Origin of the sequence: Dyadobacter sandarakinus, assembly GCF_016894445.1 — a bacterium.
In the GTDB taxonomy this organism is placed as follows: Bacteria; Bacteroidota; Bacteroidia; order Cytophagales; family Spirosomataceae; genus Dyadobacter; species Dyadobacter sandarakinus.
Genome location: NZ_CP056775.1, coordinates 4,386,411 through 4,499,602, shown reverse-complemented (window position 1 = coordinate 4,499,602; position 113,192 = coordinate 4,386,411). Strand labels below are relative to the sequence as shown.

Annotated in this window: 109 protein-coding genes and 2 tRNA genes (2 of these 111 cut by a window edge); 53 read left to right on the top strand and 58 right to left on the bottom strand. The window is 48.1% G+C overall.

Annotated elements, in window-relative coordinates; all coding sequences use genetic code 11:
* Positions 1 to 883 carry the 5' portion of a glycerol kinase GlpK gene (gene glpK, locus HWI92_RS18320; protein ID WP_204657966.1) on the bottom strand. It extends 614 nt beyond the left edge of the window, so the window shows 883 of its 1,497 coding nt (coding positions 1-883); the start codon lies at positions 881 to 883; the stop codon falls past the left edge of the window.
* 82 nt (positions 884 to 965) lie between these two features.
* Here glpK and pbpC point away from each other — a divergent pair, with 82 nt between their 5' ends.
* Positions 966 to 3,260 carry a penicillin-binding protein 1C gene (gene pbpC / locus HWI92_RS18315; protein WP_204657964.1) on the top strand — a complete coding sequence of 765 codons (2,295 nt, stop codon included), beginning with the start codon at positions 966 to 968 and terminating at the stop codon, positions 3,258 to 3,260.
* Positions 3,261 to 3,263: 3 nt separating this feature from the next.
* On the opposite strand, the gene HWI92_RS18310 is transcribed toward pbpC, so the two are convergent.
* Genes HWI92_RS18310 through HWI92_RS18300 form a run of 3 tightly spaced genes read right to left on the bottom strand, consistent with a single transcriptional unit; the run spans position 3,264 to position 6,245 of the window.
* Positions 3,264 to 4,289 carry a M28 family peptidase gene (locus HWI92_RS18310; RefSeq protein ID WP_204657962.1) on the bottom strand — a complete coding sequence of 342 codons (1,026 nt, stop codon included), beginning with the start codon at positions 4,287 to 4,289 and terminating at the stop codon, positions 3,264 to 3,266.
* Positions 4,290 to 4,329: 40 nt separating this feature from the next.
* Entirely contained in the window at positions 4,330 to 5,832 is a 1,503-nt protein-coding gene (cysS, locus tag HWI92_RS18305) for a cysteine--tRNA ligase (RefSeq protein ID WP_204657960.1), read from the bottom strand.
* Between the two features lie 17 nt (positions 5,833 to 5,849).
* A complete protein-coding gene (locus tag HWI92_RS18300; RefSeq protein WP_204657958.1) occupies positions 5,850 to 6,245 on the bottom strand; it encodes a DUF5618 family protein in 396 nt (131 codons plus the stop codon).
* A gap of 189 nt (positions 6,246 to 6,434) precedes the next feature.
* Here HWI92_RS18300 and HWI92_RS18295 point away from each other — a divergent pair, with 189 nt between their 5' ends.
* From HWI92_RS18295 to HWI92_RS18285, 3 genes are all read left to right on the top strand, one after another.
* Positions 6,435 to 7,352 carry a PfkB family carbohydrate kinase gene (locus tag HWI92_RS18295; RefSeq protein ID WP_204657956.1) on the top strand — a complete coding sequence of 306 codons (918 nt, stop codon included), beginning with the start codon at positions 6,435 to 6,437 and terminating at the stop codon, positions 7,350 to 7,352.
* Positions 7,353 to 7,465: 113 nt separating this feature from the next.
* The gene (locus HWI92_RS18290; RefSeq protein ID WP_229248255.1) at positions 7,466 to 8,281 is read left to right on the top strand and encodes a glycerophosphodiester phosphodiesterase family protein; all 816 of its coding nucleotides are present in this window, start codon (positions 7,466 to 7,468) and stop codon (positions 8,279 to 8,281) included.
* An 18-nt stretch (positions 8,282 to 8,299) separates the two neighbouring features.
* The gene (locus HWI92_RS18285) at positions 8,300 to 8,836 is read left to right on the top strand and encodes a hypothetical protein (RefSeq protein WP_204657954.1); all 537 of its coding nucleotides are present in this window, start codon (positions 8,300 to 8,302) and stop codon (positions 8,834 to 8,836) included.
* Here the strand turns inward: HWI92_RS18285 and HWI92_RS18280 are convergent.
* The 3 genes from HWI92_RS18280 to kdsA form a co-directional block, all read right to left on the bottom strand.
* Positions 8,833 to 9,366 carry a DNA-3-methyladenine glycosylase I gene (locus tag HWI92_RS18280; RefSeq protein WP_204657952.1) on the bottom strand — a complete coding sequence of 178 codons (534 nt, stop codon included), beginning with the start codon at positions 9,364 to 9,366 and terminating at the stop codon, positions 8,833 to 8,835. The genes HWI92_RS18285 and HWI92_RS18280 overlap by 4 nt on opposite strands.
* 152 nt (positions 9,367 to 9,518) lie before the next feature.
* A complete protein-coding gene (locus tag HWI92_RS18275) occupies positions 9,519 to 10,133 on the bottom strand; it encodes a phosphatase PAP2 family protein (RefSeq protein WP_229248246.1) in 615 nt (204 codons plus the stop codon).
* Between the two features lie 56 nt (positions 10,134 to 10,189).
* Positions 10,190 to 11,002 carry a 3-deoxy-8-phosphooctulonate synthase gene (kdsA, locus tag HWI92_RS18270; protein ID WP_204657948.1) on the bottom strand — a complete coding sequence of 271 codons (813 nt, stop codon included), beginning with the start codon at positions 11,000 to 11,002 and terminating at the stop codon, positions 10,190 to 10,192.
* 228 nt (positions 11,003 to 11,230) lie between these two features.
* Here kdsA and HWI92_RS18265 point away from each other — a divergent pair, with 228 nt between their 5' ends.
* The 5 genes from HWI92_RS18265 (at position 11,231) to HWI92_RS18245 (ending at position 15,920) form a co-directional block, all read left to right on the top strand.
* Positions 11,231 to 11,467 carry an acyl carrier protein gene (locus tag HWI92_RS18265; protein WP_015813362.1) on the top strand — a complete coding sequence of 79 codons (237 nt, stop codon included), beginning with the start codon at positions 11,231 to 11,233 and terminating at the stop codon, positions 11,465 to 11,467.
* A gap of 41 nt (positions 11,468 to 11,508) precedes the next feature.
* Entirely contained in the window at positions 11,509 to 12,762 is a 1,254-nt protein-coding gene (gene fabF, locus HWI92_RS18260) for a beta-ketoacyl-ACP synthase II (protein ID WP_204657946.1), read from the top strand.
* Positions 12,763 to 12,776: 14 nt separating this feature from the next.
* Positions 12,777 to 13,523 (top strand): ribonuclease III, encoded by a 747-nt coding sequence (gene rnc / locus HWI92_RS18255; RefSeq protein WP_204657944.1) that lies wholly within the window; start codon positions 12,777 to 12,779, stop codon positions 13,521 to 13,523.
* Between the two features lie 230 nt (positions 13,524 to 13,753).
* Positions 13,754 to 14,185 carry an Hsp20/alpha crystallin family protein gene (locus HWI92_RS18250; protein ID WP_204657942.1) on the top strand — a complete coding sequence of 144 codons (432 nt, stop codon included), beginning with the start codon at positions 13,754 to 13,756 and terminating at the stop codon, positions 14,183 to 14,185.
* Positions 14,186 to 14,393: 208 nt separating this feature from the next.
* On the top strand, positions 14,394 to 15,920 hold the full coding sequence (locus HWI92_RS18245) for a Do family serine endopeptidase (protein ID WP_204657940.1): 1,527 nt from the start codon (positions 14,394 to 14,396) through the stop codon (positions 15,918 to 15,920).
* A gap of 67 nt (positions 15,921 to 15,987) precedes the next feature.
* On the opposite strand, the gene HWI92_RS18240 is transcribed toward HWI92_RS18245, so the two are convergent.
* Positions 15,988 to 17,454, bottom strand: coding sequence for a pseudouridine synthase (locus tag HWI92_RS18240; RefSeq protein WP_204657938.1), 1,467 nt, complete (start codon positions 17,452 to 17,454; stop codon positions 15,988 to 15,990).
* 281 nt (positions 17,455 to 17,735) lie between these two features.
* Here HWI92_RS18240 and HWI92_RS18235 point away from each other — a divergent pair, with 281 nt between their 5' ends.
* The 3 genes from HWI92_RS18235 to HWI92_RS18225 all read left to right on the top strand — a co-directional run bounded on the left by HWI92_RS18235 (position 17,736) and on the right by HWI92_RS18225 (position 22,333).
* Complete coding sequence (locus HWI92_RS18235) at positions 17,736 to 19,691, top strand: acetoacetate--CoA ligase (RefSeq protein WP_204657936.1); 1,956 nt, start codon at positions 17,736 to 17,738, stop codon at positions 19,689 to 19,691.
* A gap of 150 nt (positions 19,692 to 19,841) precedes the next feature.
* Positions 19,842 to 21,539: a S41 family peptidase gene (locus tag HWI92_RS18230; RefSeq protein WP_204657934.1), complete on the top strand. Its 1,698-nt coding sequence runs from the start codon at positions 19,842 to 19,844 to the stop codon at positions 21,537 to 21,539.
* Between the two features lie 41 nt (positions 21,540 to 21,580).
* Positions 21,581 to 22,333, top strand: a complete 753-nt coding sequence (locus tag HWI92_RS18225; RefSeq protein ID WP_204657932.1) for an SDR family NAD(P)-dependent oxidoreductase — start codon at positions 21,581 to 21,583, stop codon at positions 22,331 to 22,333.
* Here the strand turns inward: HWI92_RS18225 and HWI92_RS18220 are convergent.
* Genes HWI92_RS18220 through HWI92_RS18210 form a run of 3 tightly spaced genes read right to left on the bottom strand, consistent with a single transcriptional unit; the run spans position 22,321 to position 26,572 of the window.
* A complete protein-coding gene (locus HWI92_RS18220; RefSeq protein ID WP_229248244.1) occupies positions 22,321 to 23,019 on the bottom strand; it encodes a peptidoglycan DD-metalloendopeptidase family protein in 699 nt (232 codons plus the stop codon). The genes HWI92_RS18225 and HWI92_RS18220 overlap by 13 nt on opposite strands.
* Positions 23,020 to 23,021: 2 nt before the next feature.
* A complete protein-coding gene (locus tag HWI92_RS18215; RefSeq protein WP_204657930.1) occupies positions 23,022 to 25,598 on the bottom strand; it encodes a zinc-dependent metalloprotease in 2,577 nt (858 codons plus the stop codon).
* Between the two features lie 38 nt (positions 25,599 to 25,636).
* A complete protein-coding gene (locus tag HWI92_RS18210) occupies positions 25,637 to 26,572 on the bottom strand; it encodes a Ppx/GppA phosphatase family protein (protein WP_204657928.1) in 936 nt (311 codons plus the stop codon).
* Positions 26,573 to 26,729: 157 nt separating this feature from the next.
* On the opposite strand from HWI92_RS18210, the gene rpsU reads away from it, so the two are divergent.
* From rpsU to HWI92_RS18195, 3 genes are all read left to right on the top strand, one after another.
* Entirely contained in the window at positions 26,730 to 26,924 is a 195-nt protein-coding gene (gene rpsU / locus HWI92_RS18205; protein WP_204657926.1) for a 30S ribosomal protein S21, read from the top strand.
* Positions 26,925 to 27,030: 106 nt separating this feature from the next.
* A complete protein-coding gene (locus HWI92_RS18200) occupies positions 27,031 to 27,903 on the top strand; it encodes a tyrosine-type recombinase/integrase (protein WP_204657924.1) in 873 nt (290 codons plus the stop codon).
* A 63-nt stretch (positions 27,904 to 27,966) separates the two neighbouring features.
* Entirely contained in the window at positions 27,967 to 30,552 is a 2,586-nt protein-coding gene (locus tag HWI92_RS18195; RefSeq protein WP_204657922.1) for a phosphoenolpyruvate carboxylase, read from the top strand.
* A 228-nt stretch (positions 30,553 to 30,780) separates the two neighbouring features.
* Here the strand turns inward: HWI92_RS18195 and HWI92_RS18190 are convergent, their stop codons facing one another.
* From HWI92_RS18190 to HWI92_RS18180, 3 genes are all read right to left on the bottom strand, one after another.
* Positions 30,781 to 31,260: a hypothetical protein gene (locus HWI92_RS18190; RefSeq protein ID WP_204657920.1), complete on the bottom strand. Its 480-nt coding sequence runs from the start codon at positions 31,258 to 31,260 to the stop codon at positions 30,781 to 30,783.
* Positions 31,261 to 31,373: 113 nt separating this feature from the next.
* Complete coding sequence (locus HWI92_RS18185) at positions 31,374 to 33,233, bottom strand: M12 family metallo-peptidase (RefSeq protein WP_204657918.1); 1,860 nt, start codon at positions 33,231 to 33,233, stop codon at positions 31,374 to 31,376.
* Positions 33,234 to 33,388: 155 nt separating this feature from the next.
* Positions 33,389 to 33,958, bottom strand: coding sequence for a hypothetical protein (locus tag HWI92_RS18180; protein WP_204657916.1), 570 nt, complete (start codon positions 33,956 to 33,958; stop codon positions 33,389 to 33,391).
* 257 nt (positions 33,959 to 34,215) lie between these two features.
* Between HWI92_RS18180 and HWI92_RS18175 the strand changes: the two genes are divergently transcribed.
* The 3 genes from HWI92_RS18175 to HWI92_RS18165 all read left to right on the top strand — a co-directional run bounded on the left by HWI92_RS18175 (position 34,216) and on the right by HWI92_RS18165 (position 35,987).
* The gene (locus HWI92_RS18175) at positions 34,216 to 34,650 is read left to right on the top strand and encodes a MarR family winged helix-turn-helix transcriptional regulator (RefSeq protein WP_204657914.1); all 435 of its coding nucleotides are present in this window, start codon (positions 34,216 to 34,218) and stop codon (positions 34,648 to 34,650) included.
* 207 nt (positions 34,651 to 34,857) lie between these two features.
* The gene (locus tag HWI92_RS18170; RefSeq protein ID WP_204657912.1) at positions 34,858 to 35,583 is read left to right on the top strand and encodes an SIMPL domain-containing protein; all 726 of its coding nucleotides are present in this window, start codon (positions 34,858 to 34,860) and stop codon (positions 35,581 to 35,583) included.
* Between the two features lie 68 nt (positions 35,584 to 35,651).
* Entirely contained in the window at positions 35,652 to 35,987 is a 336-nt protein-coding gene (locus HWI92_RS18165) for a YtxH domain-containing protein (RefSeq protein ID WP_204657910.1), read from the top strand.
* Positions 35,988 to 36,034: 47 nt separating this feature from the next.
* Here HWI92_RS18165 and nudK read toward each other — a convergent pair whose 3' ends face one another.
* Positions 36,035 to 36,622, bottom strand: coding sequence for a GDP-mannose pyrophosphatase NudK (gene nudK / locus HWI92_RS18160; RefSeq protein WP_204657908.1), 588 nt, complete (start codon positions 36,620 to 36,622; stop codon positions 36,035 to 36,037).
* Between the two features lie 114 nt (positions 36,623 to 36,736).
* On the opposite strand from nudK, the gene HWI92_RS18155 reads away from it, so the two are divergent.
* On the top strand, positions 36,737 to 37,243 hold the full coding sequence (locus HWI92_RS18155; RefSeq protein ID WP_204657906.1) for a cupin domain-containing protein: 507 nt from the start codon (positions 36,737 to 36,739) through the stop codon (positions 37,241 to 37,243).
* 6 nt (positions 37,244 to 37,249) lie between these two features.
* Here the strand turns inward: HWI92_RS18155 and ggt are convergent, their stop codons facing one another.
* Positions 37,250 to 39,013, bottom strand: coding sequence for a gamma-glutamyltransferase (gene ggt, locus HWI92_RS18150; RefSeq protein ID WP_204657904.1), 1,764 nt, complete (start codon positions 39,011 to 39,013; stop codon positions 37,250 to 37,252).
* A 216-nt stretch (positions 39,014 to 39,229) separates the two neighbouring features.
* On the opposite strand from ggt, the gene HWI92_RS18145 reads away from it, so the two are divergent.
* Together HWI92_RS18145 and HWI92_RS18140 are read left to right on the top strand one after the other, a co-directional pair.
* On the top strand, positions 39,230 to 40,471 hold the full coding sequence (locus tag HWI92_RS18145; RefSeq protein WP_204657902.1) for an ABC transporter permease: 1,242 nt from the start codon (positions 39,230 to 39,232) through the stop codon (positions 40,469 to 40,471).
* 57 nt (positions 40,472 to 40,528) lie between these two features.
* On the top strand, positions 40,529 to 40,972 hold the full coding sequence (locus tag HWI92_RS18140; RefSeq protein ID WP_204657900.1) for a DUF8785 domain-containing protein: 444 nt from the start codon (positions 40,529 to 40,531) through the stop codon (positions 40,970 to 40,972).
* Positions 40,973 to 40,978: 6 nt separating this feature from the next.
* Here the strand turns inward: HWI92_RS18140 and HWI92_RS18135 are convergent, their stop codons facing one another.
* Together HWI92_RS18135 and HWI92_RS18130 are read right to left on the bottom strand one after the other, a co-directional pair.
* A complete protein-coding gene (locus HWI92_RS18135) occupies positions 40,979 to 41,314 on the bottom strand; it encodes a translation initiation factor (protein ID WP_204657898.1) in 336 nt (111 codons plus the stop codon).
* Positions 41,315 to 41,336: 22 nt separating this feature from the next.
* Positions 41,337 to 42,215, bottom strand: coding sequence for a diacylglycerol/lipid kinase family protein (locus HWI92_RS18130; protein WP_229248243.1), 879 nt, complete (start codon positions 42,213 to 42,215; stop codon positions 41,337 to 41,339).
* Positions 42,216 to 42,331: 116 nt separating this feature from the next.
* Here HWI92_RS18130 and HWI92_RS18125 point away from each other — a divergent pair, with 116 nt between their 5' ends.
* On the top strand, positions 42,332 to 42,766 hold the full coding sequence (locus HWI92_RS18125; RefSeq protein ID WP_204657896.1) for a YybH family protein: 435 nt from the start codon (positions 42,332 to 42,334) through the stop codon (positions 42,764 to 42,766).
* Between the two features lie 4 nt (positions 42,767 to 42,770).
* Here HWI92_RS18125 and HWI92_RS18120 read toward each other — a convergent pair whose 3' ends face one another.
* A complete protein-coding gene (locus HWI92_RS18120; RefSeq protein WP_204657894.1) occupies positions 42,771 to 43,262 on the bottom strand; it encodes a lipocalin-like domain-containing protein in 492 nt (163 codons plus the stop codon).
* 218 nt (positions 43,263 to 43,480) lie between these two features.
* Between HWI92_RS18120 and HWI92_RS18115 the strand changes: the two genes are divergently transcribed.
* Positions 43,481 to 45,472: a M1 family metallopeptidase gene (locus HWI92_RS18115; RefSeq protein WP_204657892.1), complete on the top strand. Its 1,992-nt coding sequence runs from the start codon at positions 43,481 to 43,483 to the stop codon at positions 45,470 to 45,472.
* A 79-nt stretch (positions 45,473 to 45,551) separates the two neighbouring features.
* On the opposite strand, the gene HWI92_RS18110 is transcribed toward HWI92_RS18115, so the two are convergent.
* From HWI92_RS18110 to yihA, 5 genes are all read right to left on the bottom strand, one after another.
* Complete coding sequence (locus tag HWI92_RS18110; RefSeq protein ID WP_204657890.1) at positions 45,552 to 46,496, bottom strand: 3-oxoacyl-ACP synthase III family protein; 945 nt, start codon at positions 46,494 to 46,496, stop codon at positions 45,552 to 45,554.
* 146 nt (positions 46,497 to 46,642) lie between these two features.
* Positions 46,643 to 47,749 (bottom strand): glycosyltransferase, encoded by a 1,107-nt coding sequence (locus tag HWI92_RS18105; protein ID WP_204657888.1) that lies wholly within the window; start codon positions 47,747 to 47,749, stop codon positions 46,643 to 46,645.
* Position 47,750: 1 nt separating this feature from the next.
* Positions 47,751 to 48,389 carry a deoxyribose-phosphate aldolase gene (deoC, locus tag HWI92_RS18100; RefSeq protein ID WP_204657886.1) on the bottom strand — a complete coding sequence of 213 codons (639 nt, stop codon included), beginning with the start codon at positions 48,387 to 48,389 and terminating at the stop codon, positions 47,751 to 47,753.
* A gap of 63 nt (positions 48,390 to 48,452) precedes the next feature.
* Positions 48,453 to 48,938, bottom strand: a complete 486-nt coding sequence (locus HWI92_RS18095; protein ID WP_204657884.1) for a DUF5606 family protein — start codon at positions 48,936 to 48,938, stop codon at positions 48,453 to 48,455.
* Positions 48,939 to 49,031: 93 nt separating this feature from the next.
* Positions 49,032 to 49,640: a ribosome biogenesis GTP-binding protein YihA/YsxC gene (gene yihA / locus HWI92_RS18090; protein ID WP_204657882.1), complete on the bottom strand. Its 609-nt coding sequence runs from the start codon at positions 49,638 to 49,640 to the stop codon at positions 49,032 to 49,034.
* A 205-nt stretch (positions 49,641 to 49,845) separates the two neighbouring features.
* Between yihA and HWI92_RS18085 the strand changes: the two genes are divergently transcribed.
* On the top strand, positions 49,846 to 50,280 hold the full coding sequence (locus HWI92_RS18085) for a thioredoxin family protein (protein WP_204657880.1): 435 nt from the start codon (positions 49,846 to 49,848) through the stop codon (positions 50,278 to 50,280).
* Between the two features lie 56 nt (positions 50,281 to 50,336).
* Here the strand turns inward: HWI92_RS18085 and gmd are convergent, their stop codons facing one another.
* Both gmd and HWI92_RS18075 read right to left on the bottom strand, forming a co-directional pair.
* Positions 50,337 to 51,449, bottom strand: a complete 1,113-nt coding sequence (gmd, locus tag HWI92_RS18080) for a GDP-mannose 4,6-dehydratase (RefSeq protein ID WP_204657878.1) — start codon at positions 51,447 to 51,449, stop codon at positions 50,337 to 50,339.
* A gap of 67 nt (positions 51,450 to 51,516) precedes the next feature.
* Positions 51,517 to 52,086: an SPOR domain-containing protein gene (locus tag HWI92_RS18075; protein ID WP_204657876.1), complete on the bottom strand. Its 570-nt coding sequence runs from the start codon at positions 52,084 to 52,086 to the stop codon at positions 51,517 to 51,519.
* Between the two features lie 113 nt (positions 52,087 to 52,199).
* Here HWI92_RS18075 and murB point away from each other — a divergent pair, with 113 nt between their 5' ends.
* Genes murB through HWI92_RS18060 form a run of 3 tightly spaced genes read left to right on the top strand, consistent with a single transcriptional unit; the run spans position 52,200 to position 56,483 of the window.
* The gene (murB, locus tag HWI92_RS18070) at positions 52,200 to 53,216 is read left to right on the top strand and encodes a UDP-N-acetylmuramate dehydrogenase (protein WP_204657874.1); all 1,017 of its coding nucleotides are present in this window, start codon (positions 52,200 to 52,202) and stop codon (positions 53,214 to 53,216) included.
* Positions 53,217 to 53,225: 9 nt separating this feature from the next.
* On the top strand, positions 53,226 to 54,458 hold the full coding sequence (locus HWI92_RS18065; protein ID WP_204657872.1) for a hypothetical protein: 1,233 nt from the start codon (positions 53,226 to 53,228) through the stop codon (positions 54,456 to 54,458).
* A 30-nt stretch (positions 54,459 to 54,488) separates the two neighbouring features.
* Positions 54,489 to 56,483 carry a T9SS type A sorting domain-containing protein gene (locus HWI92_RS18060; RefSeq protein WP_229248241.1) on the top strand — a complete coding sequence of 665 codons (1,995 nt, stop codon included), beginning with the start codon at positions 54,489 to 54,491 and terminating at the stop codon, positions 56,481 to 56,483.
* Positions 56,484 to 56,563: 80 nt separating this feature from the next.
* Here the strand turns inward: HWI92_RS18060 and HWI92_RS18055 are convergent, their stop codons facing one another.
* The 3 genes from HWI92_RS18055 to HWI92_RS18045 form a co-directional block, all read right to left on the bottom strand.
* Positions 56,564 to 57,274, bottom strand: coding sequence for a glycosyltransferase family 2 protein (locus HWI92_RS18055; protein WP_204657870.1), 711 nt, complete (start codon positions 57,272 to 57,274; stop codon positions 56,564 to 56,566).
* A gap of 41 nt (positions 57,275 to 57,315) precedes the next feature.
* Positions 57,316 to 58,224, bottom strand: a complete 909-nt coding sequence (locus HWI92_RS18050; RefSeq protein WP_204657868.1) for an ROK family protein — start codon at positions 58,222 to 58,224, stop codon at positions 57,316 to 57,318.
* 73 nt (positions 58,225 to 58,297) lie between these two features.
* On the bottom strand, positions 58,298 to 59,008 hold the full coding sequence (locus tag HWI92_RS18045; RefSeq protein WP_204657866.1) for an SDR family oxidoreductase: 711 nt from the start codon (positions 59,006 to 59,008) through the stop codon (positions 58,298 to 58,300).
* 61 nt (positions 59,009 to 59,069) lie between these two features.
* On the opposite strand from HWI92_RS18045, the gene HWI92_RS18040 reads away from it, so the two are divergent.
* Together HWI92_RS18040 and HWI92_RS18035 are read left to right on the top strand one after the other, a co-directional pair.
* Complete coding sequence (locus HWI92_RS18040; protein ID WP_204657864.1) at positions 59,070 to 59,798, top strand: MlaE family ABC transporter permease; 729 nt, start codon at positions 59,070 to 59,072, stop codon at positions 59,796 to 59,798.
* 13 nt (positions 59,799 to 59,811) lie between these two features.
* Positions 59,812 to 60,558: an ABC transporter ATP-binding protein gene (locus HWI92_RS18035; RefSeq protein ID WP_204657862.1), complete on the top strand. Its 747-nt coding sequence runs from the start codon at positions 59,812 to 59,814 to the stop codon at positions 60,556 to 60,558.
* Here the strand turns inward: HWI92_RS18035 and HWI92_RS18030 are convergent.
* The 5 genes from HWI92_RS18030 to HWI92_RS18010 all read right to left on the bottom strand — a co-directional run bounded on the left by HWI92_RS18030 (position 60,555) and on the right by HWI92_RS18010 (position 67,107).
* Positions 60,555 to 62,063 carry a lipopolysaccharide biosynthesis protein gene (locus HWI92_RS18030; RefSeq protein ID WP_204657860.1) on the bottom strand — a complete coding sequence of 503 codons (1,509 nt, stop codon included), beginning with the start codon at positions 62,061 to 62,063 and terminating at the stop codon, positions 60,555 to 60,557. The two genes, HWI92_RS18035 and HWI92_RS18030, sit on opposite strands and share 4 nt — an antisense overlap.
* A gap of 141 nt (positions 62,064 to 62,204) precedes the next feature.
* Positions 62,205 to 62,810 carry a TetR/AcrR family transcriptional regulator gene (locus HWI92_RS18025; RefSeq protein WP_204657858.1) on the bottom strand — a complete coding sequence of 202 codons (606 nt, stop codon included), beginning with the start codon at positions 62,808 to 62,810 and terminating at the stop codon, positions 62,205 to 62,207.
* A gap of 274 nt (positions 62,811 to 63,084) precedes the next feature.
* Positions 63,085 to 63,155: transfer RNA gene (locus HWI92_RS18020), tRNA-Gln, on the bottom strand.
* Between the two features lie 68 nt (positions 63,156 to 63,223).
* Positions 63,224 to 64,102 carry an ACP S-malonyltransferase gene (gene fabD, locus HWI92_RS18015; protein ID WP_204657856.1) on the bottom strand — a complete coding sequence of 293 codons (879 nt, stop codon included), beginning with the start codon at positions 64,100 to 64,102 and terminating at the stop codon, positions 63,224 to 63,226.
* 101 nt (positions 64,103 to 64,203) lie between these two features.
* On the bottom strand, positions 64,204 to 67,107 hold the full coding sequence (locus HWI92_RS18010; RefSeq protein ID WP_204657854.1) for a T9SS type B sorting domain-containing protein: 2,904 nt from the start codon (positions 67,105 to 67,107) through the stop codon (positions 64,204 to 64,206).
* A 493-nt stretch (positions 67,108 to 67,600) separates the two neighbouring features.
* Here HWI92_RS18010 and HWI92_RS18005 point away from each other — a divergent pair, with 493 nt between their 5' ends.
* From HWI92_RS18005 to HWI92_RS17995, 3 genes are all read left to right on the top strand, one after another.
* The gene (locus HWI92_RS18005; protein WP_204657852.1) at positions 67,601 to 68,272 is read left to right on the top strand and encodes a succinate dehydrogenase cytochrome b subunit; all 672 of its coding nucleotides are present in this window, start codon (positions 67,601 to 67,603) and stop codon (positions 68,270 to 68,272) included.
* 52 nt (positions 68,273 to 68,324) lie between these two features.
* Positions 68,325 to 70,313, top strand: coding sequence for a fumarate reductase/succinate dehydrogenase flavoprotein subunit (locus HWI92_RS18000; protein WP_204657850.1), 1,989 nt, complete (start codon positions 68,325 to 68,327; stop codon positions 70,311 to 70,313).
* A gap of 82 nt (positions 70,314 to 70,395) precedes the next feature.
* Positions 70,396 to 71,148: a succinate dehydrogenase/fumarate reductase iron-sulfur subunit gene (locus tag HWI92_RS17995; protein ID WP_204664667.1), complete on the top strand. Its 753-nt coding sequence runs from the start codon at positions 70,396 to 70,398 to the stop codon at positions 71,146 to 71,148.
* Positions 71,149 to 71,224: 76 nt separating this feature from the next.
* Here HWI92_RS17995 and HWI92_RS17990 read toward each other — a convergent pair whose 3' ends face one another.
* From HWI92_RS17990 to HWI92_RS17975, 4 genes are all read right to left on the bottom strand, one after another.
* Positions 71,225 to 71,848: an OmpH/Skp family outer membrane protein gene (locus HWI92_RS17990; RefSeq protein WP_204657848.1), complete on the bottom strand. Its 624-nt coding sequence runs from the start codon at positions 71,846 to 71,848 to the stop codon at positions 71,225 to 71,227.
* 79 nt (positions 71,849 to 71,927) lie between these two features.
* Positions 71,928 to 72,284 carry a hypothetical protein gene (locus HWI92_RS17985; protein ID WP_204657846.1) on the bottom strand — a complete coding sequence of 119 codons (357 nt, stop codon included), beginning with the start codon at positions 72,282 to 72,284 and terminating at the stop codon, positions 71,928 to 71,930.
* Positions 72,281 to 74,728, bottom strand: coding sequence for a penicillin acylase family protein (locus HWI92_RS17980; protein ID WP_204657844.1), 2,448 nt, complete (start codon positions 74,726 to 74,728; stop codon positions 72,281 to 72,283). The genes HWI92_RS17985 and HWI92_RS17980 overlap by 4 nt, the downstream gene beginning before the upstream one ends.
* A 38-nt stretch (positions 74,729 to 74,766) precedes the next feature.
* Positions 74,767 to 75,495 carry a copper homeostasis protein CutC gene (locus HWI92_RS17975; protein ID WP_204657842.1) on the bottom strand — a complete coding sequence of 243 codons (729 nt, stop codon included), beginning with the start codon at positions 75,493 to 75,495 and terminating at the stop codon, positions 74,767 to 74,769.
* 272 nt (positions 75,496 to 75,767) lie between these two features.
* Between HWI92_RS17975 and HWI92_RS17970 the strand changes: the two genes are divergently transcribed.
* Both HWI92_RS17970 and HWI92_RS17965 read left to right on the top strand, forming a co-directional pair.
* Positions 75,768 to 75,989, top strand: a complete 222-nt coding sequence (locus HWI92_RS17970) for a DUF2795 domain-containing protein (protein WP_013927448.1) — start codon at positions 75,768 to 75,770, stop codon at positions 75,987 to 75,989.
* 187 nt (positions 75,990 to 76,176) lie between these two features.
* Complete coding sequence (locus tag HWI92_RS17965) at positions 76,177 to 76,830, top strand: AlbA family DNA-binding domain-containing protein (RefSeq protein WP_204657840.1); 654 nt, start codon at positions 76,177 to 76,179, stop codon at positions 76,828 to 76,830.
* Positions 76,831 to 76,872: 42 nt separating this feature from the next.
* Here the strand turns inward: HWI92_RS17965 and HWI92_RS17960 are convergent, their stop codons facing one another.
* Positions 76,873 to 77,244, bottom strand: a complete 372-nt coding sequence (locus HWI92_RS17960; protein WP_204657838.1) for a DUF3127 domain-containing protein — start codon at positions 77,242 to 77,244, stop codon at positions 76,873 to 76,875.
* A 78-nt stretch (positions 77,245 to 77,322) separates the two neighbouring features.
* Entirely contained in the window at positions 77,323 to 78,462 is a 1,140-nt protein-coding gene (locus HWI92_RS17955) for a trans-sulfuration enzyme family protein (RefSeq protein ID WP_204657836.1), read from the bottom strand.
* Between the two features lie 150 nt (positions 78,463 to 78,612).
* Here HWI92_RS17955 and HWI92_RS17950 point away from each other — a divergent pair, with 150 nt between their 5' ends.
* The 5 genes from HWI92_RS17950 (at position 78,613) to HWI92_RS17930 (ending at position 83,357) form a co-directional block, all read left to right on the top strand.
* Positions 78,613 to 79,293 carry a VTT domain-containing protein gene (locus HWI92_RS17950; protein ID WP_229248239.1) on the top strand — a complete coding sequence of 227 codons (681 nt, stop codon included), beginning with the start codon at positions 78,613 to 78,615 and terminating at the stop codon, positions 79,291 to 79,293.
* Positions 79,294 to 79,408: 115 nt separating this feature from the next.
* Positions 79,409 to 80,992, top strand: coding sequence for a sodium:solute symporter family protein (locus tag HWI92_RS17945; protein WP_204657834.1), 1,584 nt, complete (start codon positions 79,409 to 79,411; stop codon positions 80,990 to 80,992).
* A gap of 54 nt (positions 80,993 to 81,046) precedes the next feature.
* Positions 81,047 to 82,039 (top strand): dihydrodipicolinate synthase family protein, encoded by a 993-nt coding sequence (locus HWI92_RS17940; RefSeq protein ID WP_204657832.1) that lies wholly within the window; start codon positions 81,047 to 81,049, stop codon positions 82,037 to 82,039.
* Between the two features lie 13 nt (positions 82,040 to 82,052).
* The gene (locus HWI92_RS17935) at positions 82,053 to 82,385 is read left to right on the top strand and encodes an RNA polymerase sigma factor (RefSeq protein ID WP_204657830.1); all 333 of its coding nucleotides are present in this window, start codon (positions 82,053 to 82,055) and stop codon (positions 82,383 to 82,385) included.
* 96 nt (positions 82,386 to 82,481) lie between these two features.
* Complete coding sequence (locus HWI92_RS17930) at positions 82,482 to 83,357, top strand: AraC family transcriptional regulator (RefSeq protein WP_204657828.1); 876 nt, start codon at positions 82,482 to 82,484, stop codon at positions 83,355 to 83,357.
* A 5-nt stretch (positions 83,358 to 83,362) separates the two neighbouring features.
* Here the strand turns inward: HWI92_RS17930 and HWI92_RS17925 are convergent, their stop codons facing one another.
* From HWI92_RS17925 to HWI92_RS17895, 7 genes are all read right to left on the bottom strand, one after another.
* Positions 83,363 to 83,797: a DoxX family protein gene (locus tag HWI92_RS17925; RefSeq protein ID WP_204657826.1), complete on the bottom strand. Its 435-nt coding sequence runs from the start codon at positions 83,795 to 83,797 to the stop codon at positions 83,363 to 83,365.
* Positions 83,798 to 83,887: 90 nt separating this feature from the next.
* On the bottom strand, positions 83,888 to 85,171 hold the full coding sequence (locus HWI92_RS17920; protein WP_204657824.1) for an MFS transporter: 1,284 nt from the start codon (positions 85,169 to 85,171) through the stop codon (positions 83,888 to 83,890).
* Between the two features lie 7 nt (positions 85,172 to 85,178).
* Positions 85,179 to 85,988, bottom strand: coding sequence for an alpha/beta fold hydrolase (locus HWI92_RS17915; RefSeq protein WP_204657822.1), 810 nt, complete (start codon positions 85,986 to 85,988; stop codon positions 85,179 to 85,181).
* On the bottom strand, positions 85,981 to 86,217 hold the full coding sequence (locus HWI92_RS17910; RefSeq protein WP_229248237.1) for a type II toxin-antitoxin system RelE family toxin: 237 nt from the start codon (positions 86,215 to 86,217) through the stop codon (positions 85,981 to 85,983). Before HWI92_RS17910 ends, HWI92_RS17915 begins: the two co-directional genes overlap by 8 nt.
* Before the next feature lie 19 nt (positions 86,218 to 86,236).
* On the bottom strand, positions 86,237 to 86,428 hold the full coding sequence (locus HWI92_RS17905; protein ID WP_204657818.1) for a hypothetical protein: 192 nt from the start codon (positions 86,426 to 86,428) through the stop codon (positions 86,237 to 86,239).
* Positions 86,429 to 86,541: 113 nt separating this feature from the next.
* A protein-coding gene (gene prfB / locus HWI92_RS17900) for a peptide chain release factor 2 (RefSeq protein ID WP_204657816.1) occupies positions 86,542 to 87,616 on the bottom strand; the annotation gives its coding sequence in 2 pieces (ribosomal slippage) (positions 86,542 to 87,555 and positions 87,557 to 87,616; 1,074 coding nt in all).
* A 65-nt stretch (positions 87,617 to 87,681) separates the two neighbouring features.
* Positions 87,682 to 88,053 (bottom strand): four helix bundle protein, encoded by a 372-nt coding sequence (locus HWI92_RS17895; protein WP_204657814.1) that lies wholly within the window; start codon positions 88,051 to 88,053, stop codon positions 87,682 to 87,684.
* A 189-nt stretch (positions 88,054 to 88,242) separates the two neighbouring features.
* Between HWI92_RS17895 and lpdA the strand changes: the two genes are divergently transcribed.
* Together lpdA and HWI92_RS17885 are read left to right on the top strand one after the other, a co-directional pair.
* A complete protein-coding gene (lpdA, locus tag HWI92_RS17890) occupies positions 88,243 to 89,640 on the top strand; it encodes a dihydrolipoyl dehydrogenase (RefSeq protein ID WP_204657812.1) in 1,398 nt (465 codons plus the stop codon).
* 123 nt (positions 89,641 to 89,763) lie between these two features.
* Positions 89,764 to 90,363 carry a hypothetical protein gene (locus tag HWI92_RS17885; RefSeq protein WP_229248235.1) on the top strand — a complete coding sequence of 200 codons (600 nt, stop codon included), beginning with the start codon at positions 89,764 to 89,766 and terminating at the stop codon, positions 90,361 to 90,363.
* On the opposite strand, the gene HWI92_RS17880 is transcribed toward HWI92_RS17885, so the two are convergent.
* Positions 90,360 to 92,129 (bottom strand): DUF4153 domain-containing protein, encoded by a 1,770-nt coding sequence (locus HWI92_RS17880; protein WP_204657810.1) that lies wholly within the window; start codon positions 92,127 to 92,129, stop codon positions 90,360 to 90,362. The genes HWI92_RS17885 and HWI92_RS17880 overlap by 4 nt on opposite strands.
* A 130-nt stretch (positions 92,130 to 92,259) precedes the next feature.
* Here HWI92_RS17880 and HWI92_RS17875 point away from each other — a divergent pair, with 130 nt between their 5' ends.
* Complete coding sequence (locus tag HWI92_RS17875) at positions 92,260 to 93,240, top strand: hypothetical protein (RefSeq protein ID WP_204657808.1); 981 nt, start codon at positions 92,260 to 92,262, stop codon at positions 93,238 to 93,240.
* 51 nt (positions 93,241 to 93,291) lie between these two features.
* On the opposite strand, the gene HWI92_RS17870 is transcribed toward HWI92_RS17875, so the two are convergent.
* Both HWI92_RS17870 and HWI92_RS17865 read right to left on the bottom strand, forming a co-directional pair.
* Positions 93,292 to 94,275, bottom strand: coding sequence for a bifunctional heptose 7-phosphate kinase/heptose 1-phosphate adenyltransferase (locus HWI92_RS17870; RefSeq protein WP_204657806.1), 984 nt, complete (start codon positions 94,273 to 94,275; stop codon positions 93,292 to 93,294).
* A gap of 28 nt (positions 94,276 to 94,303) precedes the next feature.
* Entirely contained in the window at positions 94,304 to 95,551 is a 1,248-nt protein-coding gene (locus HWI92_RS17865) for a bifunctional 3,4-dihydroxy-2-butanone-4-phosphate synthase/GTP cyclohydrolase II (RefSeq protein ID WP_204657804.1), read from the bottom strand.
* 185 nt (positions 95,552 to 95,736) lie between these two features.
* Between HWI92_RS17865 and HWI92_RS17860 the strand changes: the two genes are divergently transcribed.
* The 3 genes from HWI92_RS17860 to HWI92_RS17850 all read left to right on the top strand — a co-directional run bounded on the left by HWI92_RS17860 (position 95,737) and on the right by HWI92_RS17850 (position 99,173).
* A complete protein-coding gene (locus HWI92_RS17860; protein ID WP_204657802.1) occupies positions 95,737 to 97,677 on the top strand; it encodes a T9SS type B sorting domain-containing protein in 1,941 nt (646 codons plus the stop codon).
* 111 nt (positions 97,678 to 97,788) lie between these two features.
* Complete coding sequence (locus tag HWI92_RS17855) at positions 97,789 to 98,136, top strand: YbaB/EbfC family nucleoid-associated protein (RefSeq protein WP_204657800.1); 348 nt, start codon at positions 97,789 to 97,791, stop codon at positions 98,134 to 98,136.
* Positions 98,137 to 98,147: 11 nt separating this feature from the next.
* Complete coding sequence (locus HWI92_RS17850) at positions 98,148 to 99,173, top strand: glycosyltransferase family 2 protein (protein ID WP_204657798.1); 1,026 nt, start codon at positions 98,148 to 98,150, stop codon at positions 99,171 to 99,173.
* Here the strand turns inward: HWI92_RS17850 and HWI92_RS17845 are convergent.
* Positions 99,157 to 99,378 (bottom strand): PspC domain-containing protein, encoded by a 222-nt coding sequence (locus tag HWI92_RS17845; RefSeq protein WP_204657796.1) that lies wholly within the window; start codon positions 99,376 to 99,378, stop codon positions 99,157 to 99,159. The genes HWI92_RS17850 and HWI92_RS17845 overlap by 17 nt on opposite strands.
* A 353-nt stretch (positions 99,379 to 99,731) precedes the next feature.
* On the opposite strand from HWI92_RS17845, the gene HWI92_RS17840 reads away from it, so the two are divergent.
* Positions 99,732 to 99,926, top strand: a complete 195-nt coding sequence (locus tag HWI92_RS17840) for a cold-shock protein (protein ID WP_204657794.1) — start codon at positions 99,732 to 99,734, stop codon at positions 99,924 to 99,926.
* Positions 99,927 to 99,987: 61 nt separating this feature from the next.
* Here HWI92_RS17840 and lysS read toward each other — a convergent pair whose 3' ends face one another.
* The gene (gene lysS, locus HWI92_RS17835) at positions 99,988 to 101,712 is read right to left on the bottom strand and encodes a lysine--tRNA ligase (protein WP_204657792.1); all 1,725 of its coding nucleotides are present in this window, start codon (positions 101,710 to 101,712) and stop codon (positions 99,988 to 99,990) included.
* Between the two features lie 201 nt (positions 101,713 to 101,913).
* On the opposite strand from lysS, the gene HWI92_RS17830 reads away from it, so the two are divergent.
* Positions 101,914 to 104,403 carry an AsmA family protein gene (locus tag HWI92_RS17830; RefSeq protein WP_204657790.1) on the top strand — a complete coding sequence of 830 codons (2,490 nt, stop codon included), beginning with the start codon at positions 101,914 to 101,916 and terminating at the stop codon, positions 104,401 to 104,403.
* On the opposite strand, the gene HWI92_RS17825 is transcribed toward HWI92_RS17830, so the two are convergent.
* Positions 104,404 to 105,114, bottom strand: coding sequence for a response regulator transcription factor (locus tag HWI92_RS17825; RefSeq protein WP_204657788.1), 711 nt, complete (start codon positions 105,112 to 105,114; stop codon positions 104,404 to 104,406). It abuts the gene before it with no gap.
* Positions 105,115 to 105,272: 158 nt separating this feature from the next.
* Between HWI92_RS17825 and HWI92_RS17820 the strand changes: the two genes are divergently transcribed.
* Positions 105,273 to 106,496, top strand: coding sequence for an AI-2E family transporter (locus HWI92_RS17820; protein ID WP_204657786.1), 1,224 nt, complete (start codon positions 105,273 to 105,275; stop codon positions 106,494 to 106,496).
* Here the strand turns inward: HWI92_RS17820 and HWI92_RS17815 are convergent.
* Genes HWI92_RS17815 through HWI92_RS17800 form a run of 4 tightly spaced genes read right to left on the bottom strand, consistent with a single transcriptional unit; the run spans position 106,493 to position 109,676 of the window.
* Positions 106,493 to 106,966: a gliding motility lipoprotein GldH gene (locus HWI92_RS17815; protein ID WP_204664661.1), complete on the bottom strand. Its 474-nt coding sequence runs from the start codon at positions 106,964 to 106,966 to the stop codon at positions 106,493 to 106,495. The genes HWI92_RS17820 and HWI92_RS17815 overlap by 4 nt on opposite strands.
* Before the next feature lie 50 nt (positions 106,967 to 107,016).
* Positions 107,017 to 107,517, bottom strand: coding sequence for a hypothetical protein (locus tag HWI92_RS17810; RefSeq protein WP_204657784.1), 501 nt, complete (start codon positions 107,515 to 107,517; stop codon positions 107,017 to 107,019).
* A gap of 31 nt (positions 107,518 to 107,548) precedes the next feature.
* Positions 107,549 to 108,340 carry a (Fe-S)-binding protein gene (locus HWI92_RS17805; RefSeq protein WP_204657782.1) on the bottom strand — a complete coding sequence of 264 codons (792 nt, stop codon included), beginning with the start codon at positions 108,338 to 108,340 and terminating at the stop codon, positions 107,549 to 107,551.
* Position 108,341: 1 nt separating this feature from the next.
* The gene (locus HWI92_RS17800; protein WP_204657780.1) at positions 108,342 to 109,676 is read right to left on the bottom strand and encodes a 4Fe-4S dicluster domain-containing protein; all 1,335 of its coding nucleotides are present in this window, start codon (positions 109,674 to 109,676) and stop codon (positions 108,342 to 108,344) included.
* 237 nt (positions 109,677 to 109,913) lie between these two features.
* Here HWI92_RS17800 and HWI92_RS17795 point away from each other — a divergent pair.
* The 3 genes from HWI92_RS17795 (at position 109,914) to HWI92_RS17785 (ending at position 111,704) form a co-directional block, all read left to right on the top strand.
* Positions 109,914 to 109,986 (top strand) — tRNA-Phe (locus HWI92_RS17795).
* A 401-nt stretch (positions 109,987 to 110,387) separates the two neighbouring features.
* Positions 110,388 to 110,681, top strand: coding sequence for a helix-turn-helix domain-containing protein (locus HWI92_RS17790; protein ID WP_090154758.1), 294 nt, complete (start codon positions 110,388 to 110,390; stop codon positions 110,679 to 110,681).
* Between the two features lie 45 nt (positions 110,682 to 110,726).
* The gene (locus HWI92_RS17785; protein ID WP_204657778.1) at positions 110,727 to 111,704 is read left to right on the top strand and encodes an AAA family ATPase; all 978 of its coding nucleotides are present in this window, start codon (positions 110,727 to 110,729) and stop codon (positions 111,702 to 111,704) included.
* A 97-nt stretch (positions 111,705 to 111,801) separates the two neighbouring features.
* On the opposite strand, the gene HWI92_RS17780 is transcribed toward HWI92_RS17785, so the two are convergent.
* Positions 111,802 to 112,044, bottom strand: coding sequence for a hypothetical protein (locus HWI92_RS17780; RefSeq protein ID WP_204657776.1), 243 nt, complete (start codon positions 112,042 to 112,044; stop codon positions 111,802 to 111,804).
* A 108-nt stretch (positions 112,045 to 112,152) separates the two neighbouring features.
* Here HWI92_RS17780 and HWI92_RS17775 point away from each other — a divergent pair, with 108 nt between their 5' ends.
* The gene (locus tag HWI92_RS17775; RefSeq protein ID WP_204657774.1) at positions 112,153 to 113,127 is read left to right on the top strand and encodes a DUF8464 domain-containing protein; all 975 of its coding nucleotides are present in this window, start codon (positions 112,153 to 112,155) and stop codon (positions 113,125 to 113,127) included.
* Positions 113,051 to 113,192, top strand: the beginning of a protein-coding gene (locus tag HWI92_RS17770; RefSeq protein WP_204657772.1) for a hypothetical protein. Its footprint extends 242 nt past the window's final position; the window shows 142 of its 384 coding nt (coding positions 1-142); it begins with the start codon at positions 113,051 to 113,053; its stop codon lies off the right edge, out of view. Before HWI92_RS17775 ends, HWI92_RS17770 begins: the two co-directional genes overlap by 77 nt.

The window sequence follows — 113,192 nt, the reverse complement described above, 5'->3', positions numbered from 1 at the left end:
CAAACTGGTAGGCGATGGTTGACAACAGGCCATTTTCCGATGTTTTAAGTTCCCCGCCTGTATTCATCACCAGAAAGCACCCGGTACCATAGGTATTTTTGGCCATACCCGGCGTAAAGCAGGTTTGTCCCACCAATGCCGCATGCTGGTCGCCCAGATCGCCCGCTACGGGCACGCCAGGCAGGATTTCATTGGTAACATGTCCGTATACCTCACTGCTGGAACGGATTTCCGGGAGCATTTGCGCCGGAATATCATACGCTGCCAGCATATCCGCATCCCACTGCAGTGACCGAAGATTCATGAGCTGCGTGCGGCTTGCATTGGAAACATCGGTCACGTGAATGCCGCCCTGCACGCCGCCTGTGAGATGCCAGATCAGGAAGGTGTCCATATTGCCGAAAAGCGCCTCGCCTTTTTCAGCGTCTTCCCTCAGGTTTGTAACATTTTCCAGCAGCCATTTCAGCTTTAATCCGCTGAAGTAAGTGGAAAGAGGCAGTCCGGTTTTTTCACGGAAGCGGTTCAGCCCGCCTTCTTTTTCAAATTGCGTCACCAGGTCGGAAGTACGTGTATCCTGCCAAACCAGTGCATTATAGTACGGCCTGCCGGTACGTTTATTCCAGACTACGGTGGTTTCACGCTGGTTAGTGATCCCTATGGCAGCAATATCCGCCGAAGTTGCCGACGCCTGAATCCGGGCCAGAGCAATGACTTCAAGCGTATTTTTCCAAATTTCAACCGGATTGTGTTCCACCCAGCCCGGGTTCGGGTAAATCTGGGAATGCTCTTTCTGACCTACGGAGACGATCTGTCCCTGATGATTGAAAAGAATGCAGCGGGTACTGGTGGTACCCTGGTCAATGGCGGCGATGTATTTGGACATAGAGTGATTAAATTGGCTATTGATTGTAATAAGCCATTATTTAGTAAAAAATAACCTCCTGAATGTTCTATACACACCTGAAATGAGAAACAAACTTCGGAAAGCAGGAGCTACTTTGCTGATTGTCATAGCATTGATGTTGCTTGTTGACTGGCTTTCCCCTTTCCGTCCTCAAATCAGTTACGCTACCCAGATCCTGGATAACAAGGGCAATGTTATCCATGCTTTTCTGAACCAATCAGATAAATGGAGGTTGTATGCTGATGCAGCGGATATTACCCCTGTTTTGCAAAAAACACTCGTTTATAAAGAAGACCGGTACTTTTACCTGCATCCCGGAGTCAATCCCCTGGCAGTTGTGCGGGCAGTTGCAGGCAATGTAATTTCGGGTAAAAGGAGCTCGGGTGCTTCCACAATTACCATGCAGGTAGTGCGCCTGATAGAGCCGCGGCCAAGGACTTACGGCAGCAAGCTGGTGGAAGTGTGGCGGGCTTTGCAGCTTGAAATGCATTTTACCAAAAAAGAAATATTGCAGATGTACCTCAACCTGGTTCCCTATGGAGGTAACATTGAGGGGATCAAAGCTGCTTCATTATTGTACTTCGGAAAACCGCCCCAGCTGCTCAGCCTGGCCGAGATTACGGCACTGACGATCGTTCCCAACCGCCCCTCCGGTCTGCGACCGGGTACAAGAAATGACGAACTTGCCGCCGCCCGGAATACCTGGTTGAAAAGGTTTGCGGAAGATGGGCTCTTTGATCAGGCAACCATTGAAAGTGCCATGAACGAACCGCTCAAAGTCAGGCGGCTGAGCGCACCGGCCTTTGCACCGCACCTGGCCCAAAGGATGAAACCGGAGAGTGCCGGTCCCGCAGTGATCCGTACTTTCATTGACATGCGGCTGCAAATGCAGGTGGAGGAGCAGGTAAGTGCTTATATAAACCGTCTCAAAAACATTGGCATACACAATGCAGCTGTGCTGGTGGTGAACAATGAGTCAATGAAGGTAGAGGCCTATGTAGGATCGGCCAGCTTTGCCAATCCATTCGATGGGGGACAAGTGGACGGTATCCGCTCAGTACGCTCGCCGGGAAGTACGCTCAAACCACTGCTGTATGCTTCGGCTTTTGACAAAGGAACACTCACACCCAAATCGGTTATCAATGATGTTCCGGGAAGTTACAATGGATATGAGCCCGAGAACTTCGACGGTAGGTTTAACGGACCCGTCACGGCCGAATTTGCACTGGCCAATTCACTTAATATTCCGGCGGTCAAAACATTAAAGGATGTGAGTACCCCTGCATTGATCGCACAGTTACGGAAAGCAGGGTTTAAAACGATTGAAAAACAGGCGGGAAATCTGGGATTATCCATGATCCTTGGCGGGTGCGGAGTTACGCTGGAGGAGCTCACAAGACTTTTCGCAGGATTTGCCAACCAGGGCATTGTACATCAGCTGCGTTACAGCCATAGTTTGGAAAAAGATCAGGGTACGCCTGTGATCTCCAAAGAAGCCGCATTTATGATCACGCAGATCCTGTCCCAGGTTACCCGGCCTGACCTTCCCAGCAACTTTGGCAACACCTACCATTTGCCGCGCATTGCGTGGAAAACGGGTACTTCCTACGGCAAACGCGATGCCTGGAGTATAGGTTATAATAAAAGGTATACGGTAGGCGTGTGGGTCGGCAACTTTTCCGGTACAGGAGTACCTGAGCTCAGCGGAGCAAATACGGCCACACCTTTGCTGTTTTCAATTTTCAATGTGCTGGATTACAATTCACCCAAGGGCTGGTACCGGTCGCCGGCCAATCTTGCATTGCGGAAAGTCTGCCCGGTAAGCGGCGATGTTCCCTCGGAGTTTTGCGAGCACCCGGTTCTTGACCAGTACATTACAGGAGTTTCAAAAAATGAACGATGTGCGCACCTCAGGCCTGTTTTCACGGATATTCCGGAAAAAATATCCTACTGTACCTACTGCCTGCCCGAATCCGCTTTCAGGAAAACCCTCTATCCGCAGCTCGTTCCGGAACTGATTGCATTTTATGAAGCGCAAGGTATTCCATATCGTAAAATTCCGCCGCACAACCCGGCTTGCGAACGTGTATTTGACAGCGGGGCACCATTAATTGTCAGTCCTAATGACGGAAGTGAATATTACCTGGACAGCCAGAATGCCCAGCAGCTCGAACTGGCCTGCCAGCCTGCGAATGATGCGCAGGAAATTTTCTGGTATGTTAATGATCAGCTCGCCGGCCGTACCCCGCCCGGAAAAGGCTTGTTTGTGACGCCACCACAGGGAAGAGTGAAAATATCATGCAGTGATGACAAAGGCCGCAATGCAGACATTCACATTACAGTACGCAGGAACTAGTACTTACAAAGGCTGATCCTGCGCCTCCTGATAGATAACCTGGATCAGCGTTTGGCCCACGGCATGCAATGTTTTAGGGTCGATATGCTCCATGGTATCGTCTGCAGTGTGCCACTGGTCGAAGAAAGTATGTGCCAGGTTATTCTGCTGCGTGTGAATGATATCGATCATCGGAATATGTGCATCGCGGTTTACCGGCAGGTGATCGTCGGTAATGGAAGATCCCCGCTGATCGATAAAGAAGTTACTGTAGCCCAGCCGGCTTGCCGTATTCCAGACCTGTCTTACCACATTATCCGCTAATTGTACAGAATAACCTTCTTTGAGGAAGGTAGCGCCTTTGGCCCCGGCCATGTCCAGCAGTACGCCAAAGTAGGCAGTGTAGCCGGGAACATGCTTGTTTTTGGCCCAATACTGCGAACCCAGGCAATACCCGCCGTACTCGCCGGTAGCTTCGTCTGAATTACCCCAGTCTTCGGCATCAAAGAAAATCACGTCTACTCCAATGTCAGGCTTACTTGCCTGTAAAGAGATCACACGTGCGACTTCAAGGATAATCCCTACGCCGCTCGCACCGTCATTAGCGGCCAGTACAGGCTTGGTTTTGGCCACAGAATCCTGGTCTGCAAACGGGCGGGAATCCCAGTGGGAGGCCAGAAGAATGCGTTTTTGTGCACCGGGGTTATACGATCCGATGATGTTGCGGGCATTAAGCTTTTTGCCGTCGTAAGTGGTTGCGACAAAATTTTGCTCGGTTACCTGCATACCCAATGCTTTCAGCTTTGCCGCCAGGTAGTCACCAGTGGCTTTGTGGGCCGGGGTATTAGGTACCCGGGGACCAAAGTCAACCTGTTTCTGAACAAAAGCATAAGCCGAATCGGCATTGAAGGCCGGAGCTTTGACGAGTGCAGGAGCCTGCTCAGCTGTTTTTTCAGAACTTTCCTGATTGTTGCAGCCTGTGAGGACGATCGTCAGGATAAAAACGGAAGACAGTATTTTCCTGGAAAACGAGCCGGGAATGAGTTGCATGTTCTTGATTGAGTTGGTTATAGTTTGTCTGCCGGCTTTCTTATTCCTCGTAGGCCCAGTCTACCTTTATCTTGGTATCCCGGATCACCAGACCCTGATTTTTGAAGTAAGAACGGATTTCATCTACTTTTTCGTAGTTGCGGGCTGTTTTAAATTCCCGGTAAAGCGCCAGCATGCCTTCGAGCACAGCGTATCCTTCGGCCAGTTCTTCTTTCAATCCGAGTACATCTTCAAAAAAAGTAATGAAGTTGTGCCGCAGCGAGTTGAATGCATGCTCTCCCAAAGCAGCTGTTTTCAGCTGGCCCATGGTAATCATGTTAATGTACTTCAGGAGATTGAACAAATTTGCAAAAGCTACCGCGGTGTTCAGGTCATCGTTCATAGCGGCATAAAACCCCTCGACAGCCTTTTCTATATCTGCAATTTTGGCAGCGTCAGGTGCTACCCCTTCCTCTTCCTCAAATACCATTACTTTGGCATTCCGGATACCATTTGCAAGACGTTTATAACCTTTTTGTGCGGCTTTTAAAGCATCATTTGAAAAGTCGAGTGTACTGCGGTACTGGCTTTGCAGCATGAAAAAGCGCACAGTCATAGGGCTGTAAGCCTGTTCGAGCAGGGCGTGGTTACCGGTAAAAAGCTGCGCGGGAAGGAAGGAATTGTTCAGCGACTTGGACATTTTTTGTCCGTTAACCGTAAGCATATTGGTATGCATCCAGTACCGGACAGGTTCTTCGCCGGTCAGTGATTTGCCCTGTGCAATTTCACATTCGTGGTGAGGAAACTTAAGATCCATTCCCCCGCCGTGGATATCAAACTGCTTGCCGAGGTACTTGGCGCTCATGCAGGTACATTCAAGGTGCCAGCCCGGAAAGCCGCGGCTCCATGGTGAGTCCCACTGCATGATGTGCTCAGGACTGGCTTTTTTCCACAATGCAAAGTCCAGCGGATTTCGTTTTTCTGCCTGGCCGTCGAGCTCGCGGGTTTCATTGAGCAGGTCTTCGATGACCCGGCCCGAAAGCTTGCCATAGTCATTTCCGTCTGCCTGGTATTGGTTGATGTCGAAGTACACGGAACCATTGGATTCATAGGCAACACCCTTCTCAATCAGGCTTTCCACAGCCTGAATCTGCTCAATGAGGTGCCCGGTTGCAGTAGGTTCGATGCTGGGCGGAAGCAGGTTGAATGTAGCCGATACATCATGAAAATCATTGGTGTACCGCTGCACGATCTCCATCGGTTCCAGCTTTTGCAGCTTGGCCATTTTGCCGATCTTATCCTCACCTTCCTCGCCATCACCCACGAGGTGGCCTACGTCGGTAATATTACGAACATACCGGACCTTGTACCCGATGTACGTCAGGTAGCGGTAAAGGATGTCAAATGAAAGAAATGTACGAATGTTGCCCAGGTGCACATTGTTATAAACCGTAGGTCCGCACACGTACATGCCGACATAAGGAGGTGCTATCGGGACAAATACATCTTTATGCCGGGTAAGAGTATTAAAAATGCGAAGAGGCTGGAAAGTTTGAGCGGCCATTTATTTCTGGTACTTGATTACTGATTCCTTAACTGCGTTTTAGCAAGTCGGGTTTCCACCCAGTCGATGATTTGTTCGGCGGATTTAAGGCCTACTGAAGCTAACTTGGCACTTTTGGTACCCTGATATCCCATATCGAGGTGAAGGACTTGGTATGCTGTCGTAAATTTAGCAAGCAGGGTTTTGTCGACACGGCTCAATTCCGACTGGTACCACTCGACACTGTTAGGTGTTTTTTTATTTTTCTCGCCTAAAAGTGCATTCAACACCAACAGAATACCGGTGTAAGCCGTATGTCCTGCAATCTTGACATACTTTTTGTCCTGATAAAGACCGTCCTGTTTTTTAGCATTGTTACTGAGGAAATCTTTTGCATTGGCAATGTGCCTTCTGGCTTCGCTGATAGCCTCCATTTTTCAAGTGTGTTTGATGAGTGTCTGATATGCAGCAAAAATAGCAAATAACCGTTCAGTTAAAAGCCGGCGTTTTTCCTAGGAAGAAGAGCCGGCAAATGCTATTTCACTGTTTTGATTATCTTCGCAGCGTTTTGAACAAAATGTAAAAGGTTTCAAACTAACTTAAATTCAACACAGTACATATTTATGAGTCTATTAACCGTAGGATCTGTTGCTTTCGACGCGCTCGAAACCCCGTTTGGAAAAACAGATAAAATTATCGGTGGTGCTGCCACTTACATCACACTAGCTGCATCTTATTTTACCAAACAAAACAATCTTGTAGCGGTAGTAGGCGGTGATTTTCCAAAGGAAATGATTGATCTTCTGGAAGATCACGGCGTAAATACCGAAGGTTTGGAAATCGTAAGCGAGGGTAAGACTTTCTTCTGGTCGGGCAAATACCATGAAGATATGAATACCCGTGACACGCTCGTAACCGAACTGAATGTCATGGAACATTTTGATCCCACTATCCCGCAATCGTACCAGGGAACCGAGTTCCTGATGCTCGGCAATACAGTACCAGCCACGCAAAAGCTGGTCATCGAGCGGATGTCGGGAAGGCCGAAGCTGATCATGCTCGATACGATGAACCTTTGGATGAACATCGCAATGGATGATCTTAAGGAAGTACTGAAACTTGTGGACCTGATCACCATTAATGATGAGGAGGCCCGGCAGCTTTCGGGCGAGTATTCCCTGCGTAAGGCTGCCAAAAAGATCATGGCTATGGGTCCGAAGACGCTTATCATTAAAAAAGGAGAGCATGGCGCGCTGTTGTTCCAGGACGAGCGTATATTCTTTGCCCCTGCACTCCCGCTGGAAGAGGTTTTTGACCCAACAGGAGCAGGCGACACATTTGCGGGCGGCTTTATCGGCTACCTCGCAAGTACCGATGATATTTCGTTTGAAAACATGAAACGCGCTATTATTTATGGCTCAGCTATGGCATCTTTCTGCGTGGAAAAATTCGGTACCGAGCGCCTGGTCAATCTTGCAAAGGAGGAAATTGATGAGCGTGTACAGGAATTTGTAAAGCTGTCGAGCTTTGAAATAAATTAACAATTAAGGATATACAAGATTGGGTCTGTGAGTCGGAAGTTCTCTGCTTGCAGACCCTTTTTTGTGGTTTTTTTAATTAAAAACAATCACTCTTCCATAACCTGAGATTTCCCATGAAGCTGTTTGTTACAACCATCTGCCTGCTGATGCTATTTGTTGATCCGGCAACTTTGCTGGCACAGCACCAGTCGCATCCGGCTCTGCCGCATTCCAGGCATAAAACGGTGGTGATTGCTCACCGTGGCAATCACGTAAATGCACCCGAGAACACGCTGGCTTCGACCCGGGAAGCGATCAGCTGCGGAGCGGATTATGTGGAAGTTGATTTAAGGACCAGTAAAGACGGGCACTTAATCGCCATGCACGATGGCAAAGTTGACCGCACTACCAATGGTACAGGCAAAGTAGCCGACCTGACCTGGCAGGAGCTGGAAAGTCTTCAGGTTTTTAACCGTAATAAAAGGACCCACCGCATTCCTCAGTTCAGGGACATACTGGCATTGTGTAAAGGAAAGATCAACATTTACCTGGATTTCAAGGAAGCCGATGTAGCCGAAGCCTGGAAGGAGATTAAAGCTGCCGGCATGGAACATCAGATAGTAGTATACCTGAATAAGGAAGAGCAATATAAAAAATGGAAGGAAGCTGCTCCCGACATGCCGCTGATGACCAGCCTGCCCAAAGAGGTAACCAATAAAGCGCAACTGGATGCTTTTCTCGGTCACATGCACATCCAGGTACTTGACAATATGACGGATCCTGAGCTGCTGAAAGCGGCTCACGAACATGGCGTGTCCGTTTGGCTTGACGTGCAAAGTCCGGATGAGGGCCCTGCAAGCTGGAATGAAGCTTTGCACAAAGGAGTACAGGGACTGCAAACCGACAAGCCGGCTGAAATGGTGACGTATCTGAAAGCGCATGTTCAATAACATTGTGCTGAATGAATTATGAAATACGTCATCATGCACAGCGTATTGCTGCTCGCAGGCTGCAATGCTCCCAATCCTACACATACCGTAGTCGGCGAGATCGAGCAGCCTGTGCAGCCGGCAACTTCTTCAGCCTGGATGTATACGGACCTGGATCCGTTTGTTCAGATTGACGGCATGACAAGCAATCAGCTCATTGGACTTTTTGGTAAAATGCATCATGCGGATCAGAAGTGGCGCGATAGTCTGCATTCGGGAAAGTCGGAAAATGAGAAGTTGTTCCTGCAAAAGATGCATGCAAATGATGAGGTTAACCTGAAAATTCTCAACAGGGTCATTAAAAAATATGGGTGGCCAAAGAAGAGCTCACTCGGAGAAGAGGCAGCGGAAACTGCCTGGCTGATTATCTGGCACCATCGCAGTAACAGGCATATTTTATGCAGGCACTTTGATGAGATGGAAAAGGAAGCACGTGCCGGAGAGATGAGTGCAGCTCTTTTTCAGCAGATCAAAGATCAAATTGACATACTATCTCCCGATCAAATCGACTATTAGGCAGGTTGAATAATCCGGTACACCGGGCAATCCGCATCATGCGCTCCCGGCAGGTACCCGGTACTCATCAGAAACTCATTTACAATTTCGCCGCCGGTAAACTTAAAAGTCTTCTTAAACAATCTGACCCACTGCTCCTTGGGCAATGGATGGTGCGCATCAATCCAACCTTTGAAAGACCCGTATTCCTTCTGCAATTCAAGGATCTTTTGCGCATTTACAATCGCTGCATTCACTTTAAGGCGGTTGCGCACAATGCCCGGATCGGAGAGTAGTCGTTCCCTGTCGGTCTCATCGTAGGCAGCCACTCTGGCGATTGAAAAATTATCATATGCTGCGCGAAAACTATCCTGCTTTCGCAGCATCAGTGTCCAGCTCAGGCCAGCCTGATTGATTTCCAGCAGCAACCTTCCAAAAAGCTCGTCATCATCGTCGATCGGAAACCCGTACTGGTTATCGTGGTAATATTTATGCAGCAGATAATCAGCTTGGTCAGAAGGATTGCTGTTTACATAGGTGCAGTAAGACATTCGGATGTATTGGATTAATATTCTTTTTACGTAAATCCTGCCTCAAACAATCGCTTTGCCGAGGCAGGATCATCCATAGCTGACAGATGTTGCTGCAAAGAACAAGCCTCCGGATGACAGCAGTATGTCAGCAGCTTTTTTCAAATAAAAAATCACCTGTTTTTTACCCGCCTGACCTGCCGCTGCACCCAGGGATAGCTGATGTAAATCGCCTTGGTCGCGCCGATACCGACACCAGCGCCCATCAGCACATCGGCAAGCCAATGCTTGTTGTTGAGCATGCGTAAGGCACCTACCGTAGTGGCAGTTCCGTACCCGCCTACAGTATACCATATGCTCCGGTCGCCATACTCTTCGTGTAACAGGGTAGCATTGGTAAATGCGGTACTGCTATGTCCTGAAGGAAATGAGCGGTAGTCCTCACCATTCGGGCGCGGATAGGCTATAATGCGTTTCATACCTTGTGTTACACCCTGTACAGCCAGGTTTGAGATAATCGCCAGTATGATCTGATCTTTCAGCCCGTGTTTTCCCTTCACTCCCGATGCGGCAAGGCCGAGACTCACAACTCCGGGCGCATACAGCAGGTAGTCGTCTGCATGCGTGCGAAAATTAGGAAACTCTGCCCTTACCCGCTCGTGCAGCGCACGGCTGATCCTGCCTTGTGTGATCAGCCCCGCAAGCGCTAGCGAAACAGGCGGCACCACGTCAGCAGCCTGGATATGCCTGAGGGTGGTATCCTGCTGGGCAAGAGCCGCCGGTGGCATCCACAGCGAAACACAATAAATAAGGCAAAGCACTGGCGCTCTGAGGGATCGTGCTATCATAGGATGGCTTCTCTTACGCGGACGAGTTTTTTAAGCAAATCTTCCAGCTGATCCAGGGGCAGCATATTGGCGCCGTCAGACTTGGCTTCGGCAGGATTAAAATGCGTTTCAATAAAAAGTCCGTCAGCACCTACTGCAATCGCTCCTTTTGCGATGGTTTCGATCAGGCGGGGTTTGCCGCCAGTTACCCCGGACGACTGGTTTGGCTGCTGAAGTGAATGCGTACAATCCATTATTACGGGTACATCAAATGCTGCCATTTCGGGAATATTTCGGAAGTCCACTACCAGGTCACCATATCCGAAACTGTTGCCGCGGTCGGTGAGCAGTACGGGGCTTGCAGGATTGGTATCTCTCACTTTTTCCACTGCAAACTTCATGGAAGCACCCGAAAGAAACTGGCCTTTTTTAACATTTACAGCCTTGCCGGTGCGTGCTGCCGCTGCAATAAGCTCGGTCTGCCGGCACAGAAAAGCCGGGATTTGCAAAACATCCACATACTCCGCAGCCAGGGCGGCTTCGTGCGATTCATGAATGTCCGTGACGGTGGGTACCTGGAATGTGTCGCCGATTTCTTTCAGGATTTTCAATGCTTTTTCATCTCCGATTCCTGTAAAAGAGTCGATTTTGGTTCTGTTGGCCTTACGGTAGGAGCCTTTAAAAATGTATGGGATTCTAAGCTTGTCAGTGAGTGTGGTGATGGTCTCGGCAATGCGCATTGCCATGTCACGGCCCTCAATAGCACATGGGCCGGCCATGAGCAAAAACATGGAGGAGTCGGTGTTTTTCAGACGCGGTATTGTGATCATAAAAGTAGTTTTCAGGTAAAGTCAAATGTTTTAACGTGCCGGATCGTGCCGGTAACCACCGGAAGTAAGCGATCCGGGAAAGGTAATGTATGTGATAAACGTTTGATTTAGTGCATTTTTTCACATTTAGAGCTTTGCTGCATTAAAACAAACCGGTTAAAAAAATTTTGAAAAAGTGAACTGAAATATCTTTCTTTGTTGCGATTTTAACCAAAAAGTGATTATAAAATGTCAGCAATTGCAGAAAGAGTTAAGCAAATTATCGTCGAGAAACTCGGCGTAGAAGAGTCGGAGGTTACACCGGAAGCAAACTTCCAGAACGACTTGGGAGCGGACTCTCTAGACACCGTTGAATTGATTATGGAATTCGAAAAAGAATTCAATCTTTCTATCCCTGACGATCAGGCAGAGAACATCGGTACAGTTGGTCAGGCTGTTGCATATCTGGAAGAAAACGTAAAATAATCCGTTTTTCACACCAGTCATCTTCTATTCTGTCCCATTTTATGAGTTTTAAGAGAGTTGTAATTACAGGACTGGGTGCCTTAACACCCATTGGAAACGACGTTTCCACCTTTTGGAAGAATTTGGTTGAAGGGGTAAGTGGCGCAGCACCGATCACGCATTTTGATGCTGAGAAATTTCGGACCCGTTTTGCCTGTGAAGTAAAAGGCCTGGACATTCAAAATTACATCCCTCGTCAGGAAGCCCGTAAAATGGATCCTTTCGTCCAATATGCCGTAATTGCTGCCGATGAGGCAATGAAGGACGCCGGCTTTGGCGAGCAAAAACCAGATCTCGACAAAGCCGGTGTAATCTGGGGCTCAGGAATTGGTGGTCTTAAGTCATTCGAGGAAGAAGTAATGAACTTTGCTACCAATGGAAATACGCCCAGGTTCAATCCATTCTTTATTCCTAAAATGATTGTGGACAGTGCCTCAGGGGTACTTTCCATCCGCTACGGTTTCCGCGGACCTAACTTTATTACCGTTTCAGCTTGTGCATCGGCAACCAATGCACTGATTGATGCTTTCAACTACATTCGTCTGGGTATGATGGACGTATGTATTTCGGGAGGTTCAGAGGCTGCGGTAACTGTGGCAGGTGTGGGGGGATTTAATGCTTTAAAGGCGCTTTCAGAGCGTAATGACTCTCCTGAGACGGCCTCCCGCCCTTATGACAAAGACCGTGATGGATTTGTCCTCGGAGAAGGTAGTGTGGCCATCATTCTGGAAGAGCTGGAGCATGCCAAGGCGCGTGGCGCGAAAATCTATGCCGAGATGATCGGAGCAGGTCTTTCCTCGGACGCATACCATATTACTGCCCCGCATCCGGAAGGATTGGGCGCTTTCATGGTTATGAAAAATGCCGTGGAAAATGCCGGACTGGCACCAGAGGATATCGACTACATCAACACCCACGGGACATCTACTCCAATTGGTGATCCTCAGGAGGTCAAAGCAATTGAAAAGTATTTTGGGGAGCATTCCTATAGCATGAATATCAGCTCCACCAAGTCCATGACCGGACACCTGCTGGGTGGAGCCGGTGCATTGGAATCTGCTGCGTGCATCCTTGCTATCTGCGACCAGGTGGTTCCGCCAACCATCAACCATTTCACAGACGATCCGGACATTAATCCCAGACTGAACCTGACCTTCAACAAAGCCCAGGAGCGCAAAGTCAATGTTGCACTGAGCAATACTTTTGGTTTTGGAGGTCATAATGCATCAGTTATTTTCAAAAAATATGAGGGCTGATTAAACCTTACGCATTGGCAAAGCGAATTCTTATACCGATACTATCTCTTTTTCGGACCGGAACGGCCGAGGATAAGAGATTTAAGGAGTCCATTGCCCACGTGATAGGCGACCGTCCTTCCAATCTGGGGGTGTATCAGCTGGCTTTCAGGCATACATCTGCTTCCAAAGAAACTGCAATTAAAGGCTTTCGTGAATCCAACGAGCGCCTCGAATATCTCGGCGATGCCGTACTGGGCATGATCGTCGCAGAATTTCTTTTTACAAAATACCCCTACAAAGACGAGGGCTTCCTCACCGAAATTCGCTCCCGCATCGTAAACCGCGAGTCGCTCAACCAGATTTCACGCAAGCTTGGTCTTGATCGGCTGATCGAATATGATGGCAACCGCCGCGGAATGTCACCGCGTTCCTCCATGTACGGGGATGCGCTGGAAGCTTTTGTCGGGGCCATTTACCTGGATAAAGGTTTCCGTTTTACCAGGACTTTCGTGATCAACAAGCTGATTACGCATTATGACCTTGAAAGCATTATCCAGAATAATGCCAATTTTAAGAGCATGATCATTGAATGGGCACAACGTGAAGGCAAGGAAATCCGCTTTGAGATTCTTGAAGAGCGTGGTACCCGCCATCATCGCGAATTTATCTCACAGATCCTCGTCAATGATGAGCCCTTTGCGGTTGGTAATGGTTTTACAAAAAAGAAAGCCGAACAATCCGCCTCCGAGCAAGCCTGCGCTATCCTCGAACTTAAATAATCCCCCGCAACTTTACGGCATCCTCGTGTCCTGCAATGCAGGATAAGTTACATTTTGTCATTTTTTATTTAAAGAAAGTGACATTGTGGCGTACTTTGGTGCACATTTAATGCAAATGCTGCCACATTGACACATATAGTTTCCTTTTTACCTCATGGAACAAAAGTTTTTTATTACAGGACATACCCGCAAGGGAAAACCTGAAACAAAAACTTTAAACACTTATAACCATGAGCACTTTAGTTAAATCTCACTTTGCAACACCAGCTTACATGAACAGCTTTTTCGGTAAAGATCTGTTCAGCGAGTTCAACACTCCTGCATTTTCTGGCAGCGTACCTGCTGTGAATGTAGTTGAAAACAAAGATGGTTTCCGCATTGAAGTAGCTGCCCCGGGCCTTCAGAAAAGTGATTTCAAGCTTAATCTTGATAAAAATCAGCTGACCATCTCCGCTCATAAAGAACAAAGCGAAGAGCAACAAAATGAAACGTACAGCCGCAGGGAGTTCAAGTACACTTCTTTCCAGAGAACATTCACATTGCCAACATCCATTGACGGTGACAGGATTGAAGCCAACTATGTTGACGGCGTGCTGAGCATTGCCCTACCGAAAAGGGAAGAAGCCAAAGAAAAACCTGCCCGTGAAATTTCGGTAATCTAACCGGCCAAGGCTTTTAGGGCGCTACTGCTTGTTGGTAGCGCCTTTTTTTTGTCCGGACAAAGAAGAAAAAGCATGAAGCTGGCAGGGTATTTTGGTAATCTTACGAATCGAATATCTTTGTTAAATTATGTTAAACGGTTCCTGTCGGAGGATGATTAATGTTTGATTTGCGTTATCCATTTGGTAAAATAAATCCCAGCATATTTCTATGAAAAACAATTGGAAAAGTTTAGTGTTGGTTGGGTTAATCTCGAGCGCGTCGACTCTTGCCGGCTTTAAACTGCTTGGAACGGATGAGAAAGATGTGATCTTAAAAGAAGCGGCATCCGAGCCTATCGCACGCTTTACCTCAACCGGCGCTCCTGTGGGTGCTCCGGGTGACTTCGTTTATGCAGCTGAAGCAACTACGCCGGCAGTAGTACACATTAAATCCACGATGACACGCCAGGCTTCCCGCGGGCAGCAGATTCCCGATATTTTCAGGGACTTTTTTGGTGATGAGTTTGGGGGTAGTTCAAGAGGTTCGCAACCATCCGAGGCCTCAGGTTCCGGTGTAATTATTTCTGGTGACGGGTATATTGTTACCAATAATCACGTGGTAGAAGGTGCTCAGGAGCTGGAAGTTACGTTGCATAATAAAAGTAAGTTCCGTGCTAAGGTAATCGGCACCGACCCTTCGACGGATATCGCGGTAATTAAAGTGGAAGCCAAGGAGCTTCCCGCTGTAACATTGGGTAATTCTGACGCGGTGAAGGTAGGTGAATGGGTTGTAGCTGTGGGTAATCCATTTAACCTGGAATCTACAGTGACAGCGGGTATTATCAGTGCAAAAGGTCGAGGATTAGGTATTATCGGACAATCCAGCCGCAGAAATGGGATGACGCCTACTTCTGCTTCCGCAGGAGACTCGCCGCTTGAATCTTTTATTCAGACTGATGCTGTGGTAAACCCCGGTAATAGTGGTGGCGCACTGGTGAATCTGAAAGGCGAGCTGATTGGTATCAATACGGCTATTGCAAGTCCTACCGGCAGCTTTGCAGGATATGCATTTGCAGTTCCTTCCAGCATTGTAAAGAAAGTATCCAGCGATCTGATCAAGTTTGGTAATGTACAGCGCGGCTACCTGGGTATTCAGCTGGATGATCTTGACAGCAGAAAAGCTGAAGAGTATGGTGTGAGGGTGAATGATGGTGTCTATGTACGTGAGTTTACCGAAAACAGCGCAGCCAAAGCCGGAGGAGTTGCCAAAGGTGACGTAATCGTGAAAGTAGATGGAATGGATATTCACTCGGTTCCCGAGCTTCAGCAGGCAATCGGTTTGCACAAGCCTGGCGACAAGGTGAACCTGACTGTTAACCGTGAAGGCAAGGAAAAAGAGCTGAACATTACGCTGAGAAACCGTACCGGAGGCTCCGACATCATTAAACGTGATGAAAGTGCAGCTATTATGAATGCACTTGGCGCACAATTTGGTAACCTGAGCGATGCCGAAAAGCAACGTTTGAGCAGGTACAAAATTGACGGAGGTGTAAAAGTAATGTCAATCGAAGGCGGCAAATTTGCACGCTCGCAGGTAGAAGAAGGATTTATTATCACCAAGGTAAACGGTAAGGCAATCCGCTCGGTAAAAGAGTTTCAGGCAGCCATCGCCGGAAAAGAAGAGTCCATGGTACAGTTTGAAGGACTATATCCTGATGCTCCCTATGACGTTTACTCCTTTGGTTTCCGTCTTTAATATACATTAAGGTTCATGAAAAAGCGGCTGGAATGTTCATTCCAGCCGCTTTTCTTTATTCCGGATGTTACAGCATATATTTAAGCTTAATAACTTCCCTCTCTGTCAAAAACCGCCATTTACCTCTTGGCAGGTCCTTCTTATTGAGGCCTGCAAATACAGTACGGTCCAGCTTTTTCACCTCATAGCCTAAATGTTCGAAGATGCGGCGTACCACCCGGTTACGTCCACTATGAATTTCAAGTCCTACGACCATCGCATCCGGAGTAACAATACCTACTTCGTCAGGACGAATGAAACCGTCTTCCAGCGCCACACCCTGCTGTAATTTTTCAAAATCCTCTGTTGCAATTGGTCGGTCAAGCTCCGCCTGGTAAATTTTGCCAATGCCAGTTGATGGATGCGTCAGCTTTCCGGCGAGTTCGCCATCATTGGTCAGCAGCAGCAGACCCGTGGTATTGCGGTCGAGGCGGCCAACCGGGTAAACACGTTCGTCGCAAGCTCCTTTGATCAGGTCGAGTACGGTTCTGCGTTCTTCCGGATCATCTGTAGTCGTAATGTAATCCTTCGGTTTATTAATCAGGATATACACCATTTTTTCGGGGTTCAGCGCACGTTTGCCATATTTGACAACATCGCTCAGCTTTACTTTGTAGCCCATTTCGGTCACAGTTTTACCATTTACCGAAATTTGCCCCGAAGCAATAAGGTCATCAGCTTCCCTCCTTGAACAAATGCCTGCATTAGCAATGTAGCGGTTCAGGCGGATGTCGGAAGGGTCTTCCTTCACCTTTTTGCCGGTCCTTTTTTCATAGCCGGAGAGATCATATCCGGGAGCCGATTTGTAGCGTCCTACTCTTCTTTCCAGTCCGCTTTGGTCCGCTTCCGGCTCCGCACTTCCCGATTGGGGAGCTGCATGATCCCTGGGCTCAGAATCGTCTTTTTTTTTAAAACCTGAGTTTTCTTTTTGCTTGAAACCGAAGGGGCGTTCGCTTTCGCGCTCTGGTTTGCCAAATCCCTTACTACGGCCAGATTCCCGGAAAGAAGGCTTTTCAGATTTCGAGAAAGGCGCCTCGGTTCTCGGAAAAGGCTTGTCCGACTTTGAAAAAGGCTTGTCTGACTTTGAGAAAGGTTTGTCCGACTTTGAAAAAGGTTTATCCGTTTTTGAAAAAGGCCTGTCTGCTTTTGAAAAAGGCTTATCTGTTTTTGAAAACGGCCTTTCAGGCTTTGAAAATGGCTTCTTGCCTTCGGAAGTAAACTCTTCACGGTCGCGGAACGATCGTGGTTTGAACGACTCGGGCTTTTCATGACTGAAATCCGGACGTGCTTTTTGCCCGGTATTTTCAGTTTTGGAAAAACGCAGACTTGATTTTTTGATGGATGGTTTGCTGAACCGGCTTTCTACCTCGGACTTGGCCCGCTTGAAAGGGCGATCGCCTCCTGTACCACCGCTGGATTTCTGGAATGACCGGGACGCGCCGGATGCCGATTGTGCATTGTTGCCCGCTTTGGGGCTGGTTGTTCTTTTTTTCATCAGGATAGCAGTATCACTACTGGATTGAATTCCTATTTACACTAAACATACAAGCTTATACAGCCTGCCTAAAATTGAAAAATGCCACGAACCTCATTTATACAACGTATGTAGTAATCAGTTCAGTAGCGCTTTTTGAAATTGCAGGATGCAAAGATAACCTATTTTGCCGGCTAAAAATTTCCGTTCTCATTTATGTCAAAATAAATAACCGGGCGTTTATAACTTCTGTCAGGGCGCCGGATACAAAAGAGCGCCGGAAGCTACAAACATTAAGCAAAATGGATACGCCTACAGACGTGCAGGGGCCTCCGCTCTGGAAGCCCGGGCGGGCATTGTTGGAACAGTCCTGCCTGAAACGATATATGGATTGGCTCTTCGTAAAAAAGGGTCTCTACTTCCGTTCCTATCATGATTTATGGGAATGGTCTGTGACTGATCTGGAAGATTTCTGGGAAAGCCTCTGGCATTTTTTCAACATCAAATCACACGATCTGTACCTTGAAGTACTGCAAAGGCCGCAAAGCGGAATGATCGGTACACGATGGTTTACGCGCTCCAAGGTCAACTATGCCGAGCATATTTTCAGAAACAAAACCAAAGATCGTTCTGCCATTGTTTTTCAGTCGGAGCAAACGGGCATGCAGGAAATATCCTGGGAAACGCTCGAAGAAGAAGTTGCTGCTGTATCAGCTTGGCTCAAACAGCGGGGTGTGCGGCCCGGCGACAGGGTAGCTGCTGTTTTGCCCAACATTCCTCAGGCGACGGCAGCATTTCTGGCGGTGAATGCAGTGGGTGCGGTATGGTCGTGCTGCTCTCCTGATTTTGGTAAGACAGCCATTCTCGAACGTTTTCTGCAGATAGAACCCAAGGTGCTTTTTGTTGCGGATGGCTATGTTTATAATGGAAAAACATACGATATGACCTCCTTTGCACAGGAGCTTTCGTCTGCATTAAAGACGGTAAAAGATACCGTGCTGATCAACAATATTGACTCCGTCATCAAACCCGACCGGTTTACATCTTGGGAGGACATCCTGCATTTGCCCAACTTCGGGCTCGAATTTGAACCCGTAGATTTTGATCATCCCATCTGGATATTGTACTCGTCCGGTACCACGGCCAAACCGAAGGCCATTGCACACAGCGTAGGCGGCTGCCTGCTGGAACATTACAAGGCACTGGCACTTCATCAGAATGTGAAGCCGGGCGACAGGTATTTCTGGTACAGTACCACCGGCTGGATGATGTGGAATTATGCCCTGGGCTCAATGCTTTGCGGTGCTACTCTGGTACTCTATGATGGGGCGCCTGCATTTCCTTCATCGCAGGTACTATGGACTTTTGCAGAAAAAGCCAGGATCAATCATTTTGGTAGTGGCGCGGCTTATTTTACAGCCTCAATGAAAGCCGGGGTAAGCATAACTTCCGAGCGGCTCAGCGCGCTCGAAACCATCGGCTCGTCGGGTTCGCCCCTGCCACCGGAAGTATATGAATGGATTTACAAGCATGTTAAAAAAGACGTGTGGCTGATATCCCTCAGCGGCGGTACTGATGTTTGCAGCGCCTTTGTGGGTGGCTGCCCGGTACTGCCGGTTTATGCCGGGGAAATCCAGTGCAGGATGCTCGGCTGCAGAATTGAGGCTTATGACGATGACGGAAAGCCCGTAATCGGGCAAACCGGCGAAATGGTACTGACCCAGCCCATGCCTTCCATGCCTGTTTATTTCTGGAATGATGCAGGCAACCAGCAATATTTCAGCAGCTATTTTGACATGTTCCCCGGCTCCTGGCGGCATGGCGACTGGATCAGGATTACATCCCGGAAGTCGGTCGTCATCTACGGGCGCTCCGACGCCACGCTGAACCGCGGCGGCGTGCGCATTGGTACTGCGGAAATTTACCGGGCAGTGGAAAGTCTGCCCGAGGTAAAGGACAGCCTGGCGGTGTACCTGGACAAGGCGAGTGGTGACGGTACCATATCGTTGTTTGTGGTGCTGAGTAAAGACAAGGTACTGACAGATGAGCTGAAAGGCCGCATTTGTGAAACACTGCGTTCCCAGTACAGTCCCCGGCACGTTCCCGACACGATCGAGCAGGTGACCGACATTCCGTACACGATCAATGGTAAAAAAATGGAAACGCCTGTTAAGCGTATCCTGATGGGTCAGGACCCTGCCAAATGTATTAATCCGGATATTATGCGAAACCCGGAATCCCTCAAATCATTTGTTTAAACGCTTAAAACGAAGTAGTAAAATCAGGACAGTTAACGGCTTTTTGACCGGTAAAGACATTTGCATTAGGTAATCAAAATCATTTACTTCACGTTAGAACTAGGTTTCACGCAGAAAGCTATTTTACACACCTTTCCCATTATAACCAGCATGAGTTCAGACACATCCAAATCACCGATCCGCAATTCACGTGCTGTGGTGCGGCTCCCGATTATTATCGGCATCACCCTTGCCGCGGGTGTGTTGCTGGGAAGTACTTTTTTTAGCGGTGGAAAAAAATTATCAGACGTTGCGAAAGGTTATGCAAAGTACCGGGAAGTGCTGATGCTGGTTGAAAACAACTATGTCGATTCTGTGAATACGGATGATCTGGTAGATTTTTCAATCACCAAAATGCTGGAAAAGCTTGATCCGCATACTGCTTACTTCAACTCGGAAGAAGCTACTGCCGCCCGTTCTCAACTGGAATCGGGCTTTGACGGTATTGGTGTGGAGTTTAACATTTTCAATGATACCGTGTATGTGGTTACTCCCCTGAGCGGCGGCCCATCCGAAACGGCCGGTATCCAGAGCGGCGACCGGATTATTTCCGTGAACAAGGAAAATCTTTCGGGACCGGGCGTGACCAATGCACAGGTTTACAAAGTCCTTCGCGGCAAGCGGGGTACCAAGGTCGATCTGGGGATAGAGCGTGTGGGCATGCCTGACAAAATCAATGTCGCCGTTGTCCGGGATCGTATACCTACCTATTCCGTAGACGCTTCTTACATGATTAACAATGAAACAGGATATCTTAAAGTAAGCCGTTTTTCAGAAACCACTTACGACGAGTTTAAAACAGCCCTGAAAGCATTGAAATCCGAAGGCTTGAAAAATCTGATTCTTGACCTGCGCGGTAATCCGGGCGGGTATATGGAAAAGGCTACCAGTATGGCCGACGAGTTTATCTCCGGCGATAAGCTGCTGGTGTATACCGAGGGCAAGGATAGCCGGTTTGATCGTAAAACCAGGTCGCATGTCGAAGGATTATTCGAGCAGGGTCCATTGATTGTGCTGGTTGATGAAGGTAGTGCGTCAGCATCCGAAATCCTGGCAGGGGCCTTGCAGGACCATGACCGCGCATTGGTAGTGGGCCGGCGGTCGTATGGAAAAGGATTGGTACAAATGCCGATCAAACTGTCCGATGGATCAGAGCTGCGCTTGACTATTTCAAGGTACTATACCCCGAGTGGCCGCAGCATTCAAAAGCCGTATGAGCTGGGCAAGGGAGAGGATTACAGCCAGGATTTGTCGCACAGGTATGAAAGCGGCGAGCTTTTCAATGCCGACAGCATCAAGTTTGATAAAAGTAAAGTGTACAAAACCGATGGGGGCCGGATAGTTTATGGCGGTGGCGGTATCACTCCCGACATTTTTGTACCCAAAGATACACTGCTCAACAGCAAGTACCTTTTTGAGCTTTATTCAAAAAACATCATCCGCGAGTACGCACTGAAATATGCAAACGAACACCAGAAGCAGCTTGAAAAAGGATCGTTTGATAACTATGTCAACAACTTCCAGGTTACGGACGCCATGCTGTCAGAGCTGGGCCGGGATGCAACCCGGGCGGGTATCAAGCTTAACGAAAAGGAGTTAAACCATTCAAGACCGGTCATCGCTGCACAGACCAAGGCCATCATCGGCCGGTATGTATGGGGAAGAAAGCAGAAAAGCGGTCTGAACAATGAAGTATTCAGAGTGCTTAATCCTACGGACAACGTGTACCAGCAGGCGGTACAAATGTTCGGGCAGGCCGCTCAGCTTGAAAAAGGAAAGTTCAGCAGCATGAACATACCGAGAAATTAAGTCCGGATCTATTCCTTTGTTTTGTAGTAAAAAATTTAAGAATGTCCCGAATTGCATTGATTACCGGAGCTACTTCCGGCATCGGAAAAGCAACTGCACTGGCATTTGCCGGCGCAGGTATTGACCTTATTCTTTGTGGCCGCCGCCAGGACAAGCTGGATGAGCTGAGTGCCTCGCTGCATGCCAAAGTGCAGGTTACCAGCCTGATTTTCGATGTCAGAGACAATGGAGCTGTGCAGGCGATGGTCGCCTCCCTGCCTGATGCCTGGAAAAACATTGATATACTCGTCAATAATGCAGGTAATGCACACGGCCTGGGTACCCTTGATGAGGGTGATACCAATGACTGGGATGCTATGATCGACAGCAATGTAAAAGGCTTGCTGTACGTATCCAAGGCTGTAATCCCGCTGATGCTGGAAAGAGGCAAAGGCCATATTGTCAATATAAGCTCAATTGCCGGCAAGCAAACCTATGCAAACGGAACGGTTTACTGTGCTTCCAAAGCTGCTGTTGAATCCATCAGTGAAGGTATGCGGCTCGAACTGACGCAGCATGGCATCAAGATCACGAATGTGGCTCCCGGCGCCGTAGAGACTGATTTTTCACTGGTTCGTTTTAAAGGAGACAAGGAGCGGGCTGAGAAAGTATACCAGGGATTTGAGCCATTGCAGCCGGAAGATATTGCTGATGCTGTTTTATACGCTGTCAATGCACCTTCGCGCGTTACCATTGCCGATGTGACCATTCTGGCCGGGGCGCAATCAGCCGCTACGACGATTCACCGCAAATAAGTATTTTCAGGGATGCACAGGATGAGATTAGGATCGGGGCAAGCGGCCAGATAGTAATCGCGATCCTGCCAGCTGCTTACACCGGGATAGTCGCCTTTCCATTCGCCCATATTTTCTATAACCTGAAAATGCAGATGCGGAGGCCAGTCGCCGTTTTCCGGGTAAAACCCTATGGAAGCAAAGCATTCGCCGGTGCTGATTTCTTTTCCTTCGTATAAGCCATGCAGTGATTCCAGCGATAAATGTCCGTAAAGCGTGTAAAACCGGGCACCTTGCAGCTCGTGTGCAAGAATGATCGTGGGACCATAATCACCGTAGTGGTTATTGAATGCAAAACTGTGAACCTGTCCGGACAAAGGCGCATGCACGGGCTCACCGGCTGTCGTCCAGATATCTGTTCCGAGGTGAATGCTTCTCGGTTGGGTGTTTTGCTGAAAATGTTTGCGGGTACGGTAAATAATGCGGTCTTCTGCATACCCGCCGATTCCCAGGTATCGGTTATTTTCTAACATGACACCCGAAACATACTCCGCAAATACAGCTGTTTCTGTAAGGTCCAGCCGGCTTAGGTCAGCATTACCGGAAGAAAAGTCAAGCCTCCGGTAGGGCTTTGAAGAGGCGATTACCTTTGCAAAGCCGGAGTATGCTGTCAACTTTTCTGCCAGTACCTGCATTATTCGTTCCAAAATTATCTGGGATCAAGAGCAAATTTGATCCTTTGCAAAACATCCTGTAAATGATACTTGGTGATCTTGTCAGGTGCTTTCAGTATGGCTGCCTGTAAAGTCGTTTTCAGCCCTTCAAGATGGGCGCGGGCTACGGAGGGCAGGTCTGTCTTTTCCAGCTCCACCATTTTGGTTGAAAAACCATACGTTATACCAACCGGAACCGACTGAACGCTGGCCCGTCCGGGTTTCAGCAGGTCAATCAGCTTTTCAGTATAAACTTTTTGAAGATTGCGGCGGTACAGGTCAATACACTTCGCACTTTTCGTTTCCGACCATATCCCGGACTCCAGTTCGGTAAACAAATCATCCAGTGTAAAATATTTGGAAGAAAGCCCGGTTTCCATCAGCCTCACAGCCCGGTCGCCCGCAAAGAGCGAGGTAAGCGCATACTCCTGCAATGATTTGATAGCCTCAACGCCGGTTTCGGGTTTGATCTTATTGAGAATATCCTGTTCCAGCAGCCAGACAGGCGTTTTAAAAAGCTGGTTGTTCAGAAACGTTACGGCTTCTTTCTGAATGCTCTTGGGTACGGTCACAAAAGCAGGGCCTTCCATATCATAAGTCGCAGGCGTATCATAAATCCCGCCGATATTCTTGATCGTATGGCCCAGGTAACGGCGGTACTGAGCGATTACATTCTGGTAAATCTCGTCAAGCTCCTTGTAGCTCTCACCATCCTCCCGGCTCCATTCAATCAGGTTCGGCAAAATGCGCTGCAAATTTTTAATCCCGTATTCAGACGCTTTCATGGCATTGTCGCCCAGGTCTTCGGTTTGGTACCTGGGATCGTACGGGCTGATTTCTGTACCAAAATGCAAACGCGGATTTTCGTAAGCGTATATCGTCCATGCATTCAGCCTGGCCTTTTCCGCTGCGGGGCTGTCCTGCAAGTTGCTGTAACCCCACTTGATGGCCCATTTATCATAATCGCCGATGCGCGGAAAAAGGTTGGTAATGCTGTCTTCCGGCTGGGCTACATAGTTGAAACGTGCATAATCCATGATGGAAGCCGTATGTCCGTGCTCTTCCACCCAGGCCTTGTCGCGCAGCTTCTCGACCGGCGTGGCGGCACTTGCACCCATATTGTGCCGGAGTCCCAGCGTGTGCCCGATCTCGTGAGACGAAACAAAGCGCACGAGCTGGCCCATCAGTTCATCGTCAAACTTCCGCTTGCGGGCATTTGGATCCACGGCACCAGCCTGGATAATGTACCAGTTGCGCAGCAGCCGCATCACATTGTGGTACCAGCCGATATGGCTTTCCAGGATTTCGCCGCTGCGCGGATCATGTACATTGGGCCCATAGGCATTCTGAATGTCAGCCGCGAAGTACCGGATTACGGAGAACCGCGCATCTTCCAAGCTCATGGTGGTGTCGTTTTCCGGCCAGTACTCACCCCGGATTGCATTTTTCCATCCGGCTTCTTCAAATGCCACCTGCCAGTCATCCACCCCGGCTTTCAGGTATTTACGCCATTTTTCGGGCGTGGCAGGATCAATGTAGTACACAATAGGATTTTTGGGTTCAATGAGCTCACCTTGTTTCTGCCTTTTTGCATCTTCCGCATTCCTGGGTTCCAGTCGCCAGCGTACGGCAAAAACTTCGAGGTCCGAGCGTTGTGACTCTTCACCAAAAATGGCATACTGATTGGCAAAGTAGCCCACCCGACTATCAAAAATGCGTTTTCGCATCGGCATTTTGGGCAGCAGGATCAGGGAAGTATTCATCTCCATGGTCACTACGCCCGCATCCAGCCCGGGCGGCAGATATTGTCCGATCGAGGGGGTAGGGATAGGAGACAGGAGCTGGGGGGTTATTGCAAATGTTTTCACCGTCCTGATTTCCGTATTGATCGGGAAAGTGCTCATCTTTTGAATAAAAGAAGCCTCTTTTTTAAATGCAGCCAGTTTGAGCAGCTGCTTGCTGACCGAGCTGAGGGAGAAAACCTGGTTATCGGAATTAAAAAAGTCTGAAACTTCAATCACGGATGCTTTCTGCCCGGTGTCCTTTTTGACGGCCTTAATATCAAATACGCCGATAATGGGGTCAGAACTTGAATTCCGGACAGCCTGGTAAATTGGTTTGGTACTGTCAGGACTGGATACCACAATCGTCACGGACCGGAGCAGGAGGTTGTTATCAATGCCTTTTTCCCACCGGATCATTTGCCTGTTCACCTCTTCACCTCCGAATATACCACCACCTGCTGCTGTTTTTGAGTAGCGGGTGACCGCCATAATATCACGGCCGATCAATGTGTCGGGTATCTCGAAATACCATTTTTCATTCATTTTGTGAACCGAGATCATCCCTTTCTGGCTCACCACATTATCGTCAAAAAAATCCTTGAATGATTTGGGATCTTTCCTTCTGTCGTCTTTAAGCTTGTCTTTTACTGCCGTAGCCACTTCTTCTACGACCTTGTCCATTTTGGTGTCTTCTTTTTTGTCTTCCGGCTTCCTTTTCTTTTGTGCAAAAGCGTGGTTGAAAAAAAATAGTGTGAGGAATGTAAAGAGGAGAAAACGTCTTAGGTTCATTGCAGCATGTTTATGTAGTTTGTGTATCTGGTAAAAATTTAAAGGTCGAACAGTTCGGCAAGCACGCCCTCTTTCAATGCATAGGAGGATACCTGGATTTCGGAGATGCGGTGGGTTTTCAGCACATAATCCACCAGGCACACAGCTACCACAATCATATCTGCCCGCAGTGTGATCATGCCGGGAATTTGCATGCGGTCATCATGATTTCCACTTACAATAATGGAGAATGCGCGGTAGAATTCTTCGAGCGGAAGGTTAAAGTCGGTTTGCTCCCGGGGTGCCCGGTTTTGGGTACGGTGTTGAAAATCAATATCAACCAGGGTGTCAAATGTGCCTGAGGAGCCTACAAGCTTACGTGGCGCATACTGGTGTACTGCATTGGCGAGCGGGATCAGCGACTCTTCGAAGTAGTTGTAAAGGTTCCGGCGATCGGCGGGTGACAGAGGGTCATTGCGCATAAACTTTTCAATAAGACGCTGCCCGCCGATTTCAAAGCTCTGCTTCCAAAAGATCTGTGCATTGTTGCCTATGATAAATTCGACACTTCCGCCCCCTATATCCATGATCAGCGCCGGTTCCCGGCCGATAGCTGCACCGGAGCGGACGCCCTTATAGATGTATTCTGCCTCGCGGTTTCCGTCTATCACAGTAATGCGGATGCCGGTTTCGTGAAGCATCTCCGCGCAGAAAGCATCGCTGTTGTCCGCATTCCGGACGGCACTGGTCCCGAATGCGAAAGTGTTATCCTGGCTAACCTGGAACTCGTCAAGTTTTTCGCGAAAGAAGCGGAGTACTCCCAGCGCCCTGGCGGACGCTTCTTCGGTGATCATCCGCTGGTTGATCCCGCCGAGGCCGATGCGTGCAGGTCTGCTTTCCTGAAATACAGGTACAACAATCCCGTCTTTTTTGTCTGCAATCAGCAGGTGAAACGTGTTTGTTCCTAAATCAATAATCCCCAGTCTCGAATTCATCTCGAAGCTGTCAGCGCGTTTAATGTCCTTCTTGTCAATGCAATTGTTGCAAAAATAACCTAATTTAAATTACTAATTTTTTGATTTTTCGTGATATATACATTTTCTTTGCAGTCCGATTTCAGAGAACAATTCAAAAAACATTATAAGTTACAGCATGCTTATCATTAACATCAAAGACAACGAATCAATCGACCGCGCTCTTAAGCGTTACAAGAAAAAATTTGAAAGAACAGGTACTATGCGTCAGCTACGTGCCCGTACTGCTTTTGAAAAACCTTCTGTAAGACGTCGTTTTGAGATCTTGCGTGCGGTTTACAAAGAAAAAACCTACGGTCACCTGGAAGACTAGATCCTGAAAAGGCTTGTTTTCTGAAATTGGCCGGGAAGATCATATCCCATTGTTAGCCTTATGGAGCTGTCTTGTGAAAGACAGCTCTTTTTTGTATGTTGCCCCAATGATAGGCGCATTCCTGGAATACCTTCAATTCGAAAAGCGGTCAAGCGCTCATACGGTAAAATCCTACCAGACCGACCTCGATCAATTCAGCAAGTACCTGCTTTTTCAGTACGATTGTGCCGAGCCCGAAAATGCGGCTCCACCCATGCTGCGTTCCTGGATTGCCAGTTTGATGGATGAAAAGATGAATCCGACATCTGTAAACAGGAAAATCGCTACGCTGCACGCATATTACCGATTTTTGAAAAAGAAAAACCTGCTCCGGAACGATCCCTCCAAGATACTGTCCTCCCTGAAAACGCGTAAAAAGCTGCCGGCATTCGTAGAGGAAAAGTCTATGGAGCTGATGTTCGGCCAGGAGCTTTTTGCCGACGACTGGCAAGGCGTGCGTGACCGGACGATCATGGAGCTGCTCTATGGTACGGGCATCAGGCTTTCGGAGCTGGTGCAGCTGCAAACCCGCGATGTAGACCTGAAAGCGCGTACGATTCGTGTTTTTGGAAAAAGGGCAAAGGAGCGCATTGTTCCGCTCCCGGCATTGCTGGTACAATTACTTACCCGTTATCTGGAAGTACGCTCGCCTGAGGAAGATACGGATACGCTTATTATTACCGACAGTGGAAAGGAAGCGTACCCGGTATTCGTACAAAGGATTGTTAAAAAGTACCTTTCCGCAGTGACTACGCTGCCCCAAAAAAGTCCGCACGTACTCAGGCATACCTATGCAACCCACCTGCTCAACCGGGGTGCCGACCTGAATGCAATCAAGGAATTGCTCGGACATGCCAATCTCGCGGCCACGCAGGTATATACCCACAACTCCATTGAAAAGCTCAAAAAAACGCATGAGCAGGCACATCCGAAAGCCTGAAACCGATTTTTAAACCTATATTTGCTCTCGTTCCAACACCCGAATATTATATTGTCGCTCCCTATGAATAACAGTTTTCAGGACGCAGTCGTAACGAAATACAATATTTTTAATAGCCTTTTTCTGAGCCTGCCATACCGGGGTATTTTCCAGACAGGCTCTTTGCTTCCCATCCTGACCCAGCAAAGTGAGATCGGGTTTCAGGAGGGTAAAACCCCAAGGCAGATTATTGAACATTTCTTTTCGGAACTGCTGGAAACTGCCACGCCCAAGGAGCGGGCAGACCTGCTTTTTGCATTCATACAGTACATTGAAAGACAAGTAGTTCTGTTTGATTCGGTAGAGGATGCTGCATTTGACCTTACCCATGATCTGGCCGGAAAAGGTTCCGTCAGCTATTTTACAGAGCGGCTCGACAGTCCTGAACTGAAAAAGAAGCTGCTTGCCAAGCTTGAAGATTTCAGTGTCCGCATCGTGCTTACAGCACATCCTACCCAGTTTTATTCGGGCAAGGTGCTGGGCATTATCAATGATCTGGAAGATGCAATCAAAAAGAATGATTTTACAGAGGTAAACCAGCTTTTGCTGCAGCTTGGTAAAACTGCCTTTATCAACCACGAGAAGCCTACGCCGTTTGATGAAGCAGTGAGCTTGTGCTGGTTTCTTGAAAATGTATATTATGACGCAATCCCGTCCATCATGGTCAAGCTGATCAATGGACTGGGTATGAGCGTGCACGACTGGCCTTACCCGAATGTTTTCAGGCTGGGCTTCTGGCCGGGCGGTGATCGCGACGGTAACCCGTTTGTGAATCCTGAGATTACGCTCATGGTGGCTGACCGCCTTCGCGAAACGGTTTTGCGCGGCTACTATCGTGATCTCCGGACATTGAAACGCCGCCTTACTTTCAAAGGTGTCGACGAGGCTGTATCACTGGCCGAAAAGAAAATGAACAGTACGATTTTCGGTCCGTATGAAGAAGGTTACAACAATCCCGAAGAACTTATTGATGAGCTTCTGAAAGCGCGTGAAGTGCTTGTAAGCAAGCACCAGGGCTTATTCGTGGAGCTGCTGGATAGCTTTATTTTAAAATTAAACCTTTTCGGGTTTTTCTTTGCCAGCCTGGACATCCGCCAGGACAGCCGCAAGCATACCAAAGCCTGGGAGGACATTCTGAAAAGACTTGAAAAGAAGATTCCACTGCTTAAATACAGTGATTTTGAAGGATGGGACGAGGATAAAAAGATTGATCTCCTGCTGTCGCTCAACATTCCTTTGCGTGACGAGGACTACGAAGATCCACTTACCAAGGACATTCTGGGATCTATCCGGGCTATCAAAACCATTCAGGAGAAAAGCGGTGAAAATGGTGCCCACCGTTATGTGATCAGCAATAATACCTCTGCATTGAATGTCATGCAGGTAGTAGCGCTGGCCAAAAACCTGATCGCAGATGAAGATGGCAAACTTGCGCTGGACGTAGTGCCATTGTTTGAAACGGTGGATGACCTTGCCAATGCGCCTGACATTATGCGGCGTTTGTACCAGAATGACTACTACCGCACCCATGTACAAAACCGCGACAACCATCAGACGATCATGGTGGGGTTCTCGGACGGTACCAAGGATGGCGGGTATCTTCGTGCTAACTGGTCTATTTACCGTGCCAAGGAAGAGCTGACCAAGGTTTCAAGGGAGTTTGGTATTAAAGTGACCTTTTTTGACGGTCGTGGAGGGCCTCCGGCACGTGGTGGTGGTAACAACCATAATTTCTACTCATCACTCGGCTCTGATATTGAGGACAAGGAAATCCAGCTGACCGTGCAGGGGCAAACAATCAGCTCCAACTATGGTACTGTCACTACGGCGATGTACAATCTGGAAAGGCTGTTTACTGCCGGACTGGAAAACCACCTTTTCCGAGATAACAGGGTAGTGGATGAACTGGCCCCAGAAGACAAGGAACTGATCGAGGAAATGGCGGAAGCTGCATATAACTCATACCTCGACCTGAAAAGACATCCCAAGTTTGTCAAGTATCTGGACAAGAAAACACCGCTTCGTTTTTATGGTCAAACCAACATTGGCAGCCGGCCTACCAAGCGCGGCAATGACGATGAGGGACTGAAATTTGAAGATTTGCGCGCTATACCTTTTGTAGGTTCATGGGCGCAAATGAAGCAGAATGTGCCGGGCTTTTACGGTTTTGGTACAGCAATCAAACAAATGGCAGAGGCCGGCCGGAAAGATGCAATCGCACAGCTGTACCAGAAGTCGTTGTTTTTCCGCACCCTGATTGAAAACTCGATGCAGTCGCTCTCCAAAGCATTTTTCCCTGCTACCAAGTACCTGCGGGATGAGGAAGAGTACCGGGAGTTTTGGGATAAAATGTACGATGAGTTCCTGCTCACCCGCGACCAGCTTCTGGAAGTGTCGGGTCAGAAAGAACTGCTCGACAGCAATAATGTAACGAAGGTTTCTATCAAAACCAGGGAGCGCATTGTACTGCCGCTGATTACCATCCAGCAATATGCCCTGCAAATGCTTGCAGAAGATCCCAAAAACCTGCCGGTAGATGTGGAAACATACAATCAGCTGATCGTACGGGCCATGTTCGGGATCATCAATGCAGCCAGGAACTCGGCATAAGCACATAAAATTTCCAAGAAAGCCCTCAGTCGACACAATGTCGGCTGAGGGCTTCTTAATGAATATAATAAGGCGGCGGCAGCTTCGCATAAAAGACGACCTTCCGTAAACCGCACGGTATCGGGAAAGAATTTAAAATAATCTTTCGGTCGATGTGCTACCAGTGTACATTGAAACCGCCCTCGCATTTCATTGGTTTTAGTGTTAAATGATTCATAGGATTGTAAATCACTTGGGAAAGCGTGGAGGTACAAGTTTAGCATAGTATTGACCTTCGGTAAACCGTAGGGTATCCGGGAATACTTTTTTGAAAAGCCTGGGAGGCTTCAACACAAAAGTGCATTTGAATTGTCCCTTTATTTCTCCGGTCTTGGTATTAAATTCCTGAATATCAAAGTAATTTTCTTCATTTTCCAGAATGATAAAACTGTCTCCTCCGACATCTAATTCCATTTGAGAGAATAATAGACAGACAATCCTGTTTGAGGTGTCGCATTCATTCAGGATCTCGGATGTCAGGGCATATCTTCCTGGTTGAGGAGGAATATTGGTAAACATCAGCTGCTCCTGCCACACCATGCGCTCGTCATAAAGTACATTGTCGAGGATGTACCTGACTGCGGAAGGACAAGCGTCATTTTTGCTTGAAAACAGTTTGAGGGTATGGTAAGCATTTGAATACGTATTTTCCCAAGAGCGGTTATTCACTTTGGCTATTAACAAGCCTGACGATGAAGGGAAAGTCAGAGGTTCGCACGTGATGAAAATTCCGCACAAGGCCAGCACAAGGGTTTTCATCATAAAAGAAATAATCGCCCTTTTCATCTTGCAATTAAAATTTGCTGAGTAGTTGCGATGCCACTTTTTACCAACCGGATGATATATGTTCCTGAAGATAATTGCGCACTGTTCCACTGCTTTGAATGCCAGCCTTTATGCTGCATTTCGCTGTTTTGAATCGTCGCTGCCACATTTCTCGAGTGATCAAGCACCTCCAGTGATACATCTGCATCAACATTCAGCTGATAATTGATAGCGATATTTCCTGCAGAGGGATTGGGTGAAATGATAAAGTCTTCGCCTTCCTGCTCAATGGCAGCTTTGTTTCCGGTCTTATACGGGCTTGGCATTTGAGCAGTGATGGAGATAAACGCAGATACAGATAATCCGCCGCTGCTTACTGTGGCTCTAAGCCATATCTTCTGATTTTGGTAAAAGGGCCAGGTAAATACATCCGAGGTAATGTTTGAAGCAAGGTAGTTGACGCCGTCATAGCTGTAATCCCAGACAATACTGTAAGATCCTACTCCGCAACTATATGAGACTTCATAGCTTTTAATGCCGGGGCTGGTAACGTAGGTAGGACCGTCTACATAGGCAACAGGATGAGGCGGTGGATTGGGTCGAAATCCTGCAATAATGGACGCGCTTTGACTCACACGCAGTGCATTATTCTCATTAGCGGTTCCTGTCGCCCGGCCACTTACCTGAATGTTGGGGTTAGAAAAGTTTAGGAGGCGGGTTTGAGCTTGATTATCACTAATATTCTTAGCGACCATCAAGGTCCTATCCGTAACTATCCCCAGGCCATTCTTTATGTTATAACCCTTCGCATATGTTGGCTGAGCAGAGTCATCTTCATCATGCCTGCAGCCGTATAAATGGCCTAATTCATGAGCAAAAGTTTTCCGTGACGTAGTGCACCAGAGTTCAACGATGGAGTAAGAACTGTCACTTTTTAAGGTTTGAGTCTTAGATGCGCCTCTCGCGAGCCCGTTCCCATACATTCCGTCAGTATACATTATGACCAAGTCTGCTTGATACTGATTACGAAGATTCTTGGCAGCGGGATCTGTGCACAACTTGAGTATGTCATCTTTAAGACTATTATGATCTTCTACAAAATTGATCGGGGCAAGTCCGACGATTGTAGGAATTGCGACACTGGAAATTCCGCTGTTATAAATTGCTGACTTAAACTGGGCAAGTGACAAGTCAGCATAACTTGCTAATTCTGCAGGACTACTTACCAGCGCCAGTGCTTTCGGCGTGTATAGTACCAGGATTCGCGGTGTGGGAACTTCCTGACAGGGCCATAATTTTGCATTTTGATTACCTGATTGCGGTACCTGATCAGCAGCTATGCGTTCATTCACATGATCTTTTCCATCTGACGATGTTGTTGCACAACCTACATCATCCGCCACGCGCGGATCAATCACATGCAGGCAATGCATTCCGGAAGGTGCCGGTAATATTTCATAAACTCCTTCCGGTGTTGAAATGTGAGCTGAAACTTTACCACGTTTGGAAATGACTATCACCGTTCCCCTGTCTTCATCTGTTTTCCCGATCCACTCGTATTCTGTGTCTGAGTAGTACTCAACATGGCTGACTTCTGCACGCACGGGTCTGTTCCTGCCGGGAATGTCCAGTTGCAGCACGCCATCTTGCTGCGATGAAGCCAGCGGATTCAATTTGATAAAGTAATATGCAGCCAGATCAGGGTTTCTTTTCAGGCGGGTTACATATTCCCTGACTTCCTGAGTGGAAGGAATGTCTTGTGGATTTATCGCCTGAATAAATGTTTGATGTTGCGCCCATGCAACGTTTACAAGGCAGAGCAGGAGTGCGATTGCCAGCACAGGCAGATTAATGCGAAGTATTTGTTTTGCCATCATGCGAAGTATTTTTCTTGCATTATAACAATACTATTTTGGATAAAATAGGCTCTTCTCTTTACGTTTATCTGGCGGTCGTTTTTCCAAACCATCGGTTTTAAGCAGTCCCAATACAGGTAGTAAATGCCGGATGGTTCTGATTTTGCATTGCAAAATCAACGCTTTCTTTTCAGGGGAGGAACATTCTTTGAGTGAAAAATGCCGTGTGTAAAGCGAAGCGTATCAGGAAGGTAGGCTAGCAGCAATGGGGAATGCGTGGTAAATGTAACCTGGAATGTACCTGTAATTTCCTCATTTTCAGGATTGTACTTTGTGATTTGAAAGATGTTGCTTTCGGATGGCACTACGTTGTAGCTTCCCTCCACAACGTCTCCATCCGCTGTGCAGATGTAAAGCACTGCCCGCACGGAGTCGGACGCTCTGCATTCATAGTTTATAATCTGCGGATGAACTTTATACTGGCCGACTTTCAACGGGAAGTTTTCAAATCTTAACTCACGCCTCTCCTCTCCAAATGTGGAGAATAAGCTAGACACAAGATGATTTTCCCGGCTACATGCGTTTGCGGAAGCATCTGGAAAAAGGGCCTGGGTAACCTGGTATGCATTCCTGTAAGTGCTCTGCCACTCCTGTCCATTCATATCCGCATTCATGTAACCCCAGGAGGTGAACGGCGGTAAATTACTTTCTGAACACCCCAGCAGGGCCATAAAGCAGTACGTCATGCAGCTGAATATTAACCGTTTCATACACTTCCGATTAGGATTAAGATGAGCTGCATTGTAGGAACATTCTGGTAGAAAGATGCAGCACGACATAGATACAATGAGCAAATGGCACTTATCATTTATCAATGAGCACATGTAACCGGAAAAGGTAAATCGAACTACGACCAAATTTTCCTGCAATAATTAGTAGACCAATAGTTGAGGTGACTTATAATTAGGCGTTACTCAATGCTGAACCTCAACTTACACTCCGCATGACACATCATTCCGATCATCGTGCCTACTTTTTCAAGATAGATACGACCATCAAAAAGATTCGAAATGCCTTGCAAAAGGAGCTTAACGAAGCTGGCTTTGACCTGACTGTCGACCAGTGGGTGCTGATTGACCATATTTTCCGTAAGCAGGGCGTCAGCCAGAACGAACTTGCCGAGCTTACCTTCAAAGACCCGCCTACCGTCACCCGCATTATTGATCTGCTCGAAAAGAAAGGCCTTGTCCAGCGCGGACCGGCAGCCGGGGACCGTCGTAAATTCAATTTATTTCTGACGAAAGACGGAGAGTCCATTTACGACCAGGCATTCCCGATTGTAGCCGATATCAGGCGCAAAGGGTGGGGTAGTCTCAATGACTCTGACTACCAGCATTTTGTACGGATTATGGATTCAATCTACGCTAATTTCACCTGAGCATACGCATAGCACAGGTATGGGAAAAGGAAGGCTGCCTCAGGGAAGTTCTTCCTTTTTTTTATGGTCTGCACTCCGGGAATTTACATTCGGTTTAAACCTTTTCCACTCTTTTGCATCTTACTGTTAACCGGTGCAAGGCTGCGCAGCTGTACGGCGACAGTCAACCGGTGTTTGATCTTTTACTTTATTATTCATTTTCAAGCCATGAAAAAAGCTATTTTGCTGGGTGCCCTTTTGCTGGGCGCAGTTTCATTTCCCTCTTTCTCACAAACTAAAACTTCCCATGCCGATACCCGCAAGATTGAGGTAGCCGGTTTTTCTGAAATGGAGATCGTACCCGATGAGATTTATTTTAACATTTCCCTGAGGGAGTACTTTGAAGACGAAAAAAACCAGAAGAACAAGGTTGGTATCAGCACACTGGAAAAACAGCTGATACAGGCAGTAACTGCCGCCGGTTTTCCAAAGGAAGCATTATCCCTGAGCGGAATAGGCGGCTTTCAGAATTATATCGACAACAAGAAAAAGCCTGCATCTTTCCTCGAAAGCAAGCAGTACGAGCTCAAAGTAGACAAAGGTGATAAGCTGGACGCCGTACTGGCCAAAGTGGATAGCCGGGGTATTAACTTCGCCAATGTAGCGCGGGTTGACCATTCCAAAAAAGAGGAATTCAAGAAACAAGTGAAGGTGGCAGCATTGAAGGACGCCAAAGAAAAGGCCGGCTACCTTGTCAAAGCATTGGATGAAGACCTGGGTCAGGTGCTCGAAATCCGCGAGCTGGACGAATCGGTGTATTATCCGCAGCCCATGATGATGAAGGCACGGGCATTCACACAGGCCGAGGCGGCAGACGCAGTACCCGACAGCGATGTTCAGTATCAGAAGATTAAAATCAGCTACCGGATGCAGGCCGCTTTTGAAATTCAGTAAACAGGCACAATTTTTTCAGTGTAAATGATCTGAATTTCAAAGTTTAACAAAAAAAGTAACTGGAAATCATGAGCAGTAACGCGAAACACCTTGCCACATTTATCCTGGGCGCAGCTGCGGGAGTAGCCGCACATAAGTACCTTCAGTCAGAGGAAGGAGAGAAACTTCTGGAGGACCTGAAAAGTAAGGCCAACAACCTCAAAACCGATGCGGAAGGTGCTATTGACAAAGCACCGGAGTACTTCGATGAGCTGAAATCCAAGGGGACGGAAAAGCTCAAAAACAGTTTTCCTGATGCCGAAGGCTTTTTTAAAGAGCTCTATGCCAAATTCGTCGGCAACAAGGAGGATGAGCCGGTCACCGCAACGCCTGAAAATACGCCGATTCCCGATCCGATATCCTGATATGACATCCCTGCCGGTACAGTAAATACGGCAGGGATTTTTTTTGATCAGCGATCCAGCAGATGATTGATTTGTGCATATTGGATCAGCATGATTGTTTTGGCATCCCTGATCTCCCCATTTGAAACCATATTTACAGCCTGGCTGAATGGCAGTTCAAGCACTTCTATATGCTCCTGCTCATCTTCATGCCCTCCTCCCTGGCTGATCTTCATATCGTCCGAGTACTCAGCCACAAAATAGTGAAGTATTTCTGTCACGGATCCCGGTGACATGTAAGCTTCAAATATCTTCTTCACCGAAGTTAGCCGGTAACCGGTTTCTTCTTCTGTTTCCCGCCGGATACATTCCTCCGGATTATCCCTATCCAGCAGGCCTGCACAGGCTTCTATCAGCATACCGGTTTCATTTCCGTTGGTGTAAGTCGGGATCCGGAACTGACGGGTCAGTATGACGGTCTTTTTTTCTGAATTGTAAAGAAGAATGGCTGCTCCGTTGCCGCGATCATAAGCTTCTCTGGCCTGCCGCTCCCAGCTACCGTCGGCTTTGCGGTAGTCAAAGGTATATTTCCGCAGCGTGTACCAGTTATCGGACAGTATTTCTTCCGAGACAATGTTAACATCATCATTTTTCATGAGTGATCAATTTTGATTATTTATGATTTATTTTGATCAAATTTATAAAACTTACCTCAAAAGGAAGATTATTCACCTGCTTTATTATTTTACGTAAAACAAAAGACTGCTACCATGAAGCCAGCAACATTCTGGGTAAACCATTATAACCTGCTGCCGCATCCGGAAGGCGGCTACTATACAGAATCGTACCGGGCTTCGGAAGTAGTCGCACACCAAGCCTTGCCCGGCAGGTTTTCCGGTGACCGGGTTTATTCCACAGGCATTTACTTTCTGCTCGAAACGCATGATTTCTCTGCTTTTCACAGGATCAAGTCTGATGAAATGTGGCACTTCTATGCCGGGGGAGCACTGGAAATTTTTGTGATCAATCCTGATACAGGTGCATTACAGGTGATACGCCTCGGAAACGAGCCCGGGCGCGAAGAAGTTTTCCAGGCAGTAGTACCGGCCGGAAGCTGGTTCGCATCCAGGCCGGCGGAAGGTACAGTCTATGCGCTGGTGGGCTGCACGGTGGCGCCGGGATTTGATTTTGCAGATTTTGAAATGGCACAAAGTGCAGCACTGGTGCAGGATTTTCCCCGGCATGCTGCACTCATCGAGGTACTTACGCGTTCCTGACCGATACTAGTACCCTACACTTGTATCATCTCCGCGCGGGTCGGAGCCGCCTTCGAGTGACCCGTCCGGTAATACCAGTATGCAGTCCATTCTCCCGATCGTGTTACGCTGCTGTTCCAGGAAGTAACCTTTACCCTGCAGATTTTTGATCGTTTTTTCTGAAAAGGCATTTGCCTCGAAGGTCGTCAGGTCGGGTAGCCACTGGTGGTGAAATTTCAATGCATTCACTGCCTGCTGCATTGTCATGCCGTGTTCAAGCACATTAAGGATCGTCTGGTATACAGATGTGATGATCGTCGAGCCACCCGGCGTACCCACTACCATCAGCAGCTTGCCATCTTTTTCAATGATCGTGGGGGTCATGGACGAGAGCATTCTTTTACCCGGCGCAATCGCATTGGCCTTGTTGCCGATCAGCCCGTACATATTGGGCGTACCTGGCTTAATGCTGAAATCATCCATTTCATTGTTCATGAAAAATCCCCCGCCTTTGATCACCACCCTGCTCCCATAACCTCCATTCAGCGTTGTGGTGACGGCGACGGCATTACCATCTTTGTCTACGATAGAAAAATGCGTGGTTTCCAGACTTTCGTATCCCGGCAGCACGCCGCCGCTGATATTCTTACTGTCCGTCGCCTTGTCCCAGGCAAAGTCGCTCCATCTTTTCTGAAGATAGCTCTGGCTCATGAGCGTTTCTGCCGGCACTTTCACAAAATCCGGGTCTCCTAAAAACTTGGCACGATCGGCATATACCCTTCTTTCTGCCTCAATCATCACCTGTATGGCGGAGTCGCTATGCCAGCCCCATTGCCGCAGTGGAAAAGGTTCGGTCGCACGCAGCAATTGTACCAGTGCAATACCTCCGCTGGATGGAGGAGGCATGGTGATAATTTTGTAATTCTTGTACGGCTCCGTAATGGTATTCCGCCACTGTGCATGGTAGTCGCGCAGGTCCTGGCGGCTGATGATGCCTTCCCCTTTGTAGTTGATATCCTTTACGAGCTTCCGGGCTGTTTTACCATTGTAAAATCCGTCACGTCCCTTTTTTTGTATTCTTTTCAAAACTCCCGCCAGGTCTTTCTGCACCAGCAGGTCACCCGCGTTCCACTCACTGCCATCGGGTTTGATAAAGTATTTTGTACCCGGATTCAGGTCCAGCAGGTCCTTTTTAATCGCATTGAGTCCGCGGGCTTCCCGCTCGGTTTGCACAACTCCGTTTCTTGCCAGATCAATAGCCGGCTGCAGCAGCTGCTTCCACGGCAATTTTCCATACTTTCGGTGTGCCTCAAACATGCCATCTACTGAGCCCGGAACACCCGAAGCCAGCCTGCCCAGCGTACTTGCTCCCGGCACCACGTTGCCATCTTTGTCCAGGTACATGTCTGCATGCCCCTTCCCGGGCGCTTTTTCACGAAAGTCAATGCTGTAACTTTTACCATCCTTTTCACGCAGTACCAGAAATCCCCCGCCTCCCAGGTTCCCGGCCGAGGGATGTACTACGGCCAGTGCAAATTGTACCGCCACCGCCGCATCCACTGCATTCCCGCCGGCTTTCAGTATGTCTGCGCCTACTCGGGATGCGGCTGGATGGGCTGATGCGACCATGCCGTTTTTGGCAATGACGCCGGGCTGGTCACTGTAAAAAGGTTTCTGGGTGGGATCGTCGGAAAGGAACTGGTAAAAGCCTGTAGATTCCCGGACTGGCGCTTGCGCAGCCAGTGTAACAGGCAGCAGGGTAGCCAGCAGTGCGGTATAGCGAAGGATCATGATGGTGTCAGGTGTTTATGTTGTAATTTAAGAAATATGGTGAAAGAGGAAATTTCAAATGGGTTTTTTAGAATCATTTCCTTTAAATGTGAAGTAAAAAGCAGCCGGCAGCCCGGCCGGTTCATAGGCGGTTTGCGGCCTTTCATACCATTTTGCTTCTGTAAGGGGTATATTGCATTTAACTTTTGAACACAAGTTGTTATTGATCAAACAGGTATGAAGTTAATCCGGCAGGTTCTCGAAAGCTTCCGTTTTGCCTGGCAGGCACTCAAGTCGAATATTACGCGCACCATTTTGTCGCTGCTGGGCGTAACTGTAGGAATTTTTGCGATTGTGGCCGTGTTCACCATCGTTGATTCACTCGAAAAAAGCATCCGTGACAGCCTCAGCTTTATTGGCGACAAAGTTATTTATGTTCAAAAATGGCCCTGGGGATTTGGTGGCGAATACCAGTGGTGGAAGTACTTCCAGTGGCCCGAGCCCACATATGCCGAGTACAAGTACCTTTATGAAAACCTTGAAAGTGCCAGTGCTGTTGCCGTGATGGATTTCCGTGGCGGTACTACACTTAAAAACGGATCAAACAGCATTTCTGCCCAGCTTCAGGGCGTTTCCTACGAATACAATCAGATCTCTGAAATTCCGATTGGCACAGGCCGCTATTTTATTCCCCTTGAAACCACCAATGCCCGCAATGTGGCGATCGTGGGAGCAGAGATCGCCGAGGCCCTTTTTCCGGGGCAGGATCCGGTTGGTAAGGCCTTCAAACTTGCGGGCAATAAGTTTACTATCGTGGGGGTGCAAAAGAAAAAAGGTGAAAGCCTTGTCGATTTTGGGGGTAGTCCCGATAAAATGTGCATTATCCCGTTTGCCTCTTTTTCAAAACTGTTCCAGTCCGGCCGCCGGACCGCCGACATTGTGGTAAAGGGCTATCCCAATGACGAAGGAATGAAAGAAGTGGAAGCAGAGATTACCGGACTGATGCGAACCAAAAGGGGCATCAAGCCTAGGGCAGAAAGTAACTTTTCGCTCAACCGTCCCGAAGCTGCCGCTGATGCAATCTCCGGGCTATTTGCGGTACTGACGCTGGCAGGCTGGGTGATCGGCAGCTTTTCTATCCTGGTGGGAGGCTTCGGCATTGCCAATATCATGTTTGTTTCGGTCAAGGAACGTACCAACCTGATCGGCATTCAGAAGTCGCTGGGAGCAAAAAACTATGTCATTCTGCTGCAATTTCTTTTTGAAGCTGTCATGCTGAGTCTTGTGGGCGGAACGGTAGGCATATTTTTGGTATACCTCTTATCGTTCCTGCAGCTTGGTTCACTGGTAATCCTGCTGACACCCGGCAACATCCTGCTGGGACTGGGTGTGTCCAGTGTGATAGGGGTGCTATCGGGTATTATCCCTGCTATGCTGGCCGCACGCATGGATCCGGTAACCGCAATCCGGTCCAAGTAGGAAAAGTTAAACTGAATTGCGAAGTTCGCTCATCTGTCAACTCTCAAAAAAATCGTCATGCGTAAATGGGTTATTTTTGCCGTATTCCTGGCCATTGTGTTCGGCATTCTTTATTATCTCACATTCGGATATTACAGTGAAGGCAAGCGGGGGGGATTTGTAGTGAAAATGAGCAACCGGGGATATATGTTCAAAACCTATGAGGGAGAGCTGCGTACCGGTGGATTTTACGAGGGAGATGGTACCATGAATTCTTCCGAATGGATTTTTTCGGTGAGTGGTAAAAATAAGGATGCGATCACAAAGCTGGAAGAAGCAATCAAAACAGGGCGCAGGGTGTCCCTGACTTACGAAGAGAAGTTCTTCACATTACCCTGGAATGGAGATACAAAATATTTTGTGACCAATGTGGAGGTGCTCGACAGTCCTTTGCAAAATGGTCTTCCCAATGCACGGCCCTTGCCGGAACCTACCGAAATTGATACAAACCAGGTAAACTGAGCCGGACTAACCTCCGGCTTTTTTTGCCTTATACCCTTTGCCTGCGAGCCAGGCTACTACCTTGTCGCGCTGGTCACCCTGGATCTGTACTTCACCATCTTTTGCCGTACCGCCGGTTCCGCATACACCTTTGAGCAGCTTGCCCAGTGCTTCCAGGTCGGCATTGGTACCTATAAAGCCCTTGACAACCGTGGTAATTTTGCCGCCTCCCTTACGTTCCAGCCAAATGCGCAGATCCTGGCGTGCAGGTTCCAGTGTATCAGGTTCTGCCTGGCTGTCGTCCTGATATTCAAAGGTCGGGTCGGTGGAGTATACAACCCCTGAACGGTTTTTTTTAGACATACATTTAAAACAAATCAGGTTTTTAAATAATTACCCTAAGGCTTTTTGGCTTGATACTCACTTCAATGCGGCTGGTACTTAATTGCAGTGGCTCTCCGTCATAGTGTATCAGCGGCGGCTGGGTAGTTTCAACAACAGCATGAGTGGCTTTTTCATAATCAATATAACGGGAAGTCCGCATTTGTCTGGTAAAAAGCTGGTAAGCCAGCGATGTACCGTACCATTTGGGAAAAGGCTTTATCCGGCAGATATCCAGTTCCCCGTCCTGAAGGTCTGCCTGGGGCGCAACCCATGCATTGTTCCCAAACTGACCGGCATTGGCAAACGATAGCGAAAATGCATTGATCTCCACACCATTGAGGCGGTACGACTGCGGCCTGTACGACCAGTACGATTCAAAGGAAACCTTCATGTACGTTGACAATCCACGCGCAGGCTGCTTGCTGAAACGGTAGCCTACGTAGGCATCAAAGCCCATACCAGCCGTACAAAAAAACGGGATATGATTGATCAGGGCAGTATCAATCGTTGTGACCTGGCCCGTGAAAAGTCTTTTGAGAGCGGCATTAAGTTTCAATGGTATGCCGAGGTGGCGTGCCAGCCCGTTCCCCGAACCAAGTGGAAGGATACCGAGCGGAATAGCTTGTCCTACAAGAGGCTGTGCAATCTCATTGATCGTCCCGTCGCCGCCTACGGCCACAATGGCCTTCCAGGGTTCGCGATGCATATGCTCGCTCACCAGCGTGGTGGCATGTGCGCGCTCCTGCGTAAACAATACCGTAGCCCGCGAATTGTAGGTTTGGGCCATTTCATGTACCGCCTTTTCAATCAGCCGGCTGTTCCTTCCCAGGAATGTCCCTGAGTGAGGGTTCAATATGAACAAATAGGGCTGCTCCATCATGAAAACGGGCTTGTGAAAGCCCTTTGGCAGGCATAGTTTCGGCCTGTACGCTTTTAAATGACGATCTTTAACGTATATTAGTTGAAGATACTGTTCTGTAAAAGTCTTAAAAATTTATGAGAAAGCGGCTTTATATTCTGCTCCTGCTATTGTTTCCGATGGCTGTACAGGCCCAGTCTGCGGCAGACAAGCAGGTTGTACTCGGTATATTAAACCGGCAGGTCGATGACTGGAATAAAGGGGATATTGCGAGCTTCATGAACGGCTACTGGAAATCGGACTCGCTGATGTTTGTGGGGAAAAGCGGCATCACATACGGGTACGATGCTACTTACAGCAACTATCTGAAACGCTACCCCGACCGGGCGACGATGGGTAAGCTCAAATTTACGTTCCTCAACTTTTCATTTCCTGGCAAAGACGTCGCTTTTGTCGTTGGAAAATTTCACCTGACCAGGCCTGAGAAAGGTGATCTGGAAGGTCATTACACCTTATTGTGGCGTAAAATAGATGGCCGCTGGGTGATCGTTTGTGACCACACCAGCAGCTGATTTCCTATATTTTCTTAAAGTGCAGCAAGGCATTTTTGGCAGGCTTCGAACTGTCTGTTACGGTATTTACCACCAAGGTAAGTTCCGTGTCCGTCTGCATTCTTTTAAATGATTCGCTGGCGGTACCCTGCGTGAGCGTAAGACTGTCGCCTTCCACCTTCCACTTGGCAGCAGCACTCACCGGAATGAACGTGCCGATCGCTGTAACAGCAGCCTCACAATCTGCAGTGGTCAGGGAGTTATCTGCTTTAAATGTCACTTTCAGCATATACAGGCAAGGTACTACTGCCTCTGCAAATGCAAGCTCGGGGATCGTGGTGCCCGCAGTTTCCGGAGTAATGGAAGTAAGCTGCCAGGTACCGACAATCGGATCGGTATTTACAACAGGATCAGGCTCTTTATCATCATCATCATCCTTGCAGGCCATAAACGTGCAGGTCATCAATACAAAAACAAAAGCGAGCCATCTGTGCAAGGAACGGGTTGTGCTCATCATGAAATTTTCTGGTTAAACGGGACTAAAATAATGGACTGGGAAACAGTTTATAAAAGTACTTCTAAAATGCATTCAAGCGTTGTTGGTACTTACAAAAACGAACGCATCCCGGATTGCCGCATTGTAAAAAGCTGTGCCAGATCAAACTTTTTTTTGACGCAAGGCGAAAAGCCGTATATTGCTCGTTTACAAACACATATTAATATTCAATTTAAGTAATGAAAATTTCAATATTCAGATTGGGTCTGATGGTTTTGGCCAGCTTCGGCTTCCTCGATGCATCAGCACAGGAACCTGCCAAAAAATACGATCCGCACGTACTTTTTCATCCATTGTTCAACTTCCAGCCTGGAAACGAATACCGCACCGGAAGTGGTGCACCGGGACCCAAGTATTGGCAGAACCGTGCCGATTACAAAGTAAATGTGGCACTGGAAGAAGATAAAGGCATCATCAGCGGCGATGTTGAGCTTACTTACAAAAATAACAGTCCTGAAAATCTGGAATTTATCTGGCTCCAACTCGACCAAAATGCATTCAATGAAAAGTCCAGGGGAGGTAAATCAACGCCGATTACGGGCGGGCGCTTTGGTAATATGGGTTTTTCAGGAGGTGACTCACTGAAATCGGTAACAATCCAGCAGGGTAAGGACAAATTTGTAAATGCGGACTATGTGGTTACCGACACACGCATGCAAATCCGCCTGGCCACGCCCTTAAAAGCCAATGGAGATGTGATCAAAATCAAAATTGCATATTCGTTTAAAATCCCAGAATACGGCTCCGACCGGATGGGAACACTGGAAACTAAAAACGGCATCGTATACGAGATGGCGCAGTGGTATCCGAGGGTAGCGGTTTTTGACGACATCGAAGGCTGGAACCTGCTGCCGTACCTGGGTGCCGGTGAGTTTTATCTGGAGTATGGCGATTTCGAGTACAATGTTACCGTACCCTGGGACCATATCGTAGTAGGCTCCGGCGAACTGCTTAACCCAGCCGAAGTACTTACAGCCGACCAACGCAAACGCCTAGCCGAAGCTGCCAAAAGTGACCAGACTGTGATGATCCGGTTGCCTGAAGAAGTGACAAATCCTTCATCCCGTCCTAAACAATCGGGTACCCTCACCTGGAAATTCCGCTGCCTGCAAGCCAGGGACATTGCCTGGGCGAGTTCTAAGGCATTTGTATGGGATGCTGCGAAAATGAACCTGCCCAAAGGTAAAACAGCGCTGGCTCAGTCCGTATACCCTGCTGAGGACGGCGGGCTTGAAGGCTGGGGCCGGTCCACGGAGTATGTAAAAGGCTGTATCGAATTTTACTCCGGCTATGTACACGAGTACACATATCCGGTTGCTACCAATGTGGCCGGTATCGTAGGCGGTATGGAATATCCGGGTATTGTATTTTGCAGCAGCAAAAGCCGCAAAGACGATTTATGGGGTGTAACCGACCATGAGTTCGGCCACAACTGGTTCCCAATGATCGTGGGGACCAATGAGCGGAAATATGCCTGGATGGACGAAGGCTTTAATACCTTTATCAACTTCCTCTCAGCTGATAACTTCAATAACGGGGAGTACAAAACTGCGCAGATGAACGATATGCACAGACTCGCTCCATTGATCTTCCGTCCGAAGGCGGATCCTATCCTGACCATCCCCGATGTGATACAGAATGTAAACCTGGGCTGGGAGGCATACTACAAGCCTGCGATGGGATTAAAAATGCTGAGAGAGCAGGTGCTGGGCAAAGACCGCTTTGACTATGCATTCCATACGTACGTACAGCGGTGGGCATTCAAGCATCCTACTCCGTACGATTTCTTCAGGACTATGGAGGATGCTGCGGGTGAAGACCTGGGATGGTTCTGGAAAGGATGGTTTTTTGAAAACTATAAGCTCGATCAGAGTGTGAAGGATGTAAGCTACGTAGAGCAAAACCCGCAGAAAGGGTCTTACATCACCATTGAAAACCTGGATCAGCTGGTAATGCCGGTGAAGGTGGATATTGAAGAGGTGAGCGGCAAAAAAACGCGTGTAGAACTTCCGGTTGAAATCTGGCAGCGGGGTGGAAGCTGGACTTTCAAAGCAGCTACGCAGCAGCCAATCCGCTCTGTAACTGTTGATCCGGACCGCGGCTTACCGGATGTTAACCCCGAAAACAATGTTTGGAAGCCGGTTACGGCTAATGAGCCTGAGGTAAATTAATAAGGCACAGATAAAACAAATACAGCCTGAGTTTTGAATTTCCGGTACAAACCGGAAGTCCGAAGCTCAGGCTGATTCTTTATATCGTAATCAGCATGGCACCATAGGAGTAGCCACCGCCAAAAACGGTAATAACAATGTTTTCGCCTTTTTTAAATTTCTCCTTATTCTCGGAAAGTGCGATTGCACAGCCTGCACAACCTGTATTGCCAAGGTACTGAATATTGGAAATCAGCTTCTCGGCCGGAATGCCGAGCGTATTGATCACATTCAGGCTGATCCGGTGGTTGGCTTGGTGCGGAATCAGGTAATCGAGGTCGTTAATGGTCAGTCCGCAGGCTTGCAGCACCTGCTGGCTTACTTTCGGCATGTAGAGGCAGGCATTCTGAAATACATCCCGGCCAAATGGCATGACAACCCCGCGATCATTGGGACGCAATACTACGGCTTCTATGGCTTTTCCGCTTGTTGCCGCACCACCCGTAATCAACTTTTTAATGGTCATGTCCGAGTCGGTCTGCCGCTCCTTCGAGATCAGCATGGCCGAAGCACCATCGCCCCAGAGGTGGCCCGAAACCGTATCCATTTCATTGTAATACGCGGTATTATGGTCGGAAACGACAACAAGTGCCTTGGAAGCTTTTCCCATCGCAAAGTAACCTTCCACAATTTCAATCGAATTCAGCAAAGAGGAGCAGGCCGAAGAAATGCTGATTACAGGAATGTCGGGAATCTGAAGCTGATGCTGAACTGCGTGGGCGAGGGTTACAATGGTATCATAGGGCGTATACGTGGCTCCTACGATCAGGTCAATTTCATTTTTACTGTAAGGAATGTTCTCAAGGAGTGATTCAACTGCTTTCATAGCCATGGTGGAGGTATTCTCACCCTCACCTGCCTTGCGTCTTTCCGATATTCCGGTACGTTCTACTATCCACTCGTTAGACAGGTTATTCAGATTTGTAAAATATTCATTACCAATAACTTCGCTTGGTAAATAATGACTAACTGTATTAATATACATGATTGAGAAGTTGACTTCGCAAGCTACGATTCTTTTTTATTCCGAAAGTTAAATATTTCGTAGAAATCGTAGCACTTCATATTTGAACAATTCAATAATTGATTTTAAAAATTATAATAAATGCCAGGCCGTTTTCTTGTTGTCTATCAGTCTAAATGTTCATAGAAAGATAGTAAAGTCTGCTGCTCAGCTTTCCAGTTATAATTTTCTTCCACGGCCTTCCTGCCATTCCTGCCCATTAATGCTCTTTTTTCAGGATCCCGGATAAGTTCCAGAAGTTTCTCCGCCAGTGCATCCGCATCGTATGGAAATATACAAAAGCCACATTCCGAACGTTCCACTACGTTGCGGTAAAGCGGGAAGTCCGAAGTGACTACGGGAATGCCCATTGCCATATATTCGAACATTTTGGTCGTATACGACTCCGGATAGTCGGCAACGGGTTTCAGGAGCGCAATGCCGGCGACCGCCTGAGCTGCTACTTTCATCCACACCTGCTGATCTGTAAAACCGTAAAACAATAGATTGTTACACACAGCCTCATAGCCCGGCAGCTGCCGTACAACTGACTCATTTACGCGCAGCGGACCGAAAAAGTGCATCGTAAAATCTGGATAATGCATTTTTATTTTTTCCAATGCCCTAATCAGAACATCCAGCGAGCGTTCCATGGAGATGACACCGGCATAAACAAACTGCGGAAACGAGCCTGGCACACTACCGTTTTTCCATTGATCAATCTGTGGTAGTGCAGGATAATTATGAACGATCGCAGGCGTATAGGTCAGGTTTTGGTAGGCTTCAAGGTAAGCATCGTCGGTAAAAATCAGGTGAAACCGGGAGCGGGCTGCCTGATCAAAATACCGGAAAGCCCTGCGGTAAATCCAGGCCCGGTTGAATTTCTTGATTGCAAATTTCTTAAAATAATTTTCCTGTACCTCATACACGATCGTGCTTCCGAGCCACCGGAACAGCATGGCAAGTGGAATAAGTTCGGGTACAAAAATGTGCACCGTATGCGGCCGCAGTCGCCAGTACATGCGCAGTACGGCCGGAAAGGTTACCAGGATACGCGAAAAAAGATATTTGTGGACAGGCAGGGATTGCACTTGTATCAGCGGCCCGAAAGGTTCCGGCGCACCAGGCAATGCGCAGGTCACCCTGTACTTTCCGGCCAGGACAGGTGCCACTTTATAGATGATCCGGGGATCCCGGGCGGGATGCACCGTGCTCAGCAGCAGCACTTTTTTCATATCAGCCCGGCAAGTTGCCAAATGCCAGGGCTACACGGTTTGCGCCCGCATCCAGCAGCTCCTGAATGGTAGTACCAGGCCCGTTAAATACACTGAGGCGTACATTGGCCGGAAGTATGGACCTGATTTTACTCACCACCTGAATGCCATGATCAGCAGGGAAAAACCCGGAAGCAGTTTTGACAAAGTCAGTACTTGCCTCGGTGCAAAGTTCGCAGGCAGTGTACAGGTCAAAACTATCGAGCAAACCCGTTTCAATGCATACGGTCAGCAACTTGCCTCTGTCATGAACAAGTACTGCAAGCTGCCGCAGCTCTTCCCGGATACTCAGGTAGGCCATCGATTTAAACTGCGAAATATTGAGCGATACCTGGATTTCGTCTGCACCCTGGGTCAATGCTTCATCCGCTTCGGCAAGTTTGGTACGGGTTGTAGAATATCCGAATGGGAATCCCGCAACCGTGATGATGTTGATTTTGAAAGGGCAAAATTCGAGCATTTCCTTTGCGTAGGCCGTGAATGTGGGCGCCACTGCTATGGCACCGAATTGCCGGATCCAGGCATCTTCACATAATTTCCGAATGGTAGTTTCGCTGGCGCCGGCTTCGAGGCAGGCATATTCGATAGCAGCAGGATTCATAAGGCGGTTTAAAATAAAAACCCTGCCGGCTGACAGGGTTTTACACATATGCTTTTAAAGGGATCAGGCTTGCTCAGCTTCGTCCGTCGTTGTTTCGGGAGAGGCTTCTTCCGTTTCAGAGGCTACAAACAGCTCAGGAAGGTGTTTGGACAGCAGATTGTACCAGGTAATTACCTTCTTGATGTCGGATACATACACTTTGGTACGGTCAAATTCAGGCAATACCCCATCCAGAAACTCGATCAGTTCCTTGTCTGATGCCGATTTTACCTGAATGTCAACTTCTTCGCCATGTTGCTCACGAATGGTCAGAAACACATCCGACAAGGCTACGGATTCTTCAGCACCATCTGTAAAAATGGACACGTCTTTCAAAACTGAAACTCTTGCCGTAGGACCGATCAGCGATTTCTCGTGTTTTTCGTCCAGACTTTCCACAATAACACCCGCCCGGCTGGGTTTAAGAATGCGGAAAAGGCCGCCTTTTCCGGAAACATTTGCAATTTCCTTCAACAAATCCATTCCGGTATTCTCTACTTTATCACTCATCCTTTTATTGCTTTAATGTTTTTTGTTTGGACAGGCTCGTACTCAAATTTTTGCGCAAAATAACGTAAAGATTGCCCGCTAACCAAACCCCGTTCAATTTGTCTTCTGAAACGTACGGTTATAATTTTCTATTGTTTGGAGCACCGCCTCTGCTCCCTCGCGCTTTTCGGCGGAAGTAATAAACATAGGCGGGACCTCGTCCCAGGTTTCCTGCATTTTAGCATTGTAAGCCGCTACCTGGCTGGCTGCCTGGCTGGGTTTCAGCTTGTCAGCTTTGGTGAAAATTACGTGAAAAGGGATACCTGCCTCGCCCAGTGCCTCCATGAATTCAAGGTCGACCGCCAGCGCGCTGTGACGGATATCGATCAAAACGAACGTGCAGATCAGGTTTTCACGGTTATACAGGTAATCATGGATCATTTTTTCCCATTTTTCGCGCTCTACCTTGCTCACTTTGGCATAGCCATAGCCGGGAAGGTCCACGAGGTACCATTCCTGGTTGATCAGAAAATGGTTGATCAGCTGCGTTTTTCCGGGTTGCTGTGATGTCTTTGCCAGGGATTTTTTGTCAGTCAGCATGTTGATGAGCGACGATTTTCCCACATTCGAGCGTCCTATAAATGCATATTCCGGCAGGGTTGGCGGCGGACATTTAAGGAAATCCGAATTGCTCATTACATAATGCGCATCCTGAATTTTCATGGTATTTAGACGTTGGTATCTGTGCGAAGTTACTTTTTCTTTTTTACACGATCCTGAAAAAACCAATATGGTACACTTGTCACACCTGTATTTTGTTTGGTATCAAACATTGTATTGAACAAAACAATCAGGTATTTTCGTTAATAGTAAGTTGAAACCGAAACTTGATTTGAAAATGGGAATTCTTAAAAAATGGTGTCTCCTGATGGCTCTTGCCGTATTCAGTGTTACTGCGGTACATGCGGCTGACAAAGGCAGGAAAGAGGTGGCCGGTAAAGAAACAGGCATTCAGTTTATGGAAGCCTCCTGGGCATCAATCCTGAAAAAAGCCAAAGCCGAAAAGAAAGTGATTTTTTTTGATGCCTATACAACCTGGTGCGGACCTTGCAAGATGTTGCAGAAAAACGTTTTTACAAGAACCGATGTGGCTGATGTTTTTAACAAGAACTTTATCAATGTAAAGTTTGATATGGAAAGCGGCGAAGGACCTGCACTGGCAGCCAAATACCCGCTGGAAGGTTATCCAACGTTATTTTTTATTGATCCTGATGGCAAGATCGTACGCCAGGTGATCGGGTATCAGCGCCCTGAGGAACTGATCAAAATTGCAAAGTCTATCAAGAAAGTGCCGGGAGCATAATCCCGTTCCACTATAAAAATCAAAAGTCCCGGCGCTGGCCGGGACTTTTTTTGTGCTTATTCGTAATAGTTGGGGACCCGGTGACCGCTGCTTTCGAGCAATCTGTCTTTCCTGAATAAAAGAACATCCGCAGCCACCATATCCTGTACCAGGGCTTTCAGGTCGTATTTTGGTTTCCAGCCCAGCTTTGTCATGGACTTGGTAGGATCACCGATCAGCAGCTCCACCTCGGTAGGGCGGAAATAACGCGGATCTACCGCCACTACCTCCCGGCCGGTTTCAATCTGGAAATCGGGATGACTGCACTTTACTACCCTGGCAATCTCATCAACGTCGGTTCCGCTGAATTCTACCTCAATCCCTACCTCTGCAAATGCCATTTTTACAAAATCACGGATGCGGGTAGTAACACCCGTCGCAATCACAAAGTCTTCGGGAACATCCTGCTGTAAAATCAGCCACATTGCCTCCACGAAATCCTTGGCATGTCCCCAGTCGCGCTGGGCATCCAGGTTGCCAAGGTATATTTTATCCTGTAATCCCAGGGCAATCCTGGCTACGGCACGGGTGATTTTGCGGGTTACGAAAGTTTCACCCCGGAGCGGCGACTCGTGGTTGAACAAAATCCCGTTTACCGCAAACATATCATAAGCCTCCCGGTAGTTCACCGTAATCCAGTAGCCGTAAAGTTTAGCCACCGCATAAGGCGACCGGGGATAAAACGGTGTACGTTCTGATTGGGGCACTTCCTGCACAAGTCCGTACAGCTCGGAGGTAGATGCCTGGTATATCTTGGTTTTCTTGGTCAGGCCGAGGAGGCGCACGGCTTCCAGGATACGCAATGTGCCGATTCCATCCACGTTGGCGGTGTACTCGGGTTCTTCAAAGCTTACCTGCACGTGCGACATGGCACCCAGGTTATAAATTTCGTCAGGCTGAACTTCCTGGATGATGCGGATGATGTTGGTAGAGTCGCTCAGATCACCGTAATGCAGCCTGAAACGTATGTTTTTCTCGTGCGGATCTTCATAAATATGGTCAATGCGCTGCGTGTTGAACAACGAGCTGCGGCGCTTGATGCCGTGCACTTCATATCCTTTTTCCAGAAGAAGTTCAGCAAGGTAAGAACCGTCCTGGCCGGTAATTCCGGTAATTAGGGCTTTTTTCATAAATGTGCTGGTATGTATATGTGGATAGACTTTATCCGGTTTTAGTGAATCAGCAATGTAACAGACTTTAATTACTTTCAGAAGGAAGACTTACCATGAGGCTTCTTTTAATGTCCACCCTGTCGGGAAGGATTACCGCTGAGGAATATTGATCACGGATCAGTTCGAGATATTGCTCTGCATCACTGCGATAGATGAAGTCGCCTACTTTCACGCGGTAGGTTGGCTGCGAGTACGAAATGTAAGGATTCAGATCGGGGAAAAACTGATAAACGTACGTTTTAGCGCCTTCGGCTTCCTGCCGTACATTGCCTACATAAATCTGTATCCTGAAACCATTGATGTAGCGTATCGCCTTGTTCTGCCGCGCCATGGTATCCAGGGCGGTATCCAGTTTTTTATTAATGTACAGAGGCTTGTCGAGATTGGCTGCCGGGGCTGGCTTGTTCACCGGGGCGGCCGGTGCTTCGCTTTTTTTACCAACAACCGGCTCTACATATTCAAAGCGGGGCCTCACGGCCGAGAGGTTTTCATTGTAATCCGAACCCAAGGAGCTTACGGCAGCTTTCCTGCTGCAACCCGAAAGTATGATCACACCAAGATGCAGGGCCCACAAAAATTTCTTTTCCAGCGTCATATTCCTGAATCCGTCTTCCTATGCCTACAAACTTAAACAAAATCGGATGATTCACCATAACACGTAATTTTTCGATGTAATACCTAACTTTACCACAGTTTAAGCCGATTTTCATGCAGGTATTGTCCCATTTTCCGCTCACCAACCTCAACACCTTCGGGCTTGAAGCGGAAGCCCGCTACTATGCCAGAGTAACCTCCGCCGGTGAGCTCACAAGCCTCCTTCGGGATGCCCGGTGGAAGGATTTTCCAAAATTTGTTCTGGGCGGCGGCAGCAATGTACTGCTGACACGCGATATCAATGCACTCGTTATTCAGCCGGATATCAGGGGCATTGAAGCAGTAAAAGAAACAAACGAGACAGTCTGGCTGAAAGCAGGGGCAGGCGAGGGCTGGCACAGCTTCGTCATGTATTGTGTAAACCACAATCTGGCAGGCATTGAAAACCTGTCGCTCATTCCGGGGACTGTGGGTGCGGCACCCATGCAGAATATCGGCGCCTACGGGGTGGAGGTAAAAGATGTAATCGAAACCGTAGAGGCTGTATCGCTTGACAGCGGAGAGCTCCGTATTTTTTCGGCCTCCGAGTGCCGGTTTGGCTATCGCGAGAGTATTTTCAAGCATGAGCTGAAAGACCGGTACATTATTACCGCCGCTACTTTCAGACTGAGCCGGAAGCCCGAATTTCATGTAGAATACGGTGACATACAAAAAACTTTGGAGACCATGGGCGTCACTGAACTCTCTTTGAAAGCAGTCAGTGAGGCCGTCATGCATATCCGCCGCAGCAAGCTCCCCGATCCCGCCGTAATCGGCAATGCAGGTAGCTTTTTCAAAAATCCCGAGATAACGCGGGAAGATTATGAAAAATCAAAAGCACTTTTTCCTGACATGCCGGGCTATCCGCTGGAAAATGGAAATGTGAAAGTCCCGGCAGGCTGGCTTATCGAAAAGGCCGGCTGGAAAGGCTATCGCGAGGGTGCCATAGGCGTGCACGAGCGGCAGGCGCTGGTGCTGGTCAATTACGGAGGCGGGAGGGGAGAAGACCTTATTGCGCTGTCCCGGAAAATCCAGTCGTCGGTAAAACAGCAATTTGGCATTCAGCTGAATGCCGAGGTGAATTTGGTTTAAACAACTCCTATGCAACCCAGAAAGTTATACACGACGCTATTCCTGCTTGCGCTTTTTATCCTTGTTTTTTTCCTGAAAGAGCAGTTTACCGGGCCCCTGTACCAGGACGAATTTCACTACCTGCCTACGGCGGTATATTTCAGTTCCGAGCCGCTGCCTTCCATTCACCTGCTGCAAAGTTACAATGAGCTCAACACCCCGGTACCTTTTATGCTGGGTGGATGGGTCATCCATTTATTTGGAGAAAACATTCAGTACCTGCGGCTGCTGACTTTCGTAACCAGCTTCCTGCTGCTGATGGTGTTCGTATGGAGTAGTCCCGCGCAATCGCGCCGGTACTGGCTTTGCCTGGCAGGATTAATGATCTTCCCCAATTACTACCTGTGCAGCGTGTACTACTACACCGATATTTTTGCGTGGATTTTTGTGCTCTCTGGAATTGTAGCGTACATCCGCCACAAACATTTCTGGGCAGCTTTGTTTTTCATTCTGGCCGTCAGCAGCAGGCAGTATATGCTCGCTTTTCCGGCGGCTATTGTGGGTTATGAGTTGCTGGGGAACATTGAAAAAACCAGGAGCGTACAACTTTTGATCGGCCGGGCTCTGCAGAACCGGACCTGGATTTACTATGCCATAGCCGTACTCAGCATTGTACCCTGGGTTTTGCTCTGGAAAGGTCCTGCTCCTGCGGCAGTGATGGCGGAGCAGCATTATGATTCGGACAAGCTGGTACAGTACAACTTTGGTTTTGTGCTGTATGCATGCGTTTGCCTGGCTGTGTATTATGTGATACCGGAAGTCCTTTTCACGCGTAAAGCTTCTTACTTCATCAGCTATCCACGCAAATATCCACGTCTTTTTGTAATATTATTGTTAATAATCAGTGCCATCGTAGTATTTTTTCCTGCCAGGCAGGCGCATAATCCCTACTTTACCTGGCCATACCTGGGCTATGTTGACCAGCTTTTTATGACCATAGGTATTCAGGGTTTTGTAAAACAGGTTTGCTTCGGAATACTGATGCTGGTTACGCTGATGCGGTTTATTTCGCCGGGTTTCAACCTGGCATCCTGGATGTTTGTAGTCAATACGCTGCTGCTGGGTAAGGCTCAGCTGTCGTGGGATAAATACTCGCTGCCCGTAATTATGGCATTGTGGTTCCTGACGATGTTTGATGAGCATTGGTTATTGTCGGAAAAAGAGGAACAGCCTGCTGCTATAAATGTGCCGGGCGCTCGCTGAGGAGGTTGGGTCTAAAAAGTTTTGAATGAAATGAATTTTACAAAAATCGGCTGCATGGCAGCATTATGGGTTTTATGTGCGGGAAACACCTTCGCACAACGCTTTTACGCTGTTGTTTTCAATCAGCTGCCCCGTGATTTTCAATTGTACGCGCGGAGCGACAATGATACAGCCACTGTACCAATTGCAGGAATAATTGAAGCGGCCGGCTGGGACCACATGTCCGTGGTAACTTACCGTAACAAGGAGCAGGTGGCTTATGACAGTGTGAGGCTTAATTATGGAACTGCATCTTCCGCCACCTTCCAGCTCAACCCCAGGATCAAAGCCGAAATGGCCGACTACGACTTTGAGGTGTATGCGTGTAAAGAAGCGGATTCTGTACTTGTTGTAAAGCGGACAGAAGTAGTGGCGGGAGACTTTTACGTGATCAGCGGGCAATCCAATGCAGCCGCGGTACATTTCGGGAACTGGTCGAGCAAGTATGCACGTACCATCGCCCGTATGCCCGACGCCAGCCCCAATGTAGGTTTTGGCGACACGCTCTGGATTGCATCCAACTGGTCGTGGCCGTATGCAGGCGCATGGAGTGTGGAAATGCAGCGCCTGATCCTGGAAAATGATAGCATTCCTACCTGCGTGATCAATGGTGCATTGCCAGGATCGTACATCGCCGGCCATGTAGACCGGAATGCAAACGACATCGCCAATTCATCCCTGTACGGCCTGCTGTACCGCCGCATTAAAGTAGCCAGCCCGACGCGGATCCGGGCATTTATCTGGTACCAGGGCGAACAGGAAGCATTGGAAAACATTCAGAACTACCAGGCCCAGTACGACAAGCTTTATAATTACTGGCGGGGTGATTATCCGCAAGTTGAAAAATACATTGTCGTTCAGATCCCTGTGTTGTTCAACCCTTACTATTATGCCGGTACTATCCGCGAATTTCAGCGGAAAACCAAGTATACGTATGAAAAAACGGATCATTTCAATGTGATGGGCCTGCCGTACTTTGACGGGATCCATTATGATATCAAGGGCTACCAGGAGCTTGGAAAGAGGTTTTACAACTACTTTGCAAATACCATCTACCGCTCTGTCAATGACCCGAATACAGCATGTCCGGATGTCAGAAAAATTTACTACACCTCGGACAAAAGAGATGAAATCACGCTCATGTACGACAGTCTGCAAACACTGAAATGGCCGGCTGATACGCTCATGGATGATGTTAATAATGTCAAATTCACCAAAAGCCTGCGCGACGTTTACTTCTTTGATGGAGACGAAACACGGTCTGCCGGAATACTTTCGGGAACAGCCCAGGGAAATATTGTCAGGCTGAAAGTAGCGGCAGGTACCTCGGCTGAAAAGCTCACCTACCTGCCTGCCTACAAAGGGGAGAAAGTCCGCGTCTACTATGGTCCTTTTCTGAAAAACAGCAGAGGGCTGGGTGCATTTTCATTTCAGGAAGTACCGATTGCCGCACCGCTTGTTTTTTCTGTTTTTGAAGCTAAGGAAAATCTTTTTTCCACGGTCAATGTCACCTGGGCATCTTCCGGGGCGGATACCTACGTGCTCGAACGCAAAGCGGAGGATGAAACCGGGTTTTCCCAATTAGGAAACTTCAATGCCGCTACACTTGCCTATGAAGACAAGGATGTGGTACCGGATGTTACGTATATCTATCGTATCCAGGGATTTAGTGCTGCCGCTGAGTCGGTCATTATGACGGATACCATCAAAACGGCTCCCTTGCTGTCGGTTGAACCTTCGCAGCAGGATCTGGTCTGGCAGATATACCCTAATCCGGCAGCAGAGCAGCTGGAAATCAGTTTTCGTAATCCCACCACAGGCACCGTGACACTGGCCAATGCAAAAGGGCAGGGTGTGCAAAGCAAAGCATTGGTGGCGCAAACCAGCTTGCGGCTCAATTTATCGGCATTACCGGCTGGCATTTACATTGTATCGCTGATTCAGAAAAACGGAATTACAATGAGCAGGAAGTTGCTAAAAAAGTAAGTACCGATCAAAAGCAAGAGCCGGCCCGTGTCATCACAGGCCGGCTCTTGCTTTTAGATCAATGGAAGGAAAAACCTGTTTTACCCAAACAATCCGTACCGTACAATGCAGTACAATGCGCGGAAACCGTCTTTCCAGTTAATTTTCTTACCCTCTTCGTAGGTCCGGCCGTAGTACGAAACCCCTACTTCATAAATGCGGATTTTCGGAACCCTGGATATTTTGGCTGTAACTTCCGGCTCGAAGCCGAAGCGTTTTTCGTGCAAAGTGAGTTTTTTAAGCAAATCCGCCCGGAACAGCTTGTAACATGTTTCCATGTCGGTCAGGTTGAGGTTGGTGCACATATTGCTCAGGAACGTCAGGAACTTGTTCCCGATCGTATGCCAGAAAAACAGGATCCGGTGTGCATTACCACCCATGAACCGCGAACCGTAAACCACGTCTGCATAGCCATCAATTACAGGTTTCAGCAGAATGTTGAACTCTTCGGGATCGTATTCCAGGTCGGCATCCTGTACAATAATATAGTCGCCCGTAGCACGGCGGATGCCGGTGTGCAGGGCAGCACCTTTTCCCTGATTGTACTCATGCCGGAAATAGCTTATTTCCAGCAACGGATTTTCCATGATAAAACGGCTGGCGACGTTCTCGGTATTGTCTGTGGAGCAATCGTTAACAACGACGATCTCCTTCTGAAAACCGCCTATCAGCTCTACGGATTTAAGCTTTTCCAGTACTTTCCAAATCGTTTTCTCTTCATTGTAAGCAGGAACAATTACCGATAATTTCATCAGGACCTAAAATCTTTATTGCGTTCAGTATGGATTGCACGTTAGTCAAAGCACAACGATGCAGCTCCAAGCAACCCTGCATCATTGGCCAGGGTGGCTCTTTTTATACTTATCGTTTTCAGATAATACGGCGTCAGCCAGTATTTAAACCGATCGTTAATGGCTGGCAAGATATATTCAAAAGAAGCAGAAATCCCGCCTCCGATCAAAATAGTTGTAATATCGAGTATACGGACCATTGATACGAGACCTTCTCCCAGGAGGTATCCCATTTCGAAGAAAATCTGTTTGGCGAGCTCGTCGCCGCCTGCTGCTGCGGCTACAAGTCCTGTGGTTGAGATTGTGCCGTCGGATGGAAGGACCGTTTTTCCGGTATAGTTGGCGCGCATGTTGTTGGCCATATCCAGCAACTCTTTCTTACCGATGTTGCGTTCCAGCACCTTACCGTTTTTGCTGGGCACGTGGCCGGGCTCCATTGCATTTCCGCCGCCGCCTTTGAACACTTTTTTATCAATAATCGCCGCGCCGCCGATACCGGTACCCAGCGTCACGAAAATGTAGTCCTCAGGAAGCTTGTCTTCGCCAAAGTAGTACTCGCCCAAAGCAGCTGCATTGGCATCATTTTCGAGAAAAAAGTCGTGATTCGGAAATCTTGTTTTCAGGTCTGGAACAATGGCGATACCGTCTATTTCCGGAATGGCGGTGATCTCGATCAGGGTAGTCCGGTCGCGGGTGGTAAGTCCGGGAACTCCGATTCCCACTTTTTTAACTTCCGGATATTCAACAAGCTGTAAGGCAATTGCATCACCCAACCGCTCTATAAAGTGCCCTGAACTACGCCAGCTGGCGGTATCGTGACTGTAAAAATTTGATATTCTGCCATCCGTAGCGTCAACGATCCCCATTTTTACGTTAGTACCGCCTACGTCTATACCGAGGTATTGTTCCATGAACTGAAATATGGGTTTAATAAATAATTTTAAAAATGCGGCAATTTAGCAATTTTGATTTACTGTTTGCGAATTAATCCAAATCTCCAAGCTGCGGGCGAATGAGGATTTCTTCCACCACCGCCCTGTAAGAGAGCTGACTGGCTGCCCACACAGCCTCAGCTACATCATTAGGATCAATAAACCTCTCTGCAGGCAGGTCAACACCATTCCAGCTGTCGGTCAGGGTAGCGCCCGGAAGTACAGCGGTTACCTTTACCTGGTATGTTTTCATTTCTTCGCGCAAGGTCTTTGTCATACCATAAAGCGCAAATTTGGAAATCCCGTAGGCGCCTCCATTGGGATATGCAGTAATACTTGCCGTAGAGCATATATTAAAAATATGGCCCTTACGCTTGTCCATCATGCCGGGTACGATGCCGCGGGTAATGTAGTAAGCACTGTACAGGTTCGTCTCAATGGTTTTTTCCAATGTACCTTCCGGCTCATTGTGGATTTGTCCCGGATAAAAGACGCCCGTATTGTTGATCAGTACCTCTGGCGTTTGTTGTTTTGATTGGACAAAAGCGGAAAATGCGGTTACCGCATTCCGGTCAGACAGGTCTGCTGCCTGGTAATCCAGGTGTGCTGCGGGGTAATGTTCCTGCATGTTACGCTGCAAAGCAGCAAGTTGTTCCGCATTCCGGGCGCAGGTGATAATATCGTAGCCGCCGGCCATAAAACGTTCAATCAATGCCCGGCCGATTCCCTTCGTCCCGCCCGTAATAACTGCCAGTGGATTCATTTTTCTGATTGCTTCTTTTTTTGCCTATTTTTCCCGAAAATATTGAATACAATCAGAAATTATGTCTGTAATAGGTAAATACTTTATTTTTCTGGGGACATTCTTTGTGCGTGGGGAAAAGGCTTCGGTATACTGGCGGCGGCTGATGGAGGAGTGCGTGGGGATTGGTGTAAGCTCTATTTTTATTGTAGCCATAGTCTCGTCTTTCATCGGGGCCGTATCCTGTATACAAACTGCCTACAACCTCGTAAGTCCCATCATTCCGGTATCAACTGTGGCTCTGATTGTGCGCGATATGGAAATTCTCGAACTCGCGCCTACCATCACCTGCATTGTACTGGCAGGAAAAGTGGGTTCCAACATTGCCAGTGAGCTGGGTACCATGCGCATTACCGAGCAGATTGATGCGCTGGAAGTGATGGGGATCAATTCTTCTTCTTACCTGGTGCTGCCCAAGGTCGCCGCAGCCATGCTGACATTTCCGATGCTCGTTATATTTTCAGCTTTTCTGGGGATTTTGGGTGGGTATGCTGCCGGAACGCTTACGGGTGTTATTAGTGAGCGCGACTTTCTTTATGGTATCCGCGACTCCTTTGTGCCTTACAATATCTTTTTTATGTGCGTCAAACCTTTTGTTTTTGGGTTTCTGATTGCAACAATTTCTTCCTTTAAAGGGTTTTTTACAACGGGAGGTGCACTGGAAGTTGGTAAAGCCAGTACGGAAGCAGTGACCAACAGCTGTATTTCCATACTTATTGCCGACTACCTGCTTGCACAGCTTCTATTGTAAAATCCACAGCAGCATGATTGAAGTCAGCAATATTGTAAAGGCTTTCAGTGGCAAGGAAGTACTTAAAGGTATCTCCGCTACATTCCAAAAAGGACAAACCAACCTGATTATTGGTGGAAGCGGTACCGGCAAGAGTGTTTTATTAAAATGCATGATTGGACTTGCCAGGCCCGATCAGGGGAATGTGCTGTACGACGGCCGCGATTTTTACAACTCCGACAAAGATACCCAGCAGGCACTCCGCCGCGAAATGGGTGTATTGTTTCAGGGAGGTGCATTGTTTGATTCCAAAACAGTGGAAGAAAACGTGCGTTTTCCATTGGATATGCTCACCGACCAGTCTGCACAGGAAAAGCAGGACCGGGTGGCATTTTGCCTGCAAAGGGTGGGGCTGGAAGCTGCTGCCAAACGAATGCCGTCCGAGATCAGCGGAGGGATGAAAAAGCGGGTGGGAATTGCCCGGGCGATTGTAATGAATCCTATTTATCTCTTCTGCGATGAGCCCAACTCCGGCCTTGATCCGTTGACCTCTGTTAAGATCGATGAACTGATCAAGGAAATTACCGAAGAGTACCAGATCACGACCATCATCATCACCCACGACATGAACTCCGTGTTGGAAATCGGGGACAATATTACTTTCCTGTACCAGGGCAACAAGCTCTGGGAAGGCGAAAGCAAGGACATTACCCGCACCAACGTGCCTGAACTGCGCGAGTTTTTGTTTTCCAATAAGCTTCTGCGCGAAATGCAGAACTAGGCTTGCTTTCTTCTGAAAAAAGGCAGATTGCGCTTTTCTATCAGGAATACTGCACCTGCAAAAACTGCAAAAATCAACATATGTACCGGCACGGCTATGTGGAGTTCCTCTATTTTCAGGGAAGATGAAGCAAAAATCACCAGCGTGGCGGCACCGATATAGCCAAGCGCCGAAGTGACATTGTACGGTACCGGATAATATTTTTGCCCTAAAAAATAACACGCTGCCAGCATCCAGAATCCCGATAATGCAAATGCAATTGCAAATCCCAGGTAGCCAATACGCGGTACCAGTATGAAGCTGGTAATAATGGTAACAGCAGCCCCGGACAGGGTCAGCCACGTGCCGTAATGCGTTTTATCCGTCAGCTTGAACCAGGTTGCCAGATTATAGTAAATACCCAGGAAAAGGTATCCTGCCAAAAGCCAGGGTACAATGGGCAGACCTTCGTGATATATTTTTTGCTTCAAAAACAACGCTGCAAAAAGGTCGAGATTAATGCATATCCCCACCCACATCAGCACGCATATGATCACAAACCATTTCGTGACTTCGGCAAATACCGGTGGCGCATTCTTGTCTTCCCCTCTTGAGAAGAAGAAAGGTTCGGCTGCATATTTAAATGCCTGAATAGCCAGGTTCATGAAGATCGACAGCTTGTAGCATTGTACGTAAATGCCGATGGCGGTTTTGGTACTGCGACCGGGATAGAAATTGTCGGGAAGTAAAAACTGGATAAATGCCCGGTCGAAAAGCATGTTGATCACGCCTCCTGCATTCATCACCATAATGGGAAAGGCATACACCCACACGGGCTTGAACAAGGTGCGGTCAAATACAAACCGGAAGTCAGTGAGCTCTTTTCGCAGCATCCAGAAAAACAGCAGGTTTGCTATCAGGTTGGCGAGTACAATGTAGTCCGGCGCATGTGCGGGGTTGTAAAAGAGATTGATAAAAGGTTGCAGGAAGGTCAGGTACCTGCCTGCATGGATGTCCCTGCACACCAGCAGGAAAAACAAATTAAGCGCAATGGTGATGAGAATGTTGGTTACACGGATCACAACAAACTTTTTGCCTTTGCCTTCGAGGCGCAACCTGGCAAACGGAATGGAAACGATACCGTCAATGGCCATGATCACTGCAAACATGCGCACAATGGATACACTCTCGGGATACCTGATGAAGGCGGCAATATCGCGGGCAAAGATGAAAAGCGTACCTGAAAAGAAAACGCTGATCAGGATTACGGCACTGAGGATCAGGTCGTAATATTGCTTACGGTCAGACTCCTGCCTGGCAAAACGGAAAAAAGCAGTTTCCATCCCGAAAGTGTATAGTACCAGGCCCAGACCTGCATAAGCATACAGCTGCCCCTGTGCCGCAATTTGTTCCGGTTCAAAAAGTTTGGTGTGCAGTGCGACCAGCAGGTAATTGAGAAAGCGGCCCAGCATGGTGCTGATGCCGTACGTGGCCGTTTCGCTGGCGAGTTTTTTAAGTACACTCATATGGTTTCCACAGCCGTCCCGTCGGTGATAAGGCTATTTCAGAGAAAGTTTTATTGGACGGGACAAATATAAGGCAGGGAAGCGGGCTGTGGTAAGGCTAATAAAAAAGAGTCCTCCCGGTGCCGGAAGAACTCCTTTTCATTAGTCACGGGCATTTTTGATGATTTTTTTGATCAATGTCTCAATCCGCTGCCAGCCCTCATCGGAATGCAGGTCAACATCGAGCATTTCTTCGCGGTAATCAGTGGAGATGGTAAGGAAGTAAATACCTGCCGAAAGGAAGGCAACAAGCGCATTGGTGTCACTGTAATCGGGCAGGTCGCCAATCTTATCGACGATCTGGCGTGCCATTTTGTTTCGCGCATCCGACAGGATGGTCTTGCCTGTGCCTATTTCCCAGCGCAGCAGATCGCGGGTAGCCTTGCGCTGGCGAAGGTCGTTCAGGAAAGTAAGCATCAGGTCGGTAAGTGCTTCTGCGCGGTTTGAAGATTCGAGCGGCGGTATGTTGTCAACGTACTCCGTGCCCAGCGTCGATGTGTATTCCCCGGACTGTACGTACTGCTCCATGAGTCCGTCAACACTTTCAAAATACCGGTAAATAAGTACTTTGTTAACACCGGCGGTTCTTGCAATAAGGTTAACTCCCACCTTTTCAGTGCCATATTGCTCGATAACCTCACCAACCGCCCGAAGGATTTTACTCTTAGTCCGCTCCCGGTCGCGCTTTTTAACTTTATCTATTTTCATAATTGCTGCCGTTTAGGTTAATACCATAAATGTAATATTTCATCTGGAAATATTATAGAAACCCAAATGCATATGTAACCTTTATAGGAATTATATTTTACTATTAATAGGTTCGGGAAAACAGATAGGAGGAGGAAGGAAAACGGGAAGGTGGAAACTGCTAAAATTCCGTTCCTGCCAGTCTGCGCATTGAAAGTATCAGGCAGGCAAGTATTTCAAAGTGCATGTTAGCGCATAAAAAAAGAGCTCACAAATGTGAGCTCTCAAACTGCTGTTGGCCGACAAGGACTCGAACCCTGAATAAGACAACCAAAATGTCCTGTGTTACCATTACACCATCGGCCAAAACCGTAAACAGTGGTGCAAAAGTAATCGGATGCACCTAAGTTGTCAAGCGTTTTATGAAAAAAAATTTAAATGCTTTTTACCTCCACACTTGCTGCAATCTTTTTGATTAAGCCCTGAAGCACCTTTCCGGGGCCACATTCTGTGAAGCTTTCAGCTCCGTCGGCCACCATTTGCTCAACGGATTGGGTCCAGCGTACAGGCGCAGTGAGCTGAGCGATCAGGTTGTTTTTGATAACCGTCACTTCCGTGGCAGGGCGTGCATCCACATTCTGATAAATAGGGCAGATGGGTGCTTCAAATTCGGCTTCGTTAATGGCAGTTGCCAGCTCTTCTCTGGCGGGCTCCATCAGCGGTGAATGGAATGCGCCGCCCACAGGTAATATCAATGCACGCTTGGCTCCCGCAGCTTTCAATAGTTCACACGCTTTTTCTACTCCTTCGAGACTTCCTGAGATCACAACCTGGCCAGGACAGTTGTAATTGGCAGGTACCACAATCTGGTCGGTAATTCCTGCGCATACATCCTCAATCACTTTGTCTGGCAACCCTAGGATGGCAGCCATGGTAGAAGGCCTCAGCTCACAGGCTTTCTGCATGGCAGCAGCCCGCTTGGCAACCAGTTTCAGGCCGTCCTCAAAAGTAATGGCACCCGCCGCAACCAGGGCTGAAAATTCACCGAGCGAATGTCCCGCAACCATGTTGGGATCAAAGTCGGTGCTGATTTTGGCTGCAATGACCGAATGAATAAAAATGGCTGGCTGGGTAACATTGGTCTGTTTCAACTCCTCATCAGTACCCTCGAACATCACCTTGGTAATTTCAAAACCCAGGATCTGGTTAGCCTCCTCGAAGAGTGCCTTGGCTGAATCCGAGGATTGATACAGGTCAAGGCCCATTCCTTTGTATTGCGATCCCTGTCCGGGAAAAACAAATGCCCTTTTCATAGCGTTGATTTAAAGTTGTTTCGTGTTAACAAAAAAGCCCGGCCTGACGACCGGGCTACAAAGGAAATATTTGTATCCGAAAGAAAAAAGACAGCTTTAAATCACCTCAGCAGCTGTACCCAGCCTTTCAGCACCTTAGCAGGGCTCTCTCTCCTGGAAGACTCGAAGTGAATCGTAGCCTCATAATAGTACTGCCCGGCGGCAAGTTCCTTACCGTTATTGGTAGTACCATTCCAGTTGATATTCACGTCACGCGTGGAGTAAACCTGTGCTCCCCACCTGTTAAAGGCCTTAAATTCTACTGACTGCACGAAGCTCGGGCATTCGTACGGCTGGAAAATGTCGTTTTTGCCGTCGTTATTGGGTGTGAAAACATTGGGTAGTACATACATAGGACAGTTGTCTTTGCAAACCGTATTGCTCGGGGCACTCTCCGCACCAAACCTGTTGACTGCCGTCACGTAATAACATCCGGCAAAAGAAGTAAGTCCCTGATGATCATAGGTAGTTGCCAGAGGAGACGGCGGGGTGGTCACGGTGGCAATCAGCCCTGGTGTTTCGTCTTCATACCTTGCATAGTAGATCTTGTAGGACGATACATTTGCATCACATTCTTTTCCATTTACCTCGGAAGGATACCGCCACGATAAATGATTGGTAAAGCTGACCTCTCCGCAGAACGCATCGGGATGTGCATTCAGCGAGTCACAATTCAGTGGATCAAGGGTTAGTACCGGCGGGCAGGGCTTGCTGGTATCAGCCGACGAAATACATAGGATCTGGGAGAAGTTATACAATACCGCAGGTCTGATCTGGCTGTTGTTATAAGATCCCACAGTTTCAACCTTATAGCAATAGTTTGAGTCGGCCACGATGGTAGTGTTGATCGTTCCATCGGCAGCATACTTGTCCGTTCCGTCATCCAGGTAAGTGAATGTCTGATTACCTTTTACCGAAACCTCTGCAATGCGGTTGAAGGTGCCCGGATTACGCTTGTCTTCCCTGTACACCCTGTGGATGCGGTTGTTGTTGCTCCAAGGTACCAATGCCGACCAGTTCAGCCTGATTTCATCGGGCTCAGCAGCACCTTGTTCCAGGCGCACGCTGCTTGCTGTTTCAGTGTCGTCAAACTTGGTCAGCTGTCCGTTTTGAGTGGTATAATAATCAAGTCGGTAATTGTATGCATTGCCTTCCGTATTCAGATTACGGTCTACAAACAAAGTATCTGCGGCGCCTGGTGTCAGGTTGGTATTGATTGTAGCTACGAGGGTAGAAGGAGTTCCGTTCTGTCCCACACCCCGGTAAAGCCTGTACTGGGCAGGAAGGCCCGACTTCGCTACCGGACGGATCCATTTTACGGTGATAACACCCTTGGTCGCGCTGGTGGAATCTACGGTTACATTAGTGATCACAGGCATGACCAGCGGCAGGTTCAGGCAAAATTCGTCAGAAGCGACACTTTCACCACCGCCAACCAGGCTGCCCGGCTCATTGATGTTTGTACCGGGGCGTGGGAATTCCACTACCAGACGGTAGCTGTAAGAAACGCCGGATTGAAGCCCGGTACCATTGTTATTGTCAAGGTAAGAAGTCTGATTTACATCCACACGCCCCACCTCGGTATAACCGGAACTTGGGTCAAGGCCTGTAATACAAACATCTTCGGGTATATCCGTACATCCTACCTTGCGGTAAACCACAATTTTGGCACCTGCAATCTGACATTTATAACTGTCCCAGGTAAGACGGTACGCCACACCGGCCGGGTCAGTAGCCGCTACGGCCCGCAATCCGGTTGCCTTGGGTCCGTATACCCGGATACTCAGCGTTGTCATGTCCACCAGTTTACGGAAAAGAGACGCATTAGGCACGCCGGGCCCGGCTGCATCTTCCACTTTAAACAGCACATCATAAGGTTCGAGCCGAATGTGGTTACAGGATGTCTGCCATATAAACTGCCCGTTTACAGAACCCTGGGCGCCCTGGTTTGCTACATTAAAGGAAGCCAACGCAGGAGAGATCAGTGTGCTCTGGTAAACACCACCGGTTGAGGTAAGCGTTAGCTTGTCGCCATTTTTGTCCGTAGCCGTAACGCGCTGGTTGATCAGGGTGCCGGCCTCGACGCAGATATCAGGTATAGGTTGAATCAGGGGCCGGTCGTTCCTCGCATCTTCCACAATAATCTGCATATCCCGCACAATTTCTCCGATCAGTACGCCATCTCGCCATTCTTCAACAATGAACGCCACGTTATAATAACCCTTTGTGACGGGAGCATCCCAGATGAGGTCGCCGGTCAGCTTGTCCATCCTGAACGTAGCGGGAGAAGCACCCGTTTCCGTTTGGCCGGGCGTGCCGATCTGATTGGGATCCACATACTGAAGGTTGATACCTGCGCCATTCACGCCGCTCCGCTGAGGGATAAAGAGGCGGTACGCAAGACTGTCTCCGTCCGCGTCAAAAGCATTGGGATTATGGATGTAGCGCTGGCCTACGGCGGCAAGATCTATCGGGGCATTCAGGAGTACCGGTGTCTGGTTCAGGCCAAGGGTAGAGTTGATTTCCAGAATGGTACTGACGTAAAAGTTCAGGTTTTGCGTGGGCGGGGGACCAATGTTCAGGATCCCGTTATTCCGGTTATCCTCTTCAAAGGAAATGCGGTATTTACCCGTAGAAGGAAATGTATAATTGATGATGTAGGTATTCTGGGTGGTATTGTTGCCGATGTTGGGAAAAGGCAGCTGCCGGGGAGCTTCAATGATGTCGGGAATACCGCTGGACCTTACGTTTCCAATCGTAAAGAATACCTTGGTTTGCGCTTCCGACGCACCCGGGCCATTTTGGATGTCAAAATAGGCAGTCAGCTTGATCTCGTAGGTGGGAGAGGTAAGCGAGATCCTGCGTGCGGTGATTTCCCCGGCACGAATGTGCGTGGCCCTGGCTTCAAACCCGGCACCCAGTAAAATCAGGAAAAAGAATAATAGAAAAGGTAAAACAGAGCGCATATATATCCGTGTAGAGCTAAAACCAGACAGGGCTGAATGAAGTAAATCAGCTTTTTTCAACCACTTAAATCAACGAAAATTTAGGTAAAAATGTGTGTACCGGCATTGATTATGTATGATTTTGTAAACATACATAACAACTCCGGAAATACAGGCCGACTTCTGCCTGGTCCCGGAACTACCTGCGGGTATACTTATGTTTTCAATACAGCAACAAATCTCCCGCATACTTCCTTACTGATCTCCAGATTCTGATATGCTTTGCTGGCAGGCCGGGACTCGTCCGGGTTTCTAAAAGTGTGGAAATCAGATGTAGAAGAAACCGTGTGGAATGCCTATTGCAGGGAATAGGACTAATTCTTAATAATGATTATAAATAAAAGCGCAGGCAGCAAAAATGAATTGTATTTTTTGCCTCGCTTACGTTTGTGATATACCTTTGAAAGGTTCTAATATACCTCATTTTTTTGCACTAAAACGATTTGTGTTTGTTATGTCGTGGTTTTCACAAACGTTAACGAGCTCCATCGGAAAGAAGCTTCTGATGGCTCTTACCGGGATTTTCCTAATAACTTTTCTGGTGATTCATGCCACCATCAATGCCATGATCTTCTACAATGACGGGGGCGAAACGTTCTCTCACTGGGGGCATTTTATGGGCACCAACCCGATCATCCGTACGCTTGAAATCGTGCTGATTGCGGGCTTCCTGCTTCACATTGTGGATGGTCTGATCCTCTGGAAAAATAATACCGAAGCCAGGCCTGTGAAGTATGCGGTAAGCAACCCGTCAGCCAACAGTACCTGGTACTCGCGCAGCATGGGACTGCTCGGAACGCTGCTGCTGATCTTTCTGGTGGTACATACTGCCCAGTTCTGGATTCCTAACCGTTCCAACCAGTTTGCTACCGGCGAGGAGCTGAACCTGTACCAGATGATGCTGTCTACTTTTAAAAATGAGTGGGTTGTGCTGATCTACGTGCTGGGTTGTGCCTCCCTTTTCTGGCACTTGCTGCATGGTTTTAAAAGTGCATTCCAGACACTGGGCCTGCACCACATCAAGTACAATGGTTTTATTTCTTTTCTCGGGACTGCATTCTCGGTTGTCGTATCGATCCTGTTTGCATTAATGCCGATTGCGATTTACCTGGGCTGGGTAGACTAACCTTGTCCTCGTTTTACATTTTTCATTCCAATTCCGATTAAATCAATCATATATGGCAACTTCATCTCGTCTGGATGCCAGAATACCGCAGGGGTCGATAGAATCTAAATGGAGCAGGTACAGATCTTCTGTTCCTCTTGTCAACCCTGCCAATAAGCGTAACATTGAGATTATAGTAATAGGTACCGGTCTTGCAGGTGCTTCGGCTGCGGCAACGCTGGCTGAGCTGGGATATAAAGTCAAGGCTTTCTGCTTCCAGGATTCTCCGCGCCGCGCGCACTCGATTGCTGCCCAGGGCGGGATCAATGCAGCGAAAAACTACCAGAATGACGGAGACTCCGTTTACCGTCTTTTTTATGACACAATAAAAGGAGGTGACTACCGTGCGCGGGAGGCTAATGTTCACCGGCTGGCCGAAGTATCGGGTAGCATTATTGACCAGTGCGTAGCTGCCGGGGTTCCTTTTGCAAGGGAGTACGGCGGGTTGCTATCCAACCGCTCTTTTGGTGGTACGCAGGTTCAGCGTACATTTTACGCAGCCGGCCAAACCGGGCAGCAATTGCTGCTGGGTGCATATTCAGGCTTGCAGCGGCAGGTAGGTATGGGTACGGTTAAAATGTACAACCGCCACGAGATGCACGATATTGTCATGATTGACGGTAAATGCCGCGGTATCATAGCCCGTAACCTTATTACCGGTGAAATTGAGCGCCATGCCGCGCACGCTGTACTGCTTTGTTCAGGCGGCTATGGTAACGTATTTTACTTGTCAACCAATGCCATGGGCAGCAACGTTACGGCTGCCTGGAAAGCACATAAAAAGGGAGCTTTCTTTGGAAATCCCTGCTTTACACAAATTCACCCAACCTGTATTCCGGTTTCGGGTGAGCACCAGTCTAAGCTGACCCTGATGTCGGAATCGCTCCGTAATGACGGACGCATCTGGGTACCAAAAGCACAGAATGACAATCGTCCAGGTAACGAAATTCCTGAAGAGGAACGTGACTATTACCTGGAACGCCGCTACCCTGCATTCGGTAACCTGGTTCCACGCGATATTGCATCCCGTGCTGCCAAGGAAAGGTGTGATGCAGGATATGGAGTAGGTTCTTCCAAGCTGGCTGTATACCTCGACTTTGCTGCGGCTGTTGAGCGTTACGGAAGAGCGGAAGCCAACAAAAACAATGTTCACAATCCACTGGATGCGGACATTATCACATGGGGTAAGGCGGTTGTAAAGGAGAAATACGGTAACCTGTTTGATATGTACAAGCAGATCACCGGCGAAGATCCTTACGAAGTTCCGATGCGTATTTATCCGGCGGTACACTATACCATGGGAGGACTTTGGGTTGATTATAACCTGATGACCACGGTACCGGGACTGTATGCATTGGGCGAAGCCAACTTCTCCGATCATGGTGCAAACCGCCTGGGGGCATCAGCCCTGATGCAGGGACTGGCCGACGGGTATTTTGTAATCCCTTATACCATTGGATCCTACCTCGCCAGCGAAATCCGCACAGGTAAAATATCGACCGATCACGAAGCTTTTGTTAAAACAGAAAGTGAAGTGAAAGCGAGGATCAACAAGCTGCTGACCATCAATGGCAATATATCTCCCGAGGTATTCCATCGCCGGTTAGGCAAAATCATGTGGGAGAAATGCGGGATGGCCAGGAATGAAGCCGGTTTGAAAGAAGCTATTGAGGAAATACGTGCACTTCGGAGAGAGTTCTGGACAAATGTAAAGGTGATGGGAGGCGAACATGAGTTTAACCCTGAGCTGGACAAAGCGAACCGCGTAGCCGACTTTATTGAGCTGGGAGAGCTGATGTGTATGGATGCGCTTGACAGAAATGAATCCTGCGGAGGACACTTCCGCGAGGAATACCAGACCGAAGAAGGCGAAGCAATGCGTGACGACGAAAATTATATGTACGTTTCGGCATGGGAATATAAAGGTGATGAAAACTGGGAACTTCATAAGGAAGAGCTCGTTTATGAAAACATCAAGATTGCTCAAAGGAGCTACAAGTAAAACACTGCCGGTAAAGGCGGTGAAAGTGAAAGACCGGTTAACTGTTTAACCATTAAAAGCAAGAACAATGAGTGCTGGGAATATGCATATTAACCTTAAAGTGTGGAGGCAAAAAAATAAGACTTCACAGGGAGCTTTTGAGGATTACAGCCTTGACGGTGTGTCGCCAGACATGTCGTTCCTCGAAATGTTCGACGTATTGAATGAAAAACTGATTGTAGAAGGAAAGGATCCGGTAGCATTTGACCACGATTGCCGTGAAGGTATCTGCGGTATGTGCTCCATGTATATCAACGGACGTCCGCACGGGCCACTGAAAGGAGTTACTACCTGCCAGCTGCATATGCGCTCGTTCAACGATGGCGATACGATTGTGGTGGAACCATGGCGTGCACAGGCATTTCCGGTCCTTAAAGATCTCGTTACCGATCGTGACGCTTTTGACCGTGTGATTGCGGCGGGTGGATTTGTTTCGGTAAATACAGGAAACGCACAGGATGCGAATGCCTTGCCGATACCTAAAGAAGCTGCTGACGACGCATTTTCAGCGGCTGCATGTATCGCCTGCGGTGCGTGTGTGGCTGCCTGCAAAAATGCCTCTGCTATGCTTTTTGTATCTGCGAAGATTTCGCAGCTTGCATTGCTGCCGCAGGGACAGGCTGAGCGCAGCATTCGTGCCGAAAAGATGGTTGCTCAAATGGATGCTGAAGGTTTCGGTGCATGTACCAATACGGGTGCCTGCTCGGCAGAATGCCCCAAAGAGATCGGACAGGTAAATATTGCCCGTCTCAACCGCGAATATATTGGTGCCAAGTTTTCATCTTCGGCAGTATAAAGAGCATTGTTTTAAATGTTATAAAACGAAAAAAGACGGCCATGGCCGTCTTTTTTTATTGCTGTTATAGCTGAACCTATTCTTTCTTGGCAGAGTCAGAAGGAGCAGGCTTTCCTTTTTCCTTGTATTCCTTGTTAAGTCCGTCCAGGATTTTCTGGGTCACATCCAGTGATGGGTTGGCAAACAGGATACCGCCTCCAAGAGAATAGCCAAGTACATATTCAAAGCCGTTTTCCTTGTTGTACCGCTCGATATAAGCACGGATATTTTTGTAAAGCTCCTCATTCTTTTTGGCTTCCTCCTGTCCCAACGCCTGTGCGGACTGGTCACGGTAAGCTACCAGGTCCTGCTGTTTTTTCATCAGCTGCGCCTCTGTGGAGCGAGCCTGCTCAGGAGTCATTGTTTGTGCTTTTTGCTGAAAGAAAGCTACCTCATTCTGCAATGAACGGCCTTTTGTGGTCAGTTCGTTTTCCAGCTGGAAGTTCTTGTTTTCGAGTTCTTTTTTAGTGTCTTTGAAAAACTCATAGTTTTTCAGGAGAGAGTCGACCTGAACATAAACCGTACGCCGGCCCGCTACGACGCTGCCATCTGCTGCTGCTCCCGAGTCTGTAGAGGGTTTGCCTGAAAAGTGCAGGAAAAATAACACCGCCACTGCAAGCGTAAGCACGATGTTCCAAATCAACGAAGTATTATTGTTCACGTTTTGTAAGGTTTATTGTTTTTGAACGAGCCGCAAAGATAATGATTTGTGTTTAAGTACCATGGATATAGCGTGCCTCTCAAAGCTCGGGCGTCACGGGTGTTTTTTCAAAAATACGCCGGACCAGATACCCCGATAATCCTGCAAACCCTGCCACCAGGCCTCCCAGCAAAACAGTTACCACGAGCATAAGCCAGCCATTTGGAAGAAAGAAAGTACGCGCAATGCGGTCGGACATAGCCCCATTTGAAACATAATGCAGGTAAAATCCGTAAGCACCCCACACAAGGCCGATCGCCAGAAAGCTACCCCAGAAAGCATTTCCGCCCACTCGGGGCAATGCAAGCTGAACAACAAACGGAACAACGGCGATCACCCACCAGGGCAGGAATACCTGGGCTGCCGCTGAGATAAGCACCATAAGAAGGAACTTCATGAATCTTTGTGTTTTTTCAATGAAAGCGAATAAAGCATGCGGGGATTTTGCTGGCCTGCGGATGTGAGAAAAACCAGTTCATTTAACTCCCCGGCTTCCCATTTCGGCAACAGGTTCAGGTAAAACGGACTACCCGGGTTGCCTGACTGGCCTCCCGGATAAATGCCGAAAGCTCTGGGCTGCCTGCCCAATTCCACAACCATGCGCCACGACGGACCTTTCCGCTGGGTAGTAGCATTGACGATTCCGCTGCCGCCACCCGATATAACCGGAGGAGCGTTGAATGCTGCAAGGCTCCGGCTCAAATGCCTGATCTCGGTGTTTTTGACCTGGCCCCACTGCCAGGCCTGGCTCATAGGCCCGTGCTTTTTTGCAAGGCTGTCGAGCGCAGCTTTGAAAGTGCCTGCTACGATGTCTTCCCGGGTTTCCTTTCCGGGAGTACTTTTATCATCAAACCAATGCAGCCCGGGCTCATGCAGGATCAGGTAAGTGGTGCGGTCGCGGGTGGGTATTTCCATTCCCCCCTCCAAATCGTCAGCCCAGATAGCCTGCCGCAGCAAGGGCATCCATTCTTCAAAAATAGATGCAGGTACAGAGCCGGCAGAATTCTCTAAATTCCAATTACTCAGCAAAATCCTAGCTGCACGCTGCGTGACATTCAGCTTTGTTTGTTCTACAATGGGCAGTAAAGTCGGCAGCAAGGTTCTCGCAAGGATATTCAGGTTATCGTTCTGCAACATGCGCAGGCTGTCGGCCGTAGCGCCCGACATGCTTTGCAGGCGTTCGTTGATGCGGATTGCCCGCTCCGAAGGTGCAAAAACCCAGTTGATATAATAAGGATAGGTAGGATCAGTGGACGACTGATTGGCACTGCTTACAAACCCACGCGCCGGATTTCTGATAAATGGATTTTGCTCAGCCGGTATCCAGCCCTGCCAGTCTTCATCTGCATTGGATCCATCGAGGATAAATTTACCCTGATCTTTATATTTCAAAGGCAGTTTTCCATTGACCGTGATAGCAATGTTTTTGCTGTTATCTGCAAAAGCAAAATTTTGCGCAGGACCTACATAGCTTGTCAATGCCTTGCGGTAATCATCGTAGTTGGCGGAGCGGTTCAGGTCATAAAATGTCATGAGGCTGTTGCCGGGCTCATGCCCAATCCATTTGACGGCCAGATTTGGAAAGGGTTCCGTATGGTCAGAGTCTGTAACCGGACCATGATGCGTGTAGACAATCTGCTCCTTTACCGGCGCTCTGCCTTTTACAAATATCGTCTCTTCGCGTACGCTGGTCGCTTTCCACTGGTGATCATGCCAGTATACCTTTCTGTCAGCATCCTTGAAATTTATTTTATACAAATCGAAAACATCCGCATCCGTATTGGTGACGCCCCAGGCTACACGCTCATTAAACCCGATAACAATTCCCGGAACTCCCGGCAATGCCACACCATATACATTCAGTCCGGGCGCATGCAGCTGCGCCTGATACCATATGGAAGGTAGCGAAAGGTCGAGATGAGGATCATTGGCCAGGATAGGATAGCCGGTTGCAGATTTTTCGGCACTCACTGCCCAGTTGTTGCTTCCGATACCTTCCGGCTTTTTGTCCGGGGCGGCTAATGCATTGGCAGGATGAAAAGTGTGACGTCCGCCTCTTTGTGTACGTGCCGCTACCGGTTCGAGCACGGGCAGCGGTTCAAAGTTCCATGGCGTACCTGCCGGAATTACCGGGCTCTCCTGCACCATCGGGTAATCGGGGAAAAGATTGGCAGTAATATCAGCACCGAAATGATTCAGGACGTGTGTCATCGCAAGATCATTGGAGCGGCCGGCCAGGTTCAGCGTCATTTGTTCCAGCATATACATGGTATTTACCGGCTTCCAGAGTTCCGGCTTGTACCCCAGCAGCTTGAATTCAATCGGGTAATCCTTGGGTGCAAGCTGGCGGATGTATGCATTAATGCCGGCAGTATACCCCAGCAATGCTTCCCGTGAGCGCGGGTCCAGCATGGCAGCCCGTATATTTTCTTCCGCCCCGTAAGTCATCCCGAGTCTCCGGCTCTGCAGATCCATGGTCAGGGTGCGCTCGCCCAATATTTCCGAAAGCCTGCCGCTGGCTGCACGGGTTTGAAGGTCCATTTGCCATAAGCGGTCCCGGGCCGTGACATACCCCTGGGCAAAGTACAGGTCGAAGTTGTTTTTAGCAAAAATGTGGGGTACGCCGGTGTCATCATAGCGGATAATCACTTCATCATGCAGGCTGTCGGCATGCACGAGGCGCTCGTCTCCGGTCACAGCAGCCTTTTCACCATTTTGCCAAAATCCCGTAAACGGAGAAAGAAAAGGCCCCAGCGCAGGAGCAGGGGCCAGCGGATTATCAAGAATGTAAACGAGCCCAAGCGTGATAGCCAGACTGAAAATTACTTTTACGAACTTCATGCAGCGGGGTGTAACTATAACATGAAAGTAAGCCGCTGCTATGAAACTACTTGCACAATGGCCTCAACAAGGCCCAGATCGCTGTACATAACCGAACGTTCGTCGGGTACGCCGCCGGCCATGGATATGCCTTCGGGAAAAAACTTCTGCCTGCCGGGCCGGAAAGCCTTTGCTGTAAGATGCAATGCATGTACGCCTGCCTCCGCAAGCCTGGCTGCATTGTGGTGGCTTACACCTCCTCCTGCCATAATTTCAATCTTTGAGCCGGCTTCCCTGGCGAGCTGGCTCAGGAGTTCAATACCTTCCTCGGCCGTGGCTTTCTGGCCGGAAGTCAGGATACGTTCCGCTCCGGTCGCAATCACGGCTTTGAGGGCTTTTACGGGATCGGGTGTCAGGTCAAATGCGCGGTGAAAGGTTACTTTCAAGGGTGCAGCATAGTCAACCAGTGCTTTGGTGCGGCTGATATCAACCTGACCGTCGGCATTGAGAATGCCCAGTACAACACCGTCTGCGCCCAGCTTTTTAGCAAGGTCAATGTCTTTGCGCATGATCTCTTCCTCAAAAACATCGTAAACAAAGTCACCGCCCCTGGGCCGGATCATGACAAAAAGTGAAATGTCTACATGTTTCCGGACAATCTCGATCAGGCCGGCACTGGGTGTGGTACCTCCTTCGCCAAGCCCGCTGCAAAGCTCTATCCGTCCGGCGCCGCCTGCCTGGGCATTGATGCACGATTCGAGAGAGTAGGCACAAACTTCAATGGTCATGTTTCATGAATTTGGTAAGTAGCTGGCAAATTACGAAAAAGGGAGGAAGGAGGAAGGGGAGTAAAGGTTAGTTGAGAGCATCTCCGCTGAAACTTTACTGGCTGAATAATATGCTAAGTTCTTGATAAACAATCGGTTTTATTGAGAGCAAAAATATTATCGGATCAAACGCAATTATTTTTCGATTTTTTGGCTTTAAGCTTTTAAAAGATATCAATTTTTCTACTTTTGCAGAAAGTAAGTAACTATTAATTAATAGGCGAAACAATATTATGTACTGGACTCTCGAACTTGCGTCATACCTTGAAGATGCTCCCTGGCCAGCTACTAAAGACGAGCTAATTGACTTTGCAATCAGAACAGGAGCTCCTTTAGAAGTAGTTGAAAACCTCCAGGAGCTGGAAGATGACGGTCAGCCTTATGAAAGCATAGAGGAGATTTGGCCCGATTATCCTACAAAAGATGATTTCTTTTTCAATGAAGATGAATATTAATGGAAGCGGCACTCAAAAGGTGCCGCTTTTTTAGTGTCTTAAAAATTCCATTTTAAAGTCTGTATCGCCTGGCAATATTTTTTAAAGGAGTAAAAAGGAATGTAATTCTTTAGCGTTATCTTAGAGGATAGCGAAGAAGTTGCCAAAGTACTATCATTATATTTCAGGTATTTATCCGCTCCAGCTGATGGAACTTCGACTGTTAAAAGAGTTGGTAAAGAAAGGAGAGGGTGAGCATGTGGAGTTCAAACTGAAGTCCAGTCACCCCGAGAAGATTGTCCGCGAGCTGGTTGCATTTGCCAATACAGGAGGCGGCAGGTTGTTTGTCGGAGTTGGAGATGACAGGACGATCAAGGGCCTCAAAGATGCAGACGAGGATGACTACGCACTTACCAAGGCCATCGACAAGTATATTTTTCCCAAATTAAGCTACAAAAAGGAGCGTGTTGCCGTGAGTCCCGACCGGGATGTGCTGGTATTAACCGTACCACGCAGTGTGGATAAACCTCACTATGTTACAGATGAGCTTGGTGCCCGTCAGGCTTACATCCGGGTTGACGATAAATCCATTCAGGCCAGCCGCGAAATGAAAGAAATCATGCGCCGTGGCCGTGGAGAGCGGGATATCCGCTTTCAGTATGGTGAAAAGGAGGAACTGCTGATGAAGCTGCTCGGCGAAAAAGAGTCTATTACTGTTGACCTCTTTGCGGCATTTGCCGGAATTCCCCGCAAAATCGCTTCCAATACACTTGTAGTGATGGTACTTGCACGCGTGCTGGAAGTGCACCCTCACGAAATACTCGACAAGTTTACCATGTCAATGGCGTACCAGTCCAACTAGCTGCTGCCAGTAGTAACAGGTTCGCCATTGTTCCATGCAGGATCAGAACGGAAGATCGTCGGACTCGTCCTCAGTGAAAGTAGTAACCGACGGGAACCCGCCTCCGGTTGCACCAGCAGCCTGACCTGAGTTGCCTGTGCTGGCTGCACTGCCGGCTTTCTCAACTTTCCATGCTTTTACTTCGGTGTACCAGCGCGAATTGTACTCGCGGCTTTCAATGTCGATAGATGCCGTCACGGAGTCATTTATGCGCAAACCCGCCTGGTCAATGCGATCGCCCCAGAGCGATATACACACTTTCTTAGGGTATTGGGAAGGGATTTCCAGAATAAACTCCTGCTTGCGCCAATTGCCGTTTTTGCCTTGTCCATTCACTTCGGGCAGCAATGCGATTACTGTTCCTGTCAATTCCATTGGTAATGCTAAGTTATGTTGAAAGGTATATTGCAGAGGTCAAAAGTAAGGTTTTGAGTGCGTGTTTGCAAAATCAAACTAGCCTATTGCCTGTGCCAGGTCAGTAATAATGTCATCTATATCTTCCACCCCCACACTCAGTCTTATTAGTGTATCCTTGACACCCATTTTCAACCGTTCTTCCGGTGGAAAGCTGGCGTGCGACATGGTGGCCGGGTGTGCGCACAAGGACTCTACACCGCCCAGCGACTCGGCCAGTGCAAACAATTTAAAACGTTCAAATACCCGCACTGCATCGTCGTAGACATCACCTTTGAGTTCAAACGACAGCATACCCCCGAATCCGCGCATCTGCTTGCGCGCCAGTTCATGCTGCGGATGAGCAGCCAGACCAGGATAGTAAACAGCCCCGACTTTCGGGTTTTCAGTAAGCCATTGTGCAACCACGGCTGCGTTTTCGCAATGCCGCTGCATGCGGAGATGAAGCGTTTTTAATCCCCGCAGCACCAGAAAACAATCCTGCGGCCCCGGTACGGCTCCGGCAGTGTTCTGGATAAAAGAGAGAGTCTCTGACAATCCTTCATCCCTGACAATCAATGCACCCATAATTACATCCGAATGCCCGCCCAGGTATTTGGTAACCGAGTGCATAACAATATCCGCACCGAGGTCGAGAGGATTCTGGAGATAGGGTGATGCAAAGGTGTTATCCACGGCTACTTGTACTCCCTTGCTTTTGCAGATGGTCGTGATTTGCCCGATATCTGTAATTTTCAGTAATGGATTGGTCGGGGTTTCAATCCATACGAGCTTCGTTTTTTCAGTAATCAGTTCGTGCAGGATGCGCGGCTCACTCAGATCAGCAAACCGGAAAATGAGGCCGGCGGGCTCGTACAGTTTTTTCATGATCCGGTAAGTACCTCCGTAAAGGTCACTGCTGACGATGATCTCGTCACCCGGCCTGTACATCTTCAGCACAGCATCAGTCGCTGCCTGCCCGGATGCGAAGCAGATTCCCGCAGTTCCGTTTTCAAGCGAGGCCAGTGCTTCCTGCAAAGCGGTACGCGTAGGATTGTGCGAGCGGGAATAGGTATAGCCCTTGTGCTTGCCCGGACTTTCGAGTGCGTAGGTGGAGGTCTGGTAAATCGGCGTCATAATGGCGGAGGTAGCCGGATCCGGCTGTACCCCTGCATGTATTGCTTTCGTTCCGAACTTCATTCTTATCCTATTTATATGAATCACTGCTTAGCCCCGCCGGCATGGCAGGATCAGTGAAAAGAGATGCGATAAAGGTAAGATTAGGAAAAACCTTTTAGCGAAACAAAGAGTTATAAAACAAAGCGGAGTAGCAGCATTCAAAAAATAAAAGTGGAAAAACCCGCACATAAAAAGTTCTCAGTACCCGTGGTTATCAGTCTGCTGTTGACCATCATTCCGCTTGTCACTACCTCACTGATTACGGCCTGGGCGATCGGGCACGAGAGCTTGCTGCGCACGTGGTCGCTTCAAACCTGGATTATGGTGTCAGTCATGCTGACCATCACATCCTCAGTGGCGCTCACGCCGCCTACTTTCCTGGCATTGGTATACGGGTATTTTCTGGGCTGGATCGCCATGCCGCTGCTGTTCGGACTTAATCTGGGCGCAATTGCATTGATCTATATTACGGCCAATTTCTTCCATGCTGCCTCCGTGCGCGACTCACTGGTGCGGATTTATCCGCAGGTAAGTGGCCTGTTGCGCAGGTTTTATCAGAATGAGCTGCGGGTGATCTTTTTTGCCAAACTTTCGCCTGTATTGCCATTTACGATTACAAACCTGTTTTTTGCTGTGGCAGGTGCACGTTTGAAGCAGGTACTTGTAGGCGGAATGCTGGGGATGGTACCGCGCACAGTGCTGGCGGTTTGGGCCGGTCGTGAGGCCCGTGATATCCGCTACCTGCTCGAACATCCCAATGAAGGTCTTTGGACCAAAGTAATCCTTATTCTTCTCATCGCTGTATCTACCCTCGGCATGGGGTACCTTTTCAAAGACCGCAGGCCAGCATAGCGGGTATCAAAGTGGGCCATGCTAAGATTGTATAATATTAGGGTATAAATACATACTGAATCATGTACATTTTCCTCTTTCTTTGCGGTATAATGATACTAGCCGGAAAAGTACAATGAAATCCTTGCCTTTTGTTGACCTTCTGATCGTATTGGCATACCTGGCAGGGATGGTAGCCGTAGGTATTTATTTTTCAAGAAAAAACACCAGTGCCGACCAGTTTACCACTGCTTCGGGCAAAATTCCGGGCTGGGCAATCGGCATATCCATTTACGCAACTTTCCTGAGCAGCAACACCTTTCTCGGGGTACCGGGCAAAGCATTCGGCAGCAACTGGAATTCGTTCGTATTCAGCCTTTCCATGCCGCTGGCCGCGTGGATTGCGACGAAGTACTTTATTCCGTTTTATAGAAGCACAGGCGAAGTATCCGCCTACACGCACCTGGAACACCGATTTGGCGGTTGGGCCCGGACTTACGCCGTAGTTTGTTTCCTGCTTACCCAGCTGGCCCGCATGGGCTCCATATTCTTTGGCATTGCATTGAGTCTGCAGGCGCTCACCGGTTTTCCTATGTCTGCGATCATGATTGTCACCGGCATCTGCATTGTATTGTATACCGTGCTGGGAGGAATGGAAGCCGTGATATGGACGGAAGTTGCTCAGGGTGTGATCAAAACGCTTGGCGCTGTCATCATTCTTTATCTTGTGATTGCAGGTACCAATGGAGGAGTAAGCCGAATTATGGAGGTAGGCCAATCTGCTGATAAATTCAGTCTTGGCACATTTAAGCCTGATTTTACACAATCCTCCTTCTGGGTAGTGCTGCTGTACGGCTTTTTTATGAACCTCAATAATTTTGGAATGGACCAGAATTATGTACAGCGATACCATACTACTTCCTCCGTGAAGGAGGCAGCCCGGTCGGTATGGTTGTGCGTGTATCTGTACCTGCCTGTGTCACTGCTCTTTTTTTTCCTGGGAAGTTGTTTGTTTGCCTACTATGAAGCCAATCCGGAGTTGCTGAATGTGGTTAAGATGCAGGTTGCGGCCGAAAGGCTGTCGGGCGGCTCGCCGGATGCGGTGGCCAGGTTGATGACTACGCTTACGCCTTCAGACTATGGTGACAAGGTTATGCCGCATTTTATGGTAACCAAAGTTCCTGCTGGTCTCCTAGGCCTGATCATTGCAGCGATTATGTCCGCCGCGATGAGTACGATCAGCTCGGGAATGAATGCATCTGCAACCGTTTTTTCAGTCGATATTTATCAAAAGTACATTCGTCCTGACCTTGATTCGCGTACGGCACTACGTGTTCTGTATGTAGCAACTACTGTCTTTGGACTACTGGGAATGATTACGGGCATTGCCATGATCGGTGTCAAAAGTGTGCTTGATGTGTGGTGGATGCTTTCGGGCATTTTTGCCGGCGGAATGCTGGGGCTGTTTTTGCTTGGAATTATTTCAAAAAGTACAAAGAATGCAGAGGCACTTACAGCCACGCTGCTGGGAATTGCTATTATCATCTGGATGACTTTTTCCACCAGTCTGCCCGACCGGTACAGCTTTATCCGGAACCCGCTACATCAAAACATGATCATGGTCGTAAGTACGCTCTCGATTTTCCTGACGGGCATTGTACTGACCCGGCTTAAACGCAGGCCCGCCCGCCATACTGACGTGGTAGTCGACAGCCACTAAATACCGAATACCTGTTTTCAATCGGTTACGATCGCATACTCAAACCCAATTAATATGAAAGCTGATTTCATTCCGGCTTTGTCACTGCCCAAAGGATTTATCCCTGTCATGCTCACGCCCTTTCAGGACAATGGAGCTATTGACTACGACGGGCTGCGCGCATTGACAGACCTGTATATCGCAGCCGGGGCAGCCGGCTTGTTCGCCAATTGTCTATCCAGCGAAATGTATGAGCTTACGGAGCAGGAGCGACTTGACGTGACCAGTACGGTTGTGGAGCAGGCCGCCGGGCGGGTGCCAGTAGTAGCAACCGGTACATTCCCGGGCACGGTGGAAGAGCAGGCAGACTTTGTAAAACGTATATATAATACCGGTGTACAGGCAGTGATTGTAATTTCAGGCTTGATGGCCCGGGAAGATGAGCCGGAAGAAGTTTTTATACAAAACATGCAGAAGCTCCTGGAACTTACAGATCAGATTCCACTCGGGCTGTATGAATGTCCGGCACCTTATAAAAGGCTGATCAATAGCGCACAGCTTGCAAAGTTGCTCGGCACCGGAAGGCTGATTTACCTGAAAGATACCTGTCTGGACATTGAAGAAGTACGCCGCCGGATCAAAGTGGCCGATGGTTATCATTTTGGCTTGTATGATGCTTACATGGAGCATGCCGCCGAGTCGCTCTCGGCAGGTGCGGCAGGACTTTCGTGCATTCAGGGAAACATTTATCCCGAGCTCATCGTGTGGCTTTGCAGGCATTACAACGATCCGGGCAGGCAGGACGATGTGGCACGCGTGCAGCAATTTTTCACGGATTCAATGCAACTTGTGCATACAGCATATCCCACGATCGCCAAATACAGTCTGCAAAAAAGAGGCTTTCCCATTTCAACCTACACCCGCCGGGAAGTGGAACCACTCACGCCGGAGCTGAAAGGGAAAATGGATGTGTTGCTGGAAGAGGTTGATCAGTTGCAGGCAGAGCTGGGTATTTCAGGGATTTTCAATAAAAGTGCAGCCCATTCCTCATCATCTTTTCAGATCTGAAATGACAAAAAATATGACAGCGCTACCTGACAGACAGATGATCAGCAAAGTATCTCAGGGTGATGAGGTGGCATTTGGGCAGCTTTGCGCATACTTCCGTGATCCGGCTTTCCGGCTTTGTTCTGATGTGCTCAAAGATGAAGCTGCTGCGCAAGGCATTATCACGGATGTTTTTGCGGGAATATGGGCAGACAGGCTGAGGCTCCTGCAGGAGGAAAATTTTCAGGCTTACCTGTTTGTAAAATTGCGTAACCAGCTTTTTCACCAAATGGCCGGGTACGCAGGCGCTGATTCAAGGGAAAAATATATGCAGAAAATGCTTGCGATGGGCAGGCACGAAGATTAAGATTTCAGGGATATCAAATTTCCGTGGATATTTGGATAGATCGTTCAAAATTCGTCTTTTATCCAATACAATGCTCCTGCACCCACAAACGGAAAGATGAAACCGCATTTTCACAAAGTCCCCATTCCCTCCCGTACCTCGTTCAGTATTCGTCATGATAAGGATTCGGGATTCGGGACCGTTTGGCATTACCATCCTGAACTTGAACTGCATTACCTTGTTCGCGGAAAAGGAGTGAGGTTTATAGGAGACAATATCAGCAACTTTTCGGATGGTGAGCTGATCCTGCTGGGTGAAAATCTGCCGCATACGTGGCGCGTGGAAGAGGGCATGCCGAATACGGCGATGGAGGCAATTATCATCCATTTTTTGCCAAATTGTTTGGGCAGCGACCTGCTGCACCTGCCCGAAGCCTATCAGATTCCCAAACTGTTTGAACGCGCTAGGCGCGGGCTCCGGATATGGGGCTCAACCCGGGATGAAGTAGTGGCCCTGATGCATGCGGCCGTTCATGCACAAAATCTCGACAGACTTATTGCCCTGCTCTCAATCCTGAAAATACTCGCAGAAACAACCGAGGCCGAAACCATTGCGTCCGGTCATGCATTTTACAAATCCAATGATTCGGAGACTTTGCGGCTGAACAAGGTATATGCCTACACGCTTTCGCACTACAAAAACGACATTACCCTGCAGGACGTGGCGTCCATTGCCAACCTGGGTATTACTTCGTTTTGCCGGTATTTTAAACTGATGACGAAGAAAACGTACAATGACTTCCTGGTAGAGATCAGGATCAGTCATGCGTGCCGGTTCCTGATTGAGGACAAAATGGGAACCGAAGTAATTTGTTACGAGTGCGGTTTCAACAATATTTCCAACTTTTACCGGCATTTCAGAAAAGTTACCGGAATGACCCCCTTGGAGTACAAGCGAAAATACCTCGCCAAAACCGCACCCGACATGATATGAAGGGTTTATTTGTTATGCGTTCTCATCCATTCGTCCATCGAGTACCTTCCTGACCCTACTACGGCAAACATGATCACGAGGATCAATGTCAGTGCCGAGAGCCACAGTTCAGAGTTGAGGTAAGAAAAGCCCGTACGAAAGTTTACAAAGAATACCGCGACGATCAGGATGGGAATCTGAAGCAGAGCCGAGATGCGCGTCAAACATCCCATAGCTATCAGAAAACCTCCGAAAATGTGCGCGAAAGCCACGTAGTGTACTGCGGTAACCGTCCAGAGATGCAGATCAAGACCTGTAATCATATGAGACAGGCGGGCGGTATCACTGATGAAGCTGATACCTTTCGAAAAAAGAAAAATCCCGAGTGCAATACGAACAAAATCCATCCAGGCAGGATGGTGCGTATCACCCCAATGCTCGATTTGATCCATCATGTTCATAGCTTATGAAGTTTAATGGTGTTCAGAAAGATAATGCATTTACAGGATCATGTCAAGAAAAAGTTTGTCTATTTCAAGAAAGAACAAAACTTATTTTCCGATAAGTGATGTATGCTTCGTATCACTCATGCGGAAGTAAACGATCAGGGAGACAAAAATACAGGCAGTCACATACCAGTAGTAGTAGCTTTCATGCCCGGCGTTTTTTGCCCAAAGTGCAAGGTACTCGGCAGTACCGCCAAAAATGGCGACTGTCAGCGAGTAGGGCAGCCCCACACCGAGTGCACGGACTTCTACCGGGAAAAGTTCAGCTTTTACAACTGCATTGATGGAAGTATAACCACTGACAATAATAAGTGCTATCATCAGCAATGCAAATGCAGGCCACATTCCGATAGTATGGCTCAGGGTTGTGAGAAGCGGATAGGTCAGCAAGGTGCCTGTAGCTCCAAAGAAAAGCAGCAGCGGACGCCGGCCGATGCGATCGCTCAATGCACCGTAAAGGGGTTGTAACAGTGCAAAGAGGAATAAGGAACAGAAAGTCAGGAGGGTAGATTGCTCTTTGCTCAGCCCCACTGTATTGACCAGGAACTTTTGCATGTAGGTTGTGTAGGTATAAAACGCAAGTGTTCCGCCGAGCGTAAGGCCTACTACCACCATAATAGCCCCGGGATGTTTGAGCAGTTCGCGCATGGAGCCTTTTTTGCGCCCGTCTTTACTTTCAAATGCCTGTGTTTCGTTCAGGTTTGCGCGCAGGTACAATGCCACCAGCGACAGTATGGCTCCGAACACAAAGGGAATGCGCCAGCCCCAACTGTGCATCTGCTCTTCAGTGAGGAAAAAACTTTGTAAAATCAGTTGTAAGCCAAGTGCAATCAGCTGCCCTCCGATCAGGGTTACGTACTGGAAACTTGAATAAAAACCCCTTCGCTGCTCCGTAGCCACTTCGCTGAGGTAGGTAGCCGACGTGCCGTATTCGCCCCCTACACTCAATCCCTGCAACAAGCGGGCAACCAGTAACAAAACAGGAGCTGCAAGGCCGATATGCTCATAGGAAGGCAGCAAGGCGATTATCAGTGACCCGAAGGACATCAGCAGTACAGAAAGCGTCATGGCTACTTTCCGCCCGCGAGTATCTGCCAGTTTTCCGAACACATAGCCTCCTATGGGCCGCATCAGAAATCCCACGGCAAAAATGCCGGCAGTATTAAGCAGCTGTACGGTTTGGTCGGATTTCGGGAAAAATGATTGGGCAAAATACAATGAAAATGCAGAATACGCATACCAGTCGTACCACTCAACAAGGTTGCCTATGGAACCGCCGATAATTGCTTTCAGGCGCCAGGATTCATTTTCAGGTAAAGGTTCTTGCATATCGGGATCAGGTATCCGACAATTTACTCAATAAAGAGGAAATCCATGAACCGGCTTGCTGCACCAGCTGTGTATGTCCGCTTTTTAGTACGATATGCTGGTGATGCGGCAGCAGCTCGGCGAGTGGTTTTGCTTTTTCCGGCCTCATTAGCCGGTCATATTTTCCTGTGAAAAGGAAGATTTTTACATTGTTCTGAGAGGCAGTTGCATACAGCTTTGAAATGTTGAAATGCAACGGACTGAACGCGATCCATGCGAGATAAACCTGCGTCCGTTTTTCGGGTGAATCAAGCATTTGGAAAGTAAACCGGGCAAGACTTTTGTTGACCAGATCAAATTTTTGAAGCGCTTTAATAACTGTAAAAAATGGCTTAGGATGCGCCATAGTCCACTTGAACAGCATCCGCGGCAATGTCCATCGCGTCGCCAAGCTGTACAGCGGATCTTCAGTTATTCCATCCGGGGCCATCAGATAAACACGGTCAATGCGATCCGGAAAAGCTTCCAGCACCGCCAAAGCAAACCGGCCGCCCATGCTGAAACCGGCTACGTCAAAACGGGCGATTTTTTCTTTTTCGAGAAAGTTGACTACTAACTCTTTTAAGAGGAATTTTGAGATGGTTTGAAATGCAAAATCTGCATTGGCTCCGTGAAAAGGAAGGTCGAAGGCAAAGGTGGAGTAATGTTGCCCGAAGGTTTCAGCGAAGTTTTGATAACAACTTAACCCGGTCTGGCCGATGCCGTGAAAAGCGAGGAGATGTTTCCGGCCGGTGCCGAGTTTGAGATAAGCTAAGCTTTTCGGACTACCACTAGTCATAAGCTTCACGTCTGTGCTTGACGCCACTTACCTCGACAATTTTGATCTGGTCTTCAATAGTGTATAGAATGCGAAAATTTCCAACACGAATGCGATATGAATTTTTGGTGGCAACAAGTTTTTTACAGCCGGAAGGTCGCGGATCAGTAGCTAATGTTCTGATAGTAGTGAATATCTTCTCTGCTGTCGGTGTCTGAAGTTTTTTAATCTCCTTTTGTGCAGTTTTCAAGATTACTATCTGATATTTCTTATTCATTGACTCCCCGCTCTGCCTTAAATTGAGCTACAAAGTCTTCAAAAGGCATTGACTCCTCTCCACGTCTTTCTTCAATAGTTAAAGCGTCGAGAAGGTCTTCTACCATTTCCTGGTGCTCTTCAATATTGATCACAAGATCCGTTTTTTTGCCTTTGTCGTCTGTGATATATCTTATGCCTGTCATAGCTTTTTACTTTTATCAAATCAAAGTCAACTTAGCCTTAACTTTTAGTTAAATGTAACAAAAACCTCCTGCAAGTACTATTTCACTTAGCAGGAGGTTAGGTTAAATTATCATCAGGATTCCATCAGATAAGCCTTGATAAAATCATTGATTTCGCCATTAAGGACGGCATCGGTATTGGAAGTCTGGTGATCGGTGCGGTGATCTTTTACGCGGCGGTCATCGAGGACGTAACTGCGGATCTGTGAACCCCACTCGATTTTCCGTTTGGAAGCTTCCACTTCTGCCCGGGCTGCATTCCGCTTCTCCAGTTCGATCTGGTAGAGGCGCGATTTCAAAAGCCGGATCGCAACTTCCTTGTTCATGAGCTGCGAGCGCTCCTGCTGACAGGCGATAATAATCCCGGAAGGCTTGTGGTGCAGCCGCACGGCGGTTTCTACCTTGTTCACGTTCTGGCCGCCGGCACCTCCCGAGCGGTAAGTGTCCCAGGTGATATCAGCCAGATTGACTTCGATTTCGATATCGTCGGCAACCAGCGGATACACGTACACTGATGTAAATGAAGTATGCCGCCGGGCATTGGAGTCAAAAGGCGAAATGCGCACAAGCCGGTGTACACCGTTCTCGGATTTCAGGTTACCGTAGGCATATTCGCCTTCGATTTCGAGCGTGACGGATTTTACCCCGGCCACATCCCCGTCCTGCAAGTCGACCTGGCGTACCTTGTAGCCATTTTTCTCAGCCCACATGATGTACATCCGCATCAGCATCGAGGCCCAGTCTTGTGACTCGGTACCACCTGCACCTGCATTGATCTCCACTACTGCAGGCAGCTCGTCGCCTTCCTCGCCCATCATTTTCCGGAACTCGATTTCATCCAGTTTGCCGGCGAGCCTGGCGCCTTCCTCATCTACCTCTTCTTCAGTAGCTTCGTCGGCTTCATAAAACTCCCAGATGGTATCCAGGTCGTCGCGCAGCCGCGCCAGTTCTTCGTAACCATTGGTCCAGAACTTCAATCCGCGGATTTCCTTCATTACTTTCTCCGCGCGTACCGAATCATTCCAAAATTCGGGTTGAACAGTTTGCTGTTCGAGGTCTTCTAGCTGTTTCTTTCGGTTAGCGTAGTCAAAGATACCTCCCCAAAGCCTCTACACGGGCCTTCAAGTCTTTCAGTTGTTCTGCTGTCATAGCGAGATGGTTGAAATTAGAGTGGAAAAATGTCATTTGTTGTCAGTGGTAGTCATTTGTTGTATCTAATGACTGCCAGGCGACGTAGCCTTGCCTATTGTTTTAATGTAATTATTGAGCTTCAAGGCAAGGGTGTTACAAAGATTGATTAAATACTCGAAATTCTGTTTGTTGATCAGATTTCGGTTATGCGCTTTGGTAAGCCACGTCTTTGTTTCGTAAAGAGAACCTCTGGAATAAAAGCAAAAGTTCAGATTTTCCTTAAAGTGATATCTGCCGAATCCTTCTGCAATATTGGCACTAATCGAATCAGCCGCCCTAACCAGCTGCTTGCCAAGCGTATCCCTGCTAAACCAACTCCATTCCTGCACCACAATCCAAACCCTTTCAGATAAATCCATACTCATCTGATATATCTGCAGATCTTCAAGTCTCATAGATTGCCTTTTATTATCATAGACGCAGAAACCGTGATAAGTAACAGGTTGTTGATGAATTTCATTGCGACAGAAAACAATCAATGACAACAAGTGACAATCAATGACCATTAATGACCATACATCCCATTATTTATTACCTTTGCCTCAAATTATCCAACTCCATTTGTACAATAAAAATACCGTAAAATGGCTCAGACATATGATGTGATTGTGATTGGGAGCGGACCCGGTGGTTATCCAGCTGCAATCCGTGCTTCCCAATTAGGACTTAAAGTTGCTATTGTTGAAAAGGAAAGTTTAGGTGGAATTTGTCTCAACTGGGGATGTATCCCTACCAAAGCCCTGCTGAAAAGCGCCCAGGTTTTTGAATACATCAAGCACGCAAAAGACTATGGTATCAATGTAGGTGACTCATCTGCTGACTTTACAGGCGTGATCCAGCGCAGCAGGGGCGTTGCCGATACAATGAGCAAAGGTGTGCAGTTCCTGATGAAAAAGAACAAGATCGACGTCATCATGGGGGCCGGCAAAGTTAAAGGCCAGAAAACGGTTGAGGTAACCGATAAAGAAGGAAAGAAAACAGATTACAGTGCAAGCAAAGGCGTAATTATCGCTACCGGAGCCCGTGCGCGCGAATTGCCTAACATCAAGATCGACGGTCAGAAAGTCATTGAGTACCGTAAAGCAATGAGCCTTGAAAAACAGCCTGCTTCACTGCTGGTTGTAGGTTCCGGCGCGATCGGGATGGAATTTGCCTATGTATATGCATCTATGGGCACCAAGGTGACCGTGGTTGAGTTCCTTCCGAACCTTGTTCCTGTAGAAGACGAGGATATCTCGAAAGAAATTGCTAAACAATATAAAAAACTGGGTGTCGAAACGTTCGTCAACTCAACAGTGGAGTCGGTGGATACCAGCGGCAATGGCTGCGTTGTCACGGTAAAAACGCCGGACGGGCAGAAGACTTTTGAAGTGGACGTAGTACTTTCGGCAGCGGGTATTGTTGCCAATCTTGAAAATATCGGTTTGGAAGAGGCAGGTATCAAAACCGACAAAGGTAAAATTACGGTCAATGAGAAGTATGAAACCAGCGTACCGGGTTTTTATGCGATCGGAGACTGTACGCCCGGCCCGGCATTGGCGCACGTGGCTACTGCCGAAGGTATCATCTGTGCCGAAGGCCTTGCAGGTCATAAAACCTCACCGCTTGATTACGGTAACATTCCAGGTTGTACATACTGCCAGCCTGAAATCGCATCGGTTGGTTTTACAGAGAAAAAGGCACGCGAAGCCGGCTACGATATCAAAGTAGGCAAGTTTCCGTTCAAAGCTTCCGGAAAAGCCACGGCTGCCGGCGCAACCGATGGTTTTGTAAAAGTGATTTTCGATGCGAAATACGGCGAGTTCCTGGGTGCACACATGATCGGTACCAACGTAACCGAGATGATCGCAGAGGTAGTGGTAGCCCGTAAGCTGGAAACAACTTCCCACGAAATCCTGGGTTCAATCCACCCGCACCCGACCATGTCGGAGGCGCTTAAAGGCGCTACCGAAGCGGCTTATGGCGAGGCGATCGATTTGTAGCATGTAGCAGACTTTGGCCCGTAGCGGTCGGCTTTATATTAAAGTAAGGTGCCCGGAAGATAACGCTCTTCCGGGCATTTGTTTTTTTATTAAATTGATCCCACATCAAATGCAATCCCGGCTATGTTGTCCAGCGATTTGAATTTGCAACGTTCCAAAAATTTTGAGGCGCTTACCCGTTTGAACAAGCTTGCGGGACGTCTTCTTCGTTCGAATTCCCGCAATAACGACACTACTTTAATGGATATCAGCAGCGATGATGTGCTTCGGCTTCTGAGCAGCCTTAATCAGCATCAGGTGAAATATTTGCTCGTCGGCGGAATGGCCGGAGTGGTTCACGGACATATCCGTACAACGCAGGATATGGATTTATGGGTCAAAAGCGGTTCAGCCAATACCATCGCTTTCGTGCAGGCCTTGAAGGAGAACAACGTTGCAGGAGCCGATCTGCTCATGGATATGCCATTGATTTTTGGGTGGACATCCGTCCGGTTTGGTGAAACAGGGTTTGAGCTTGACCTCGGACATACCTTGAAGGCCTTTAACGAACAGGATTTTGATGCATGTTTTGAACGTTCACTGCTGGCAGACTTTGAAGGAGTTCCTTTTCACGTGATCCATTTAAAAGATCTTATTACAGAAAAAAAGGCGAGCGGCCGGTTCAAAGACCTGGGCGACATGGAAGAGCTGCAAAAGATCTGGGATAGCCAGCAAAAGAATTAATACAAAAGAAATCCTTCGGCATAGTACATATTGCCTGACCGTGAAAGTGAATTCAGGACAATGCGGATGCGATTTTTGTCATCACTGAAATCAAAGATCAGCTTATTGGCCGGTACTTCTTCGGAGGTCTTTCCCTGGTAAGCAGCCAGTTCTTTCATCTTTTTTTCAAGATCAAAAGACACCACCTTACGCTGCTGATGGTACACATCCAGCATTTTTGAATTTTCTTCCCGTACCACCTTCCATATGCTGCTGTCCGTGTTCATTTCCCTCAAATTGTTAACACTGAAAAACATCAGGTGCTCAAATGAAGCCACGTCCACGGTTTGTTCTTCGGGCGTAGCGAGGCGGAAAGAAAAGCTGTTGAAGCTGTCATTATTATTCACCTGTGTCTGGCTGTTTTTGATATGCTGACTGAGGTACTCTTCCATACCGCTATAATGCTCCCACCTGTTTTTGGACAGTGGTTTTAAGCCCGGAAAATATTTTTCAAGACCAATTTCTTCACGGTTCCTGAAAAATTGTACAATGGAAAAAAGCCGGTCATAATCTTCCTGCGGGATGGTTTTACTGCTGGCGATCTTACCTTTTGTATCCAGCAGGTGATGCCTGATTACCAGCTCGTCGAATTGCCGCAGCTGACTTTCCCTGGCTACTTTAAAGATATTCCACGGTCCCACCGGAAGTACCACGCAGATCACAGCCAGTGTTACGGGGATCCAGCGGATGTCATCTTTTTTACTTAATAAAAAATACGCGGTTATACCTGCCAGCCAGCAGGCAAGCACCGCCACCAGGTACCTGTTTTCGGTTACGCCATAATCATAAATGCGGCGCGAAATGCCTGTAAAAAACAATATAATGAGGGGAACTAATGCAAGGTAGAACCGCTTGCTGAAAAGCCTGACCCAGCGTTCGGTCTGGTTTTCACGCAGGGGAAAAAGCAGGAGCAAAGCCAGGATCCCGGCAATGGAAAATGCCAGTACAAGGTATGTGACGCCTCCTTCCGGTAACTGCCATTGTACAATGATCTTGCCGGTGTAGGCATATAAAATCAGCAGGTAAACGACTTCCAGCGGCAGGAGTACATATTGGGTAAAGATCTTTAACCCGGCCGGGTAGTCGGTTTGTTGTTCGAGTGCGCCAAGGTTAGGCGGTATTTTGCTCAGGAAAAAAATAGTATGGAACAGCGCGAAAATCACCGCTGCCAGATCGGCCTCAATCTTGAACTCATAATGAATATTAAACAGGAGCCGGACGGTTTCCACAGCGATCAGCAGTCCAAGGTAGAGTGTTACTGCATACAGGGTAGCATTCAGGATTTGTAAAAAGAGTGTCTTGTTAAACTGCCAGAATCCGTTGGGTTCATGAAAGCCCGTAAAAGCTGCAAAGGAAACCAGCAAATGCGCTGCAAGCATGAACAATGTAAATCTGTAAAAATCAATCTGCGAAGCTTTGTCGTCCATTGAAAAGTAGTACCCAGCCATTACGGCTACCAGCATACCCATTGCGGCGAACTCCGCTGCCGGCTTCCAGCGTCGTCTTTCCGACAAAAGTGAAATGGCCAGTGCAAGCGGTAATGAAAGATTTACAACATATAAAATGCGCACAATCCAGTCGCGCTGCGCTTCCTGCTTAAAGGTAGTTTCAGAAAGCCAGATAAAAAGTACTGTTTTGACAAGTGCTGCGAGGACAACCCATTTAAAACGTGAAACCGTGGCAACGAACTGATCCGAAAGGGTTTGAATGGAAGGTAACCTGAACATAGTTATGTGTATATATTGATAGTGCAGGCAAATCAACAAATTTTTATGCAAATGTCACACATGCCGGAAAATACAATAGCCCGGAAAGTATCACGTTATTTGCGGACATGAACGCACCCCTTTTTCCTGCATGAGTACACTTCGCATCCTGACTGCCTGCATCCTTCTTGCGGCTACTACATCCCTGAACGCCCAGCATTTTGCATTAAGCAGGCTGTTTTATCCCAATGTTACCCTCAAAGCCGATTATACGGTGCCGGCAAGTCTGGATGGTACGCGGGAATACGGATTGACAAGAACCGGTTTTATGGGCATCATTCCTGTTCAGAGTGAGGTGCAGCTTGGATACAGCTTACGTAAAAAGTTTGATCTGCGGGCGGTACATACGGTAATGCTTGCGCAGTACAATCAGATCCAGCCAGCGATCGACTCGAAGAATGTTCCCGATAACGGATATAAAACGTTGTCGCTTGGGATTATACGTATGCAGGCCAGTATCAAGGATAGGCTCTGGGTGTATGGCGGGGGACTTGGCATGACAGAGTCCAATGAGACCTTCTTCAGTCCGCAGCCCTTCTTCTGGGGCGGTGCTGCGCGGATGCATGTGCTGGGCCTTCGCACGCAGATTTTATACGGGTCGGTACTGGCTTATAATCAGAAACTACGCTTTGTGCCTGTATTCGGGATCAATAAGGGTCTGGGAAAAGCGTGGCGTGTATCGGCTTTGCTGCCGTTTATGCTGAATGTAAATTACCGGAGTACCAAGTGGTTTAACGTGGATATGTTTGCCGGGCTGAATGGTTATAGCGGAGGTTTTCAGATACAAACGCCTGAGGAAAAGATGCTGCGCCGGGAAAATTACAGGCAGATTAAAACCGGGATTTCTGCCAATGTACATTTGTTTACGGTACTCAATGTTTCCCTGGAAGCAGGTATGTCTACATTCCGGCAGCTGCGAACCTTCAACAGCGCCCGGCAAAACCTCACCTCTTACACACCTGCGGCTACTCCCTACATAGGTGCCAGTGTACGTTATATCACCAGCAGAGGCAGGTTGTCGTCCAAGTTTACAAAAAGGATGGGATTGGGGCAGCCGGGAATCAACTGGTAAATGAAATTACGCAGCAGGCAGCCATCCTGTTTTTGTTAGGGCCGATTTTCGTTATAGCAGCTGCATTTTCTGAGTTTCTGATTTCAGGCGGCTTTTGTCGATCGGGACCACTCCCACCATTTCACAGACAAGCCCGCCCCCCAGGTTTGATACGGCTGCAATCGTTTTGGCCGGGAGTCCGAGGGCTATGCAGCAGGCTGCAATGCTGATTACCGTATCGCCGGCGCCCGATACATCTGTAATGTGCCGCCTGTGTGCGGGCAGCTGATGTTTTTCATCCTGAAAGTCAATGAATACACCCCGCTCCGAAAGGGTGATCAGTGCTCCTTTCACTTGCAGCTTTTCTTTGAGAAGCTGTACGGTTGCTTCAAGTTCGGCAGGTTCATCTACATTGAAATCAACCTTTAATCCCTCCCGCAGCTCTTTCAGATTGGGTTTGAAAAGGGTAACATGTTCGTAGGAAAGGAAATTTCTTTTCTTGGGATCAACCACCGTCGGTATACCATGCGCATTGGCAAAGGCAGTTATTTCAGCAATGCATTCAGGCGTGATCACACCTTTGTCGTAGTCCTCGAAAATAATCACCTGGCAGGATCGTGTCAGCGACTTGACTTTCTCGATCAGCTGCTGTGTTTCATTCTGTGAAATGGGCTTATCGGTTTCGGTATCAACCCGCACAATCTGCTGCGACCCGGCAATAATGCGCTCTTTGATGGTTGTTACGCGGTATTCGCTACGGATCAGGCCTTCACAGTTCAGGCCTTTGGCGGTAAGGCTGTCTTCCAGCAGCTGGCCGGCAGCGTCACTTCCGATAACCGAGCAGATTATTGCTTCGGCACCCAGTGATTGTACATTCAAAAGTACATTTCCTGCACCGCCCAGCCGGTACTCTCTTCTTTGAACTGTTACAACAGGTACGGGCGCCTCCGGCGAAATCCTTTCCACTTTTCCCCAAACATAGGAGTCGAGCATCAGGTCGCCGATCACCAATACACGAAGCGAATTAAACGCCTCAAAAACCTCGTTAATATCCATGCAATGCAAATAAGAAGCCGGGCAGCAGTTACCCTTTGTTGACCGGGATGGAAAGGTTGCTCAGGTTATGACCCATTTTGTCCCTTTTGGTAAGAAGATATTTTTCATTGAACGGGTTGGCAGGAATCTCAATATTGAGTGAATCCACAATTTCAAGACCATACCCGATCAGTCCTGCCCGTTTTTTGGGATTGTTGGAAATCAGCCGCAGCTTGGTAATGTTCAGGTCGCGCAGGATCTGAGCGCCCACACCATAATCACGGTCATCCATTGAAAAGCCGAGTTCAAGGTTGGCTTCCACCGTATCACGACCCATTTCCTGCAGTTTATAGGCTCTGAGTTTATTTAAAAGACCGATACCGCGTCCTTCCTGGTTCATATACACGATCACACCTTTTCCTGCTTTGTCGACCATTTCCATGGCTGCATGCAGCTGAGGACCGCAATCGCACCGGCATGAGCCGAAAATATCGCCTGTAACACAGGAAGAATGCACGCGCACCAGCACAGGTTCATCTTTTTCCCAGGTACCTTTCACCAATGCCAGGTGCAGGTCGCCGGTGTTGATCTGGCGATAGGCAATCAGGTCAAAGTGCCCCCATTTGGTAGGCATATCCACACCGATCTCCCTTTTGATCAGCGACTCTTTGCGGAGGCGGTACTCGATCAGGTCTTTGATACTGACCAGCCTCAGATTGAAGCGATTGGCAATTTCTCTCAGTTGCGGAAGACGGGCCATAGAGCCATCTTCATTGAGGATCTCAACCAGTACACCGGCGGGTGCCAGTCCGGCCAGTCTTGGAAAATCAATAGCAGCTTCGGTATGTCCGGTGCGGCGGAGTACGCCGCCTTTTTTGGCGCGTAACGGAAAAATATGGCCGGGCCGGCCCAGATCTTCGGGCCTTGTATCAGGATTCACAAGTGCCTGGATGGTTTTGGAACGGTCACTGGCCGAAATGCCGGTGGTACAGCCATTGCCCAGCAAATCAACCGATACGGTGAATGCAGTTTCGTGCAATGCGGTGTTGTTGCCAACCATCATTTCAAGTTCAAGCGCTGTGCAGCGTTCCTCTGTAAGCGGTACGCAAATGAGCCCTCTGCCTTCACGGGCCATGAAATTGACGATTTCAGGAGTTATCAGTTCGGCTGCGCAAATAAAGTCACCTTCATTTTCCCGGTCTTCATCATCGACCACAATGATCATTTCACCCCTGCGGATTGCTTCGATTGCATCTTCAATGGAATCCAGTACGATGGTATTGTTATTATTGTTCATTAATCGGGTTGATGAAAAATAGTTTCTGCAAAAAACTCGTTTTTAAGCTGCAAAGGTACATTGTTAATATTGAAAGTTCTATTTTTGAGACCTCTCTCCGCATTAACAAAGGATGTTGCATATACGTTTCAGCAGCGGTGCCTGGCACCTTTTTCCGGCTTTTTCCGGGCCACATACACGCTCATATGAATGTTCGTCTACTAGTTACAGCACTTATTCTCAACGTTGTTTTACTGTTCCGGCCTGATGTTTCGGCGCAGTTTTGTCAGAGTACGGGAGGTTTTACCATTACTCCTGCGCAGGGTTGTGCGCCGCTGACCGTCCAGGTCAGCAACCAGGTACACAAGGCCGAAAGCCTCACCTACGCATTTGAATTTGACCGTACACAAACAACAGCACCTACCACCGGGATTACGCAGGACTCTGCCTACACCTACAGCAAACCGGGTACTTATACCATTTTACAGTACGGAAGTGCGGGCGGTACCGGGTTCAGCCAGTGCGCTGATGTGGTTGTTTTTGAAACCAGGGCACCCAGGGCCGAGCTGACTACCTGTCCGAGCGGACGGGCCATGCTGACCATTGCGCGCGACAGTATTTCAAGAGCATATAATTTCATAGACGTTGACTGGGGCGACGGCCAGCGCCAATCGATCAGTGTAAGTGCCACAACGGATCTTGGTCTTACCCATAATTATACTCCGGGAAGCACACCTGTGGTGGTGGTTTCGGGGAGGTATGCCAATGGTCAATGCAGGCAGAGCGTCAGCAGTATTTCTCTTCAGGGTAGTGCCGGTCAGAGCCTGTCTGCAATCCGGATACGGAGTGTGGAAATGTCGGCAGCGGGGGAAGCAAAGGTCTTGTACGACGGCATAGAGGGAGTACCTACCGAAGTGCTGATTGACCGGGGCGACGGGCAGTTTGTAAGCACCGGAAAAACCGGACAGGCAGGCGGCTCGCAGGCAGCAAGCATCAGCGGACTGGATGCGGCGAAGTCGTACCGGTTCAAGCTTTCGTCCCGTAATATCTGCGATAACCTGGTGGAAAGCGCGGTAGTCAGCAGCCTCACAGTAAAAGAAGTTCCAACTGCCCTGGATGAGATTATCACGGTTGCCTGGGAGCATCTGGCCAATACAAACGCCATAGTGGAGTACCAGGTAAAAAGAAACGGAACAATCGTGTATTCGACACCCGACCAGCTCACATTTCAGGATACGGACGTACAATGCGGCAATACGTACCAGTACGAGATTGTGGCGGTAGTGGAAAACGACGTGCGCTCTTACTCCGCCTCTCTTACGCTGGAACCCAAAACTTCGGCGCCGGAAATTATTACAAATGCGAGTGTCAGTGTAGAGGATAATGGAAATGTAGCTACGTTGGTGGAGCTCTCCGGCGAAGGTTTGACAAGTTCGTACAACCTTATTGTGGAGCGTGCGCTGGCGGGCAGCAGCGATTTTCAGCAGGTTTCGCCTCCTGCAAATACTACCCTGCAGTTTAAGGATAGCAATGTAAATACGGATGCACAATCGTACTGCTATCGTTTCAGCTACGAAAATGCCTGCAAGCTGAAATCACCTGCGACCAGCCAGCCGGTATGCACAATCTTGCTCAGCGGAGGCGCACAGAATGTGTTCTGGAATGCCGATTCGCCTTTCACCGGCGGTCTGGCTTCCTATGACCTGGTTGCAAAAAGGCAGGATGGCAGTATCCAGGATCAGATACCCATGCAGCTCGGTACCTCCTACCAGCTTGACCTGAATGCACCCACAATTTTTTCATTTCAGGTAAAAGCACAATCCCTGAATCCGGGCCTGCAGAGTTTTTCGAATGTGCTGCGCTTCCGGAAAGATGCGATTGTACAGGTGCCGGATGCATTTACCCCAAACGGAGATGCATACAATGAGCGGTTTGAAATCAAAGGCTACTTTATCGATGACTACCATCTTTCGGTGTACAGTCGCTGGGGTGAGGTGGTTTTTCAATCAAATAACATGGCAGACAGCTGGGACGGGAATATCAAAACCGGAAAAGCACCCGGCGGGTATTACCTTTATAAACTGGAACTTACCGACAGCAATGGTCAGAAAGTAATGAAAGAAGGCAGTTTTCTGCTGATCAGGTAAGTGCTGTATGGGATCAAGCTGTTGAAAAAAGTGGTACTTTTATGATCCTCCGCAGAAATGAAATGCAGCGGGGAATTTTATATTTTATAACATTCTTAAATCAGAAGATTTATGTTTGGTAATATGGCAGACATGATGGGGCTCATGGGCAAAATGAAAGACCTTCAGTCCCGTATGAAAGAAGCGCAAAGTGAGCTTGTCAATATCACGGAAACAGCTGAGTCAGGAGGAGGGCTGGTTAAAGCCAAAGTAAATGGTCAGAAGACGCTCGTATCCCTGGAAATTGACAAAGACCTGATTAATCCCGACGATATCGAAATGCTGCAGGACCTTGTGGTAGCGGCTGTTAACCGCGCTTTGAGCGATATTGAACCTAAAATTAAAGAGCACCTTCAAAAAGCGACAGACGGAATGCTGCCCAATATCCCGGGACTTGATCTGGGAGGGTTCATGAAATAACACCCTTCCCAATGACTTCCTCTGTTGCAATTGTAATCCTGAATTATAACGGCAGGCACTATCTCGAGCAATTTCTTCCGGACATCGTAAAGTATGCTGGCGGCCACGACGTCTGGATCGCGGACAATGCGTCTTCAGACGGTTCCCTGGCCTGGGTTACAGCTACTTATCCGGGCATCAAAACCCTCACAATTTCCGAGAACAAAGGATATGCAGGAGGGTACAATGAAGCATTAAAGCACATTCCGGCCAAATACTACATTCTGCTGAACTCCGATATCCAGGTCACCGAAAACTGGATCGATCCTGTGATCAGCTTTATGGAAACCGATGAGCGCATTGCAGCTTGTCAGCCCAAGATCCGTGCATTTGACCTGCCTACGCATTTCGAGTATGCCGGCGCGGCCGGCGGCTATATGGATTACCTGGGATATCCTTTTTGCCGGGGGCGCATTTTCGATACCCGGGAAGAGGATACAGGTCAGTACGACGATGAGCAGGACGTTTTCTGGGCTACGGGAGCGTGCCTGTTTGTACGTGCCGAAGCATTTCACCGTGCTGCGGGTTTTGATGAATCCTTTTTCGCGCACATGGAGGAAATTGACCTGTGCTGGCGGCTGCTGAACATGCAGTACCGGATTACCTATTGCGGCAAATCAGTCGTTTACCACGTTGGAGGCGGAACCCTGCACAAATCGAATCCAAAAAAGACATTCCTGAATTACCGTAACAACCTGATCATGCTGTTCAAGAATCTTCCGGTAGGCCGGAGATGGAAAACGATCCTGATCAGGCTGGTGCTGGACGGACTTTCCAGCGTGCGGTTTATGGCTGCGGGAGCCTGGCCGGATGTAATTGCGATCATCCGGGCACATTTTGCGTTTTACAGGATGATACCGGGATTGATGAAGCGTTCAAAAAGGACCACCAACCGGGCACCGCTGTACTTCAAAAGTGTGGTTGTGGAGTACTTCCTGATGGGTAAACACAGATTCAGGGAGCTGCCTGGTATCAAAACTGCTATAACTCCCAGATAGTGGGGCTGTTATGCCGCCGGCGATGGTGGCCCAGCTCCATCCAGAATGCCAGTACCAGGTACAGGATGATGGGCGACCCGAAGGTCATGAAAGTAGCATAGATGAAGTACAGACGAACACTGCTCGCCGGAAAATTAAGCTTTTCTCCTAGTTTAGCGCAGACCCCAAAAATCTGGTCTTCAACATAGTATCGAAGTTTGTTCATAGGATTTATGCCAAAATTTTACTTCATAGTTAGTCAATTTTCAGCATCAAAATCTATTCCCGGCTATTAAGTTTATTTAACGACCGGTCACCAGAAAAATACCGCTAACTCGTAAATTCTCAAAATCTTCCGGCAAATAAATTGTTTTCCGAACAATTTTTGTTTCTTTGTGATTAAAGACTTTGTAAGTTGTTCATTATAATCAGTATGTCTTGATTAAAAATGCCAAAATTTCTTTTGCCAACGGGTTGAGCCTCCCTCAATTATTTGGTTAAGCATCGAAATCTTATCTTGAAACGCTTACAAGATCTCTTGTATTTTCACCTTATTTTAATTTTTTTATTTCAACCGTTATGCCAACAGGTACTGTAAAATTTTTCAATGAAGCTAAGGGATACGGCTTCATCGTAGAAGACGACACAAACAAGGACATTTTCGTCCATGTAACAGGATTGGGAGGACTTACTATCCGTGAAAATGACCAGGTAGAATTCGAAGTCGTTGAAGGTAAAAAAGGACTTAACGCTGTTCAGGTAAAAAAGGTATAACCAAATTTTACACGAAAAGAAAAAAATGCCGCAAGCTCCTTGCGGCATTTTTTTTGTCATATCAGCTGACTTGCGAGACCCAGGCTTTGACGTCATCAAGCGACGGGAGCTTGTCCTCAATTTTAAGCTTTTTGCGTATGCCGCCCAGGTCATTGAAGATCTTGTTGGGATTGGCGGTTTTTAGCTGCTCGATGGTCAGAATGTTCAGCTTTTGCAATGCAGGAATCCATACAGCCGGTACTCCCTCTTTCATATAATCCATCTCACGCGCCATTTCAGGCTTTTTCTCCGCACGCATCTGCGGGAAGAAAATTACTTCCTGTATACTTACATTATTGGTCAGGAGCATGGTGAGGCGGTCAATACCAATACCAATCCCCGCGGTAGGTGGCATGCCGTATTCCAGCGAGCGCAGGAAATCATCATCCATTTCCATGGCTTCGTCGTCGCCGCGCTCTTTCAGTTTAAGCTGATCCTCAAACCGCTCGCGCTGCTCAATCGGATCGTTCAGCTCCGAATACGCATTGGCAATTTCTTTTCCGTTGACAAACAGCTCAAAGCGCTCAACCATTCCCGGCTTCGACCGGTGCTTTTTGGTCAGTGGTGACATTTCCACGGGATGGTCGGTGATGAACGTGGGCTGGATGATATTAGCTTCCACTTTTTCACCAAAAATCTCATCGATCAGCTTGCCTTTACCCATAGCATCACTCACTTCCATTCCCCAGGCGCGGCACTGCTCACGGATCGTGGCCTCATCGAGCTCGTCTACATTGAGGCCGGTATATTGGTGAATAGCATCTGTAATACTCAAACGCGGATAGGGCCCGGCGAAGTCAATCTGCTTGTCGCCAAACTGCACGAGGGAAGTTCCATTGACAGCCACTGCCACTTTTTCCAAAACCTCCTCTGTAGTCTTCATCATCCACAGGTAGTCCTTATACGCAACGTAAAGTTCCACCGTCGTAAACTCCGGATTATGTGTGCGGTCCATTCCTTCGTTCCGGAACAACTTTCCAAACTCGTATACTCCTTCAAATCCACCGACAATCAGCCTTTTCAGGTGCAGCTCCGTGGCTATGCGAAGGAACAGATCCATGTCCAGGGTATTATGGTGGGTTTCAAACGGCCGGGCAGCGGCACCGCCGTGAATGGACTGCAATACCGGTGTCTCTACTTCCAGCCAGCCTTTTGTGTCGAAGTACGAGCGCATGGTGGTGATAATCCGGGCGCGTTTGATAAAGATGTCACGAACTTCCGGATTGACGATCAGGTCCACATAACGCTGGCGGTAGCGCAGCTCGGGATCCGTAAATCCGTCGTACGTATTGCCATCCTCGTCACGCTTTACAATGGGCAGCGGACGCAGGGATTTGTTCAGTATTTTAAACTCCTGTACATGCACGGAGATCTCGCCGGTTTGCGTAGTAAATACGAATCCGTTGATCCCGATAATATCACCGATGTCCAGCAATTTTTTGAACACGGTATTGTACAATGTCTTGTCGTCGCCGGGACAAAGATCATCGCGGCGGAAGTATAGCTGCATGCGGCCGGTACTGTCCTGCAGCTCGGCAAATGCAGCGCTGCCCATGATCCGGAAACCCATCAGACGGCCCGCCAGAGACACACTTTTATAGTCCAGCTTATTGTTTTCGTAGTTCTTTAAAATGTCTGAAATATAAGCATTTACAGAAAATTCCTCTGCGGGATAAGGCGCAATGCCCATCTTGGAAAGTTCTTCGCGTTTCTGGCGCCGTAATATCTCCTGTTCACTCAGTAACATGGTCAGCAATGGATTTTATATAGCAAAACTCTGTTTCTCAAAAGAGTGGGCAAAACTAGTACTTTTTGGTGGCATTAGCGTATATCAGCCGCTATTAAGATCGGTGCCGGTATGTGTGCTGGCACACTATTATTGATGGATGTAAGTTGTAATAATGCCGGTGACAAAATGCAGTTGTCCGGCTCGTCAAATCCTTCTTTCATGTTTGCAAGAGTTCTGAAAATCCTTGGTATTGTAGGCTTGTGCGGAGTCTTTTTGTTCGGAGCGGTAGAGTTCTGGGTCTATAAAAACCGGGAAACAATTTTTCTGAAAGTAAAAGAGCTGGTCAATGACCGCATTAATGGGAATCTCGAAATCGAGGACATCAAGTTTCGTCCTTTTCACGGTCAATTCGGACTAAACTTCGCGCTGGTCAATGTAAAACTTACCGACAGTCTTTACCAGAAACACAAAATTCCCTTCCTGGAAGCTGCCAATATCCGCGTTTCCCTTGATTTGAAAAACTTTTACACGGGTAATATCAAGATCAAAAACCTGATCGTGGAAGATGCTACACTGCACATTTTCAAGCAGCGCGACGGATACTCCAACCTTACTATTTTTTCATCGGGAAAGCCTGTAAAGGATAAAACAGAAAAAGAGACGGACTCCATGGCCAAGCGGCTGGGTAATCTGCAGTTTCATAATTTTCAGGTGACCTACCAGGATTCAGTACGTCAGAATTACTTTGGGGCTTTGTTTCACGATGCCGTCAATACCATTGCTGAAACAGACTCAGGCAGTATTGCGCGGCTTACCGGGACTGTATTATTTGACGGACTGACCTTCAAACCCAAAAAAGGAGGGTTTTTGAATAAGCAGGAAACAAATGTGAGCTTTGTGGTAGGTTTCGATGAAGATGAGCAAGTCCTCCGGATATTTCCCTCTGTACTCGAAACTACGGTAAAGGATAAAATCCTGATCAGCGGCGAGTTTGATTTTGCAGATACCCTGCGAACATTCCGGATGAATTTTGAGGCAGAGCAGATTGAGGTAGACAATGCGGTGAAGCTTCTTAGCAAGCGGCTGCGCGAGCAGATTGATTCCATTGGGGTACATACAAAGGTGAATGCCAAGGTGAAAGTAGCCGGACAGCTTGCCGGAAAGCAGCCCAAAGCCGACGTATATTTCCGTACGAACACATTCAAATACGAACTTCCGGTGGGCACGCTCCGGGACATGAAGGCCGAAGGTGTTTTTACCAATCAGAGTGACACGGCTAAAGAAGCCAGCGTGGCAAACTCGCGGCTGGTTGCGCCCAATATTACAGGGAAGTTTGAAACCGTACCTTTTAACCTGAATCTTTCAGTTTTTAATTTTTTTAATCCCACCGCCCGGCTCGACGGCTACGTATCGGCAGACTCTACAAACCTGGACGGCCTGCTGGATCCGTCAAGGTACCGCTTCAAAAATGGAAGTGCGCGTGTTGAGTTTCATTTTGACGGAAGTCTTAAGAAATTCTATGATGCCAAAACAGACCGATTTAACGGAAAGCTGTGGGGCAAAACTTCGGTCAACAACATTTCCATAGACTATCTGCCCCGGCAGGTACATTTGCGGCAGATCAAGGGTGATTTTACATTCAATGAGAAGGTTTTTGTTTTTCCCAACCTTCGCTTGTCCGATGGTCAGAACATGATGTATGTCCGCGGACAGATCGTGGACCTGATCCCTTACCTGTTTGGTTCGCCCAAAATATTGTCTGCCAATGTGGATATTACCATTCCAAACTGGCAGCTCAACTGGCTCGAATCGCTCCTGGCTCCCAGGAAAGTGCCCGTAAAGCGAAAAAAACGCTTAAAGCTGGCGGATCTTTTGGATGATGCCATTGACCAGATGGAGGTAGTAGCCAAGCTGGACGCCAAAAAGTTGCGCTACCGGAACCTTACTGCCAGTAACGTGAAAGGCCAGTTTACGATCAGGGACAATGCAATGAATCTCGAATACTTTGTCATGAAGGCATTTGGGGGCGGAAATGTGCGCATTTCAGGACAAATGGATAACTCAGGTGCCAGCAAGTATCCGCATATAGCAGTAAAGGGAAAGATCGCCAATGCAAATGTGCATTCTGTTTTTTACTCCTTTGATGATTTTAGTCAAAAGACGATCACCCACAACAACCTGAAAGGCAGACTGAGCACCGATTTCAACTTTGAGGCCAACATTGACAATAACATCAAGCTGATTCCGTCCAGTATGAGCGGGCTGCTGCATATCAATCTGACGAATGGCCACATTATCAATTTTGAGCCTTTCATGAAGATGAAAAAGCTCATTTTTAAAAAGCGGAACTTTGAGGAAGTAAAGCTGGCGCCGATCCGGAACGAGTTCAGGCTGAAAGGACAGGAAATATTCATTGCCCCGATGGAAATCGAGTCGAATGTGGTTACGCTGTTTATTGACGGTATTTACAGTTTCGGCAATAAAACCGACATCAACATCGGAATTCCGCTGAGCAACCTGAAAAAACGCGACTCGACCTACGTGCTCGATCCGAACAATCCCGATAAAAAGGAGGGACCCAAAATTTTCCTGCGAGCCGTGGATGAAAACGGCGAGGTAAACATCAAGCTGGCATTCAGGAAGAAAAAAGACAAGGATAAATCCAGGAAAGAGGAGGAAGAGCTGGATCCCGAAAGTATCGAGAAGTAACTATTCCTGCTCGGTACTGAACATATAGCCAACCCCTTTCAGGGTTTTGATATATTGTTCACCCAGTTTCTCCCTGAGCTTGCGGATATGCACATCCACAGTACGTTCGAGCACATAAATATCTGCTCCCCAGATTTTCTGCAGCAGCTCATCCCGGCTGAATACCTTATTAGGGGTTTGTGCCAGGAAGAACAGCAGCTCAAACTCCTTTTTGGGCAGCACCGTGGATTTTTCACCTGCCTGGGTTACCGTATAGTTTTTACGGTTGATAGCAAGATCAAGAATGTCGATCTGGTCGCCCGAATCAGCTTTTTGTGCTTCTCTCCTGAAAAATGCATTAATGCGGCTCATCAATGCACGCGGCTTGATAGGCTTGGTAATGTAATCATCCGCACCTACGTCAAACGCAGCTACCTCCGAGTATTCTTCGGCACGGGCGGTGAGAAAGAGAATGTATGTATTCCTGATATCCGGGTTCTGACGCAGGAGTCGGCCGGTCTCAATCCCGTCCAGCTGCGGCATCATGATATCGAGCAGGATCAGGTCAGGGATAAAAGTTTTTGCGAGTTCAATCGCCTTTTTCCCATTCGAGGCGGTTTGTACTGTATAGCCTTCCTTAGTGAGGTTATATTCTAATAATTCAACTATATCCGAGTCGTCATCAACAACCAAAACTTTCGGAGCTGATGCGGCAGATTTTGCGGTGCTCATTGAGTTTTCCTTAAAAACAGTTCGAAATTAGCAGATGTGATACTCACTTAATGTATGAACGCCCATTGTTAACATAAAGATAACACCAGGATTGAGTAATGCGGTAAGTGTCAGCTGGGAACGGTTTTTGCCAATCGGAAATATAAATTTACCTGTTCATGAATGCTACTTTTCGTCCCTTCCGGGACAAAGATAGGGAAGGTACTGCTTCCCTGAAGTTGGCCAGTACGCTGGTCATTCTTATTGCCACGGTTTACATTCTTTTTATTCTGCGTGAAACACTCATACCGCTGGCATTTTCCATTTTGCTGGCGATCCTGCTGCACCCGGTATGTGCCTGGCTTGAACGTCGGGGAGTACCCAGGATAGGGTCTATTCTACTAAGTATCCTGGCTTTGTTTGTCGTGATCGTGCTGCTGGGTTACGTCGTCTCCATGCAGATCGGCAGCTTTGCCGAAGAGCTGCCGCGGATTACGGAAAAGGCTGAGCTGATCATTGACCAGGTGTCGGCATTGGGTGAGCGGTACTTCAATGTGAGTCGTACGCAGCAGGTCAGTGAAGCCAAAAAATACCTGATCAATGCATTGAGTGAAGGCCGGGCCGTATTGCTTAACACCCTTGTTACGACTACCGGCGCCATTTCAACTTTTGTGTTGATACCCCTTTATATGTTCTTTTTCCTGCTATACCGTGATTTCTTCAGAAGGTTTGTACACAAAGCCGTGCGCGACGTACCCAATGACCGCCTGAACAACTTGCTCAAAAAAATCTATGAAGTCATACAAAGCTATCTGTCAGGCCTTTTTCTGGTAATTCTGATCGTGGGCGTACTCAACAGCATCGGCTTGTTGCTGCTGGGTGTTCCGCATGCCATTTTCTTCGGATTTCTGGCGGGTTTTCTGATCCTGATACCTTACATCGGTATTTTGATCGGATCGGTATTGCCGGCTTTACTGGCCATTGTAACCATGGATTCGCCCTGGTATGCTGTGGGGGTAATTGGTATTATGAGCTTTGTGCAGTTTCTGGAAGGCAATTTTATCACGCCTAATATTGTAGGCTCTAAGGTAAGTGTAAATCCGCTGGCCGCGATCGTTGCTTTGTTCCTGGGCGGACAGTTGTGGGGACTTTCGGGTTTGATCCTGGCGCTGCCTGTAACTGCTATTCTGAAGGTGATCTTTGATGCCACTCCCAGCCTCGAACCCTATGGATTTTTGCTCGGGGAGCCGGTACATGAAGTTGCTGAGGAAAATGCCGGGATCAAAAGAGAGCCCGGAGCTGCCGAGACGGTCAAAAAGAAGCCTTATCGCCGCTATCGTAACAAGCCCCGCAAGCGTCCTGATGGTCCTCCTGCACCCTCGGGTGGTCCAAATCCGGTTTAAGGAGCAGGTTGATTTTCCACTTTTTCTACGCTGATGCCCACACTCATGATGAAGGGCAGGGGGTTTTGGCGCATAGACTGAGAAAGCTCAATCGTGTAAGTCCCCGATCTTTTAAACTGATAGTTTTTCAGAAAAGGTATTTTGTGATCAAACAGATCACCCAGCCCATGGCCGAAAGGCTTGCCTGTTACTTCATTGGAGAGGTATACTTCTTCCAGCGTTTTTGAAATAGGCTTCTGATCCGGTCCGGTAAAATTGCGGGTCAGATACAGGTTGTAATAAGGATATTGCAAAGTGTTCCTGACCAGGTAATACAGGTTATAGCGGGCCAGCGTATCGGTAATTTCAACTTTAAAGCTGGGTTTGTTCCTGATATACCAAAGGCCGTCCTCTACGTCTTCATGGGCTTTGTAAACCACATTTTTATCACAGGAAAATGTAAGCAAAGCCAGACCTGCGAGGCAGATCAGGCTCCGGAAGTAATTTGAGAAAGACAGGCGGTGCGTTTTTACTGGCAAGATTACAGACTGGTTTGCTGTGAAAAGTATCTGCTGAGCCAGCTGCCGGCTGCGGGCGTTTTCCAGCGGTTCATCCACTGCGCCTTGGTAGCTACCTGATTGTCAAAAATGACTGTAGACGGCACGATTACCTCGCTCGTTACAGCCTGTTTGATGCTTGCTACGGGGACTGTCTGTACTTCATTGTGCGCATCCAGGTACGCCAGCGACCGGTCAAAAAAGTCGATATTCATGCGCGCTCCGATTTCCTGCAGCCAATGCACCGACTTATCAATCGAGCAGCCGCTCGGCAGTTCGTCGCGCTCATCTACGGCAATTACCACAAAGCGGTGTTCAAAAACCTTTCCGGAAGCGGTAAGCGCTTTGCCGTGTGCTTCCCAGAGATCAAGTGCTGATTTGAGGGTTTCGGTGATCACGCCAGCTTCATGGTCGGTGAGCTTTCTGCCGGCCTGGTAGATCCAGACACGCGCATTTAAGTCTATTTCACTAAAAGGTATGTACATAATACAAGTGATTTGCGGGTAGTTGATGATACTAGAAATTACCTGCCTGTGCAATAAGTTCGGCAAGGTCGTAAATCCTGACAGAATCTTCTTTGTTCTTATTTTTCAGACCGTCGGTCATCATGATCATACAAAAAGGGCATCCGACGGCGATCGTCTCGGCACCGGTGCTCAATGCTTCTTCAATGCGCTCGATATTAATGTCTTTGGTGCCTTTTTCAGGTTCCTTAAACATCTGGGCGCCACCGGCACCGCAGCAAAGGCCTTTTGCCCGCGACCTTTTCATTTCAACCAGGTCAGCGTCCAGAGCATGGAGCACCTCGCGCGGAGCATTATAAATCCCGTTTGCCCGGCCAAGATAGCAGGAATCGTGAAAAGTAATTTTCTTCCCCTGAAAAGGCTGACCATCGGCCGGACGTATTTTCCTTTCATTGATCAGCTGCTGCAGGAACTCGGAATGGTGGATTACTTCATAATTGCCGCCCAGTCCGGGATACTCGTTTTTCAATGTATTAAAACAATGCGGACAAGCCGTCACGATCTTTTTCACGCTATACATATCCAGCACCTGGATGTTGGACATGGCCAGCATTTGAAATGCAAATTCATTACCGGCTCTGCGTGCCGGATCTCCCGTACAGCTTTCCTCAGTCCCCAGCACGGCAAAGCGGATGCCGGCATGGTTCAGAATCTTGGCAAATGCAATGGTGACTTTTTTGTACCGATCATCAAATGCACCTGCACATCCTACCCAGAAGAGGATTTCAGGTGTTTCATTACGGGCGGCCATTTCGGCCATGGTCGGAACTTTATAATCCATCATGCTACTTCGGCAAGCTTTCAGCCCAGTTAAACCGGTCGCCGGGTGCAAACTTCCACGGGGCCTGGTTGGTATCAATATTCTGAAACATCATATTCCATGAAGCAGGCACCTTAGCCTCATCCATGGCTTTGTACCGCCGGAGCTGCAAAATAATGTCCAGCGGGTTGATCAGCACAGGGCATTCCTGCACGCAGGCATTGCAGGTAGTACAGGCAAGAATTTCCTCTTCAAGAATGTAATCGCCAATCAATGCTTTTCCGTCGTCACTAAATGTACCCTTATTGGCCAGCATGTTTTGACCGATATCTTCGAGACGATCACGGGTATCCATCATGATCTTGCGGGGAGAGAGTTTTTTGCCGGTTATATTTGCCGGACAAGCTGCTGTACAACGCCCGCATTCGGTACAGGAGTAGGCATCCATCAGGTTTTTCCAGGAAAGATCCTGCACATCCCGTGCTCCAAATCGCTCCGGTACCGCCTGCACTTCACTGTGAGGAGGGTTGTCAATACCCAGCATAATCCTGACTTCACTGGTAATTTCGGGCATATTCTTCATTTCACCTTTGGGCACCAGCCGCGTAAAGTAAGTGTTCGGAAATGCCAGTGCGATGTGCAGATGCTTGGAGTAGGTGACGTACAAAGCGAATGCAAAGATGCCGAGAATATGCACCCACCAGGCTATACGCTCATAAATCACCAATCCGTGCTCATTCCATCCGGCAAAAACCGGCTTCAAAAACTGGCTGATCAGAAATGTACCGGTTTGTGGATAGTGCGGGTTGTCCAGGTCCTGCAAGGTACTGTCAGCCGCATTCATGGTCAGGATCGCCATCATAAGCACAATCTCAGCAATAAGGATCAGCTTGCCATCAAGCTGAGGCCAGTTGCGAAGTTCGCGATGGCGGGTCGGTTGCAGTCTGCTGACAATGCCGGTACTTCGCCGCACCAGAAAAATGCTGCAGGCAACTAATACTGCCAGCGCAAGGATCTCGAAAAATCCGATCAGAACCGGGTAAAAGTCACCTAGCAGGGGTTCAAACAGCCTGTGCCTGCCGGTAATACCATCCAGGATGATTTCAAGTACTTCTATATTAATAAGTAAAAAGCCTGCGTAAACCATGAAGTGAAGCAATCCCACCCACGGCTTATCGAACATTTTTTTTTGTCCGAATGCAATGCGCATCATGGTAGCGAGCCGCTGGCCTGGCTGGTCGGTTAAATTTTCGTCTTTACCGAGGCGAATGGTTTTACTGATGATCAGAATCCTGCGTGATACCAGCCAGGCGGCAATGCCCAGGGATAGTATAAACAGGATTTGCTGAATGATCGTCATGCTGAAGAAAACATTAATAGTAGCAGTATGCTAGCATACCAACGACAATTTATGTAAAAAATATGCCTGTCTGCAAGCGTGCTGAATGATTGGATAAGAAAGTTCCGGAGCTAAGCTTCTGGAAGTGAATGAGATTGACATTGTCAGGTATTTTTCAATGGAAATTATTTGAAAAATAATTTGTAAAGCTAAGGCAGACATCTACCTTTGCAGTCCCAAAGGGAACCAATTGAGCCTGGTGATGTAGCTCAGTCGGTAGAGCAAAGGACTGAAAATCCTTGTGTCGGCGGTTCGATTCCGTCCATCACCACAGAATGCAAAGCCAACCGCTTGATAATCTTTGAATTATCGAGCGGTTTTTTGTTTGGTTTGCATTCTGGTTTACAGTCGCGCCGAAATTGCCTATCTGCGGCGGACAATCTCTTTAATTTTAGCAGCGCAAAATCTTCATTTGCCGCTCGACCTGGGAGCGAAATTTCTACTTCGCGACCAGCATCAATCCCAAAAACAGTCCAATCATTTTCTGATTTCCTTAATTCCGAGCCGGAATTATCGCTTTCGCTACTTTATCGCGAGATAAGGCAAAATGTGCCTAAACGGCTTCTGGATGCATTTAACACCAGTTGAAGCAAAGTTCATACTTTTTCATACTTGATTTTTCGCCTCCCTTCCCCCAACCTTTGACCAACATCAACCGAAAACAAACGTGTCATGTCAAAACTGGTTTTAATCGAATTCGACGAGTTCAAGAGCTTCACCCGAGAGGTGATTCAAGAGGAGTTTAGAAATGTGTTCAGCCCGAATCAAGGTCTGAAAGGCTCGCAGGAAGAGCCACTGCTATCACGGGCTGAAATGGCGCGTGAGCTGAACGTTTCGCTGGTCACGCTGCACCAATGGCAAAGATCGGGCTTGCCCTATCGGAGGCTACATCGGAGGATTTACTTCATTAAGTCCGAGGTGCTGGATTACATGTACTCAAATCAGAAAACAAAGAAAAAGGGATAATGCCTCGTCCGCATTACCCCCTACAAAAATCTTAAAAATCTAAGTATGACAAATTTAACTGCCCTGAATGGTTTCTCCAACCATTCGGAAGGAAAGATTTTACATAAATCTTCCCTAAACACAATGAAGGATCTCGCGGAGAAAGGGAAGACGCTTGCTCCGCTTAGGCGTTTGCTCGGGAATTATGTGCTTGAAAACTCTGCGATAATCTTCGCTGCAGAGCGTGGTACCGGGAAAACGCTTTTAGGCCTCCAAGCCTGTATTGCTATTTCAGCGAAATGGCCATCTCTGTGGAATGAACCAATCGAATATCACGGAAACACGTTGTTCATCAATTGCGAGCTCAGTGAGGATACAATGAGTCGAAGGCTACGGCAGCTGTTTGATGCACCGCCTAAGGAAATAGGATCTTCGGAATACCATAGCTATGTCTACACGACCAAGAAAGGCTTGGAGGAAGAAGCACAGGCGATCATTGAGTTGTCGATGGTCCAGAAGCCTGTCCTAATCGTTCTGGACAATTTCAGGGTAGCCTTTCTGAATTCCGATACGAACAACGGTAAGGAAGTCGCGAAGGCAATGCACCTGATCCTGACACTACGTGATCTGCTGGACACAACAATTATCATTACTGACCATACGCGGAAGCATACCCGAAATTTGCTGACTGATAGCGACCTTCAAAGCGGCTCCGGCGTGAAATCTGATTTGACGGATAGCGATATGTTTCTCAGGAGGAGTAAACAGGATATCCAGTACCGGATCTTCAAGCGCTCTAAATCCAGGCATTGCGAAGAGACGGACGGTGCCAAACTGATCCGCCTGAATCCGGATTCGCTATGGTTCGAGTTTGTTCAGGACGACATCGACGAAGCGCAGCACATAGGCACTGAGGTAATGCCTGTGAAGGAGGAACAGAAGGACTTAGCACGCGAGCTTCGTGATCAGGGAAAAACCATCGATCAGATTGCGAGAATATTGAATAGGGGTAAAGGCACCATTCATCGCTGGCTAAACGAGTAATGGACTCGAACGGGTCCGCATTTTTCTCACAACCCCTCCTAATTTTTGCGAGGGGATTGCGAGAAAAATGCTCGAACAAAATGACAACATCTGGCAATTAAAGTCGGCAGGTTCGGCCTTGTTCCACTTGTTCCAAAAATTCCATTTGTTCCAAAAGTTCCATTCGTTCCGCCCGTTCCATTTTGGTCTGAGATGTTCCATCTCGTTCCACTTGTTCCATTTGTTCCGTTCGTTCCATCCGTTCCACTAATTCCATTTTGCTGGCGATGTTCCATCTCGTTCCATTTGTTCCGCTTGTTCCATTCCGTTCCAGGCGTTCCACTTGTTCCAGAAATTCCATTTGTTCCACATTTTTCACCTAGAAATCTCGCTAAAAAATGGAACGCATTAATAATCAATTAGATAAGCAATTTTTTGGATAAAATGGAACAAGTGGAACGTGTGGAACATGGAACGGAACGGAACGTCTGCGGGTGAAAAAAGAAAAGTTATGAATGCAAGACAGATCAATCAATCGTATGAAATCGTGGCCTTTTTGGCGCATCGTGGCTTCCGGCCAGCGTCCGTCAAAGGTGATAACTATTGGTATATCAGCATGATACGAGAGCCAGAGAGCCGGGCGTCATTCAAGGTTGATACTCGCAAAAATCTCTGGTATGATCATGCGCTAGGTGTCGGAGGCAACCTGGTCGACCTGGCTTGCCGGTTGTTCCAAAATTCGGATGTGAAGGAGGTCATAAGACTGATCACTGACGGACTTTCTTCTTTTCAACCGCAAAAAACAGAAGTAAGGGTTCGGCTGGATGTGAGCTCCGGGTTGCGTATAACGTCCGAAGGTATCTTTGAACATGACTATTTGCTGCGGTATCTAAGCAGTCGAGGTATATCAGGGGAAGTAGCACGAAGATATTGCTTTCAGGTCAACTATGAGAATGGCGGTCGCCAGTACAAGGCCGTTGGTTTCAGGAATAGGGCCGGAGGCGTCGAAATCCGGAGTGTCAATTTCAAATCATGCATTGCTCCGAAAGATGTTTCCTACATCGATAACTATGGCAATAAGCTGCTCGTTTTCGAAGGGTTTATGGATTTTCTCTCGTACTGGATGCTTCCAGTGTTCCAGATATCCAATGCGAATTTCCTGATCCTGAATTCCACATCGCAGTTAAAGCGAACCCATGAATTTCTTGCAGCGCCTGGTTCGAAGTACCTGTTTCTTGATAACGATACAGCCGGATTCGAAACAGCGGCTTATATCAAGCACAACTATCCGAATGTGATTGACATGGCAGTAATGTATGCTGGCTGCAAAGACTTGAATGATTTTCTCACTCAAAACCAACACCTCAATGACCAAAGACCTGCTGTTGCGCTTGTACGCGAGAAAGGACCGGAAGCGCCGGAAAATGCTCTTCGCACTTTTTAGGGACAAAATAAGGCTTGATGTCTCGATAGATGCGGTAGTCGAAATGATCAATCTGGAATTAGGAA

What these genes read in the sequence shown, in the direction of transcription:
- HWI92_RS18135 (WP_204657898.1), bottom strand. Translation starts at nt 41,314, where the DNA reads ATGTCTAAAAAAAACCGTTCAGGGGTTGTATACTCCACCGACCCGACC.
- HWI92_RS18005 (WP_204657852.1), top strand. Translation starts at nt 67,601, where the DNA reads ATGTCGTGGTTTTCACAAACGTTAACGAGCTCCATCGGAAAGAAGCTT.
- HWI92_RS17940 (WP_204657832.1), top strand. Translation starts at nt 81,047, where the DNA reads ATGAAAGCTGATTTCATTCCGGCTTTGTCACTGCCCAAAGGATTTATC.
- HWI92_RS17965 (WP_204657840.1), top strand. Translation starts at nt 76,177, where the DNA reads ATGGAACTTCGACTGTTAAAAGAGTTGGTAAAGAAAGGAGAGGGTGAG.
- HWI92_RS18120 (WP_204657894.1), bottom strand. Translation starts at nt 43,262, where the DNA reads ATGATGAGCACAACCCGTTCCTTGCACAGATGGCTCGCTTTTGTTTTT.
- HWI92_RS18045 (WP_204657866.1), bottom strand. Translation starts at nt 59,008, where the DNA reads ATGAATCCACTGGCAGTTATTACGGGCGGGACGAAGGGAATCGGCCGG.
- HWI92_RS17955 (WP_204657836.1), bottom strand. Translation starts at nt 78,462, where the DNA reads ATGAAGTTCGGAACGAAAGCAATACATGCAGGGGTACAGCCGGATCCG.
- HWI92_RS18145 (WP_204657902.1), top strand. Translation starts at nt 39,230, where the DNA reads ATGAAGTTAATCCGGCAGGTTCTCGAAAGCTTCCGTTTTGCCTGGCAG.
- HWI92_RS18105 (WP_204657888.1), bottom strand. Translation starts at nt 47,749, where the DNA reads ATGAAAAAAGTGCTGCTGCTGAGCACGGTGCATCCCGCCCGGGATCCC.
- lysS (WP_204657792.1), bottom strand. Translation starts at nt 101,712, where the DNA reads ATGTTACTGAGTGAACAGGAGATATTACGGCGCCAGAAACGCGAAGAA.
- deoC (WP_204657886.1), bottom strand. Translation starts at nt 48,389, where the DNA reads ATGAATCCTGCTGCTATCGAATATGCCTGCCTCGAAGCCGGCGCCAGC.
- HWI92_RS18250 (WP_204657942.1), top strand. Translation starts at nt 13,754, where the DNA reads ATGAGCACTTTAGTTAAATCTCACTTTGCAACACCAGCTTACATGAAC.
- HWI92_RS17830 (WP_204657790.1), top strand. Translation starts at nt 101,914, where the DNA reads ATGTTTGCAAGAGTTCTGAAAATCCTTGGTATTGTAGGCTTGTGCGGA.
- nudK (WP_204657908.1), bottom strand. Translation starts at nt 36,622, where the DNA reads ATGAAAAATGATGATGTTAACATTGTCTCGGAAGAAATACTGTCCGAT.
- gmd (WP_204657878.1), bottom strand. Translation starts at nt 51,449, where the DNA reads ATGAAAAAAGCCCTAATTACCGGAATTACCGGCCAGGACGGTTCTTAC.
- rpsU (WP_204657926.1), top strand. Translation starts at nt 26,730, where the DNA reads ATGCTTATCATTAACATCAAAGACAACGAATCAATCGACCGCGCTCTT.
- HWI92_RS17975 (WP_204657842.1), bottom strand. Translation starts at nt 75,495, where the DNA reads ATGACCATTGAAGTTTGTGCCTACTCTCTCGAATCGTGCATCAATGCC.
- HWI92_RS17870 (WP_204657806.1), bottom strand. Translation starts at nt 94,275, where the DNA reads ATGGATATTAACGAGGTTTTTGAGGCGTTTAATTCGCTTCGTGTATTG.
- HWI92_RS18200 (WP_204657924.1), top strand. Translation starts at nt 27,031, where the DNA reads ATGATAGGCGCATTCCTGGAATACCTTCAATTCGAAAAGCGGTCAAGC.
- HWI92_RS18290 (WP_229248255.1), top strand. Translation starts at nt 7,466, where the DNA reads ATGAAGCTGTTTGTTACAACCATCTGCCTGCTGATGCTATTTGTTGAT.
- HWI92_RS18130 (WP_229248243.1), bottom strand. Translation starts at nt 42,215, where the DNA reads ATGATGGAGCAGCCCTATTTGTTCATATTGAACCCTCACTCAGGGACA.
- HWI92_RS18115 (WP_204657892.1), top strand. Translation starts at nt 43,481, where the DNA reads ATGAAAATTTCAATATTCAGATTGGGTCTGATGGTTTTGGCCAGCTTC.
- HWI92_RS18265 (WP_015813362.1), top strand. Translation starts at nt 11,231, where the DNA reads ATGTCAGCAATTGCAGAAAGAGTTAAGCAAATTATCGTCGAGAAACTC.
- HWI92_RS18065 (WP_204657872.1), top strand. Translation starts at nt 53,226, where the DNA reads ATGCAACCCAGAAAGTTATACACGACGCTATTCCTGCTTGCGCTTTTT.
- lpdA (WP_204657812.1), top strand. Translation starts at nt 88,243, where the DNA reads ATGGCTCAGACATATGATGTGATTGTGATTGGGAGCGGACCCGGTGGT.
- kdsA (WP_204657948.1), bottom strand. Translation starts at nt 11,002, where the DNA reads ATGATCACAATACCGCGTCTGAAAAACACCGACTCCTCCATGTTTTTG.
- HWI92_RS17945 (WP_204657834.1), top strand. Translation starts at nt 79,409, where the DNA reads ATGAAATCCTTGCCTTTTGTTGACCTTCTGATCGTATTGGCATACCTG.
- HWI92_RS18010 (WP_204657854.1), bottom strand. Translation starts at nt 67,107, where the DNA reads ATGCGCTCTGTTTTACCTTTTCTATTATTCTTTTTCCTGATTTTACTG.
- HWI92_RS18155 (WP_204657906.1), top strand. Translation starts at nt 36,737, where the DNA reads ATGAAGCCAGCAACATTCTGGGTAAACCATTATAACCTGCTGCCGCAT.
- ggt (WP_204657904.1), bottom strand. Translation starts at nt 39,013, where the DNA reads ATGATCCTTCGCTATACCGCACTGCTGGCTACCCTGCTGCCTGTTACA.
- cysS (WP_204657960.1), bottom strand. Translation starts at nt 5,832, where the DNA reads ATGGCCGCTCAAACTTTCCAGCCTCTTCGCATTTTTAATACTCTTACC.
- fabD (WP_204657856.1), bottom strand. Translation starts at nt 64,102, where the DNA reads ATGAAAAGGGCATTTGTTTTTCCCGGACAGGGATCGCAATACAAAGGA.
- HWI92_RS17825 (WP_204657788.1), bottom strand. Translation starts at nt 105,114, where the DNA reads ATGAGCACCGCAAAATCTGCCGCATCAGCTCCGAAAGTTTTGGTTGTT.
- HWI92_RS17855 (WP_204657800.1), top strand. Translation starts at nt 97,789, where the DNA reads ATGTTTGGTAATATGGCAGACATGATGGGGCTCATGGGCAAAATGAAA.
- HWI92_RS18025 (WP_204657858.1), bottom strand. Translation starts at nt 62,810, where the DNA reads ATGAAAATAGATAAAGTTAAAAAGCGCGACCGGGAGCGGACTAAGAGT.
- HWI92_RS17885 (WP_229248235.1), top strand. Translation starts at nt 89,764, where the DNA reads ATGTTGTCCAGCGATTTGAATTTGCAACGTTCCAAAAATTTTGAGGCG.
- HWI92_RS18035 (WP_204657862.1), top strand. Translation starts at nt 59,812, where the DNA reads ATGATTGAAGTCAGCAATATTGTAAAGGCTTTCAGTGGCAAGGAAGTA.
- HWI92_RS18310 (WP_204657962.1), bottom strand. Translation starts at nt 4,289, where the DNA reads ATGCAACTCATTCCCGGCTCGTTTTCCAGGAAAATACTGTCTTCCGTT.
- HWI92_RS18095 (WP_204657884.1), bottom strand. Translation starts at nt 48,938, where the DNA reads ATGAGTGATAAAGTAGAGAATACCGGAATGGATTTGTTGAAGGAAATT.
- HWI92_RS18075 (WP_204657876.1), bottom strand. Translation starts at nt 52,086, where the DNA reads ATGACGCTGGAAAAGAAATTTTTGTGGGCCCTGCATCTTGGTGTGATC.
- HWI92_RS17805 (WP_204657782.1), bottom strand. Translation starts at nt 108,340, where the DNA reads ATGATGGATTATAAAGTTCCGACCATGGCCGAAATGGCCGCCCGTAAT.
- HWI92_RS18295 (WP_204657956.1), top strand. Translation starts at nt 6,435, where the DNA reads ATGAGTCTATTAACCGTAGGATCTGTTGCTTTCGACGCGCTCGAAACC.
- pbpC (WP_204657964.1), top strand. Translation starts at nt 966, where the DNA reads ATGAGAAACAAACTTCGGAAAGCAGGAGCTACTTTGCTGATTGTCATA.
- HWI92_RS17930 (WP_204657828.1), top strand. Translation starts at nt 82,482, where the DNA reads ATGAAACCGCATTTTCACAAAGTCCCCATTCCCTCCCGTACCTCGTTC.
- HWI92_RS17775 (WP_204657774.1), top strand. Translation starts at nt 112,153, where the DNA reads ATGGAACGGAACGGAACGTCTGCGGGTGAAAAAAGAAAAGTTATGAAT.
- HWI92_RS17790 (WP_090154758.1), top strand. Translation starts at nt 110,388, where the DNA reads ATGTCAAAACTGGTTTTAATCGAATTCGACGAGTTCAAGAGCTTCACC.
- HWI92_RS17915 (WP_204657822.1), bottom strand. Translation starts at nt 85,988, where the DNA reads ATGACTAGTGGTAGTCCGAAAAGCTTAGCTTATCTCAAACTCGGCACC.
- HWI92_RS17995 (WP_204664667.1), top strand. Translation starts at nt 70,396, where the DNA reads ATGCATATTAACCTTAAAGTGTGGAGGCAAAAAAATAAGACTTCACAG.
- HWI92_RS17920 (WP_204657824.1), bottom strand. Translation starts at nt 85,171, where the DNA reads ATGCAAGAACCTTTACCTGAAAATGAATCCTGGCGCCTGAAAGCAATT.
- HWI92_RS17935 (WP_204657830.1), top strand. Translation starts at nt 82,053, where the DNA reads ATGACAGCGCTACCTGACAGACAGATGATCAGCAAAGTATCTCAGGGT.
- HWI92_RS17985 (WP_204657846.1), bottom strand. Translation starts at nt 72,284, where the DNA reads ATGAAGTTCCTTCTTATGGTGCTTATCTCAGCGGCAGCCCAGGTATTC.
- HWI92_RS18060 (WP_229248241.1), top strand. Translation starts at nt 54,489, where the DNA reads ATGAATTTTACAAAAATCGGCTGCATGGCAGCATTATGGGTTTTATGT.
- HWI92_RS18165 (WP_204657910.1), top strand. Translation starts at nt 35,652, where the DNA reads ATGAGCAGTAACGCGAAACACCTTGCCACATTTATCCTGGGCGCAGCT.
- HWI92_RS17820 (WP_204657786.1), top strand. Translation starts at nt 105,273, where the DNA reads ATGAATGCTACTTTTCGTCCCTTCCGGGACAAAGATAGGGAAGGTACT.
- HWI92_RS17980 (WP_204657844.1), bottom strand. Translation starts at nt 74,728, where the DNA reads ATGAAGTTCGTAAAAGTAATTTTCAGTCTGGCTATCACGCTTGGGCTC.
- HWI92_RS17925 (WP_204657826.1), bottom strand. Translation starts at nt 83,797, where the DNA reads ATGAACATGATGGATCAAATCGAGCATTGGGGTGATACGCACCATCCT.
- HWI92_RS18300 (WP_204657958.1), bottom strand. Translation starts at nt 6,245, where the DNA reads ATGGAGGCTATCAGCGAAGCCAGAAGGCACATTGCCAATGCAAAAGAT.
- fabF (WP_204657946.1), top strand. Translation starts at nt 11,509, where the DNA reads ATGAGTTTTAAGAGAGTTGTAATTACAGGACTGGGTGCCTTAACACCC.
- HWI92_RS17785 (WP_204657778.1), top strand. Translation starts at nt 110,727, where the DNA reads ATGACAAATTTAACTGCCCTGAATGGTTTCTCCAACCATTCGGAAGGA.
- HWI92_RS18230 (WP_204657934.1), top strand. Translation starts at nt 19,842, where the DNA reads ATGAGTTCAGACACATCCAAATCACCGATCCGCAATTCACGTGCTGTG.
- HWI92_RS18140 (WP_204657900.1), top strand. Translation starts at nt 40,529, where the DNA reads ATGCGTAAATGGGTTATTTTTGCCGTATTCCTGGCCATTGTGTTCGGC.
- HWI92_RS17845 (WP_204657796.1), bottom strand. Translation starts at nt 99,378, where the DNA reads ATGAACAAACTTCGATACTATGTTGAAGACCAGATTTTTGGGGTCTGC.
- HWI92_RS18085 (WP_204657880.1), top strand. Translation starts at nt 49,846, where the DNA reads ATGGCTCTTGCCGTATTCAGTGTTACTGCGGTACATGCGGCTGACAAA.
- HWI92_RS18275 (WP_229248246.1), bottom strand. Translation starts at nt 10,133, where the DNA reads ATGCCACCGGCGGCTCTTGCCCAGCAGGATACCACCCTCAGGCATATC.
- HWI92_RS18195 (WP_204657922.1), top strand. Translation starts at nt 27,967, where the DNA reads ATGAATAACAGTTTTCAGGACGCAGTCGTAACGAAATACAATATTTTT.
- HWI92_RS18030 (WP_204657860.1), bottom strand. Translation starts at nt 62,063, where the DNA reads ATGAGTGTACTTAAAAAACTCGCCAGCGAAACGGCCACGTACGGCATC.
- HWI92_RS18125 (WP_204657896.1), top strand. Translation starts at nt 42,332, where the DNA reads ATGAGAAAGCGGCTTTATATTCTGCTCCTGCTATTGTTTCCGATGGCT.
- HWI92_RS18050 (WP_204657868.1), bottom strand. Translation starts at nt 58,224, where the DNA reads ATGGAACAATACCTCGGTATAGACGTAGGCGGTACTAACGTAAAAATG.
- murB (WP_204657874.1), top strand. Translation starts at nt 52,200, where the DNA reads ATGCAGGTATTGTCCCATTTTCCGCTCACCAACCTCAACACCTTCGGG.
- HWI92_RS17880 (WP_204657810.1), bottom strand. Translation starts at nt 92,129, where the DNA reads ATGTTCAGGTTACCTTCCATTCAAACCCTTTCGGATCAGTTCGTTGCC.
- HWI92_RS18055 (WP_204657870.1), bottom strand. Translation starts at nt 57,274, where the DNA reads ATGAAATTATCGGTAATTGTTCCTGCTTACAATGAAGAGAAAACGATT.
- HWI92_RS18185 (WP_204657918.1), bottom strand. Translation starts at nt 33,233, where the DNA reads ATGATGGCAAAACAAATACTTCGCATTAATCTGCCTGTGCTGGCAATC.
- HWI92_RS18235 (WP_204657936.1), top strand. Translation starts at nt 17,736, where the DNA reads ATGGATACGCCTACAGACGTGCAGGGGCCTCCGCTCTGGAAGCCCGGG.
- HWI92_RS17800 (WP_204657780.1), bottom strand. Translation starts at nt 109,676, where the DNA reads ATGACGATCATTCAGCAAATCCTGTTTATACTATCCCTGGGCATTGCC.
- HWI92_RS18210 (WP_204657928.1), bottom strand. Translation starts at nt 26,572, where the DNA reads ATGAATTCGAGACTGGGGATTATTGATTTAGGAACAAACACGTTTCAC.
- HWI92_RS18175 (WP_204657914.1), top strand. Translation starts at nt 34,216, where the DNA reads ATGACACATCATTCCGATCATCGTGCCTACTTTTTCAAGATAGATACG.
- HWI92_RS17810 (WP_204657784.1), bottom strand. Translation starts at nt 107,517, where the DNA reads ATGTACATACCTTTTAGTGAAATAGACTTAAATGCGCGTGTCTGGATC.
- HWI92_RS17970 (WP_013927448.1), top strand. Translation starts at nt 75,768, where the DNA reads ATGTACTGGACTCTCGAACTTGCGTCATACCTTGAAGATGCTCCCTGG.
- HWI92_RS18225 (WP_204657932.1), top strand. Translation starts at nt 21,581, where the DNA reads ATGTCCCGAATTGCATTGATTACCGGAGCTACTTCCGGCATCGGAAAA.
- HWI92_RS18285 (WP_204657954.1), top strand. Translation starts at nt 8,300, where the DNA reads ATGAAATACGTCATCATGCACAGCGTATTGCTGCTCGCAGGCTGCAAT.
- HWI92_RS18040 (WP_204657864.1), top strand. Translation starts at nt 59,070, where the DNA reads ATGTCTGTAATAGGTAAATACTTTATTTTTCTGGGGACATTCTTTGTG.
- yihA (WP_204657882.1), bottom strand. Translation starts at nt 49,640, where the DNA reads ATGAAAATTCAGGATGCGCATTATGTAATGAGCAATTCGGATTTCCTT.
- HWI92_RS18280 (WP_204657952.1), bottom strand. Translation starts at nt 9,366, where the DNA reads ATGTCTTACTGCACCTATGTAAACAGCAATCCTTCTGACCAAGCTGAT.
- HWI92_RS18215 (WP_204657930.1), bottom strand. Translation starts at nt 25,598, where the DNA reads ATGAACCTAAGACGTTTTCTCCTCTTTACATTCCTCACACTATTTTTT.
- HWI92_RS17960 (WP_204657838.1), bottom strand. Translation starts at nt 77,244, where the DNA reads ATGGAATTGACAGGAACAGTAATCGCATTGCTGCCCGAAGTGAATGGA.
- HWI92_RS18000 (WP_204657850.1), top strand. Translation starts at nt 68,325, where the DNA reads ATGGCAACTTCATCTCGTCTGGATGCCAGAATACCGCAGGGGTCGATA.
- HWI92_RS17905 (WP_204657818.1), bottom strand. Translation starts at nt 86,428, where the DNA reads ATGACAGGCATAAGATATATCACAGACGACAAAGGCAAAAAAACGGAT.
- HWI92_RS18170 (WP_204657912.1), top strand. Translation starts at nt 34,858, where the DNA reads ATGAAAAAAGCTATTTTGCTGGGTGCCCTTTTGCTGGGCGCAGTTTCA.
- HWI92_RS18110 (WP_204657890.1), bottom strand. Translation starts at nt 46,496, where the DNA reads ATGTATATTAATACAGTTAGTCATTATTTACCAAGCGAAGTTATTGGT.
- HWI92_RS17865 (WP_204657804.1), bottom strand. Translation starts at nt 95,551, where the DNA reads ATGAACAATAATAACAATACCATCGTACTGGATTCCATTGAAGATGCA.
- HWI92_RS18240 (WP_204657938.1), bottom strand. Translation starts at nt 17,454, where the DNA reads ATGAAAAAAAGAACAACCAGCCCCAAAGCGGGCAACAATGCACAATCG.
- HWI92_RS17850 (WP_204657798.1), top strand. Translation starts at nt 98,148, where the DNA reads ATGACTTCCTCTGTTGCAATTGTAATCCTGAATTATAACGGCAGGCAC.
- HWI92_RS18245 (WP_204657940.1), top strand. Translation starts at nt 14,394, where the DNA reads ATGAAAAACAATTGGAAAAGTTTAGTGTTGGTTGGGTTAATCTCGAGC.
- HWI92_RS17840 (WP_204657794.1), top strand. Translation starts at nt 99,732, where the DNA reads ATGCCAACAGGTACTGTAAAATTTTTCAATGAAGCTAAGGGATACGGC.
- HWI92_RS17895 (WP_204657814.1), bottom strand. Translation starts at nt 88,053, where the DNA reads ATGAGACTTGAAGATCTGCAGATATATCAGATGAGTATGGATTTATCT.
- HWI92_RS18180 (WP_204657916.1), bottom strand. Translation starts at nt 33,958, where the DNA reads ATGACGTACTGCTTTATGGCCCTGCTGGGGTGTTCAGAAAGTAATTTA.
- HWI92_RS17860 (WP_204657802.1), top strand. Translation starts at nt 95,737, where the DNA reads ATGAATGTTCGTCTACTAGTTACAGCACTTATTCTCAACGTTGTTTTA.
- HWI92_RS17875 (WP_204657808.1), top strand. Translation starts at nt 92,260, where the DNA reads ATGAGTACACTTCGCATCCTGACTGCCTGCATCCTTCTTGCGGCTACT.
- HWI92_RS17780 (WP_204657776.1), bottom strand. Translation starts at nt 112,044, where the DNA reads ATGGAATTTCTGGAACAAGTGGAACGCCTGGAACGGAATGGAACAAGC.